This is a genomic window from Sphingomonas sp. (assembly GCF_029239295.1).
Taxonomy (GTDB): Bacteria; Pseudomonadota; Alphaproteobacteria; order Sphingomonadales; family Sphingomonadaceae; genus Sphingomonas.
Genome location: NZ_JAQZBC010000012.1, coordinates 1 through 99,150 on the forward strand (window position 1 = coordinate 1; position 99,150 = coordinate 99,150).

The following is a 99,150-nucleotide window of genomic DNA, read 5'->3' on the forward strand; positions in this document are numbered from 1 at the left end:
TCGATGCTGCCAGGCGGGTTGTGCAACACCGCCCCGAGGGGCACCATACCAACCCCGGACTCCAGTTATGACTGGTAGAGCTTTGGGGAGCACGTCACCAGGCATGGCCTCAATCCCGACGCGGGCGGCTTCCTCCCGCGGGCTGAAGCGGAGCTGGCGGTCGGACTTCGCTGATGTGGACGATACTAGGCCGAAATCTCTTATCGTAAGATATTCTGGACGCGTGAAAAGTGAGCCCGCCGCAGGTGCATCGTGGCTGCGACCTCTAAGACGGTTCGGTAGTAGTGGTCCACAACTTAGCGGAAGTGGCTTCCATGGGACCAGAAGTTAGCGAAAATCGAGAGTTGGACCGAGCGGAAAATCTCATGGATCTCTTAGCAGCGTTGGTCCAGAAGGTAGCGCTCGTTACAGCCGCGCGGTGCGGATCTGCGGGCGACCTCGATCTATCAGGAAACGAGCGGACGCCACCCCTATGCGGCGCCCGCTCGACCGCCAGGTCAGGCCTTTACGTGGGCCGAGATGTACTTGTTCATCTCGAACATCGTGACCTTGTCCTTGCCGAAGACCTTCTGGAGCTTCTCGTCAGCCAGGATCTCGCGCTTGTTCTCGGGATTCTGCAGGTTGTTGGACTTGATGTATTCCCACACCTTGCTGATCACCTCGCTGCGCGGCAGCTTGTCGGTGCCGACGATTGCGCCGAGTTCGGGCGAGGGCTGGACAGGCGCATGAATGCCGCCGGTCTTGGGCTTGCCCTCCTCAGTCTTGGTCTTCGTAGCCATTGAATTCCTTCCTGTTGCGCCGGTCATCCGGCATCTCGCGGAATCACGCCGTTGCGAAGGCGTGACGTCCTTCTTGCGCTGACCGCGAGCGGTTGTCACGCCCTTGTATGAAGGTGGTGTAAACGTGGCGCTACCCTCGGGCGCCGGAAGGCCGGCGAGGAGTGGCCGTGCCGCGGCGAAGCGGCTACTCGGCGGGCAACAAACGACGGGAGCTAACGTGGAAACGATCAGCCAGAACAAGGCCTATGGCGGTGTGCAGGGTGTGTATCGCCATCAGTCCGCGACCACCGGGACGGACATGACCTTCTCGGTCTATGTACCGCCGCACGATGATGGCGCAAAGCTGCCGGTGCTTTGGTACCTCTCGGGTTTGACGTGCACTCACGCAAACGTGACCGACAAGGGCGAGTATCGCCGTTCGTGCGCCGAACGGGGAATCATCTTCGTCGCTCCCGACACCAGCCCCCGGGGAGGGGGCGTGCCCGACGACGAGAGCTGGGACTTTGGCCAGGGCGCGGGTTTCTACGTCGATGCGACGGAGGAGCCCTGGTCGACGAACTTCCGCATGCGGAGCTATATTGAGGATGAGCTGCCGGCGCTGATCGCGCGGGAGTTCCCAGCCGCCGACCTGTCGCGGCAAGGCATCATGGGTCATTCGATGGGCGGGCACGGTGCCTTGACGATCGCCCTGCGCAATCCCGCTCGGTTTCGTAGTGTCTCTGCCTTTGCCCCCATCGCCTCGCCGCTGAACTGCCCTTGGGGCGAAAAGGCACTGGGCGGGTATCTCGGGCCCGATCGCGGCGCATGGATGCCGTATGATGCCTGTGCGTTGATCGCTGGCGGAGCGCGACTGGACGCGCTGCTGATCGATCAAGGGGATGCCGATCCGTTCCTGAAGGAGCAGTTGAAGCCGGAGTTGTTGCAGCAGGCCTGTGACGAGGCGGGTATTCCGCTGACCCTGCGGATGCAGCCAGGCTATGACCACAGCTACTATTTCATCGCCACCTTCATGGACGATCATATTGCCTGGGCGGCCGAGCGGCTGCGCTGAGCTGGCACCGGCGGTAACGAAAACGGCGGGCCGTTGCCGACCCGCCGTTGTCCTTCGGAACATGAGGGGCGGTGTCGAAACCGCCCCCTGTTAGTGTCTTAGAAGCGGAAGCCGGCGCCAATGCCGTAACGGCGCGGTTCCAGCGTGAAGATGTTGGTGAACAGACCCGACGACTGATCGGTCAGGTACAGGCCGGTTGTTGCGTTGTTGTCGAAGATGTTCTGGATGAAGCCACGAACATACCAGCGGTCGTCCATGCCGTTCAGCTGGATCTGGGCATTGGCCTGCTCATAGCCCTGGATCCGGTTAACCCGGCCGTTGAAGATATTGCCGTAGCTCTCCCCGGTGTAGGTCAGGTCGAACCGCGGTACCAGGCTCATCCCGTTCGAGAATTCGAACGTCTTCTGGACGCCGGCCGAGAACTTCGCGATCGGCGCCTGCGGCAGTGAGTTGCCCTTGATGCTGACGCCGATGCCGTCGACCACCTGGATCAGATTGCCCGGGTTGAGCGGGCTGGTCGGGCCGGCCAGCGTCTGCAGGGTATTGCAGAGGCTGAACGCACCGGTGGGGGCACCGACGTTGGCGTCCACCGGATAAGGGGTGGGACCGCGCAGGCCGTTGGCCGCGGTCAGCCCGGCCGTCGTGTTGATCACGTTGTTCGCCGCACTGACAAAGGCTTCCGCCGCTGCCGCTGTGGGGCCACGAACGACGCAGTTGAAGGCGCCGCCAATGTCCTTGATGATCACGGTGTTGCGGTCGCCGCCCGACGGATCGCGCTGGTTGATGAACGGGCCATCCTCGCGGACACTTGTCTTCAGGTAGCTTGCGCCAAGGTTGATCGCCCAGTCACGCGCCGGCCGAATGATCGCTTCCGCTTCCACACCCCAGATGTTGGCATCGATGTTGTCGTTGATCGACGAACGGGCAACGATGCGGCTCAGCTGCAGGTTCTTGTACTGATAGTAGAAGCCGGTGACGTTCAGGGTAAGCTGTCCGTTGCCGAAGGTGTTCTTCGACCCGATTTCAAAGGCGTTGACGATTTCCGGCTCGAACGCGTCAGGGATGGTCAGGCCGGGAACCTGGACCGCAGGGTTGAACCCGCCCGACTTGTAGCCGCGCGAATAGGACGCATAGAGCAGGTTATTCGGCGTGAACTGGTAGTCGATGACGGCGCGGCCGGTGAATTCGTCAAAGGTGCGCTCGCGGATCTGGAACGGCTGGATGCCGGGGATCGTCGGATCCGCGTCATAGGTGCCATAGAAGGGCGAGTCGAAGGCGCTGCCAGTCTGCGTGTACGGCGTCAGGAAGCTGGCAAGCGTGCTGCGCGCACGGAGCGACTTGTTGTCGTTGTTGTAGCGCAGGCCCAGCGTCAGCTTCAGCTGGTCGGTGAAGGCGAAATAGGTTTCGCCGAAGATACCGTAAGACTTCAGCTTGAACTCTGGTGTGGCGTTCAGGAAGTAAGGCGTGGCGGAGAAGGATGGCGGTACGCCTGCTCCCGCCTGTGCGAGGCTCTGCAGCGATCCGAGCACGCCCGCGACGTAATCGATCGGGAAGGCGTTGACGTAATAGTCGCCGTTGGTGAGCTTGTTCTGGACGTAGATGCCGCCGAGCAGGAAGTTGAACATCCCGTCGAAGTCGCTCGAGATGATCGCTTCTGCTGACCATGCCTTCGTCTTCTGCGTCGAGCGGTCGAACGCCAGCGGCACGTTGTCGCAGCGCTTAAACCCACCATAGGCCCCAAGACCGTTGGGTACCGCATCCGATGTGCAAAGCGTTGAGCCGACACCATCCGGGATCAACGCATTGGCGATCGGTCGGAAATAGGGCGCGAGTGTCGGGCTGGCGGCAAAGGCAGAGAGGGCGGTCAGGCCAGGGATGATCCCCTGGGAGTTGCCGACGCCGAGCGAATAGTCCTGGCTCGAGTCGACGCTGGTCTCATGGTAGAAACCAGTCAACTGTGCGCGGACCGGCCCAAAATTGTGCTCTAGGCGGCCCTGCACCTGGAGTTCGTCGGTGAAGTAGGTGGGATTCACCGCCGAGGCGATCTTCCGGACGTCCGGCGAGTCAAGGTAGCCGGCGTAGGCGTCAGGACCGTAGAGGCTGTTGAGGCCCAGGAGCGAGGCATCGATGCCCGCCGCACGGAAGGCGCCAAAGGTAATGCCCAGGAACTCACGCGAGCCGAGCGTGCCGGTGAAGCTGGCGTTGGTGTTGCTGCGCTGGAAGTCGAGGCGTCCGTTCAGGCAGCCCAGCGTGCCGGTGGGATCGCGCTGACACTGCTGCTTCTGAATACGGAGACGGTCGTCCTTCTCGCGGAAGTAATAGCCCATGAGGTCAAGGGTCGTATCGACCGAGGGCTCCCAGCGGAACGAACCGCGGATCGCGTACATGTCGCGGCCATCGATCCGCGTGTCGTTGTAGATGTTCTCGGTATAGCCGTCGCGCTTCAGGTAGAAGCCGGCCAGGCGGACGGCCATCGTATCGCCCAGCGGGACGTTGATCATCCCCTTCAGCCGGATCGAATCGTAGTTGCCATATTCGGCGTCTCCGCTCGCGGAGAATTTGTCGGTGCGCGGCTTGGCAGTGATGAAGTTGATCACGCCCGAGGTCGCGCTGCGACCGAACAGCGTGCCCTGCGGACCGCGAAGCACCTCGACCCGCTCAAGATCGAAATATTCCGTTTCGAAGATGCGCGTGGCGAACAGCGGCGTGCCGTTGATATGGACGGCCGTGGCCGCATCGCACGAAATACCGACGCACAAATCGCCGATGCCACGGATCGTGAAGCTGGAACCCGTGAAGTTGCCCTTCGAGAAGGTGACGTTGGGCAATGACAGCTGGAGATCGGATGCGTTGTCGATCTGCTGCGCCTGCAATGTCTCGGCCGAGAAGGCGGAGACGGCGATCGGCACGTCCTGCAAGGTCTGCGCTTGGCGTTGTGCGGTGACCACGATATCCGACCCCCAGCCGGCTTCCTGGGCCGCTGGTGAGATACCCGGCGATCCGGGTGCCGGCTGGGCAGGTGCCGGCTGCGCATCAGACTGGGCAGGTGTCGTCTGGCCGAACGCGGTAGAAGGAAGCATCGCAAGCAACGCGACGGCGGAAGCAGAAAGCAGATCGATCTTGCGCATTGACATCCTCTCCTGGATCCGCGCCGGCTTTTTTCGCCGATCTGCGGTGTGCAATTTGCAGATAGGAAGGTAGCGCCATAACAATTCTTACGTCAAACAGATTTGCAGGCTTCACTTGCTTGTCTGATGATGTTTGTGACCGAAATGAAACAGTAGCCAATGTAAACCTTTGCTTCGGTGCAGCATTGGTCACATTGCATTGCACAAGGGTTTATCTTTGATGAGCGTTAAAGGGTCACCCGAAGATGGTGATATCGTTGGGGAAGACGGCAAGATTGCCGTCCCCGATCATGTTGCAAGTGCAATACGGACGCTCATCGAATGGGCGGGTGATGATCCGACGCGCGAAGGGCTGATCGATACGCCCAGGCGCGTTGCCCGCGCCTGGCGGGAATATTGCGCCGGTTATGCTGAGGATCCCGCGCATCACCTGGCGCGCATTTTCGAAGAGGTTGGGGGGTACGACGAGATCGTCCTGCTGAAGGACATCCCGTTCCAGTCGCATTGCGAGCACCATATGGCGCCGATCATCGGCCGTGCGCACATCGCGTACCTTCCCAGGAACCATGTCGTTGGCATCTCGAAGCTCGCACGCGTGCTGCATGCGTTTGCACGCCGTTTGCAGGTTCAGGAGCGACTGACCGCCGAGGTCGCCGACTGTATCTGGAACAGCCTGAAGCCGCAGGGCGTCGCGGTCGTGATCGAGGCCAGTCACGCCTGCATGACGGCGCGCGGCGTTCGGACGCCGGGTGTGTCGATGGTGACCAGCCGCATGATGGGCGTGTTCCGCGATGATGAGCGCAGCCGCAAGGAAGTGCTGGCGCTGATGGGTATGCAGGGGCGCGCGTGACGCGAACCGTTCTGGTGACTGGCGGCGGCCGGCGGCTGGGTGCGGCGATGTGTCGCGCCTGCGCTGCTTCTGGATGGCGCGTTGTCGTCCATCATGGCGCCTCGGGAGAGGATGCCGCAGCGCTGGCGGCGGAAATCGGCGGTATGACGGTGTCGGGCGATCTGTCGGACACCGCGCAGCTTGGCGAACTGTTCGACCGCGCCGTTACGGCTGCGGGTGGGCCAATCGCGGCGCTGGTAAACAGCGCCTCGCGCTTCGAGGAGGATCGCCCTGAAGCGATCGACCCCCGGCTTGCTGCGGAGCTCTACGCGGTGAACTGCACCGCGCCGACGCTGCTGGCAGCGGCGCTGGCGGCGCAGCCCGGCCTAGCCGATGGCGCGGTGGTCAACCTGCTCGACCAGAAGCTCGCCAACCCCAATCCCGACTTCTTCTCCTATTCCCTCACCAAATACGCTCTTGCTGGCGCGACGGAGATGATGGCGATGGCGTTCGCGCCGCGCATTCGGGTCAATGCCGTGGCGCCGGGTCTGACCCTGCCGAGCGGGGATCAGACGCCGGAGGAATTCGATCAGGTCGCACGCGAAAATCTGCTGCAGCGCCCGGTCGGTGCAGGGCAAGTGGCGGCCGCCGTTGCGTGGCTGCTGGATGCGCCAAGCATCACCGGACAGACAGTGTACGTGGACAGCGGGCAGCGTTTCGTGAAGCGCGACGGTGACGTCATGTTCGCTACCCGACGGGGAGCGGATCGTGGCTGAGTATTCGATCATTCTCGACCAGCTGGACGTCGCGATGCGGCTTGGCATTCATCCGCACGAGATGGTGCCGCAGCGGGTTCGCCTGTCGGTGGAAATGACCGTCCGCTATCCCCGGCCGTTGTCTGCGGACACAATCGACGAAGTCATGGATTACGACTTTGTTCGGGCGGGAATACAAGGACTTGCCGGCGGTCCGGGCTTCGCCTTGCAGGAAACGCTGGTGGAGGCGATCGCCGCGATGTGCCTGGCGGATCAGCGCGTGCAGCGGGTGAGAGTCCGCTCCATGAAGTTGGACGTCTACCCGGACGCGCGGGTGGGGTGCGAAGTGGTGCGGGAGCGTTCCGTTACGCCGTAGCGACGGGGCCGGTCAGCTGACCGGCCTAGGCTTTGCATCGGGATTGGTGAGGTCGACGATCTCAAACCCATCCATCGTCTGCCGACGCCGGGCGAGGCTGCCGATCGGGACTGTGTAGTTCGTGCGGCGCGTGAACCGTTCAACGCGATAGGTGCCCTCGTCACCAGCGTTTGCGACCGGAACGGGCGAGTAACGGCGGCCTTCCACCTGGGGAAGAATGGCCTGCGCCCATCGGTTGCCGGGTGACGCCTGGAGAACTTCGGCCTCGGCCGTGCGCCCGTCGGCTTTCACCCAAAAACCAATGTCGGCCCATTGCAGGCCGTCTTGTTCGCTGGAGGCGCGCGGGAGCGGGTCCGTGAAACCTTGCGAGCGCGACAGGAAGTTCGCGTCCGTATCGGCGACAAAATCATATGGGGGTTCCCAGACCAGGATCTGACGATCGCCCGCCGCACCGCCGACCTGATCCGCCAAATCGCCCGATTTGGCATTGTCGTCGAAGCGCGATTCGGCGCGAACTCGCATCACGCGGACCAGCTTTTTCAGCGACGGATCATTGGCGGCAGGCATTGCCTCGAGATCGTTGATCCGCTGCAAGGCGAGCGCCTTCTTACCCACGCCGATGTCGAGTCCCGCCAGCCGCATCCCGGTAAGGAAAGCAGCGCGGTCCTGGCCGTTCTGAAGTGCCGTCGCCTCGGCGGATCGATAGGCGTTCTGCGCGCGGCGATAGTCGCGCAGCTTCATCCACATATCGCCGAGCGCCACCGAGGAAGAGATAACCGCGTCGTCATCGGCGGGGAGGTTGTCGCGCAGCACCTGAACCTGATTGGCGACCGCTTCGCGGTAAGTAGTCCGATCGCCCTCGTGGATCGCCACGGTCGCATAGGCCTCATACAAAGCGGCGAGGGGGCGGGGATCAGTTGTTGCCTTCCCCTTGTTGCGCGAAACGGCAGCGGCGAGCAGCTTCTTCGCCTTCAAATAGTCGCCCTCGCGAAACTGCGATTCGGCCAGTGCGATCGTCGCCGTAGCGTCGCGCAGCGGCGTACAATTGCCTTTGGCACATTCCGCCTGAGCCTCGACCAATCGTTTACCAGTGATGACGATGTCGCCAGCCGCAGCCTGAACCATCAGCAACAGGGTCAAAATGGCGACTCTCCTCTAACCTGCATCATGTCCCGCTGGCGAATACTGTCAAGTCCAGCCGAGACTGTCGCAGATCGAGGAGAGTATCGCGTTCAGGCCCGATTGGCGGCGCTCAGCACCGCACGAACACTGGCGGTCGCGACATCGGTATCTATGCCGACGCCCCAGACGATCCGGCCGTCTGCGGTGCGACATTCAAGGTAGGCCGCGGCCTGCGCGCCCGCACCATGGCCGATCGCATGTTCGGCATAGTCTACCACGTCGAGCGTCGGCCCGGTCGTGTCCGCGAGCGCAGCGATGACGCCCGAGATCAGGCCATTGCCGCGGCCGGAGAGCGAGCGTTCCTCTCCGTCGATCGCGACGCGGCCGACGAAGCGGCGATCGCCGACGCTGCCGGTCTCGTCGTAATCGCGCAGAACGAAGCGATCCTTGTCGCCGGGCAGATAGATCCGCTCGAACGCGCCCCAGATGTCGCCGGCATTGAGCTCGCGGCTCGTCTCGTCGGCCAGCGCCTGGACGTGACGGCTGAAATCGGCCTGGAGGCGCTTCGGCAGCTTCAGCCCCTTGTCCTGCTCGATCACCCAGGCGACGCCGCCCTTGCCGGACTGCGAATTGACGCGGATCACCGCTTCATAGCTGCGGCCAAGATCCGCCGGGTCGATCGGCAGATAGGGGACTTCCCAGAAATCGTCGTTGCGTTCGGCCTGGGCGGTGAAGCCCTTCTTGATCGCGTCCTGGTGGCTACCGGAGAAGGCGGTGAACACCAGATCGCCGGCATAAGGCGTGCGCGGATGGACAGGAATGTTGGTGGCATATTCCACCGTCTTCACGATCCCGTCGATATCGCTGAGATCCAGCTTCGGATCGACGCCCTGCGTGTACATGTTGAGCGCGACGGTCACGAGGTCGCAATTGCCGGTACGCTCGCCATTGCCGAGCAGGCAGCCCTCGACGCGGTCGGCGCCCGCCATCAGCCCCAGTTCGGCCGCGGCGACGCCGGTGCCGCGATCGTTGTGGGTATGAAGGCTGATCACCACCGCCTCGCGGTTCGGGATGTGGCGACCGAAATATTCGATCTGGTCGGCATAGACATTGGGCGTCGCGCATTCGACCGTGGCGGGCAGGTTGAGGATGATCGGGCGCTCGGCCGTTGGCTGAAGCACGTCCATCACCGCGGCGCAGACCTCGATGCTGAAATCCACCTCCGCGGTGGAGAACGTCTCCGGACTGTATTCGAAGTGCCAGTCTACATTGGGCTGCTTGGCCGCTTCGTCGCACAGCACCTTTGCGCCCTCGATCGCGATGGCCTTCACTTCCTCGCGGCTCATGCCGAACACGATGCGGCGCCACGCGGGGCTGACCGCATTGTAGAGGTGGACAATCGCCGAATGCGCGCCGTGCAGGCTCTGGAAGCTGGTCTCGATCAGGTCGCGGCGCGACTGGGTCAGCACCTGGATCTTCACATCCTCGGGGACGCGATCCTGCTTGATCAGGCCGGAAATGAAATCGAACTCGGTAGCGCCGGCCGAGGGGAAGCCGACCTCGATCTCCTTCAGGCCCACTTTCACGAGCAGGTCGAAGAAGCGGGTCTTCTTCTCCGCATCCATCGGATCGATCAGCGCTTGGTTGCCGTCGCGAAGGTCAGTCGAGAGCCAGCGCGGCGCACGGGTGATCACCTGCGAAGGCCAGGTGCGGTCGGGGATGTTGATGGTCGGGAAGGGGCGGTATTTGGTCGACGGATCGCGCTGCATGGGTCGGCTCACTTCGCTTGAAGGGGCAGTTTCGGCTCTTCAGGTGCCCTTAGGCGCTTCGCGTGCCGCCCGCAGGGCGCACCGCGTTGGTCGCGCCTAAGGGCGCGTAAGTCGCAGAAGGAGGCCAAGTCCACGGATCATCGACATCAGGGGTGCCGCATTATAACCGGCTTGTCCACCCGCGGGCGCGACGATGTGCCGATCCGCCCCGGCAAAGTTGCGCCAGATTGGTAGCAAGACGCTGAATTTTGACGATTTCGTAAGGCATCGCTGACTAGCAAGGATGCGTCGGGAAAACGCAGAAGGACAACAGTGAGACAGCTTCTTTATATCAGTTCGGCCACTCCCGACGGGGCCGTTGATGTCGGAATCATCCTGTCAGTATCGATGCGCAACAATCGCCGTGACGGGGTGACGGGCCTGCTTTGGACCGACGAGCGCCGCTTCCTCCAGGTACTGGAGGGGGAGAGTGACGCCGTGCAGACGGTGTTCGATCGGATCAGCAGCGACCCACGCCATCGTGGCATCGTGGTGCTGCATGACCGCGCGATCGCGGTACGCGAATTCGGTACATGGGACATGGCGCGGCGCGGGCGCGCCGATACCGCCGATGCCTTCGATACCCGGATGCGGCATCACCTGGCCGCGGCGTCGCCGACCGTTCGGGGTACGTTCGAAGGATTGATCTCAGCGCGGCGCGCCGCCTGAGCCTGGAGATCGGGCGGCGCTGCGCGGGGCGATCCCGCCTCAGCGCCGCCAGTTCAGGTTTACTTCTGGAACGCGGCGGTGATCTTTAGCTTCACGTCGTCGCCGACCATCGGAATGCCGTAGCCGATGTTGAATTCGCTGCGGCGCAGCGACCCGGTAGCAGTGAAGCCGACATTCTCCTTGCCGCCCATCTGCGCGGGCGCCTTGCCGGCACCGTAGAAGCTGGCGTCCAGCACCACCGGGCGGGTGACGCCGTTGAGCGTCAGATTGCCCTCGATCCGTGCATTCTCGCCATTAGGCGTCACGCGCGTCGAGACGAAGCGGGCTGGCGCCGGCGCCGCGCCGAAGAAGTCGGCTGACTTGCCCGCCTCGGCCGGCTTCAGCATGTGCTTCGTCAGGCCGGCGCTTGCGGTCGTCACTTCGGCGACCGGAATGGACACGTCCACCTTCGATGCCGCCGGGTTCTTCGGATCAAGCGTCAGCGTGCCGGTGATGTTGCCGAACAGGCCGAAATACGGCGAGAAGCCGAGGTGATCGACGGTCCATTCGACCAGCGTGTGGCCGGCGTCGGCGGTGTAGGTGCCGCCACTGACGGCGGAAATGTTCTTCTGGCCGGGAATGGTGGGCGCGGGCGCCTGCTGCTGAGCGGCGAACACCGTGCCTGTAAGAAGAGCAGAGAAAATGAATGCATGTGCGATGCGCATGTGAATAGCCTCCCGGAAACGACCCAACCCTGGAGACCAGAACGCGCGGGCGCGGAAAAGGTCCGCGTGCGAAACGACCGGTTTCACTTATTTTCGATGCCGACCACGATATCGAACTTTATCCGCACCCACGCGCCGATCAGTGGCTTCCCGTTAACGCGCGGCGGGCGCACCAAGAACTGCCATGACGCGCGCCGCAGCCCACGGGCAATGCCCGATCCCGGCGTCTCGCCCATCTCGCGGCAATCCTCCACGCGATTACGCCCTACGGTGCGGCAGGCGATGATGCCCCAGCCGCTTTCCTGGCGTGCCGGCATGAAAGGGGAAAGCTCCGCCTTGGTCGGCTCGCGCACCCACTCGGCGGCATACAGCGTCTCGCCGTTCGGCCCGCCGCCGGCAACGCCCTCCGAGCCGCCACCCGACGCCGCAGCCTGGCCGGTGCCGCCGCTTTCGGCAGGCGCGCTGGGAATGCGGCCGATATCGGCGGAGGCATAATCGGATCGCGACAGCTTGATCACGCCGGGCAGCTCGATCGGTGGGTCGGGGATCGGCGGTGCGGGCGGGGTGACGGGGGGTGTTGGCGCGCGCTGTGGCGACGCCTTCGCCTTCTGCTGCGCGCGCGGTTGCGCCGCCTGCGGGGCGGGGCCGGGCGAGCTTACGTCAAAGGTCGACAGGATGCTGCCGTCGCCAGGCGGGCGACCCGGCCACGCACCCATCCGGATCAGCACCAGCACCAGCAGCGCGACCAGCAGCAGCGCGAGGCCCGACGATATCAGCCGCGCGCGCCAGGTCGGCCGGGCGCGGTACGTCGCATGAGTGGTGGACGCTCCCCGCATCGCCCGCCGCCTAATCGGTTGCGGCGGCGGGAACAATGCAGATGTGGCGGCCGATCAGTGTCGGCCGCCGGGGACGATCAGTTCTTTTCCTTGTCGACCAGTTTGTTCGCGCCGATCCACGGCATCATCGCGCGCAGTTCGGCGCCGGTCTTCTCGATCGGATGCGCTTCCGCGGCCTTGCGCGCGGCCTTCAGCTCGGGCTGGCCGGCGCGGTTGTCGAGCACGAAGTTCTTCACGAAGCGGCCCGACTGAATGTCAGCCAGGACGCGCTTCATTTCCTTCTTCGTCTCGTCGGTGATGATCCGCGGGCCGGTGGTGATGTCACCATATTCGGCGGTGTTGCTGATCGAATAGCGCATGTTGGCGATGCCGCCCTCATACAGCAGGTCGACGATCAGCTTGGTTTCGTGGAGGCATTCGAAATACGCCATCTCGGGGGCGTAGCCCGCCTCGACCAGCGTCTCGAATCCGGCCTGGATCAGGTGGGTGATGCCGCCGCACAGCACCGCCTGCTCGCCGAAGAGATCAGTCTCGCACTCTTCCTTGAAGTTCGTCTCGATGATGCCGGAACGGCCGCCGCCGACGCCGCTGGCATATGCGAGCGCGATGTCATGCGCATTGCCGCTCGCGTCCTGGTGGACGGCGATGAGGCACGGCACGCCGCCGCCCTTGACGTATTCGCTGCGCACGGTGTGGCCCGGGCCCTTGGGGGCGATCATGATCACGTCGAGGTCGGCCGGCGCCTCGATCAGGCCGAAGTGGATGTTGAGGCCGTGCGCGAAGGCGATCGCGGCGCCGGGCTTCATATTGCCCTTCAGGTCGTTCTCCCAGATCGCGGCCTGATGTTCGTCGGGCGCGAGGATCATGAGGATGTCGGCCCAGCCGGCGGCTTCCTTGTTGCTCATCACCTTGAAGCCGGCGTCCTCAGCCTTCTTCGCGGTGGCCGAGCCTTCACGAAGCGCGATCGCCACGTCCTTGACGCCGCTGTCGCGCAGGTTCTGGGCATGGGCATGGCCCTGCGAACCGTAGCCGACGATGGCGATCTTCTTGGCGGTGAGCAGGTTCAGATCGGCGTCACGATCGTAATAGACACGCATTGGTAGGTACTCCCTTGCTCGTCTCCCCGGATCCGATCCGGGGGCCCGGCGCACGGCCGGGCTGATGGGTTGGTTGATAGGTGGTGGTGAAACTCAGGCTGCCTCGTGGCCGCGGCCGATCGCGACGACGCCGGTGCGGGCGACTTCGATCAGGCCGACTTCGCCCATCAGCTCGACGAACTTGTCGATCTTCTCGATGCCCCCGGTCACTTCGAACACGAAGCTGGAGGTCGTCGCATCGACCACGCGGGCACGATAAACGTCCGCCAGGCGAAGCGCCTCAATGCGGTGGTCGCCCACGCCGCGGACCTTCACCAGCGCCAGCTCGCGCTCGACATGCGGCCCCTCGGCGGTGAGATCGCGGACCGTGTGGACGGGGACCAGCCGATCGAGCTGCGCCACGATCTGCTCCAGCATCGGCTTGCTGGCGGAGGTGACGATGGTGATCCGGCTGACCGCCTTGTCGGCGGTGATCTCGCTGACCGTTAGGCTCTCAATGTTATAGCCGCGCGCAGTGAACAGGCCGGCGATGCGGGCGAGGATGCCCGGTTCGTTATCGACGATGACGGCCAGCGTATGCCGTTCCGCGGTTTCCGATTTGATATGCATCGTAGGTCTCACGCCTCTCCCGCGCGCGGGAGAGGTTAGGGGAGGAAAAGTCTCGGGCGCTTCCCACGAAGGGGGAAGGGAGGGGGCGCTCAGACGAGCGCCTTGGCCTCATCGTCCATCGTGCCCGACACTTCGTTCGCCTGAAGGATCATGTCCGTATGGGCAGCACCGCTGGGGATCATCGGGAAGCAGTTGGCGAGCTTCGCCACCATGCAATCCACCATCACAGGCCCGTCATGCGCGAGCATGGCGGCAATGCCGTCCTCGAGCTGATCGGGGTGCTCGATGCGGATACCCTTCCAGCCATAGGCCTCCGCCAGCTTCACGAAATCGGGCAGCGAATCCGAATAGCTTTCGGCATAGCGGCTCTCATAGGTGAGCTCCTGCCACTGGCGGACCATCCCCATATATTCATTGTTGAGGATGAAGACCTTCACCGGCAGGCGATATTGTGTTGCCGTCGCCAGTTCCTGGATGTTCATCTGGATCGATGCTTCGCCGGCGATATCGATCACCAGCGCATTCGGATTCCCGAGCTGCGCCCCGATCGCCGCGGGCAGGCCATAGCCCATCGTGCCAAGGCCGCCGGACGTCAGCCACTTGTTCGGTTTTTCAAACCCGAAATGCTGCGCGGCCCACATCTGGTGCTGGCCGACCTCGGTGGTGATGATCGGCTCGCGCATATGCGTCGCCTCCCACAGCGCACGCACGGCGCGCTGCGGCATGATGACGTCATCGCTCTTTGGGAAGTTCAGGCACTGGACCGCGCGCCATCCCTCGATTCGGCGCCACCACTCGCGCGTGTCGGGTTTGGGATGCTGCCGCGCCTTCCAGATGCGCAGCATGTCTTCCATCGCATGGCCAGCGTCGGCGACAATGCCCAGATCAATGCGCACGGTCTTATTGATGCTCGACCGGTCGATGTCGATGTGCACCTTGCGGCTGTTCGGCGAGAAAGCATCGAGCCGGCCTGTGACGCGATCGTCGAAGCGCGCGCCGATCGCGACGATCAGGTCGGCCTGATTCATCGCCATATTGGCTTCATAGGTGCCGTGCATGCCCAGCATCCCCAGCCATTGCGGCGAGGTGGCGGGCAGGGCGCCCAGGCCCATCAACGTCGAGGTGACCGGAGCACCGGTGACCCGCGCCAGCTCGATCAGCAGCTGCGACGCCGCGGGACCGGCGTTGATCACGCCGCCGCCGGTGTAGAAGATCGGCCGCTCGGCAGCGCCGAGCATGTCCACGACCTGCTCGATCTCGCTTCGGTCAGCCTTCAGCGCGGGACGATACGTCTTGTGCTGGATCGGACCGGGCTTGGTATAGCTGGCGGTCGCGACCTGCACGTCCTTGGGAATATCGACCACCACCGGGCCCGGGCGGCCGGAGGTCGCGATGTGGAACGCCTCATGAATCACGCCGCCCAGCAGCGAGGGGTCCTTCACCAGGTAATTATGCTTTGTGCAGTGGCGCGTGATGCCGACGGTATCGGCCTCCTGAAAGGCGTCCGATCCGATCAATGCGGTAGGCACCTGGCCGGTGATCACGACCATCGGGATCGAATCCAGCAGCGCATCGGTGATGCCGGTAACGGCATTGGTCGCGCCCGGCCCGGAGGTGACCAGCACCACACCCGGCTTTCCGGTGGAGCGGGCATAGCCCTCCGCCGCGTGCGTTGCCGCCTGCTCGTGACGTACAAGAATGTGACGAATTCGCTTGGACCGGAAAAGAGCGTCGTAAATCGGTAGTACCGCGCCGCCAGGATAGCCGAAGATGACGTCCACGCCGAGATCGCACAGCGCCTCGACCAGGATGTCTGCTCCGCTTTTCTCAGTCACGTTCAAATTCCTTTCTCTACGTACACGCCCGGAGGAGCGGGCGAACGGGGGCGCTACGATCGCAAAAGTTGCGCGTCAAGGCAGAGTATTGAAATAATATTCCAGATCGATCGGCAAGGCTTTGGAGGTTCGCGGCCATTCCGACGGCGGTTGATGCCGAAACCACGTGTATTGGCGCTTGGCGTAACGCCGCGTGGAAAGGGCCACCCGCTCCTTTGCTTCGTCGCGCGACAGGGTGCCGGCGAGCATGGCGGCAACGTCTTCGACGCCGATCGCTCGGCGAACCGGCGCGGCAGGATCAACATCGTCGCGGGCGAGCAGCGCTGCGACTTCTTCCACCGCGCCATCCCCGAACATCGTCTCGACCCGCGCATCAATGCGGTGGTTCAGCAGATCGCGGTCAGGCAGCACGATCAAGGGGGCCAGCGTCACAGCGCCGCCGATCCCGCCGGCGCGCCTCGCCTGCCATTGCGCAAGCGTCCGACCGGTCGAGCGGACCACCTCCAGCGCGCGCGCGATCCGCGCCGTATCGCCGGGCGCCAGCCGCTGCGCCGCGGCAGGGTCCAGCACGGCCAGCTCCGCCTGTGCCTTAGTCACGGGGAGCGCGCGAACCGCCTCGCGAATGGCCGGGTCGATTTCCGGCACCGGGGCAATGCCGTCGAGCAGTGTGCGGATATACAGCCCTGTCCCCCCGGTCAGGATCGGCAGGCGGCCGGCGGCATGCGCCCGACCCACCGCCGCGCGTGCGTCCTCGGCCCAGCGAACCGCCGACCATGCCTCTGCCCCGTCGACATAGCCGTAGAGCTGATGCTCGGCGCGCGCCTCATCGCTCGCAGGGGGACGCGCCGTGATGACCGATAGGTCGCGATAGACCTGGCTGGCGTCCGCATTGATGATGACGCCGCCGGTTCGTTCGGCGAGCGCGAGCGCCAGCGACGACTTGCCGCTGGCCGTCGGCCCTGCAATGAGCGCCAGCGTCGGAAGGGAGTGCCGTTTGTTCACCGCAACGCTGATAGCAGCAGGGCGCCTGTCGCCCCAGACCCTGGCGGATGCCGTCGCCCGGCTGACGGACGCCGGCTGCATGCCGGGGGTAGTCGAATGGCTTGATGAGGGTGATGCCGCGGACATTCAGTTCGCCGGACAGCCGTCGGCCGCACGCGCGGCGCTGGAAGGCGGCGGGGACGGGGTGGATGTCGTCGTTCAGCCCATCGAAGGACGCGAAAAGCGCCTGCTGGTCGCCGACATGGATTCGACCATGATCACCGTCGAATGCATCGACGAGCTGGCCGACTACGCCGGGCTGAAGCCACAGATCGCCGAGATCACCGAGGCCGCAATGCGCGGCGAGCTGGATTTTGCCGCCGCGCTCGATGCGCGCGTCGCGCTGTTACGCGGGCTGGACGCCGGCGCGATTGACCGGTGCCGCGATGAGCGGGTCCGGTTGATGCCGGGCGCGGTCACGCTGGTTCGCACGATGCGCGCACGGGGCGCGACCACGGTCCTGGTATCTGGCGGCTTCACCGCCTTTGCCGATCCGGTCGGCGCACAGATCGGTTTCGATCGGGTGATCGCCAACCAGCTGATCGTCGCTGACGGCGCGTTGACCGGCACGGTTGCCAAGCCGATCGTCGATTCCGCCACCAAGGAGCGGACACTGCGTGACGCGCGCGCCGCGCTCGCCCTCGCCGATGCGGCGACGCTCGCGGTCGGTGATGGCGCGAACGATCTGGCGATGATCAACATCGCTGGGCTGGGCGTTGCGTATCATGCCAAGCCGATCGTCGCGGCGGCGGCAGGGGCCCGGATCGATCATAATGATCTGACGGCACTGTTGTGGGCGCAGGGGATCCGCCGGCGCGACTGGGCGTCAGGGTAACCGGCTGCGCCGACGTGCAGGACAGCGCCATCGTCCGCCTCGATCGGGAGAGCGCTCGCCCGTTCGGTCGTTGTGGATTGGCGTTGACGCGGTTGTAACCGGTTACGTAGACGGTCGCTCGATCAAGTTGCAAGTTTGGGGGGACGAGCGATGGCCGGAGCTACGATCCGCGATGTGGCGCGGTTGGCCGAAGTGTCGGTGGCATCGGTATCGCGTGCGCTGAACGGGCTGGCGAATGTCCACCCCGACACGCGCGCGCGTGTCCTCGCTGCGGCGAAGGAGCTGGGCTATGTTCCGCATGCGGGCGCGCGCAGCCTCAGCCTCGCGCGGACCAACGCGATCGGCGTCGTTCTACCCGATCTGCATGGCGAATTCTTTTCGGAACTGGTGCGCGGGCTCGACCGGGAGGCGAGCGCGCGCGGCTACCACTTGCTGCTCTCCAACATCCATGCCGATCGCGACCATGCGGCCAAGGCGCTGCGCACCATGCGCGGGCGGGTCGACGGGCTGGTGGTGTTGGCGCCCTATGCCGATCCGGTCGCTACCGCGGACCTGCTGCCGGCCAGTTTGCCCACGGTGATGATCAACACACCCTCGGCGCACGGCGGCGTCAGCCTCCGCATCGACAATCGCGCCGGGGCGGAGGCGATGGCGCATCATCTGGTCGCGATCGGGCGCCAGCGGATCGTTCATGTCACCGGCCCTGTCGGGAACACCGACGCGCAGGAACGGTTGGACGGTTTCCGAGCCGCTTTGCCAGAGGATATCGAGCTGATTGTCGTTCCGGGCGACTTTACCGAACCATCGGGGGAAGCGGCGGTCGCTCGACTGCAGGACGACGGCGTTGCCTATGATGCGATCTTTGCCGGCAACGATCTGATGGCAGTCGGGGCGCTTCGCGCCTTGCGGCAGGCGGGCCGCGCCGTGCCACAGGACGTGGCCGTCTGCGGCTTCGACGACGTGCCGCTCGCCGGTTATCTGTCGCTGACGACCATCCGGGTACACATGACGGCGGTGGGTGCGCGTGCGGCGGCGCGGCTGATCGATGCGTTGGAGGGTTGCGACGCGGGCGCGGCCGATGAATGGATCACCCCTGAACTGGTCGTGCGCGGCACCACCGTAACGGAGTCATGAATGCTTGATCGTCGCCTGTTTCTCGCGAACGCGTCGCTCGGGCTCGCGGGGGTGGTGGCGGGATGCAAGGATCCGGCGGTGCCGCTGGCGATCGGGGCAAAGGCACCCTCGTTGCCACTGCCGGATTTCTACGCCGAGATCGAGTATCGTACCTTCCGCTATTTCCGGGACACGGTGAACCCGCGCAACGGGCTGGTTCCTGAGCGCTGGCCGTCGCCCAGCGGCGCCAGCGTCGCGGCGGTCGGATGTGCGCTGACGATCTGGCCGATTGCCGTCGCGCGGGGATGGATCAAGCGCGAGCTGGCGCGGGACCTGACGCTGGCCACGCTGCGGTTCTTCGACACCGCGCCGCAAGGCGATGCTGCGACCGACGTCAGCGGCAATCGCGGCTTCTTCTATCGCTCGCTCGACATGAAGACGGGGCTGCGGCGCGGCAAGGCGGAGCTTTCCAGCATCGACACCGCCTTGCTCAACATGGGCATGTTGTTCGCCGCGGCATGGTGGACCGGGGACACGCCCGAGGAGCAGGAGATCCGGCGGCTGGGCGTCGACATCGCGGATCGCGCCGAATGGCTGTGGATGCAGAACGGCGGGTCCACCATCGCGCGCAGCTGGCGCCCGGAGGGTGGGTTCAGCAAGGAAGGCGTCGAGGGCTATGGCAACGGCATGGCGGCGGTCCTCCTGGCGCTCGGCTCCGGCCGGCATCCGGCGGAGGACGGTGCGTGGGAGGCGTGGTGCGCGCCCTATGTGCGGTTCTGGCGGGGCGAGGGCGAAACACGCCACCTCGCCTATGGCCCGCTGTCGGGGCATCAGCACAGCCACATGTGGATCGACTTTCGCGGCATCCGCGACACGGTGATGCGCGGCGCCGGGTTCGACTATCACGAGAACAGCCGCCGGGCGACCTATGCCAACCGTGCCTATTGCATCAGCAACCCGATGAAGTGGGACGGCTATTCCGGCGACCTGTGGGGCATCGCCGAATGCGAGGGGCCTGGCGCGTTCGCCCTGCCGTTCAAGGGCGAGAAGCGGACGTTCTTCGGCTATGGCCCGCGCGGGCCGCTTGATCAGCCTGGTGAACGCGACGATGGCACGATCGCCGCAACGGCGGCGCTGGGCAGCCTGCCGTTCGCGTCGGAGATCGTGATCCCTGCCGCGCGCGCGCTGGCATCGGTGCCGGGATTGTACCGCGAATACGGGCTGCTCGGCGCGTTCAACCGCAGCTTCCGCTACACCGATGAAAAGGTGTCGTCGGGTACGGTCAGTGCGGAAAACGGCTGGGTCGCACGGGATTACCTGGCGATGGGGCAGGCACCGGTCATCATCCAGGCGGGCAATTATCGTGACGAGTTCGTGTGGAAGGTGATGCGCCAGTCGCCGGTGCTCCGCCGCGGCCTCCAGCGCGCCTCCTTCACCAACGGCTGGCTGAAGTAGCCAAGGGGCCCCCAGAGGCTGCGCTGAACGCCCGCGTGGTCGCGCCGGGCGTTCAAGCCGCCCGACATTTCCCGTAACGCTGTCTCCAAGCCGATTCGATAGCGGCAAGGGAGAGAGATGATGCGACCTATTCCAGCGGTAACTTCGCGGCTCGACGGGGCGGGGGCAATCGTGACCGGCGCCGGCAGCGGCATGGGACGGGCTACCGCCATCCTGCTCGCGCGCGCCGGGGCGAAGGTCGCTGTGACGGACGTGACCCTCGCGAGCGCCCAGGCGGTGGCGGACGAAATCCTGGCCGAGGGCCTGTCAGCCCAGGCGTGGTCGTGCGACGTCTCCGATCCCGCAGCGATCCAGCGCGTGGTGGAGGAAAGCGCGGCGGCGTTCGGTGACCTGTCCATCATCGTCAACAACGCCGGCATTTCCGCCAATCTGCCGATCGACGATGATGGCTATGAGGCGCAATGGGACCGGCATCTGTCAATACTGCTCACCGCGCAGCAGCGGATGATCCGCGCTGCCCTGCCTTATCTGCGCAAGGCCGCAAACCCGCGGATCGTCAACATCGCGTCGACCGAGGGATTGGGTGCGACAGCCGGTTTCAGTGCCTATTCCGCGGCAAAGGCGGGGGTCATTGGCCTAACCCGGAGCCTGGCGGTCGAGCTTGGCAAGTCCGGTATCACGGTCAACTGCATCTGCCCGGGACCGGTCGAAACCGGCATGACCCAGGGCATTCCGGATGAAGCGAAGCAGGTTTACGCGGCGCGACGAACGGCGCTGCGGCGCTATGGCTTGCCGGAGGAAGTGGCCTTCATGACCGCCAGCCTGTGCGCGCCCGCCGCCGGGTTTGTCACCGGTGCGATCATTCCGGTCGACGGCGGGCTGATGGCGCGAAACGCTTAACGCTTCCCGGTCGGGGGGCTGGCGCTCGGGTCAGCCCACCGCCTTTTTCGCCGCCTGCTCCACCCGCTCGCGCGATGCCAGCATCAGCGTCGAGCTGGCCTTCGCCAGCACCTTGCCGTTGCTGTCGGTCAGGCGCCCTTCGAAGAAACAGGTGCTCCGCCCGCGACGCTCGACCCACCCCTCGGCAATCACTAGCCCGGGACGGGCAGGGGCGAAGAAGCTGACCTTCAGTTCCAGCGTCATGGGCGACACGTCCGGTCCGCCCATCGCGATGGCGGCATGCGCCATGGCTGCGTCGATCCAGCCGGTGACGAACCCGCCCTGCACGACGCCGCCCGAATGGCACATGTGGTTGCCCGCCTGATATTCCAGCGTCGCGCGCCCTTCGGGGTTCATCTCGACGATCCTGACCAGCCCCAGCGTGCGGCTCAGTTCATGCACCGATGGATCCTGATCAGCCATGCGCACCGCTCTCCCGTTTGTCTGTTGGTATGGATCTACAGTGTCGGGGGACGCGCGATCAGGCAAGCGGGACAATCAGGCCGCGAGGGCAAGCTGGTCCCGGCCACCGTTCTTCGCGCGGTACAGCGCCCGATCGGCGGCACGCAGCACCTCTTCGGCAGGCTGATCATCGCGATACGTCGCAACGCCCCCGCTGACGGTGACCGAGATGATGTTCTCATCCACCCGCATCCGCGCGTCGCCAATTGCCCGGCGCACACGGTCACACACCAGATGCGCCTGATCGATCGTGGCGTTGGGCAGGATAATGGCGAACTCCTCGCCGCCGAGCCGACCGATGATGTCCTGATCGCGGATGCTGGAGCGGGCGAGCGTCGCAAAACGGCGCAGCACCTCGTCGCCCGCCGCATGGCCATAGGTGTCGTTGACCTGCTTGAAATAGTCGAGATCGAGCAAGGCGACACAGCCGCCGCCGCCGGCCGTCAGCCGCTTGGCCAGTTCCTCGTCCAGCCCGCGGCGGTTGATCAGGCCGGTCAGGGGATCGGTCAACGCCGCGCGGGAGAGACGTTCCTCGGCGGCCTTGCGGTGAGTCACGTCGCGCACCGAACAGACGACACCGGTGACGTTCTTGTTGTCGTCCACCACCGCGCGGCTGTGGGTTTCGTACCAGCGAACCTCGCCCTCGCGGGTGCTTCCGCGAAATTCCTGGACGGCGATCATCTCCGGATCGTTCAGAATCTGGAGGAACAGCGTCTGCGACCTCACCAGATCCTCGCCCTTCAGCAGCGCGCTGAGCGGCTTGCCGATAAGGGCGTCGGGATCGAGCCCGTTGAGCTGGCGGATGGAGGCGGAAACGAATTGAAGCCGCCCATGCCGATCGATGTTGACGACGATGTCGGTCGAATTTTCGGTCAGGATGCGATAGCGCGCCTCGCTTTCACTCAACCGGCGGAACAGGCGCGCCCGCTGCTGAAGCTCCGCCGTCGCAGGCAGGATCGTCAGCATGGTGCAGGCGATATAGAGCTGGAGGAACTGCATCTGCGCGCCGATCGGCGCGTCGCTGAGCGTGACGGGGCCATAGCCGTTCAGCGTCGCGACACCGCCGATCACCGTCAGGATAACGATCGACGCGGCCGACGACAGCGCGCCGCCGCGAAACGTCGCCAGGACGATCGGCAGCATCGGCAGGAACAGCAGCGGCACCGTGGTCTGTGCAAAGGTGATCGCGCTGACCACGGCGACCAGCACGAGGAGCGCCGCCAGCTCCAGCAGCTTGCGCCCCTTCATCCGCTGGATCATTCGCGCCGCTTCGCCGTCCATCGCCATCATGAAGATCGGCATGAAGGCCAGGGTGCCGAGGGCATGGCCACTGTACCAGTGCAGCGCGTTCGCGAGGAAGGGTGCACCCAGAAGCGTCCACACCGCGGCCCCGGCCATCAGCGCGGAGAGCAGCGGCGCCGCGATCCCGTTCGCCGAAACGAAGACGATCAGCCAACGATGTGAATTGAGCACCTCCTGCTGGCGCACCAACCGGCGAAGGAATGCGGCGCCAATCGCGCTTTCCGTCATGTTCACCGCCGCCAGCGGCAGTGCAGTCACCCCGCCGAAGCCCCAGATCGATGACGCAATGACGCAGGCGGTGAAGCACGCGGCGATCGGCGCGGCCCATTCCCGCTCGGGAAGCGCCGTGAGCCGTGCCGTCAGCAGCGCGGTCGCGACCCACAGGAACGCCACCCCGCCATCGAATCGGGTAAGGCTGAGGGTGCCGGCCGCCAGAATGAAGTAGGCGCAGCCCAGGCATAACGCCTGCACCCAACCCAACGTTCGCTTCTCCATCAGCCGCGCGTACCAGCTCCGGGTAAACGCGGCGTTGCCGTCGCGCGGCGGTCAGGGGCCATTGGCGGCGAGCTCGGCAAGCCATGCGGTCGCCGTTCCGTCGGACGGCGCGCGCCAGTCGCCACGCGGCGAAACAGCGCCGCCCGCGGAAACCTTGGGCGAATTGGGCAGCGCCGACCGCTTGAACTGGCTGGTGCGGAAGAAGCGCACCAGAAAACGTTCGAGCCACAGCTTGATCGTGTCGAGATCGTAGCTGGTGCGCGCTTCCTCGGGATAGCCGATCGGCCAGCGGCCCGCCTCCATGTCGCGCCAGGCGTGCCACGCGAGGAAGGCGATCTTCGATGGCGCCAGCCCGTGACGCAGCACGTAATGCGCGAAGAAGTCGTTCAGCGCATAAGGGCCGATCTTGTCCTCCGTGCTCTGCATCGCGCCGCTTTCGTCGGCGGGGACGAGCTCGGGCGAAATCTCCTGCGCCAGGATCGCCTCCAGCACCGCGTCGGTCTCGGCATCATATTGATCGGTCGCGATGCACCAGCGGATCAGGAACTGGATCAGCGTCTTGGGCACGCCGGCGTTGACGCCATAATGGCTCATATGGTCGCCGACGCCATAGGTGCACCAGCCGAGCGCCAGCTCGCTGAGGTCGCCTGTGCCGACCACCAGGCCGTTGCGCTGATTGGCCAGGCGGAACAGATAATCGGTACGAAGTCCGGCCTGCACATTTTCGAACGCGATGTCATAGACCGGCTCGCCGCGTCCGAACGGATGCCCCATGCCTTCCAGCATGGTGCGCGCGGCGGGGCGGATATCGATCTCCTCCGCGCTGATCCCCAATGCGCGCATCAGCCGCCAGGCGTTGCCCTTCGTTCCCTCGCTGGTGGCGAAGCCGGGCATGGTAAAGCCCAGAATGTCGGTGCGTGGCCGACCGAGCCGATCGAGCGCCTTGGCCGCGACGATCAGCGCATGGGTCGAATCGAGCCCGCCGGACACGCCGATAACGAGCTTGTCGACCCCAGTCGCGGCAACGCGCTTCAGCAGACCCTCGACCTGAATGTTGAAGGCTTCGTAGCAGTCCTCGTCCAGCCGGGCCGGGGTGTCGGGAACGAACGGGAAGCGGCGGATCGCCCGCTTCAGGCCGACGTCGGCATAATCCGGCTGGCGATCGAAGAGGATTCGGCGAAAGCGGGTTTCCGGATGGCCGGAGAAGGTCGCGGCATCGCCGAAGGTGCCGTTGCGCAGCCGCTCCTGGATCAAGCGCTCGCAATCGACGTCAGCGATCAGCAGTTCGGGCTCCAGCGCGAAGCGAGTCGATTCGCCCAGTAGCTCGCCCAGTTCGTGGATCGTGCCTTGCCCGTCCCATGCGAGGTCGGTCGTGCTCTCGCCTGGACCGGCCGCCGAATAAACATAGGCGCAGATCGCCCGTGCCGATTGCGACGCGGACAACATCGCCCGCTCACGCGACTTGCCGATCACGACGTTGGACGCCGACAGGTTGCAGCACACCAAAGCCCCGGCCAGCGCGCCGGCGGTGGAGGGCGGCGTCGGCGACCAATAATCCTCGCAGATTTCCGCGTGGAAGATGAAGTGCGGCAGATCGGCAGCGGCAAAGATCAGGTCAGTGCCAAACGGCACCTCCTCCGCGCCGATCGTCATGGTCTGACCGGTGATCCCGGCACCGCTCGCGAACCAACGTTTCTCGTAATATTCGCGATAGTTGGGCAGGAATGTCTTGGGCACTACGCCCAGGATCCGGCCGCGGCCGATCGCCACGGCGCAATTGTACAGCCGCCCGTTGCGAACCAGCGCCGCGCCGACCAGCAGGACCGGCGCCAGCCCCTCGGTCGCTGTCGCTACCGTCTGCAACGCCTCCAGCGTCGACAGCTGCTGCGCCGTTTGCAGGTGAAGATCGTCGATCGCATAGGAAGTGATGCTGAGCTCGGGAAAGACGACCAGATCGACCGCCTCGTCATGCGCGCGCTGGGCGAGCGCAATCGCGGCCGCGGCATTGGCCGCGGCATCACCGACGCTCGCGATCGGCGTCGCGGCCGCCACACGCAGCATTCGATGGTGGTGGAGGGAGGTGAATCGTGCCTGCATCTGGTAAGCCGTATCTTTCCTAGCGCTATCCGCGATTGATCTACTTTGCCCCGGCGCCCGGCTGGGTTACGCAGCTATCATGGTTGATCCACCGTCCCACAACGGTCGTCTCGCCGCTTTGTTCGCAGCTGGCGGACAGATGGGCCAGCTTGTCAACGCCCACGACTGGTCGCAGTCTCCGCTCGGGCCGCCCGAGCACTGGCCTGAAACGCTGGTTGCCGTGACCAGCACGATCCTGGCGGCGGGCGCGGAGATCGTGCTGTTCTGGGGTCCGGAATATTGCGCGATCTACAACGATGCCTACGCCGCGACGGTCGGCGACAAGCATCCCCGCTCGCTCGGCCGGCCGGCGCGGGAGGCATGGTCGGAGCTATGGGACGATCTGGAGCCGCTGCTGCGCCACGTCCGCGAAACCGGCGAAACCTACAGCGCGCGCGATCGGCCCTTTTATATCGAGCGGGCGGGATACGGCGAGGAGGTGTTCTTCGACGTCTCCTATTCCGCTGTCCGCCTGCCTGACGGCAGCACCGGCGGCGTCCTGTGCATCGTGTCCGAAACGACCCAGCGGGTCCGCGCCGCGCGCGCCCTGATGGCGGATCGCGAGCGATTGTCGCAGATGTTCGATCAGGCGCCCAGCTTCATGTCTGTGCTGCGCGAGCCCGGGCACATCATCGAACTCGCCAACTCCTCCTACTTGCAACTGGTCGGCGATCGCGAGTTGATCGGTCGTCCGCTGGAGGAGGCGCTGCCCGAAGTGGCGCAGCAAGGGTTCGTCGACATCCTCGACAATGTGGTCGCCACAGGCTCGCCATTCCGCGGCGAAAATCTCAAGGTGCGGCTGCAACGATCGGCGGATGGTCCGTCGGAAAACCGCATCCTCGATTTCGTGTTTCAGCCGATCGCCGATGCCGAAGGGCGCGTTGCCGCGGTGTTCGTGGAAGGGATCGACGTCACCGAGCGCGAGCGGCGTGCCGACGCGCTGCGTGAAAGCGAAGTACGGTTCCGGATGCTCGCGAACAGCCTGCCGGCGCTGGTCTGGATCAATGATGCCGACGGGCAGGTCATCTTTGCCAGCCAGGCGTTCGGCACCATGCTGGGCGTCAACGCGGCCGATCTGCAGGAGAAGGGCTGGGGCTGTATCGTCCACCCGGACGACATGGCCGCTTTCGTCAAGACCGGGCGTCGCCACCTGCTGCAGCCGGCACGTTTCTCCCGCGATGTCCGGCTGCGCACCGCCGACGGCACCGATCGCTGGTTCCATATCGAAGCGCGTCCCCGCAAGCTGGGCGACACGTTCGAGGGGTATGTCGGCTGCGGTATCGACGTCACGGAAGCGCACCTGGTTGGCGAGGCGCTCGAGAAAAGGGTGGAGGAACGCACCGCTGCGCTCACCGAACAGATCGCGGAGCGCGAACAGGTCGAAGCGCGGCTGGCGCAGATGCAGCGGCTGGAGGCGATCGGCCAGCTGACCTCCGGCATCGCGCATGATTTCAACAACCTGCTGACGATTGTTCTGGGCAATGTCGCGATTATCGAGCGTACGTTCGACAAGATCGGTGTGGATGAAAAGACGCGGCAGCGGATCGCGCACGTTCGCGCTGCCTCCGAACGGGGCGCCAAGCTGACCGGCCAGCTGCTCGCCTTCTCCCGCCGCCAGCGGCTGGAATCGCGCGTCGTCTCGTTGAACGAAGTGGTCAGCGGGATGCAGGGGCTTCTGGAAAGCACGCTCGGCGGCGGCGTCGCGATCGAAACCGACCGGATGCCTGGCCTGTGGCCGGCGCTAGTCGATCCGACGCAGATCGAACTCATCATCCTCAATCTGGCGATCAACGCGCGCGACGCGATGGCGGTAGGCGGCACGTTGACCGTCACCACGCGCAACGTCGAACTGGGCCAGCCCACCCGCAGCGAGGAACCGGCGGCAGGGGATTATGTCGCCGTATCCGTATCCGATACCGGCAGCGGCATGACGCCCGAGGTGCTGGCCAAGGTGTTCGAACCTTTCTTCACCACCAAGGAGGTCGGCAAGGGATCGGGGCTCGGGCTGCCGCAGGTCTTCGGCTTTGCCAAGCAATCGGGCGGCGGGGTCAGGATCGACAGCACGCCAGGTGTGGGCACAACGGTCAGCGTCTTCCTGCCTCGCGCCGCGACGCTTGCGGAGCCAGTGGTGGTGGCGGCTGAGAAGGTGGAGGCCGCGGTAGATGTCGTGGGCCGAACAGTGCTGGTGCTCGACGACGATGACGCGGTGCGCGGCGTGACTGCGGAGGAACTGCGCGAGGCGGGGTGCCATGTGGTGGAGGCCGCATCGGGGCAGGCCGCGCTCAGCATGATCGGCGATGCCGCCGGCATCGACGCTGCGGTCGTTGATTTCGCCATGCCGGGGATGAACGGCGCGGATTTCGCCGCTCGCGTGCTGGAACGGCGCGCCGATCTGCCGATCGTGTTCGTAACCGGCTATGCCGATCTGGCGGCGCTGGCGCATGTCCCGGAAGAGAACATCGTGCAAAAACCGTTCAGTGCCGGGACGATCGCCGATCGCCTGCGCGCGCTGCTCGCCGCCGAGCCAGGATCACGACTGGCCAAAACGGCTGATCGTCCATTATGAGGCGCTGCAACGAAAACCTGTGAGGGGACTGTGCATGACGCCTGCCGAGATGACCGCCAAGATCGCTGACGGGGAGGGCTTCATTGCCGCTCTCGACCAGTCGGGCGGCTCCACGCCAAAGGCGCTGAAGGGCTATGGCATCGAAGAGGGCGCCTGGTCGACTGACGAAGAGATGTTCGGGCTCATCCACCAGATGCGCACCCGCATCATCACCTCGCCCGCCTTCACCGGCGACAAGGTGATCGGCGCGATCCTGTTCGAACGCACGATGGATGGTGAAGCCAGTGGAAAGCCGGTGCCGCAGGCGCTGCAGGACCGCGGCGTGGTGCCGTTCCTGAAGATCGACAAGGGTCTGGAGGAAGAGGCGAACGGCGTTCAGCTGATGAAGCCGATGCCCGATCTCGACGCGCTGCTCGATCGTGCGGCGAAGCTCGGCATCTTCGGTACCAAGGAGCGGTCGGTCATCAATCTCGCCAATCGCGAGGGGATTGCCGCCGTCGTCGCCCAGCAGTTCGAGGTGGCGCAGCAAGTGCTCAGCCACGGCCTGATGCCGATCATCGAGCCGGAAGTGAACATCAAGAGCCCGGAGCGCGCCGAGGCGGACGCGATCCTGCTCGACGAACTCACCAAGGCGCTCGACGCGATGCCGGGCGACGCCAAGGTCATGCTGAAGCTGTCGCTGCCGACCAAGCCCAACCTGTTCCTGCCGCTGGTGAAGCATCCCCGCGTCCTGCGCGTCGTTGCCCTGTCGGGCGGCTTCGCACGGCCCGAGGCATGCGTCGAACTCGCCAAGAACGAGGGCATCATCGCCAGCTTCAGCCGCGCGCTGCTCGAAGATCTGCGCCACGGCATGACCGACGCCGAATTCGACAAGGCGCTGGGTGACGCGATCGACCAGATCTGGACTGCCTCTGCGCGAAAGACGCCGCAAGCGGCCTGAGCCGCGAGAAGCGGGATGAAAAGGGCGGTTGGCGATCATCGATCGTCGACCGCCTGATCCCGAACGATCCAACACCGCGCCCCGCACAGCCAAGCCAAGCTGCCCAGCGACATAGACGTGAATGCGCCGCCTTGCGCGCAGCAACGCCCTGCTCGCGTTCGTGGTCAGCGATGGAAAGGGTGGAGCGGGTAACGGGAATCGAACCCGTGTATTCAGCTTGGAAGGCTGCTGCACTACCATTGTGCTATACCCGCCCGGTCGGGATGATCCGCTGGACCGCCCGACAAAGCCGCCGCCCGTTCGGTGAACAGGCGTCGTGCCGCTCCGTTACCGCGCACCTTTGAACCGGTCAACCGATGCAACGGTGCCGCGGTGCCTGGCCCACTTATCCGTTGCGTGTCGCCGGCGGCAGCATGTCAGGCGTGCGGTCATTGGTCTTCTTGCTGCTGAGGTTCATGCCGAAGAAGATCACGATCCAGATCGCCACCATCAGCCCGACGACGATGGCCGCCAGGCGCGCGCGCCGAGAGGGGGAAGGTTTCGTCATTCACTGCCAACGCAGCGACGGCGAAAGCGAGCCCCGCTTTGTGATTCACTCATGTTAGCTGCCGCGCCGATCGGCAGCGTGAACCGGAATCAATCCTCGAGCGAGGCGAACTGCAGCATCAGGGCGATCAGGTCCGCCGGCGCAAAGGGCGATCCATTGCCTTCGGCGAGCGCCAGCACCGGCGCGACCTGCGCCTCCACCAACGTGCGCGGCCCCGCATAAGCCATCGTCCAGCGCGCGAAGCGACGGCGCACCAGCCATTCCGTGTCGACCAGCGTGACCCTCGTGTGACGGGGATCGGCCCTGATGCTGTCCATCAGCGTCGCCACCGCGTCCGCCGAACCTTCCAGTACCTGCGCGAAATGGGTCTCCACGAACATCAGCGCGCCGGTCACCTCCAGCGCCGCATTACGTGCGCGCGCCACCGCGACGATGTCGTTCACCCGGTCTTCCTCTGCGGGCAGCCGGAGGCAGCTTGTGCTTACATAAAGAAGGGAAAGTAGCGACATCGTGGCGGTTTATAACCTGTGTTGGTGCGTGCGGGTGGGGTGATTAAATATTGCCGGATCCGTGACGGCGCTTATCGCATGATGCTATCCGCGCCGGATTGCGCCTTGAGGAGGGTTTCCATGGGTCAAGATCACCCATCATCGCCGCTGACCCTTTTCATCGAAAAGCTACAGCGACGTTGCACGCTGAGCGATGACGATTGCGAGGCGTTGAGGAGCCTGCCGTTCACGGTGCAGCGCCACGACGCAGCGCGCTATCTTGCGCGCGCCGGTGATCAGAACCTGTCGGTGATGGTCCTGGTGTCGGGCTATGTTCATCGCCATCGCGTGCTGTCGAACGGGTCGCGGCAGATCGTCGCGGTTCACCTCGCCGGCGATTTGCTCACGCTGCCGCACGCGGCGTCGCGCCGCGCGACCGAAAGCCTCCAGGCGCTGACCCCGATCAAGGTGGTCGAGATCGCCCCGGCGCCGATGATCGCGCTTTCCCGGGAACGCCCCGCCATCGCCGAGGCGCTGCTGCTGGAAAGCATCGCCGACGCCTCGATCTTCCGCGAATGGGTGATCAACCTTGGCCGGCGTGACGCGCGAACCCGTACCGCGCATCTGCTGTGCGAACTGGGCACGCGCAGCGCGGAGAACGATCTGGGCGACCGGACGACCTTCCGCCTGCCACTGACGCAGGAACAGCTTGCCGATATCCTCGGGCTCACCTCGGTCCATGTGAACCGCACGCTGCGCGGCATGAAGAGCAGCGGGCTGATCGACTATGGCAATGGCTGGGTGTCGGTGCCGGATTGGACGAAGCTGAGCAAGGAGGCGGATTTCGACGCCAGCTACCTCAGCATGGATCCCGTCTGATTGCAGCGGGCTGGGTAGGGTAGCGGGCGGGCAACCACCCGGCAGGTCGCGCTGAGTCCGCCCGGGTCCAAGCGTACGTCGCAATGGTCGCCTATTGTTTGCGCGGTTCGCGCGGTGGGCGTGACCCCGGTGTTGCCTCAATATGGTCGAGCCGCGCGAGCAGGTGATCGAAGTCCTGTACGTCCTCGACCGCGAAGACACGATTGAAACCCTCGCCTAGCACGCGCAGGTCGCGTTCGGTCAGCAGGCCGACGGCAATGATGCGTTCATGAGGCATGGTGACACAACGCGTGGGCCAACAATCGTTCCGTCGCGCCGCCAATCCGGCCCGGAAAAGCTGTAAAACAATTGAACAGGTGCGCTGGCGTCGGGTGTTCAGATGGGCGCGTTGCTGCGTCGTGCGCGGCCAGGTCTTGTGACGCGTCGGGCGATTTCTGACGCGGTCGGTTATCCTCGCGGGCGAGCACTTCACCGGAGGAGGAAATGGCGTTTGCCGTGAGTTCCCGCCGGGCGCCAGAGGCGCTCATCCGGCATGCGGGAAATGGTGGAAGGGACTGGATTCGAACCAGTGTACACTTGCGTGGGCAGATTTACAGTCTGCTGCCTTTAACCACTCGGCCACCCTTCCACAGGGCCGCTTCGTCAAAGCGAGGGCGCCCAATGCCGAAGCGAGACGGTCCTGTCAACGCACTGTCATCATGGTTGCGCGCATTCTTTTGGGCGAATAGCTACGGCACGCCATCCGGGCAGGAGATTTACCACCAATGCGTCATCTGCTTCTGGCCGCGATCGCGGTTTCAGCACCCGTCCACGCGCAGGACCGCAACGATACAGCGCGAATCATGGACGAGGGGTTGGCCCATTCGCAGGTGATGACGACGGCGCAGCACCTGACCGACGTGATTGGTCCGCGGCTGACCAATTCGCCGCAGATGCGTGCGGCGGAGGCATGGACCCAGGCCAAGTTCGCCGAATGGGGTCTGAAGAACGTCCGCAAGGAAGGGTTCGATTTCGGCCGGGGCTGGTCAATCGCCCGCTCCAGCGTCCGCATGGTCACGCCGCGCCCGATCCAGCTCACCGCGATCCCGATCGCTTGGACGCCGCCGACGCAGGGGACGCTCAGCGCGCCGATCATTGTGGCGCCGATGAAGAGCGCGCGTGATTTCGCCCGCTATCGGGGCCAGCTCGCCGGCAAGATCGTGCTCGTGTCGCCACCCGGGACGCCGTCGGAAAGCACGCGCGCGCCGTTCCGCCGCTACACCGACGAGGAGCTGGGGAAGCTCGGCGAATACAGGTTCCCGCGCCATGATCCCGCTGCCGATGCGAAGGAACTGCGTGAGGCCGATTTCGAGAAGCAGCGCGACGCCTTCCTGAAGGCGGAGGGCGCGCTCGCCTATGCCACCATCTCGTATCGCGACGGGAAGCTCGTCCACGGTGAAGGCTATATGTTCGAAGCCGGCAAGTCGCCGTCGCTGCCCGGCGTCGAGATCGCGGCGGAGGATTACCGTCGCCTCGCACGCCTCGCCAAGACCGGCCCGGCACCGACGCTCGAGATCATCAGCGACGTGCGCTACGACGACAGCGACCCGCAGGCATACAATATCTTCGCCGAAATCCCCGGCACTGATCCGAAGGCCGGCTATGTGATGGCTGGCGCGCATTTCGACAGCTGGGTCGCTGGCGATGGCGCCAGCGACAATGCGGCCGGCACAGCCGTCATCATGGAGGCGGCACGCATCCTCTCGAAGCTTGGCGTGCGCCCGAAGCGAACCATTCGCTTCGCGCTGTGGAACGGTGAGGAGCAGGCACTGCTCGGCAGCCTCGCCTGGGTGGAGAAGAACCTCGCGACGCGCGGCAGCCCCAACGATCCGCCGCTGGTCGGCGAGCGCCGCTATTATGAATGGGGCAAGCGCTGGCCGATCAACCCGCGCCCCGGGTTCAACGACCTCGCGGCCTATTTCAACGTCGACAATGGCTCGGGCCGGTTCCGCGGCATCTATGCCGAGAACAATCCCGCCGCGGCGGAGATCTTCCGCAGCTGGATGGCGCCGTTCAGCGGCCTTGGCATGTCCACCGTCGCCATCGGCCGCACGGCCGGCACCGACCATGTCTTCATGCAGTCGGTGGGGGCGCCAGGCTTCCAGTTCATCCAGGATCCGCTCGACTATAACAGCCGTGCGCACCATTCCTCGGCCGACACCTTCGATCATCTGAAGGAAGAGGATCTTCGCCAGGGCTCGACGATCCTCGCCACTTTCCTGTTGAACGCCGCCAATGCCGAAAAGGCGTTGCCGCGGCCGCCAATGCCGACGAAGCCGTCGGTTACCGATCCCTTTGCCTATCCCGATCCCGAGGAGCATAATTGATGGCACGCCGCGGACATCGTCCCAGCCAGGCACCGGCTGGCCGGCCCCGTTTCTGGGGGCGCCACGCCGTGTCGGCTGCGCTCGCCAACCCCAATCGCACGGTGCGCAAGCTGTGGGGCACGCGTGAGGCGCTTGCTCCGTTCGATCTGCCATCCGACCTGCCGGTCGTTTATGCCGATGTCGCCGATCTTGGCCGAATGGTGCCGGCCGATGCGCCGCACCAGGGGCTGGTGGCGGAGGTCGATCCACTGGATGAGATCTGGCTGGGCGACCTGTTGATGGAGGGGCGCGACGATCGCCGCCCGCTCGTCGTGCTGGATCAGGTCACTGATCCGCATAATGTCGGCGCGGTGCTCCGCTCCGCCGCGGCGTTCGACGCGCTGGGCATCGTCACGCAGGATCGCCACGCGCCGCCCGAATCAGGCGCGCTGGCGCGTGCCGCCTCGGGCGCGCTGGAAACCGTGCCCTGGGTGCGCGTCGTCAATCTGGCGCGCGCGCTGGACGAGATTGCGGAGGCTGGTTTCTGGCGGATCGGCCTGACCGGCCATGCCGATCAGACGCTGGGGCAGGTGATGGGCGAGGCGAAGGTTGCCATCGTGCTCGGCGCCGAAGGTGAGGGGATGCGCCAGAATACGGAGGCGCATTGCGACCAGTTGGCGAAGCTGCCGATCAGCTCGAAGGTGGAAAGCCTCAACGTGTCGAACGCCGCGGCGATCGCGCTGTACGCCGCCGCCGCTCGCTGAGCCGCGCTCACGCTGGCCGACAAGGAAAAGGGGCGGGTGCCACTGGCGCCCGCCCCTTTTGTCACTCGATGATCCGCTACTGGAAGGCGTGCGGGATCAATCCTCTTCGGCGATGCGCACCTTCAGCCCGTCCAGCTCGGGGCCGAACGGCAGCTGGCACGACAGCCGCGAATATTCGTCGCGCGTCGCGGAGGAATCGAGCAGGTCGTTCTCGTCCTCGCTGATCGGCGGCAATTTGGTGGCAAATTCCGGGTCGACATGGATGTGGCAGGTCGCACAGCTGCAGCATCCGCCGCACAGCGCCAGGATCTCATCAATGCCGCCGTCCCGAATGACTTCCATTACCGACAGGCCGGCGGTGCCGTCGATTTCACGTTCTTCCCCGTCACGCAGAGTGACGATAAGCTTGGGCATGCTGCTCTCCCCGAAAGTTGCCCGTTCCCTTGCCGATCTTGCGGGCCGCCCGCAATGGGGCTGAGCGACACGGCGCTGCGGGAGGGCGTCGATGCGCTCGCCGCGATCGAGCCGCGCTTCGGAGAGGCGCTGGCCCGCGTCGGCTATCCCCCGACCAGGATTCGCGAGCGCGGCTATGCCACGCTGATGCGCACCATCGTGGGACAGCAGGTCAGCGTGAAGGCGGCGGACGCAATATGGCGCAAGCTGACTGGCGTCATCGGCGATCCGGTCGATCTTCCGCGGCTGGCGGCGGCAAGCGACGAGGAATTGCGCGCCGCCGGCATGTCGCGGCAGAAATCGGGCTATCTGCGCAGCCTTGCCGAGGAAGTGACCAGCGGCCGGCTCGATTTCGATCACCTGCCGCTCGACGATGAGGAAGCCATCGCGCATCTCACCCGGGTGAAGGGGATCGGGCGCTGGTCGGCCGAAATCTACCTGCTATTCGCGGAGGGGCGGCCGGACATCTGGCCGGCAGGTGATCTGGCGGTCCAGATCGGGGTCGGCCGCATCCTGGGCCACGAAACCCGGCCGAGCGAGAAGCTGACCCGCACGCTGGCCGAACCGTGGCGTCCACATCGCGGCGCGGCGGCGATCTTCGCCTGGCATCATTATGGCGCCGGCGCGGACGCTGCACCGGTCTGAGGGCAGCGGCGGCCGAAACGCCGCACTCAGCGGTGGATCAGGACGCCGGCTTCCACGTCTGCGTCTGGCAGATGAACGAAATGCAGCCCTTCACCTTCAGCGACCCGTCCGCGGCGCGCGACACGATCGACTTGTAGCTCTTGCCGTTGCGCGGGTCGTAGATCCGGCCGCGCCAATCGTCGCCCGCATCGCTGAACCCGGTCAGGATCGGCATCCCGACGATCGGTCGGGTACGCAGCGCGGCGTCGGGATTGTTGACGTCGGTCGTCGGTGCGCCCGCCTTCGCCTTGATCACCTTGGCGATTCGCCCGCATGTTGATCCGCCGCACTGGCCAATCTGCACGATCGCGCTGCCATCCTGGGTCAGCCATTTACCGGCAATCGGTTGTGCAGCCTGCGCCGGCCCGGCAAGGGTAAGCGTAGCAAGCGAAAGCGCGACAGGCGCGGCGAGACGGGCGATCCTCATGATCGTCTTATCAGGGGACGGCGATGAACACGCAATGGACGATCGGGATCATCGGCGGCTCCGGCCTGTACGCGATCGAGGGGCTGGAGGACGCCGAATGGCGCACCGTCTCCTCCCCTTGGGGCGCGACCTCCGATGACATTCTGTTCGGCCGCATCGGCTCGGTAGGCTTGCGGTTCATGCCGCGTCACGGCCGTGGCCATCGCATCGCGCCCGGCGACATTCCCGTGCGCGCCAACATCGATGCGCTGAAGCGGGCCGGCTGCACCGACCTCATCGGCGTGTCGTCGGTCGGCTCACTGCGCGAGGAACTTGCCCCCGGCCGTTTCGTGATCGTCGACCAGTTCGTCGATCGCACCGTGGCGCGCCCGGCCAGCTTCTTCGGCACCGGGATGGTCACGCATGTCTCGCTCGCCGATCCGGTGTGCCAGCGCATGTCCGCCTTTGCCGCCGCCGCGGTCCAGGCGGCCGGCGGCCAGGTGACCGAAGGCTCGACCTATCTCGCGATGGAGGGCCCGCAATTCTCCACCCGCGCCGAAAGCGAGATCTTCCGCCAATGGGGCTGCGACGTCATCGGCATGACCGCCATGCCCGAGGCACGCCTCGCGCGTGAGGCGGAGCTGCCCTATGCTCTCGTCGGCATGGTCACCGATTACGATTGCTGGCGCGAGAATGAGCAGCCTGTGGAGGTGAGCGAGATCGTCGCTCAGATGGCCGCCAACGGCGTCATCGCCCGATCGATGATCCGCGCGCTGATCGCCGCCTTGCCGCCCGAACGCACCCCATCGCCGATCGATACGGCGCTGAACGGCGCGATCCTGACCGCCCCCGACCGCTGCGATCCCGCGCTCGCCGCGCGCAATTCCGCCATCCTGGCCCGACTAAACGGTTGAAACGCCATTCGGCGTCCCGCATGGCGAACGCGATGAAGCCTGACGCTGCTGAACCGTTGCGATCGCTTCCGGAGGTCTATGCCTCCATCCGCGTTCCCGAGGGCGCGGGATTCTGGCGGCGGCTGTTCGCCTTCGTCGGCCCCGGCTGGCTGGTCGCCGTCGGCTATATGGATCCGGGCAATTGGGCGACCGACATCGCCGGCGGCTCGGCCTTTGGCTATACGCTGCTCAGCGTCATCCTGCTGTCGAACCTCATGGCGATCGTGCTTCAGGCACTGTCCGCCCGGCTCGGTATCGGCGCTGGGCTGGATCTGGCGCAGGCGTGCCGGCGGCAATATTCGCGTCCGGTTTCGCTGGTCCTGTGGGTGCTGTGCGAGATCGCGATCATCGCCTGCGATCTGGCCGAGGTGCTGGGCACCGCGATCGCGCTGAAGCTGTTGTTCGGCCTGCCGCTGGTCGCCGGCGTCTGTGTCACGGCGGTCGACGTGTTCCTGATCCTCGCGCTGCAACGCTACGGCTTCCGCCGGCTGGAGGCGTTCGTCGCGGCGCTGCTGATCGTCATCGCCGGCTGTTTCGCCTTTGAGCTTGCCTGGGCCGGGCCGGATTGGGCTGCCGCCGCCGCCGGGCTGATCCCGTCGACCGAAATCGTCAGCAACCCGCTGATGCTGTACATCGCGATCGGCATCCTCGGCGCAACCGTGATGCCGCACAATCTCTATCTCCATTCCGCGATCGTGCAGACCCGCGCGGTGGGGAAGGGACTCGCGGAGAAGCGTGACGCGCTGAAGATGGCAACGATCGATTCGACCGTCAGCCTAGGCCTGGCCTTCTTCATCAATGCCGCGATCCTCGTCCTCGCCGCCGCGACCTTCCACGTCGCCGGCCGCACCGAGGTGGCTGAGATCGAGGAAGCGCATCAACTGCTCGCCCCCATGCTGGGCGTCGGCGCGGCCAGCGCGGTCTTCGCCATTGCGCTGCTCGCCAGCGGTCAGAATTCCACCGTCACCGGCACGCTCGCCGGTCAGATCGTGATGGAGGGGTTCCTCGAACTCCGCCTGCCGATGTGGCTGCGGCGGATGATCACCCGCGGCCTTGCCATCATCCCGGCCGTGGCCGGTGTGCTGATCGCAGGCGATTCGGGCGCAACGCAGCTGCTGGTGCTCAGCCAGGTGGTGTTGAGCCTGCAATTGCCCTTCGCGGTCCTGCCGCTCGTTGCCTTCACCGGCAGTCGCCGCCTGATGGGATCGATGGCCGCCCCGCGCTGGCTGATCGCGCTCGCCTGGGGGATCGCCGCAGTGATCGTCCTGCTGAACGGCTGGATGCTGTGGGGCCTGATGACAGGCGTGGGGGCTTGATGCCCGTACTGGGCTAAAGCGGCCGCCGGGCGCCAGCGCGGTAGCGAGGCACCCGGCCGGCCGAAGACGTCAGGCGAACACCGCCACCGACTGCATCTGTTCGGCGACCATTTCGCCCTTGCTGTTCCAGATCCCCATCTGCTGCGAGGAGCTTCCGGCCCGCGCATAATCGGCATTGGAGCGCAGCAGCCACCAGCCGTCCTCCGTCGATGGCGTCGGCCCCAGCACGTTCAGGATCCACGTCAGCGAGCTCATCGGCACGTTGCGCCCGATCAGGCGCAGCGCCGCGGGCGGCAGGCAATCGCCGACCGCGAGCAGCTCGACCATCGGGTCCAACCCCTCGCGCTCATTCAGCCGCGTCCAGCGCAGCCATTCGGCGGGCAACAGGTTCGGCCCTTCGCGCCGGTCGAGGAACTCGAAATTCTGCGTGAAGGCGACCGCCGGATGCCCCTTGAACGTCGTTTCCTCGGGGCCCGGTTTTGCGAAATCGGGCACCGTCGTCACGGCGTAATCAAGCTCGCTTTCGATCGCGCGCATGAACACAAAGGTGCAGCGCAGTCCCAGGCCCGCCTCGCTCTCGATATCAGCCTGGATGAACGCCGCGTTCTTGCCGCGCCGCAGCCGATGCGCGGTGACGAGGACCGGGCCGGCGAGCGGCCCGATGAAGCTCACCTGCGCGGACCGAAGCGGGGGCAGGTCGGTATCCGATTGCATCGCGCAGTGAAGCGCCATCGCGGCCGACAGCCCACCATAGCCGGTCCGCCCCTGCAGCCAGCCGTCGGGGATTTCCCCGCGCCAGCCGGGTCCGTCGCCCAGCGGCGTCAACCCGTCCAGGATTTGCTTCAGGCTCGTCATGCATTTTCCCCCTGGAATTCACCTTGGGCGAGCCGATCGCGCAGCTCGCGCTTCAATACCTTGCCGATCGCGCTGCGCGGCAGCTCGTCGGTGACATACAGCTTCGACAGTCGCTGGGTCTTGCCCAGCTTCTCGTTGGTCGCGGCGCGAACCTCCTCCGCGCTCGCATCCGCGCCGGGGCGGGGGACGTAGAAGCCGACCGGCGTCTCGCCCCATTCCTCGCTCGGCACGCCCACGACGGTGCAATCTGCCACCGCCGGATGCTGCGCCAGCACCGCTTCCAGGTCGGACGGATAGATGTTGAACCCGCCCGAAATGATCATGTCCTTCTTGCGGTCCATCAGGATCAGGAATCCGTCCTCGTCGATCCGCCCGACATCGCCGTGGCGGATCCAGCGCTTGCCCTCGGCATCGTAATACTCGGCCTCGCGCGTCGCGCCTTCACGCTTGTGATATCCGTTCATCATCGCCGGGGACCGGCCGACGATCTCGCCCATCTCGCCGGGCGCGACTTCATTGCCGTCCTCGTCGAGCAGCAACGCCTCATGCCCGGGCGACAGCTTGCCGACGGTATGCAGCTTGTCGGGGTTTTCGTCGGCGACCAGGATGAACGACGCGCCGCCCTCGGTCATGCCGTAATATTCCACCAGCTTGCCCGGCCAGCGGTTCAGGATGTCGCGCTTCAGCTCGGCCTTGAACGGCGCGGAGGTGCACGTCTTGAAGCGGAAGGCGCTGAGGTCGAAACTGTCGAAATCGGGCAGCGCCATGATGCGCTGATATTGCACCGGCACCAGCATCGTGTGCGTGGCACGATACTGCTGCGCCAGCTCCAGATAGCGGCGAGCATCGAACTTCTTCATCAGCACCACCGTGCCGCCCCAGGCGAGCGTCGGCAGGAAACTGACCAGCGTGGTGTTGGAATATAGCGGCGTCGCCAGCAGCGTGACGGCGGTGTCGAACCCGGCGGTGCTGTTGCGCGACAGATGCTGCCAGCGCATCGTATGGCTCTGCACGATCCCCTTGGGGATGCCGGTCGTGCCTGACGAATAGATGATGTTGAACCCGTCGAGCGGCGCGATCTCCACCGGCGCTGGCGTGCTGCCTTCCGGCGCCAGCCACGCGTCCAGTTCCTCCAGCATGACGATGGTCGCGGACAGCTTCTGGCCCGCCAGCGCATCGGCGTTGGCACGGTCGAGGAACACCAGGTTGGCGCCGCTGTCGCTCACCATGCCGGCGATCTGCTCCGGCGTCGCCGAAGGCTGGATCGGTGCGGCTACCGAACCCGCGCGCACTGCGGCCAGAAAGACGATCGACTGGGCAACGCTGGGATAGCTCACCATCGCCACCGCCTGTCCCTGTGCTGTGCCGTCGCGCTGAAGCGCGGCGGCCGCCCGGTCCATCGCCCGGTCGAGTTCGGCATAGGTGATTTGCGCATCGCCATCAGCGATCGCCAGCTTCTCGGGCTGGTTGACGGCGTGGCGGCGGATCAGGTCCGGCAGCGTGCCGAAATCCTGTGCGAGCAGGTCTGCGATACTCTCCATGAATCCCGCGCTAGCGGCGCTCGCTTCCGAATGCCATACGCGACATTCGAATTTTAAGGAGCGTCAAATGGATCAGGGAGTGGCAATCGTCACCGGCGGGGGTACCGGTATCGGGGCAGCGGTGGTTCGCCGGCTCGCCGCACGCGGCGTCCGTTGCGTGATCAACTATGCCCACAGTCGCGCTGAGGCGGAGGCGCTGGCCGCAGAGGTCGCCAACGGCTCGATCGCCGTGCAGGCCGACATCGCCGACGACGCCGAATGTCGGAAGCTCGTCGCCGCCGCCACCGACACCTTTGGTCGGCTCGATTTCCTCGTCAACAATGCCGGACGTACGAAACACGTCATGCATGAGGATCTCGACGGCCTCGATGCGGAGGATTTCATCGACATCTACCGGCTGAACACGATCGCCGCCTTTCAGATGGTCCGTGCCTGCGCGCCAGCCATGCGGGAGGGGCCGATGAGTGCGGTGGTGAACGTCGCGTCGATCGCCGGCATTCACGGCGTCGGCTCCTCGATCGCTTATGCCGCCTCGAAGGGCGCACTGATCACCATGACGCAAAGCCTCGCCCGCGTCCTCGCCCCGGCGATCCGCGTCAACGCGGTCGCGCCCGGCTATGTCGGCACCGGCTGGTTCGAAAAGTCGCTGGGCGTCGAAGGCAAGGCGAAGCTCGACGCCAATGTCGCGCGCCGCACGCCGATGGCGATGGCACCGCAGGCGGAGGATATCGCCGGCCCGATCGAGATGCTGCTCGACCCCGCCGGCCGCGCGATCACCGGCGAAACCTGGCGCGTCGATGCCGGCTTCCATCTCGACACCGGCGGCAGCCGCCGACCCGGTCGGGAGAATTGAGGCTTGCTGGCCGCGCGCCTTCGCGACGCGGCCAATAATCTCCGGTGACAGGCCGTCATACCCCGCCAGCAGGCCGGCGGGGTGTGACGGCAGGCCGCCTCAGCGGCCGGCGTTCGCGGTCTGCCCGAACAGCACCTTCTTCGCCTCGTCCGACATTGGCGCCGCCTTGGGCTGGATTTCCTTGCCCTTGGCGTACGCCCGCTCTGTCGCCGGTCGCGCCTTGATCGCCGCATGCCAGCGCGCGATGTTGGGGAAATCAGCCAGATCCTGTCCCTGCGCTTCGGGCAGGATCCAGGGGTAGCTCGCCATGTCCGCGATCGTGTAATCGTCCCCGGCAACGAACGGCCGATCTGCAAGACGGCGATCAAGTACGCCGTATAAGCGATTGGTTTCCTTCAGATAACGATCAATGGCATAGGGCACCTTCTCCGGCGCATAGTTGCGGAAATGGTGATTCTGCCCCAGCATCGGCCCCAGGCCGCCCATCTGCCACATCAGCCACTGGTTCACCTCGGCCCGCGCACGCATCGTGTCGCCGCCGAACTTACCGGTCTTTTCCGCCAAATACAGTAGGATAGCGCCGGATTCGAAGACGGATAATGGCCCGCCGCCGTCGGTCGGATCATGATCGACGATGGCCGGCATCCGGTTGTTCGGCGCGATCTGCAGAAAGTCCGGCTTGAACTGCTCGCCGGTCCCGATGTTGACTGGGATGATCTGGTAAGAAAGGCCTGCTTCCTCCAGAAATAGCGTGATCTTGTGCCCATTTGGGGTCGGCCAATAATGAAGGTCGATCATGCAAGTCTCCCGTGTGTCTGATGGGCGAGATGGGGGCGCTGCGACGTCAGGCAAGCTTCCCCCGCCGCAGTACGACGCCGGACAGGAACACCACGAACGTCGCTGCGCACAGCATCGAGGCCAGGAGGAAGGCGCCCCCCGGATGACCACGCTCAGCGCCGAATGCCAGCGCCTGCGTCATCACCAGCGGTCCGACGATCGCCGCCAGGCTGGCCAGGCTGGCGAGACCACCCTGCAACGCCCCTTGATTGGCCGCATCGACTCGCGATGACAGGATCGCGTTGATCGACGGCGCCACCAGTCCGGTGAGCGATCCAGCCGCGATCAGCGCGTAGATCTGCCACCCCTCGCCGGCGGAGGCGTATAGGCCAAAAACGATCACCCCGGCGGTGAGGCCGATCAGCACCGTTCGATCCTCGCCGAACCGCTTGATGGTGGGGCCGATCAGAAAAACCTGCGCCAGCATCATGGACACGCCGGAGGCGGCGAGCGACCAGCCGATCGCCTTGCTGTCCCAGCCGAGCGCGATGCTGACGTAGAACGACCAGGTCGACGGATAGACCATGTGAGCGATCTGCCACATCAACGATCCGATCAGCAGCGCCGCGGCGCCTCCTGCCGCGAACAAAGGCGCGAACGCGCCGACGGGATTGGCACGCCGCCAGTTGAAAGCCCGTCGATTTTCCGGCGGGAGCGTTTCCGGCATCAGGGTCAGGATCAGGCCAGCGTTGACGAACGCGAGCACCGCAGCAGCCACGAAGGGCGCACGCGGGCCGAGATCGCCCAATATCCCGCCGATCGCAGGACCCAGGATGAAACCGCCTCCAAATGCGGCGCCCAGCAGGCCGAACATCCTCCCGCGGCGCTCAGGGGGGGTGACATCCGCGATCACCGCATTTGCCGGTCCATAAGTGGCCCCGGCGATCCCGGCGATCGCCCGTCCGGCGAACAGCCAGGCGAGCGTCGGTGCAAAAGCCATGAAGGCGTAATCAATGCCGAAGCAGATCAGGCTGATCAGCAGCACGCGCCGCCGCCCGTAGCGATCTGAGAGGCTGCCGATCACCGGCCCGGCGAAGAAATGCGTCACGGCATAGATCGCCAGCAGATAGCCGCCAATCCTGCTCGCCTGCGCCAGGTCGACTTGGCCAAGATCCACGATCAACGACGGCAGGACGGGCAGCACGATCCCGAACCCGATCGAATCGATCAATATGGCAATCAACGCGATCGGGACTGCGGGATGATCGAATCGCATCATTCTACCTCTTGGCAAAACCGGATAGACGAACAGGCATCAGTTGTCGCTTTGCTTGCCACTGGAAACATGGCATGACGCCGCCATACCCGATCTTCAGAATCGGCTTCGGAGAAATGATTGATGGCAAGCGCCGCCGAACTGGACCGTTCCGCAGACACGATTGATGCTTTCCGCGCCGAGGCGCGCGCCTGGCTGGAGGAGAATTTTCCTGTCAGCCTGCGCGGCAAGGACAACGCCATGTCGGCCGTTGACGGCCCGACGGACGAAACCGCCGAGCAGAAGGCTTGGCGCGAAGCGATGGGCGCCAAGGGTTGGGGCGTACCCACCTGGCCTGCGCAATATGGCGGCGGTGGCCTGACGCGCGAGCAAGCCCGCGTGCTCGGTGAGGAAATGGCGCGCATCGGCGCGTACAACCCGATCGGCGGCATGGGCGTGATGATGTTCGGACCGACGCTGCTGGAATATGGCAGCGAAGAGCAGAAGCAGAAGCACATCCCGGGCATCGTTCGCGGTGAAGTGCGCTGGTGTCAGGGCTATTCGGAGCCGGGCGCCGGTTCGGATCTCGCCAGTCTGCAGACCTTCGCCGAGGACAAGGGCGATCATTACATCGTCAACGGGCAGAAGACCTGGACGAGCGGCGGGCAGTGGGCCGACAAGTGCTTTGCGCTGGTTCGTACCGACAAGACCCAGAAGCACGCCGGCATCAGCTTCCTGCTCATCGACATGGATGCAGAGGGTGTCGAGACACGCCCGATCAAGCTGATCTCGGGCGCATCACCCTTCTGCGAAACTTTCTTCACCAATGTGAAGGTGCCCAAGGAAAATCTGGTCGGCCAGGAAGGGCAGGGCTGGACGATCGGCACCCGCCTGCTGCAGCATGAGCGCAATTCGCTCTCGGGCGGGGGCGGCTCGCAGGGCCGGATGAACCAGGGTGAGCAGATCCCGGCGATCGCCAAGAAGTATCGCGGCGTCGATGGCGAGGGCAAGCTGGCGGACAGCGACCTGCGCACCCGGATCATCAAGCATGAAATGGATCAGCGCGCCTTCGCCCTGACTCTGCGTCGCGCGGCGCTGGAGTCAAAGGGCAACGCCGGGCCTTCTGCGGCGACCAGCGTAATGAAGAACGTCGGCGCCCGCATCACCCAGGATCGCGCGGAACTCGCGATCGAGATCATGGGCATGCAGGGGCTTGGCTGGGAAGGCGAGGGCTTCAACAACGAGGAACTGGCGGCCACCCGCACCTGGCTGTGGGGCAAGGCGGTGTCGATCTACGGTGGTTCCACCGAGATCCAGAACAACGTCATCGCCAAGCGCATTCTTGGGATGCTCGACCACCAGTAATCGCTGGATTTGGTTTCGGTTAGGCGCGGGCGAACGCGTCGGAGAGGGCCGGGTCGAGGAGCGGGCGCGAAGACGCCCGCCCTCCCCGGCAGGTCCTTCGAAAAAAGGTTTTACAAATGGCGTTGCTGAACGACGAACAGGTGATGTTGCGCGACATGGCGCGCGAATGGGCCGACAATGAATCGCCCACCACCGCATTCCGCAAGCTGCGCGATGCAGCACCGGCGCAGGGCTTCGATCCCGAGGCCTGGACCACGATCGGCCAGATGGGCTGGGCGGGGATCCTGATCCCCGAAGAGTTTGGCGGCTCCGCATTCGGGTATCTGTCCCTCGGCCTCGTGGTCGAGCAACTTGGCCGCAACTTGGCGGTAAGCCCATTGTCGTCAACGGCGGTGGCTGCCAGCGCGATCGCGATGGGATCATCGGACGCAGCGAAATCGTCCTGGCTGGGCAAGCTTGCCAGCGGCGAGGCGGTGGCGACGCTCGCGATCGACGAGGGGCCGCTGCACACTGGCGTCGAAGTGCTGGCAACGGCTGTCGCCGGTGGCAAATTGAGCGGCACCAAGAAGTTCGTGGCCGAGGGTGATGGGGCCGACGTGTTCGTCGTAGCCGCGGCCGACGGCCTGTATGCAGTGGCGAAGGGGGGGGGTGTCACCGTCCATTCGCGCCGCATGGCAGACAGCCGCAGCCATGCGGACGTCACCTTCGACAACGCGCCGGCGGAAAAGCTGGGTGGAGCGGATCTGACCCAGGCGATTGTTGATCGCGCGACGGCAGTCACCGCGGCGGAGATGCTGGGCATGGCGGACAGCGCCTTCAACCAGACGCTGGATTACCTGAAGCAGCGTGTTCAGTTCGGTCAGGTTCTGTCGACCTTCCAGGCGCTTCAGCACCGCATGGCCAAGATGAAGACCGAGGTCGAGCTGATGCGCTCCGCGGTCGAGGGGGCGCTGGAAGCGATCGATGCCGATCGTTCGGACGTGAACCAGTCCGTCAGCCTCGCCAAGGCCGTCGCGAACGACACGCTTCGTCTGGTCAGCCGCGAGATGGTGCAGCTGCACGGCGGCGTAGGCATGACCGACGAATATGATGCCGGCCTGTACCTGAAGCGTTCGGCCGTGCTGGAGACGATGTGGGGCAATGCCAGCTATCATCGCGACCGCTTTGCCCGGCTCAACGGATATTAAAACGCGTTCCAGTATTGCTGGTATGGAAGCGGGTGTTCTTTGCAACACCCGCTTTTTTTATGGGGAAGGGGCGCAACGGCTAACCTTTGTCGCTTGACGTAACGGAACGCCCATCGTCTATTCGATGATACGGTACGGCCCGAATAGAGGCCGACCGCATCAGGGAGAGAGATGATGGCGAAGGCGCTTTTCGTCCGTGGCACCGCATGTTCGGCGCTCGCGTGGGCTCTTTTATCCGCCGGTACGGCGCACGCTCAGATCGGCGGCGATCCTACCGCGATCCAGTCCGCCCCGTCGGCTGACGATAGTTCATCGGCTCCCGATATCGTGGTCACCGGTACGCTGATCCGCGGCACGCCTGAGAATTTGGCCGTGCCGGTCGATGTCATCTCGGGCGAGGAGCTTGCCCGTCAGGGTGCACCGACCGCCGTCGATCTTCTGAAGAATCTGACCGTTGCGAACGGCACCGTGGGTGACGCAAACCAGTTCGATACCCGCGCGCAAGGGTCGGAAGGCGTGGCATCCGTGAACCTGCGCGGCCTGGGGCCGCAGCGCACGCTCGTGCTGCTCAACGGCAAGCGGATGGTACCCTCGGGTCTTGGCATCCCGATCGTCGACGTGAACATGTTCCCCAGCGCCGCGATCGGGCGGGTCGAGATCCTGAAGGACGGCGCGGCAGCCACCTATGGCTCGGACGCGATCGCCGGCGTCGTCAATTTCATCACCCGCACCGATCAGGAGGGCTTCTTGGTGTCCGGTGATTATCGCTGGATCGATGGATCGAAGGGCGACTACGGCGGCGCCGTATCTTTCGGGCATAAGCAGGACAACTTCCGAGTCTTCGCTTCTGTCGGGTACCAACGCCGCTCGGAGCTTCGCTTCACCGATCGCGATTTCGCCGTTCAGCCTTACCCGACGAACCCGCAGGGCGCCTGGACCGGCGGCGGCAGCCCAGGAAACTTCGACTTCAACGGAACTGTCGGTGGGATCAACCTGACGACGGACCTTGGATGCGTGGGCCTCGGCGGTTTCCGCAGCGCGCCTGGATCGAACACCGACCGTTGCTTCACGCAATTTGGGCAGTTCGATAATTTGGTCGAGCCTGAAGAACGCTTCCAGGCCTTCCTCGACACCGAATTCGATGTCGCGCACAACGCCACATTGCGGCTCACCGGATTGTATTCGTTCACCAACACGCGCGTGACGAGTTCGCCCAGCTATCTTCCCACGCTGCCGCCCTCCACCAACGCGGCGTTCGGCAATGGTTCGCTCTTCGTCATCCCCGGTTACGCTCCGGCACTGCGCGACTATTGCGCGCTATATGGGGCGCAGGCAGGCTGCTCCCGGTCGGCGTCGGGTGCGCTCGACAGCGCGGTTGCATTGCCGGTGCTGTTCCGCCCGTTCCTGCTCGGTGGCAATCCCTTGTTTGAAAACCGGACCAACGATCGCGGGTCTGCCATCTCGAAGCGCGATACCGACGCGATGCGCTTTACCGCCGACCTTCATATCGAACTCAGCAGCAATCTCGATTTCACGACGGGCTTCACCTTCAGCGAATATCATCGTGACTATGACGGCACCGACTCCTTTGGCGATCTGCTGCAGAATGCGATGGCTGGCTTCGGCGGTCCCAATTGCGCCTATGCGTCCACGGCGTCGCGCGCGGGATTGACCCCGGCACAGCTCGCCGGCCTCGCCGGCACCAACGGCTGTACGTTCTTCAACCCATTCTCGACCGCGATCCCCGCCAACGCAGTCACCGGTATCGTCAATCCAAACTATGCGGGGACGCGCAATCCCGCCGGGTTCAATCTGGCGCCCGGCGGCGGCCTGATCAACGATCTGGCGACAATCGATCTGTTCTTCCGCACGCCCAACACTCAGGTACGCACTCAGCAATATGTCGGCGACGCCGCGCTGTCGGGACGGACTGGTATCCGGCTGTGGGCTGACCGGGACATCGGCTTCGCCGTGGGTGGTCAGTACCGCAAGAACACGTTCCAGACCCTTCTGAACAATGATGCGAACATCGCCGTAAACCCGTGCCCGGGCACGCCGCTGAATCCCAACGCCACCTGCAACCCGCAGACCGGCGCGCTCGGCTTCCTCGGCACCAATCCTCAGCGCACGGCTTCAGCCGACGTCTATGCGCTGTTCGCCGAATTGCAGATCCCGATCATCAACGCGATCAACCTGCAATTGTCCGCTCGTTATGAGGATTACCGCGGCAACGTTGGCTCGACCTTTGACCCGCAGGCGCGCTTGAAGATCGAACTCACCGATTGGCTCGGCTTGCGCGGCGGCATCGGTACCAGTTTCCGCGGTCCGCCGCCGCAGAACCTGTCCGGTTCGGGCGTGTCGCTGCAGGTTATCGGTACCGGCTTCCGCGCCGTCGAGGTGTTCGGCAATCCCAATCTTCGTCCGGAAAGCGCCACCACCTACAATGGTGGCATCCTCATCGATCGTGGACCGTTCAATGCCAGCCTCGATTACTGGCGCTACGACCTGAAGGGACCGATCGAGGCGGAACCGGTATCGGGCCTTTCGAACGCCTTGTTCGGCACCAGCGGGACCGCCAATTGCGGCAACCCGGCCTATGCGGCGCTTCAATCGCGCTTCACCTTCAATGCTGCGGGCTGCGGCATCAACAACGTCAGCCGCCTGCGCACCCAGGTGTTCAACAGCGCCGACGTGAAGACCTCCGGCCTTGATCTGAACGCGACCTACCGCGATGAACTCGGGCCGGTCGAACTGACCGTTGGCGGCGCCGCCACTTATGTCATCGACTACAATATCAAGGATTTGCTGGTCGAAGGCATCCTGGTCCAGCCGGCGTTCGACGCCGTCGGCAAACTCAATTTCCAGACCACGGCCTATCCCATCCCGCAGTGGCGCGGAAACTGGTACGTCCAGGGCGACAGCGGGCCGCACTCGCTGCGCCTGCAGTTCAACTATGTGGACGGCTACACCGATCAGCGCGGGCCGGCAATTTTCGGTCCGAACCTCGGCGCTCTGGCCGGGGCCTCGGTTACGCGGGGTAAGGAAATCGGGTCGTGGCGCACGTTTGACGCGACCTACCGTCTCGCCCTCGATACCGGGACGACGTTCACGCTGGCAGCGGTGAACATCTTCGATCGCGACCCGCCGTTCGCCCGGCTTGACCCCAACTACGATGGTTTCACCGCGTCGCCCTTGGGCTTCACCTTGAAGGCAGCGGTATCCCAGGCATTTTGACCTATGCGCCGGCGGCTTTGTTGCGAAACATTGCCGTCGGCTGCAAGGCCACTGGTGTATTCCTTTCGGCGCGTTAAAGGTCGAAGGGCGAAATAAGCTTTAGGAGAGCGATATGGATGCCAGCACCACATGGGTGCATGATGACCGTGACAAGAAGGCGCTCGGCCGTCGCGGATGGACGCTGGCACTGCTGACCACGGCCTATTTCTTCAGCTTCATGGACCGGCAGATCCTCGCGATCCTGCTGGAGGCGATCAAGGCGGATCTCCACCTTTCGGATACTCAGCTCGGGCTTCTCTCCGGCCTCGTATTTGCGATCTTCTATGCAACGCTCGGACTGCCCATTGCGCGGCTTGCCGACCGATCCAGCCGAAGCAACATCATCGCCATCAGCATTGCCTTCTGGAGCGCGATGACCGCGCTATGCGGCTTCGCCCAGAATTTCCTTCATCTCATGTTTGCCCGCATCGGCGTCGGCATCGGGGAGGCCGGCTTCGGACCGCCCAGCCAGTCGATCATCGCTGATCTTTATCCGCCGGAGAAGCGCGCGAGCGCGATGGCGATCTACTCGCTGGGCGTTCTGCTCGGCGGTGGCCTTGGCATGGTGATCGGCGGGTTCGTCGCTCACTCTTATGGATGGCGCGTCGCGATGATGGTCGTCGGCCTGCCGGGTATCGTCCTTGCCGTGATCATGAAGCTGTTCGTCGTCGAGCCACGCCGCGGCCTTGCCGATGGAAAGGTGCCAGCCGCCCCGGCGGACGCGCCGGTCATCGGCATGTGGCAGGGCATTGCCTCGCTGTGGCACAACCGTGCTGCTTTCCACCTCGTCGCCGCCATCACCATCACCTCGCTCGTCGGCTACGCGGTGACGGGCTGGGGGCCCAGCTACATGCAGCGGTCGCTGGGAATGACGATCCTCGACGTGTCGAAGTACGTTGCGCTTCCGGCCGCGCTGATTGCTGGTTTCTCGGCGCTTCTGGGAGGCTGGCTTTGTGACCGCGTCGCAAAGACCAAGGGCATTTATGCTCAAAGCTACGTTGTCGTGGTCCTGAAGCTCGTAGCCTTCCCGTTCGCGTTGGCCTTCTACTTTGTCGATCACCTCTGGCTGGCGCTGGCCTCGTACTTTGTCGCGGCCATTTTCGCGGGCGCTTACATCGGGCCGACGTACGCGATGATCCAGCATCTCGCGCCGCTGCGACTTCGCGCGACCTGGGCGGCACTGACGCTGCTCGCGACGAGCCTACTGGGGCTTGGCATCGGGCCATTCGCGGTGGGCCAGATCAGCGATCTTCTGCGCCCGACCTATGGTGCCGAGTCGCTCCGCTGGGCCATGTTCTCGGTGGCGATGCTCACGCCTTGGGGCATTTTCCACTATTGGCGCGCCGGAGTTCTGATGAAGCGTCAGGAAGCAGCCGCCCGGGATGCCTGATCGGTCATTCTGGCGCCGTTCTGCGGCGCCAGAATGCTGCCAAGACAGTCGACCCCTCAGGGACATCGCCACCCATGATAATCAGGGGTGGCAGTTCAGCGTCGCGCAACCTACTTGAGCCTGCGGCATTCTATCTGAAACGTTGCTCAAGGTTGCCGACATGAGACAGATTGTTCCGCTCGTTCTCGCCCTGATTCCGCTCGCTGCGGTGGTTGGAGCCTACGTCGCGGTTCCCTGACCACGTCCACCAGATGTGACCACGATGCCCGCTTTCCTTGTGAAAGCGGGCGTCGTCGCGTTGGCACGCTTTCCTTGTGAAAGCGGGCGTCGTCGCGTTGGCACGATGTTTTACTTGCAATCCGGTTGTGCACAACCAAATGTGTTCGTGATTGAACGGAGGTTGGTATGAGCACGTTGTACACGACGAAGGTGACGGCCGTTGGCGGGCGGAACGGCACTGTCCGCAGTGAGGACGGTGTTCTGGATCTGGTGCTTGCCATGCCCAAGGAACTCGGCGGCAAGGGGGGCGCTACCAATCCCGAGCAGCTGTTCGCGGCCGGCTATGCAGCCTGCTTCGAAAACGCCGTTATTCACGTCACGCGCGGCAAGGAAGCGAGTGTCCGCGACAGTGACATCGAAGTGGTCGGAGACGTCGGCCTTCAGCCCGGCGCTGGCGGTGGATTTGCACTGTCCGTCGCACTTGACGTGACGATCGCGGGCGTCGATCAGGCACAGGCAGAAGAGATCGTTCAGGCGGCTCACGCTGTATGTCCCTATTCGAACGCGGTGCGCGGCAATGTCGACGTAAAGATCAACGTCTCGACACGATAGAACGGACGGCGCCGCTCGCAGGCGGCGCCCACCCCGATGGCGCGCACGGGCTCCGGGCCATGTCGGCGGCTCGCTAATGGCCATCGCGTAAGGCGCATCGCTCCCGGCGGTTATCGAGTGCCGCTCGGGCTCGTCGCAACCGGCGCACGTTACGGCTGCCAGCTGAAACAAATCATTGGCATTTGCGTGAGCGTTGGGGCAGCGGACCCCGCGATGTTGCCCCGCCTGTGCGAAACCAATGAAGTAAAGCGAAGTTGTGCCGCCTTGATGCCCAAGGTCGCCCATCGTTGCGCGTCTACTCATCGGTGCGTTCACGCGGGGCTTTACCGTTGATGAACAGTGCCGATCCACCGATGCCTTTTCTGATTAGTCCGCCGCGCTTTCTGTTACACTATGTTGCCGCCCGGCCGTGGATTTTCCTGCTGTTGGGGCTTCTGGTCGCGGGTGCGTCGGTCAGCTCGATCGGCGTGCAATATGCGATGAAGGTGTTGATCGACACCATGACCGGCGAGGAACGGATCCGAGCCGCGGTCTATACCGCACTGGCCTCGTTCCTCGGGCTCGTCATTCTCGAAAGCCTGTTGCAGCGGCTTGCCGCGCTGACGCTCGGCCAGGCGACGGTGGTCTCGGGGGTCGCGATCCGGCTCGATATGGTAAACTACCTTACCGGTCACCAGATGCCCTTCTTCCAGAACCAGCGCGCTGGTTCGCTTGGGCACCGAATCTCAGGGCTGGCCGGGATATTCGGGGCGATCATCCATCGATTGCTGCAGGAGGTGACGCCGCCACTGATCGTGTTCGTCGGCGCGATCTTGATCTTCGTCACAATCGACGTCCGCATGGCGATCGTCCTCGGCGGCATCTTTGTCATCGTGACGCTCGGCCTGGTCCTGCTCGGGCTTCGCGGGCATGTTCATCACAAGGCCTTTGCGGAACATGCCGGGACGGTCGGCGGAGAGCTGGTCGATTTCATCGGCAATATCTGGGTGGTGAAGGCATTTGCCGCGGGTGAGCGTGAACTCTCACGACTTCGCGGGTTCCTGGATGACGAGGCGATTGCCCAGCGACGTGGGTGGTTTTTCGTCGAGCGGATGCGCGGGTTGCACGATCTGTCGCTGGCGATCTTTGTCGGCGGTACGCTGATCTGGGCGATCGGCCGCTGGTCCAGCGGCGCCATCACCACCGGCGACGTTGTCGTCATCAGCACACTGACGTTCCGCATCCTCCATGGCTCTCGCGATCTTGCCATGGCGCTGATCGATGTCAGTCAGCAGTTCAGTTACTTGCGAGAGACGCTGGACATCATCGGCGTGCCGCAGACCCTCAGCGACGCCCCCGGCGCCACCCGCCTGCGCGTGGGTGAGGGGAGGGTCGAGTTCAACCACGTCACGTTCGGTTACGATCCGCGCCATCCGATCCTGCACGATCTCTCGCTGGCGATACCGGCAGGGCAGAAGGTCGGGATTGTTGGCCCTTCAGGTGCGGGCAAATCATCGATGCTTCAGCTGGTTCAGCGATTTCACGATCCGCAGGCCGGTCACGTCATGATCGACGGTCAGCGTGTGGACAGCGTGACGCAGGAAAGCCTTCGCGATGCGGTCGCGGTCGTGCCGCAGGAGGTGCTGCTCTTTCACCGGACGGTGATGGAGAACATCCGCTTTGCTCGGTCCGACGCCGACGATGACGAGGTGTACCGTGCGGCCGAAGCCGCGGGCTGTGACGAATTCATCCGGCGCCTCCCGCATGGCTATGACAGCATCGTGGGTGAGCGGGGGACCAATCTGTCCGGCGGGCAGCGGCAGCGGATCGGTATCGCACGGGCTTTCCTGAAGAACGCCCGCATCGTCCTGCTCGATGAAGCGACATCCGCGCTCGACTCGGAGTCGGAACTGGAGGTTCAGAACGGGCTGGAGGCACTGATCCAGAACCGCACCGTCATTGCGGTTGCGCACCGCCTGTCCACGATCGTCAACTTCGATCGCGTGGTGGTCGTCTCGGCGGGTCGGGTGATCGAGGACGGTCCGCCGCAGCAACTCCTCCGGCGGCCAGACGGTGCGTTCCGCGCCTTGTGGGTCATGCAGGTCGAGGGGCTGGATCGTTCGTCCGGCATTTCGGCCGCTGGTGAGCGGCTCCGTGCGCTATCGGAACGCAGCCGCGCCCGGGTGCAGCGCATGATGCGCAGCGCGTGGCAGGGCGTCAGCGAGCGGAACTGAGTGGCGCCTGGCGCTAGTCGGCGTTGAGGGCGTTGGCCTGAGGTGTTCAGCCTTCGCGGCTCGTCTCCCTCCGACCGGCCTCGGATCGCGAGGTCGGGTCATTCAGCACCAGCCTCTGATCATGGGGAATGTCGGCGCACCAAGTCTGTAGCGCGTATGCCCCGGAAGGTGAGCACATCGCGCACCGCCGGCCCGACAATGCCGAAAGAAAAGGCCCGCCCGACAAAGCTGTCGGGCGGGCCATTCCTGATCGATTCAGATCCGTGGGATCAGGCCTCAGCCTGCTCCTCGCGAACTTCCGCGGTCGAGCCAGGCTCGGCGTGCGCGTCATAGTCCTCGGTGAAGCCGCCCTGGTCCCGGCCTTCTTCGAAGACCTGCGCCATGACGTCAACGCCAGCCGCCTGCATCTCGGCCTCTTCAGGCGAGCGTGCGACGTTGACCTTGACCGGCACCGACACTTCCGGGTGAAGAGCGACCTTTACCTCGTAAACGCCGATCGCCTTGATCGGACGATCCAGAACAACCGCTGCCTTGGACACCTTGTGGCCGGCGTCGTTCAGTGCGTCGACCAGATCGCGAACCGCGACCGAGCCGTACAGCTGGCCAACGTTCGAAGCCTGACGGATGATGGTGACCGATGCGTCCTTGAAGCTCTTCGCTTCCTTCTCGGCTTCGCCGCGACGGTTGGCGTTTTCCGCCTCGATCCGCGCACGGTTAGCTTCGAAGACCTTGCGGTTCGCTTCGTTGGCGCGCAGCGCCTTCTTGTTCGGCAGGAGGTAGTTGCGGGCGAAGCCGTCCTTCACCTTCACTACGTCGCCGATGGCGCCGAGCTTTTCGACGCGCTCAAGCAGAATGACGTCCATCTGCTCTTCTCCTTACTTAACGACGTAGGGCAGCAGGCCCAGGTGCCGGGCGCGCTTGATCGCCTGGGCGAGCTCACGCTGCTTCTTCGCGCTCACCGAGGTGATGCGCGACGGGACGATCTTGCCACGCTCGGACACGAAGCCCTGCAGCAGACGTACGTCCTTATAGTCGATCCGGGGAGCGTCCTTCGCCGAGAAGGGGCAGCTCTTACGACGACGGAAGAAGGGGCGTGCCATTATGCGTTCTCCTCTTCACGACGACGGCCGCGCTCGCGGTCGCGTTCCTGCTTGCGCATCATCACCGACGGGCCCTGCTCATGCGCGTCAACCTTGACGGTCATGTAGCGGATCACGTCTTCGCTGATGGAGTGCTGACGCTCGATTTCGGCGACGGTGTCACCGGGCGCGTCGATCTCGAGCATGACGTAGTGAGCCTTGCGGTTCTTGGCCATGCGATAGGCCATGGAGCGCAAGCCCCAGGTCTCGGTCTTGATGACCTTGCCCTGATGATCTTCGACAATCTTGGTGACGGCTTCTGCCATCGCGTCCACCTGCGCCTGTGCCAAATCTTGGCGCGCAAGGAACACGTGCTCGTATAGAGCCATGTGCTTTCCTTCGTTGGCCGATCGCTGACATGGCCCCGTGCCATGCCCCTCCGGCTGTCGTCCACAACAGCAAAAGGCGAGGAGTCGACGCTCCCCGCCCATGCTCTGTGCTCCTCTACCGGGAGCGGCTCGAATTGCAAGCCTTAGCGGAAGGCCCCGCGGATCACGTTGATGATCTGGCCGTTGCGACCGATCAGCAGTGCGTCTCCGCCCGATCGCACCCACTGCTGGCCACGCTGCGGCGCGTAGAGGCGCTTGCCGCGGAACTGGCGATGGTCGACGACGCGATAGTTGCGAGCATAGCGTCGATCGAAGCGTTCACCCTTGCGCCAGTCGCGATAGGTCGGTTGACGCGTAACGGTGGTATGCTTCATGACCGTCCCGTTGCCGCGATGCTGAACCGTGCGAGTAACCTCGCGGTGCTGCGCCTGCGCGGCGCTGGCGATCACCGGGGTGGCGACCAGCGAGGCGGCGACAGTCGCCTTGATCAGATTCTTGAACATCTCACTGCTCCTCTTTCACTTTGTACCGGCGCCGGCGTCTCGGCGTCGGATATCTATCTGGGGCAGGGATGTATCGCAGCTGTCACAGCGCGCGCACTAAATGGTCGCGATTTGTCGCAGATCGCGATCCAGCCTGAACCGTGGTTCAGAAATGCAATCATTTCTACACGTGGTGGGCGTACAATGGGCGTGATGGCGACACTCTTTACGCGCGGATCGTGGAACGGCAGCTCGCCTCTGTCTGCGTCCGACGGCTCTATTCTCGACGCGAAAACCCGACGCCTCTGGGCCATGTTCCTGTTCCTTGCGATCGGGGCAGCCCTGTTCATAGGCTGGGTTGGCTTCATGGCCTCCGACGACTCGCTTTATTATGCAGGCGCGCTGCGGTGGCTGACCGATCCGCCCTTTGCTGGCAGCGATCACTGGTCGACCCGCTTTCCCCTGACGCTCACCTTTGCCGCGATGCTGGCGGCGTTCGGGCGCAATTACGTAGCGTTGGGCATGACGGCGGTCCTGTTCTACGTCGTGCTGGTGGCGCTCGTTGGCCGCTTCACCGCTGGTCTGACAGGGGAGCGAAGCGGGTGGATCGCCGCACTGCTGACCGCGACGCTGCCGGTGGTGGTCAGCCATGCAACCACAGTCAGCGTGGATCTGATCGAAGTTGCGGCGCTGGTCGGCGGTGCCTGGCTGGTCGGCCGTGCCAGCGATGATCGCGTCGGCCTTGTCCGCGCTGCCGCTGGTGGGGCGCTGTTCGGCATCGCCGTACTGTGCCGCGAGACAAGCGTTCTAGCGCTGGCGGCGCTTGGCCCACTGTTGCTGATCGGCCGGCCGATATCGCGCCGCGTGTTGATCGCCTGCGCCGTTGGTGCCGCAGCCATTCTGGCGGGAGAGGCCTTGTTCCAATGGGCGATGACGGGTGAACCGCTGCGCCGCTACACGATCGCCTTCCATCACGACGAACACATCGACCGGGCCGCGAACAGAGAGGGTAATTTCCTTCTCTGGCCGCCGATCGATCCCTTGCTCGTCCTCCTCATCAATGATGATTTCGGCCTGTTGTTCTGGCTGTTGCCGGTAGCATTCGCCCGCGGCGCGTGGGCGCTGATCCCCCGCGCGCGCCGCGTACCGCTGACCCTGCTGTCGATCATGGCGGGCGTCAGCTTTTTGCTCGTCGCTGCACTTTATACGAAGCTGGTCTTGAACCCCCGCTACTTCATGCTGGCCGCTATCGTCGGGTTGATCGTGCTCGCCATCTGGATCAATCGGCTTCCTGCGCGCGTGGCGGCGTTGATCCTGACCATCCTTGTATCGACCAACCTATTGTTGATGAGCGTCGGCAACGCGCATCCACGCTGGCCGATGGAAGCTCTGGTCCTGGCGGCGCAGGCTAACCCCGGAGAGGTCGTCGCGGCGGACGAGGGCATCGTGCATCGCGCGGCCATATCGATGGCCTTCATCGGTCAGGACAACATCCGCCCCTTGCCGACAGATCCTGCCGATCAGGCAGTGCCTCATCTCGTCGTGACGAAAGCGGGCGAGGCGCCGGCCGGGCGGATCGTGGCCAGGTATCCGTCACCGCCGACGCGGCTCGGTTCTTTGCTGCGTACGCTGGGGCTCGCACCGTTGGTGCCCTCCGCCATCGCCCACAGAATGTTTTCGCCCAGCCCCGAAATGGTCCTCGTCCGAACCTCTGGCGGTTGACCGTAGCGCCTCGCCCCGCCTACCGCGCGCCTCTTCCAATTCAGGAGAGACCGATGCGAGCGTTCATCTTTCCGGGTCAGGGCAGCCAGGCTGTCGGCATGGGCCAGGCACTGTCAGCTGCCAGCCCCGCCGCGCGTGAGGTTTTCGGCGAGGTTGACGAGGCACTTGGCCAGAACCTCTTCCGGCTCATGGCCGAGGGGCCGGCTGACGAGTTGACGCTGACCGAGAATGCGCAGCCGGCGATCATGGCCAACGCCATCGCTACCTTGCGCGTGCTCGAAAAGGAGGGTGGTATTCGCCTCGCGGACAAGGCGGACTTTGTAGCCGGTCACAGCCTGGGCGAATATACCGCGCTGTGCGCTGCCGGCGCGTTCGACGTCGCAACGACGGCTCGCCTGCTGAAGCTGCGCGGTCAGGCGATGCAGGCTGCCGTCCCGGTGGGCGAGGGTGGCATGGCCGCCTTGCTGGGCGCCGACCTGATGAAGGCGCAGGCGATTGCATCCGCCGCTGCTGAGGGCGAGGTGTGCACCGTCGCGAATGACAATGATCCATCGCAGGTCGTCATTTCCGGCGCGAAGGCCGCGATTGATCGGGCGATTGCCATTGCCAAGGATCATGGTGCGAAGCGCGGGATCGCGTTGCCGGTGTCGGCACCTTTCCACTGCTCGCTGATGCAGCCCGCGGCCGATGCCATGGCCACGGCGCTGGCAGACGCGCGCATCGCCGCGCCGCTCGTGCCGGTCTATGCCAATGTTCTCGCCGCCCCGGTCAGCGATCCCGATACGATCCGCCGCCTGCTGGTGGAGCAGGTCACCGGCATGGTCCGCTGGCGCGAATCGGTGCTGGCGATGGTCGAGGCGGACGTGACCGATTTCGTCGAATTCGGCGGTAAGGTTCTAGGACCGATGGTCAAGCGGACCGCACCGGATGCGAACGCGATCAGCGTCGTGTCCATGGATGATATCGAGGCGCTGCTGAAGGCGCTGTGAAGGAGGAAGTTTGATGTTCGACCTCACGGGCATGACGGCGCTGGTAACCGGCGCATCGGGCGGGATCGGTTCCGCCGTTGCGCAAGCGCTGGCGGCGCAGGGCGCTCGGATCGCGGTATCCGGTTCCAACCTCGACAAGCTGGAGGCATTTCGCGCCAGCCTGGCGGGTGATCACGTCGCGATCCCGGCGAACCTTTCGGATTCGGCGGCCGTCGATGCACTTGTGCCCGCCGCGGTAGAGGCGCTGGGTGGCCGTCTCGACATCCTGGTCAACAATGCCGGCGTTACCCGTGACAACCTCACGATGCGCATGAAGGATGACGAATGGGATCAGGTGATCCGCGTCAACCTGGAAGCCGCTTTCCGCCTGATCCGCGCCGCGGCGAAGCCGATGATGAAGCAGCGTTTCGGTCGCATCGTGTCGATCACGTCGGTGGTCGGGCAGACCGGCAATCCGGGTCAGGCGAATTATGCCGCGTCCAAGGCCGGTCTGGTCGGCATGTCGAAGGCAGTTGCACAGGAACTGGCGAGCCGGGGCGTGACCGTGAATTGCGTCGCCCCGGGCTTCATCCGGTCGGCGATGACCGACGTCTTGCCGGATGCGCAAAAGTCGGCACTGCTTACCAAGATTCCGGCTGGTGATCTTGGCCGCGGAGAGGATATCGGGGCAGCCGTCGTTTACCTTGCATCGCGCGAGGCGGGCTATGTCACGGGCCAGACATTGCACGTCAATGGCGGCATGGCGATGATTTAAAGCAGACTTGTATCGCAGCGAGGCCCGTTCTACCTGCGTTCAGGATTCAACAACCCCCCGACGAAACAAAGGGAATTATTATGAGCGAGACCGCCGACCGCGTGAAGAAGATCGTCGTCGAGCATCTCGGCGTCGAGGCCGACAAGGTGACCGAGGATGCGAGCTTCATCGACGATCTCGGCGCGGACAGCCTCGACATTGTCGAGCTGGTGATGGCGTTCGAAGAAGAGTTCGGGGTAGAAATTCCCGATGACGCCGCCGAGAAGATCACCACCGTGCGCGATGCGATCACCTACATCGACGAGCACAAGGGCTGATCGCCCGCGGGGCGGGGCGGCATGACGTTCGCTCCTGCTTCGCACTGGATTTGAGCGGCTCCCCGTCCCCGTCTAGAGGGCGGGGGGCCGTTTCGTTGTAATGTTCATGGAGTTGCGCAATGCGCCGCGTCGTTGTCACAGGTCTTGGTCTCGTCACCCCGTTGGGGGCAGACGTGGAAACAGCATGGGCCAATATCATCGCTGGCAAGTCGGGCGCAGGCCCGATCACGCGATTTGATGCATCGGACCAGAAATGCCGCATCGCCTGCGAGGTGAAGCCGGCGGATCATCCGTACGGCTTTGATGCCAGCAAGCGGGTCGATCACAAGATCCAGCGCCAGGTCGATCCATTCATCGTGTTCGGCATCGATGCGGCCGGGCAGGCACTCGAGGACGCGGGCCTGACGGAGATGTCGGAACAGGAGCGTTTTCGGGCAGGTTGTTCGATCGGCGCTGGCATCGGCGGATTGCCAGGTATCGCCAGCGAATCGATCGTGCTCCATGAAAAGGGTCCCAGCCGCGTCAGCCCGCACTTCGTGCACGGGCGCCTGATCAATCTGATCTCGGGTCAGGTCAGCATCAAATATGGCTTGATGGGGCCGAACCATGCGGTCGTGACCGCCTGCTCGACCGGGGCGCATTCAATCGGCGATGCCGCTCGGATGATCGCCATGGACGATGCGGACGTCATGCTGGCCGGTGGCTCGGAAGGCGCGATCTGCCCGCTTGGCATTGCCGGCTTCGCCCAGGCGCGCGCACTCAGCACGAACTACAACGATACCCCTGAGAAGGCCAGTCGCCCGTACGACAAGGACCGCGACGGCTTTGTGATGGGCGAGGGCGCTGGCGTGGTCGTGCTCGAAGAATATGAGCGCGCCAAGGCTCGCGGTGCGAAGATCTATGCCGAAGTGATCGGCTATGGTCTTTCCGGCGACGCCTATCACGTCACCGCGCCCCATCCCGAAGGTTCGGGTGCGTTCCGCTCGATGGAGATGGCGATGCGCAAGTCGGGACTCCGGCTTGAGGATATCGACTACATCAACGCGCACGGCACCTCGACGCCGCTGGGTGATGAACTGGAGCTTGGCGCGGTCCGTCGCCTGTTCGGCGATCATATCGGCTCGCTTTCCATGTCCTCGACGAAGTCGGCGATCGGTCACTTGCTCGGCGGCGCGGGCGCGGTCGAAAGCATCTTCTGCATCCTGGCGATGCGCGACCAGATCGTGCCCCCGACGCTCAACCTCGACAATCCAAGCGACAATTGCGCGGGCGTCGATCTGGTGCCGCACACCGCCAAAAAGCGTCAGGTGCGCGCCGTGCTCAACAACAGCTTCGGCTTTGGCGGCACGAACGCATCGCTGGTGATGAAGGCGATCTGACGGTCGGCGCGGGCCGCGTGAGGCTGGCCGGCTGAGCGCCGGCCGCCCGCGGCACGTGCCATCACCAGGGTAAATGCATGCGCAAGACTGGGTGTTTCGGACTGCTGATCGGGCTGGTGTTGATCGCCGGCCTGTTCTGGATCGCGCGTGACTGGTCGGGTCCGGGTCCGTCCCCGAAACCCTTGTCCGTCGTGGTACCCGCCGGGGCCAGCCTCGCGCGGGCGGCGATCGAGCTGGAGAAGCAGGGCGCGATCCGCTCTGCCCAGCGCTTCCGCGGCTATGCTCGTGTGTTCGGCAGCGGAACCCCGATCAAGGCCGGCGAATATGCAATCCCGAAAGGCGCCAGCGCCGCCGACATCCTGACGCTGCTCGAAGACGGCAAGGTCCGCCAGCGCCTGGTGCCTGTGCCCGAGGGCTATCCCTCGATCATGGTGCATGAGGCGCTGATGCGTGCCGAGGGCCTCCGCGGCGACGTGGCGGTGCCGGGCGAAGGGTCGATCCTGCCCGATAGTTACGCCTATCAGCTCAACGATACCCGAGCGGCTGTCGTCGCGCGGATGCAGAGGGCGATGAGCGATTATCTCGCCGCTGCCTGGAAGAAGCGCGAGCCGGGCATCGCGGTCTCTACCCCGCAGGAAGCCGTCATTCTCGCGTCGATCGTCGAGAAGGAGACCAGCAAGCCGTCGGAACGGCGGATGGTCGCGGCGGTTTACACCAATCGATTAAAGCGTGGCATGCCGCTTCAGGCGGATCCGACGGTCATATACCCGATCACCAAGGGCAAGCCGCTCGGCCGCCGCATCCTTCGCTCGGAGCTTCAGGCGAAGAACGGCTACAATACCTATGCCAGCGCCGGCTTGCCGGTCGGGCCGATCGCCAATCCAGGCCGCGAATCGATCGACGCCGTCCTCGATCCTGAGACCAGCTCCGCGCTTTACTTCGTCGCGGACGGCACTGGTGGCCATGTCTTTGCGGACACGTTGCAGCAGCACAACGCCAACGTCGCTAAATGGTATGCCATTCGCCGGGCGCGCGGCGAGATGTAAGCTGTTCACATCGGTCGATCCGCGCGTAGAAAGGGGAACGACCTAACGGACACGCCGATTTCCTTTGACCACTCCCATGTTGATCGTTGCGGGCTTGATCCTGCTGCTGCTGGTGGCGGGAGCCTCGGCGGCACTGTATCACGGCCTGAGGCTCAGCGGCGCGGCGACTCGTGAGCGGGAGCGGTGGCAAGCCACCCAAGCGCTGCTTGCCCATGCGCCGATGCAGCCGGTCCTGGTCCGCCCCGACCTGCGGCTCGACATGCCGCCCCGCGTGGCGGATCTCTTCGGCCTCGTTCAGCCGGCGACCGATCTCGATGGCCTGAGCTCGGCCGGCGGCGGTCTCGACCCGCTCGATGTGGAGCGGATCATGGCCGATCTTCTGGCCATGCAGCGGTCCGGCCGCCCGTTTGTTCGGCAAGTGCGCCCCCGCGGCGCTGCCCGGACACTGACCCTTCGGGGCGAACGTACACCGACCGGGCGGCAAGGGACCGATCTCGTTTTGTGGGTGCATGACGCCAGCGAGGAGCAGGCAGAGGTCGAACGCCTCGCTAACGAACAGTCGCAGGTGCGCGAGGCGTTCGAGGCGCTGACCGGTCTGATAGAGGCCGCTCCCATGCCCATGTGGTACCGTGGACCCGACCTTCGCTTGTCGATGGTCAACACGGCCTATGTGCAGGGGGTGGAGGGCAGCGATGCGGCCGATGTCGTCGGCCGCGGGGTGGAATTGATCGAGGGATCGGGGCACGGTGGCCCGCTGGCCGGCGCCATCGCCGCCCGTGAGACCGGCCGGCCTGAGGTGCGGGTCCTCCCGGCTACCATCGGCGGCGCGCGACGCTCCATGTTGCTCCATGATGTGCCGCTGCCCAACGGCGGCGTTGCCGGCTTCGCAATTGACATCGAGGAGCTGGAGCAGGCGAGGGCGCGCGAGCGGCGGTTTGCCGACGCGCAGCGGGCGATGCTGGATCGATTGTCCGCCGGCGTCGCCCAGTTCGGCCGTGATCGCTCCTTGGTATTCTGCAACCAGCCATTCCGCCGCATGTTCGCGATGCGCAGCGAATGGCTCTCCGATCGTCCGGAATTCGACCGCGTGATTGAGCGGATGCGGGAGGCGAATCGGCTGCCCGAGGTGCGCGACTTCCCGGGATGGAAGGCGGAGCGCCGCGAATGGTTCACGCGCACCGATGCAGCCGTCGAGGAAACGTGGCACCTCCCCAACGGCGTCTATATCCGTGTGGTCGCGCAGCTGCTCCCCGATGGCGGGCTCCTGTTGATCTTCGAGGATCGTACCGAGGAGGTGCAACTGGCATCGGCGCGCGACACGCTGTTGCGCGTCCGGACCGCTACCTTCGACAATCTCTTTGAGGCGCTGGGTGTCTTTGCCGCCGATGGTCGCCTCCAACTCTGGAACAACCGCTTCCGTGCCCTGTGGGAGCTGGAAGAGGAGTTTCTCAACGGCCATCCCCGCGTCGATGCGGTCGCGGAAAAGATCGCACCCAAATTGCGCACCCCCAACCGGGCAAAGCTCGTGACCGACCTGGTCCGTTCAGCGACCAGCGACCGGCAGCAGCGCGGTGGCCGTGTGGCGCTGGCAGATGGACGACATTACGAATTCGCTGCGGTTCCACTGCCGGATGGCAATGCCCTCTTTACCATGCTGGACATCACCGACAGCCGGCGTGCGGAGCAGGCGCTGCGCGATCGCGCCGCCGCGCTCGAGGCGGCCGACAAGGTGAAGACCGCCTTTGTCGCGAACATGAGCTACGAACTGCGCACCCCGCTTACGTCGATCAGCGGCTTCGCGGAAATGCTCCACGCTGGCTACGCCGGCACCCTGTCCGATCAGGGCACGCAATATGTCGGCGCGATCCTCGATTCGGTCGAGCGGCTCGGCTTGTTGATCGATGACGTGCTGAACCTGACCCAGGCGGAGGGGGAACCGGCGCTGACCCGTGAGGAGGTTGTGCTCGCCGACCTGCTCGCCGCCGCCGCCGAGGCCCGGCGAAGCGATGCCGATCTGCGCGCGATCGATCTGGTCACGGCCATCGATCCGGGTGTCGGCAAGGTGGTGGGTGATCCGCAGCGGCTGCGCGAGGCGGTGGATCATCTGCTGCGCAACGCCCTGAACGCGACGGGCGGCGGAGGCCGGGTGCTCTTGCACGCGGATGGCGACGGGCGCGCGGCGCGGATCATCGTCTCGGACGACGGTGCCGGCCTCGATGCCGACGCCGTCAGCCGCGTCTTTGACCGGTTCGCCCAGGCAGCCAGCGCCGACACCGGTCGAACGCTCGACCTTGGTCTCCCGCTGGCCAAGCAATTTGTCGAGGCGCATGGCGGCTCGATCACGATGGTCAGCGAACCGGGCGTCGGATCGCTCGTAACGGTGGAGCTTCCGCGATGAACCGCGGCGAGCGCATGCTGTCCGATCCGGCCGCTAGCGAAGCTGTCGGGGCGGAGGTCGCCAGCGTTCTACGCGTCGGTGATGTGGTTCTGCTCGAGGGGCAGCTCGGCGCGGGAAAGACCAGCATCGCGCGCGGGCTGCTGGCCGCCCTCGGCTTGCAGGGCGAGGCACCCAGCCCCAGCTTCGCGATCGTCCAGCCCTATGACGTGCCCGAGGTTCGCCTGCCGGTGCTTCACGTCGATCTCTACCGGCTGGACGATCCTTCCGAAATGCCCGAACTGGGGCTGGACGATGCGCTTTATGACAGCGCACTTGTGGTCGAATGGCCGGATCGCGCAGGGCCCGGCGCATGGCCGGATGCGCTCCGTCTGGCGCTTTCCATCGAACCGGATGGCGCGCGGCGCTTGACTTGGGAAGCGCCGGCGGCATGGGAGCGGCGATGGCCCTCGATATGACTCCGCCCCCGCACGCGCGCCCGTTTCTGGCCGCCCATGGATGGGGACAGGCGGAAATTCTGCCGCTTGCTGGCGATGCTTCCTTTCGCCGGTATTTCCGTGTCGTAGATGGCCATCGTCGGGCTGTGTTGATGGATGCGCCGCCGCCGCAAGAGGACCCACGTCCCTTTCTGGCGGTAGCCAAATGGCTTTCCGGACACGGCTTTGGTGCGCCGACCATCTATGCGGCCGACGATGATCGCGGGCTCGTGTTGCTCGAGGATTTCGGCGACAACCGCATGCGTGAGGCAATCGATCGCGATCCCGCCGCGGCTGAGGGCTTGTACCAGAATGCCGTCGACATCCTGATCGCGCTTCGCGGCCACGCGGCGGGCGACTGGCGGCCCTATGATCGTGCGGAACTGCACCGCGAGGCTGCGCTGCTGGTTGAATGGTATTGCCCTGCGCTGTCGTTGGAGGTCGATCTTCCCGGCTATACCGCCGCATGGGACGCGGTGTTCGATCATGCGATTTTCGACCGCCCCGTTACGGTGCTGCGCGACTATCACGTCGAAAACCTGATGCTCGTCGGCGATCCGCATCGCCTTGGGCTCCTCGACTTCCAGGACGCGCTCGCCGGTCACCCGGCCTATGATCTGGTTTCGCTGCTTCAGGACGCCCGCCGCGACGTGGCGCCCGAACTCGAAGGCGCGATGATCGCGCGCTACTGCAATGCGACGGGGGAGGGGGAGGCGTTCATGCGCGCCTATCACGTGCTTGGCGCACAACGTAACGCGAAGATCATCGGGATCTTCACGCGCTTGTGGCAGCGCGATGGCAAGCCGCGCTATCCCAGCCTTTGCCCGCGCGTCTGGACCTATCTCGAACGCGATCTGGCTCAGCCCGCACTGGCGCCGGTTGCCGCCTGGTTTGATGCCAATGTTCCCGCGGCGCTTCGCGGCGATCCGCTTCAACTGAGCGCGCGATGACCAAACCCCGCGCGATCCGGCCGAAGCTGCCGGTGGTGGTGCCGAGCACTGCGATGGTCATGGCGGCCGGGTTGGGCAAGAGGATGCGGCCGTTGACGGCCACCCGTCCCAAGCCGCTGATCCCGGTGGCGGGCAAGCCGCTGCTTGATCACGCGCTGGACCATCTTCGCGCCGCCGGCGTCAAGCGCGCCGTGGTCAATGTTCATTACCTCGCCGACACGTTGGAGGCGCATCTCTCGACAATCGACGGGCTCGACATCGTGGTGTCGGATGAGCGCGGCCAACTGCTGGAAACCGGCGGCGGCCTGATCAAGGCGCGTCCGTTGCTCGGCGATGATCCGATCTTCGTCGTGAACAGCGACAATTTCTGGCTGGATGGGCCGGTTGATGCACTGTCGCTGCTGGCTGACCGTTGGGACCCCAAGATCATGGATGTCCTGTTGTTGCTGGTGCCGCTGGCCCGCGCGCACTGCCATGGCGGTCAGGGCGATTTCTACCTCGACGCCACGGGGCGGATCACCTCTCGCCGCAAACCAGGTCGGGTGGCGCCCTACGTCTTCATCGGCGTGCAAATTCTGAATCCGGCCATTCTCGTCGATGCACCGGAACCGCCATTTTCGACCATGATTTTCTGGGAACGCGCGATCGCCGAAGGTCGCGCTTACGGCGTGGTCCATCAGGGGCTCTGGGTTGATGTCGGCACGCCCGCGGCGGTCGCGCGGGCGGAGGAATTGCTCGGGAATGGCTGATCGGCACCGGCCGCGGATCTATACGATCCCGGCGCACCGTGCCTTCGCCGACGCGCTCGTCGCAGGGCTGATCCGCCGGTTCGGCGATGATCAGCTGGGCCTTGCCCGTGGGCTAATCCTTTTGCCCAACAACCGCGCGAAGCTTGCGGTGAACAACGCCTTTGTCCGGGCTCGCGGCGGCGCGCTGATCCTGCCGCGGCTCGTCGCGATCGGTGCCGAAGATATCGGCGAGGCGATTGGCGCAGCGCTCGATCCCGCGGACACTGATCCGCCGCCGCCCGCGATCGCGCCGCTCGCGCGTCAAATGATCCTCGCGCGACTGGTTCAGGACGAGCGCCCGTCGCTCGACGCGCCCGAAGCGGTGCGGCTCGCCGGTGAGCTTGCCCGAACGCTCGACCAATTGACTGTCGAAGAGGTGGATCCAGCACGCCTCGCCACGCTCGATCTGGGCGACCTGACCGCTCATTGGCGAACCGCGCTGGATCTGTTCCGGATCGTGATCGATCAATGGCCGGAAGAACTGAAGCGCTTGGGACGCATCGATGCCAGCACGCGACGCGTGCTGCTGCTCCGCCGCTTGGCTGAGCGGTGGCGTACGGCGCCGCCCGACGGATTTGTCTGCGCCGCCGGTATTACCGATGCGGCACCCTCGGTCGCGACGATGATGGGATGCGTCGCGACGATGGATCGCGGGCTGGTGGTGCTGGCCGGATTGGATCGGGCCATGGCCGATGATGAATGGGCCGCGTTAGGCCCGCATCAGGCCGATCCTGTCACAGGAAAGGCCGAACGCGCCATTGAAGTGCACCCCCAATTCCATCTGAAGCAGCTGCTTGCGCGAATGGGAATGGCGCGCGAGGACGTGGCGCTGTGGCCCGACGGCAGCGATCACGACGCCTCCGCCGCCCGGGGCCGGACGATCGCAACCGCTCTCGCACCGGCCGAATACACTGCGCGTTGGACCGAATTGCCGCCACAGCAACGGCAGTTGGCTGGCGTTCGGGTCGCCGAGCTCGCGACCCCGGCCGACGAGGCGCAGGCAATCGCGCTCGCCTTGCGTGAGGCGCTGGAAGTACCGGAACGCACCGCCGCGCTGGTGACGCCTGATCGTGCTCTGGCACGCCGCGTATCGGCCCATTGTGCGAGGTGGAACATCGCTGTCGACGACAGCGCCGGCCGTCCGCTTTCGATCCTCCCGCCCGGCACGTTGCTGATTGCGATCGTCGAGGCTGCGGCCGAGGGATTTGCGCCGCTCGCGTTGTTGACGCTGCTCAAACACCCGCTGGTTCGCGCTGGGGATCAGCGCGGGCGTTGGCTGGAGGGCGTGCGCCGGCTTGATCGTCGCTTGCGCGGCCCACGTCCTGCAGTCGGACTGGCCGGCATTGAAGCGCATCTCGCTGAAAAGGCAGGGCCCTGGTGGGTGGAGGTACGGACCCTGCTGGATCCGCTCGCCGCGGTCTTCGCTTCCGACGCCCATTCCCTTCGCGACCTGATCGCTGCGGTTCGGGATGCGGCGACTGCCTTGGCAGGCGACGAAGCTTGGCGCGGACCCGCGGGGCGTGCGGCAGCTGATCTCCTGGCCGATCTCGAGTCCGAGGCTGATCGCGGGCCCCGCGGTGTTTCGGCGGTGGGGCTCGCTCCGCTGCTTCGGCTTCTGATGGACCAGGTGGCTGTCCGTCCGCAGGGCGGACATGCGCGTCTCGCCATCTACGGATTGATCGAGGCGCGCCTTCAATCGGCTGACTTTATGATCCTCGGCGGGCTGAACGAGGGCGTATGGCCCGGTGCTGCGGCCCCTGATCCTTGGCTGGCCCCCAGGATCAGGACGATGCTGGGCTTGCCCGGGCTGGAGCGTTCGATCGGCGTGGCCGCGCATGATTTCGGTCAGGCACTGGGCGCACGCGAAGTTCTTATCACCCGCGCGCGGCGGGACGCGCGCTCGCCCGCTATCCCTTCGCGCTTGTGGCTTCGCCTCGCGGCGATGGCGGGCGACGAATTTGATCGTGCGCGTGATGTGGCGCTGGAGCAATGGACGCGGGAGATCGATGACGGCGGCACGCCACATCCGGTAAGCCGTCCTGCGCCTTCTCCACCGCGCCGGCTCAGGCCTACTGCCATGTCAGTCACGCACGTCGACCGGCTAAAGGCCGATCCGTTCGCGTTCTATGCCCAGCGAATTTTGGGCCTGCGACAGCTCGACCCGGTAGATGCCGATCCAAGCGCGGCGTGGCGCGGCACCGCCGTTCACAGCATTTTGGAGGCTTGGGCACGCGATGACGCATGCCGCGTCGACCTGTTGGCCCCGCGTGCACTTCAGATGCTTGGCGAACCAACGACGCACCCGTTGCTCCGGGCGTTGTGGCAGCCGCGCCTGCTTGCTGCCGTCGAGTGGATCGCCACCAGGATGGCCGCAGAGCAGGCGAACGGTCGAACAGTGTTGGCGGCAGAAGGAAAGGGGAGTGTTACGATTGCCGGGATCGAGCTATCGGGACGGTTCGACCGCATCGACCGGATGAGCGACGGCACGCTGGCAATCGTTGACTACAAAACCGGCAAAGCGCCATCCGCTGCGGCAGCCCGGGCAGGTTTCTCGATGCAATTGGGTCTGCTTGGCGCGATTGCCGAGGTCGGCGGGTTTCCAAACATTCGCGGCACGGCCCGAGCCTTTGAATATTGGTCCTTGGCGCGGTACCGTGACACGTTCGGCAGCATAACGACGCCGGTTGATCCCGTTGGGAAGGGCGACCGAATTATCACGTCGGAGTTCGTCGATCGCGCGCGGGCCGTCTTCGTAGAGGCGGCAGAACGCTGGCTGCTGGGCGATGAGCCTTTCACGGCCAAACTACACCCCGAATACGCTCCCTATACCGAGTATGATCAGTTGATGCGGCGACACGAGTGGTACGGTCGTGACCAGTAGTGGCTCGTCTCGCATTCGGCCGCTGCCGCCCCTGCGCGGTGAGCAGCGTCGGGCCAGCGCGCCCGACGCACATGTGTGGCTTTCAGCGTCCGCGGGCACGGGGAAGACCCAGGTTCTGTCGGCGCGCGTTTTCCGTTTGCTGCTGCGCGGCGTTGATCCGGCCGCCATTCTCTGCCTGACCTTCACCAAGGCAGGAGCCGCCGAAATGGCGGCGCGCGTCAGCCAGCGCCTGGCGGCCTGGGTGCGAATGAAGGATCGCGATCTGTTCGCAGACCTTCAGGCGTTGGGCGAGGCGGCTGACCCGGCGCAACGCGATCGTGCGCGCACCTTGTTCGCCAAGGTGCTCGATGCGCCCGGTGGTGGCCTGCGTATCCAGACGATCCATGGCTTCTGCCAGAGCCTTCTCGCGGCTTTTCCAACCGAGGCTGGGCTCGTCCCTGGCTTCCGACCGATGGAGGCGCGCGAAGAAGGCGTATTGGCGCGCGCCACCCTAGCAGACCTGCTCGTCACCGCAGAACGGGAGGGGCGAGCAGGGCCGGTGGAGGCGATCGGTAAACTTAGCCTGCGGCTCGGTGAGATGGGCGCAGACCGGTTCCTCAACGATTGTGCGCGCGCAGGGCCGGCCTTGGAGCAGCTGCCAAGCGGCATTCAGCCATGGCTCCGTCATGCTCTCGATCTTCCCTCCGGGGACGTCGAGGAACATATCAGAACGGCTTGCGACGATGACCTGATAGACCGAACGGCCCTGGAAGCTATCAGCCAGCTGAACGCCTCTTGGGCAACGAAGAACGGGTTGGCGCGCGCCGAAACGATATCGCTATGGCTCGCCGCCGGCGCGGAAGAGCGTGCCGAAACGCTCGAGAAGCTACATCACGTCTGGGCCAAGGCCGACGGCGATCTGCGCTCCTTTGGCAAGGGGCAAGCGCCCGTAGACCCCGCCTACGCGGATCTGGCCACAAGGTTGCACGGTCGTTGCGCCGAGCTGCTTAGCCTCAGGGTGCGTGCCGCCTATGCTGATCTTCTGGCGGAGGCACTTACCGTCGGGCGCGAATATGCGCGGGCCTATACGGCCACCAAGCGCCGGGGGGGGCTCGTCGACTTTGACGATCTGATCGCCGCGACGATTGGACTGCTTGATCAGCCCGGCATTGGCGAATGGGTACGATTCAAACTGGATCAAACGACCGAGCATGTCTTGATCGACGAGGCGCAGGACACAAACGTTGCACAATGGCGGATCGTCCGCGCGCTGGTCGACGAATACTTCGTCGGACGTGGGGTGTATGCTCCATCAGTCCGTACCCTCTTCACCGTAGGCGACCACAAGCAGGCGATCTTCGGATTTCAGGGCACTGACCCGATCAATTTTCGTGCGGCAGAATTGCACTTCGCGCGAAAGGCAGCAGACGTCCGCGGTCACGACCGGATGCCGGATGACGAACGGGGGCTTCCTTTCGAGCGCCTGTCGTTGGTGTCCTCCTTCCGTTCCACCCGGCCGATCTTGCAGTTTGTCGATGCCGCAATCGAAACCTTAGAGCAGGACGCTCTTGGCCCTGGCGTGGAGTTGCGAGAGCACGCCAGCGAGGTTCGGGGGCCGGGAATAGTCGAGCTATGGCCGCCGATCGTTTCCGGCGAGGTCGAAGAGGAGGGGCCGGAAGACTGGATCGATGATGCCGTCCGCCGGAACGCGACTCGGATTGCGCGGCAGATACGCGGCTGGCTCGATCAGGGCGTCATGCTGGAGAGCAAGGGTCGTCCGATCCGTCCTGAAGACATCATGATCCTGGTGAAGCGCCGCGGAGAGATCGCGCAGCTGATCGTCGCCCGCCTGTATGCAGAAGGCGTCCCTGTGGCGGGTGTTGACCGGCTGCGGCTGAATGCGCCGCTGGCGGTGCAAGATCTGCTGGCTGCGATCCGCTTCGTCCTGCAGCCAGACGATGACCTTAGCCTGGCAAGTCTGCTGGTATCGCCACTGATCGGCTGGACTCAGGAAGAGCTGCTCGATCGTGCGATCCCGCGAGCCGGCAGCCTGTGGCGCCATCTATCGGATCATCATCGCGACTTGCTGGCCCCACTCGATGCCATGCTGGCGCGCGCGGACTTTTCGACGCCATATCGCTTCCTTGAAGAATTGCTGTCGGGCCCGCTCGGTGGCCGCAAGAGGCTACTTGCCCGACTTGGCGAAGAGGCGCGGGACCCGATCGAGGAACTGTTGAGCGCAGCGCTGGAGTTCGAAACAAGCTCTACGCCTTCGCTACAACGCTTCCTGGACTGGTTCGACCGTGGGGAAGTTGAGGTAAAGCGAGAGGCGGAGGGGGTCTTGAACGCCGTCCGCGTCATGACAGCTCACGGGGCAAAGGGCCTGCAGGCGCCGGTGGTCATTCTGGCCGACGCGACAGCGGACCCTGATGGAACGCGCGGCGGCAACTTGATGTGGGCGCCGGAAGGGGCGTCAGCGCCTATCCCGGTGTTCCCGCCTCGCGCCAGCGAACGGGCAGGCCCGATCGCTGACACCGTCGCCGCGACGGCAGCGCGGGAGCGGCAGGAGCATTGGCGACTGTTCTATGTCGCCGCTACGCGCGCTGAAGAGCGCTTGGTGATTGCCGGCTCTCTGGGCCCGAAGTACCGCAACAGCGGTCCGCCGGCGCAAAGCTGGCATGTCGCCGCAAGCCAGGCATTCGATGCGCTCGGCGTAGGGGCACCTGATGACAAGGGTGTACGCACCTTTCACGGCGATCCTCCGGCGGCTGCCGTCGCGCCTCAACAGCCCGGCACAACGGAGGCGGCGGTGCCGGCAGCGCTACCCGATTGGGCCCGAGAAGTCGCACCACCAGAGGCGAGGCCTCCACGACCGCTTGCCCCGTCCTCGATGGGCGAAGACGAAGTTGCTGATCCGCCTCCCACGCCAGCGATGCGCGCAGCCGCTGAGCGGGGACGGTTGATCCACGGCTTGTTCGAACGTCTACCCTCGGTCGACAAAGACGTTCGTCGCAACGTAGCAGATCGCTGGCTCTCGCAGGTGGGAGGTGTCGCAGACCTTACAGAGCGCGCGCGCCTCACCGACGTGGTCTGCGGGATTCTCTCGGATGATCGCTTTGCCGCACTCTTCGGTCCCGGGTCGTTGGGAGAAGCGCCAATCAGCGCGATCGTTGATGGCGGATTGGTGATCGCCGGAACCGTTGATCGCTTGCTGGTCACGGCGGACCGTGTGCAGGTTGTCGACTTCAAAACCGGGCGCGTCGCCCCAGATCGGCTGGAGGATGTGCCGAGCTATCACGTTCGGCAAATGGCCGCCTATGTCGCCGTTCTCGCCGTCATCTTTCCTGACCGCGTGATCGAAGCCGCACTGCTTTACACGGCCGGGCCGAGGATGATCGCACTGCCGCCCGAGCTCCTGTCGCGGCACAAGCCGGGCTTTTCAGGAGCGGAGCAAAGCTTGATCACTGATCGTTGAGTGTAGCGCATTGCGAACCTAAATGGGGCGCAAAGGAGATTTGTAGCATGGCCACTAAGAAGATCACGGACGAGAGCTTCCACGCTGATGTCCTCCAGTCTGACAAGCCGGTGCTGGTCGACTTCTGGGCGGAATGGTGCGGGCCGTGCAAAATGATCGGGCCGAGCCTGGAGGAGATTTCCGACGAGCTCGGCGAGCAGGTTACGATCGCGAAGATCAACATCGATGAAAATCCCGATGCACCGGGACGCTATGGCGTGCGCGGCATCCCGACCATGATCCTGTTCAAGGGCGGGAATCCGGCAGCGACCAAGGTTGGCGCCGAGCCGAAGGGCCGCATCAAGGCCTGGCTAGAAGGCGAACTGGCCTGAAGATCTTAGCGGCGATGGTCGTGCCTTGGCATGGACCGTCGCCGCTTAAGTCCATCAGCTGCGGTAGTCGGCGTTGATGGAAATATATCCATGTGTCAGGTCGCACGTCCAAACGGTTGCTCGTCCTTCGCCGAGCCCCAAGTCGACGCCGATCGTGACCTCGTTCCCCTTTAGATGAGCGGCGACCGGCGCCTCGTCATAGCCTTCAACGGCTAATCCGTTGCTGGCGACCTGCGTATTCCCGAAGCGGATCGACAGCCGATCACGTTCCGCCATTTCTCCCGCTTTCCCTACCGCCATGACCACGCGGCCCCAATTGGCGTCCTCTCCGGCAACGGCCGTTTTCACCAAAGGCGAATTGGCGATGGACATTGCGATGCGATGTGCTGAACGATCGCTCTCCGCGCCCTCTACCGATATCTCGATCAGTTTGGATGCGCCCTCTCCATCGCGGACAACCAGTTGGGCTAGCTGGTGGCAGAGATCAGACAACGCCGCACGGAAGGCGTCCCCACCGGGGCTATCTTCGTTCGTCAGCGGCGAATTGCCGGCTTGGCCGGTGGCAAAGGCAAGTACCGTATCACTGGTCGAAGTATCCCCATCGACCGTGATGCAGGAAAACGTCCGAGCGTTTGCGCCCGAGAGCGCGGCCTGAAGAAATGCGGCATCCACCGCCGCGTCGGTGAAGATGAAGCCGAGCATGGTCGCCATGTCAGGCGCGATCATGCCTGACCCCTTGATCACGCCGACGAGGGTGACAGTCTTGCCGTCGACGATGGCCGTGGTGGCCGCTCCCTTCGGGTAAGTGTCCGTCGTTCCGATCGCTTCAGCAACCTGGCGCCAATCGCAGGGCTGTGCGCTGAAGGCTGCGTCCAGTCCGGCTTCAGCCTTATCGATCGGCAGTGGAACGCCGATTACGCCTGTGGATGCGACAAAGACATCAGACGGCTTGCAGTCGAGATGTGCCGCCGCCCTGGCCGCAATCGCCTCAACCGCCGCACGGCCGCGGTTTCCGGTGAACGCGTTCGAATTTCCGGCATTCACCACCAGCGCACGTGCTTCGCCGAGCACCAGCGCCTTACGGCACCATTCCACCTCCGGTGACGGGCATTTTGACTGGGTCAGCACGCCTGCGACAGTCGTGCCGGGATCAAGGGCAACAAAGGTCAGATCACAGCGGTCCCACGCCTTGTAGCGCGCACGAGCAACATGTGGCGTCGCGCCCGCAATCGGCGCGAGTTCGGGGAAGGGCAGGGCGAGCGGAGACATGACGTGGGACATGCGGACGCCATGCCGCGAACCGCGAAGAGAGTCATCACGCTTGTACAAGCAGTGCAGGTCGGGCGGCGATGACGAAGCAGGCTGGACCATTGTACAAGCGGCGCATTGCGCATCTTGCACCGCTCGGTGACGCTTTTGGGTTGGCCGAGCCGCCTCGCCATCCTATGTCCGGCCGCGTGAACATCCTGCTGCTTCTCTCTGCACTGCTATCGGCGCTGACCGGGATCAGCGGCAGTGCGCGCGCTCAGGATCAGGCACGCGCAGTTGCAGAGGGGGCGGTTACCGCCGCCAGCGTGGCGACGGCGCCCCGGGCGGCTACATGGCATCCGACTTCCGTTCTCGTCTCGCTTGCCGAGGCATCGCGCGCATTCTCCGGCAAGCCATTCATGCTCGAGGCGATTGAGCCCGCATTCGCTAGCCGTCGGCGCGAATAGGCAGCGATCCGCCCACCACCGGGGCCAATACCGCTCTTCCTTTGCGCGCGCCTAGATGGCTGCCGCGCCGCTATGATATCAGGAACAGATCCATGTTCGGCAACATCGCCAAGTCGCTTTTCGGCTCGTCCAACGACCGCTACGTCCGCTCGCTCAATCCCATCGTGGCCAAGATCGCGTCTTTCGAGCCCACGCTCCAAGCTATGGACGACGCGACACTCGCGCAGCAGACGACGCTGTTTCGTGAGCGGCTCGCTCGCGGCGAGAAGCTCGACAGCCTCCTGCCAGAAGCGTTCGCTACGGTTCGAGAAGCCGCACGGCGCGTGCTCGGGCAGCGGCACTATGATGTCCAGATGATCGGCGGCATCGTACTTCACCGTGGCGAGATCGCGGAGATGCGGACCGGTGAAGGCAAGACGCTTGTCGCCACGCTTGCGACCTATCTCAATGCGCTGCCCGGAAACGGCGTCCACGTCATCACGGTCAACGACTATCTTGCTGCCCGCGATGCTGACTGGATGGGTCGCGTTTATCGCTTCCTAGGACTGACCGTGGGCGTGATTGTCCCCAACCTGTCGGATGATGAGCGTCGCGACGCCTATGCCGCGGACATTACCTACGGAACGAACAACGAGTTCGGCTTCGACTATCTGCGCGACAACATGAAGTATGACCGCGCCTCGATGGTGCAGCGGCCGTTCGCCATGGCGATCGTCGACGAGGTCGATTCGGTGCTGATCGACGAGGCGCGTACGCCGCTGATCATTTCCGGTCCGACGGACGACAAGAGCGAGCTTTACATATCCGTCGATGCCGTCGTGAAGCAGATTACGCCCGACGACTACGAGAAGGACGAGAAGCAGAAAACGATCGTCCTGACGGAGGACGGCACGGAGCGTGTGGAGCGGCTCTTGGAGGCGGCGGGCCTGCTGGAAGGCGCAAACCTCTACGATTTCGAGAATACCCAGGTGGTTCACCACTTGAACCAGTCGCTGCGCGCGAACGTGATGTTCAAGCGCGACATCGATTACATCGTGAAGGACGGGAAGGTAATCATCATCGATGAGTTCACCGGCCGAATGATGGATGGTCGGCGTTGGTCTGACGGTCTTCACCAGGCCGTGGAGGCGAAGGAGGGTGTCCAGATCGAGCCCGAGAACCAGACCATGGCCTCGATCACCTTCCAGAACTACTTCCGCATGTATCCGAAGCTCGCCGGCATGACCGGCACGGCAGCGACTGAAGCGGCCGAGTTCTTCGACATCTACAAGATGAACGTCGTCACGATTCCGACGAACAATCCGATCCGGCGTGTCGACGAAGAGGACGAGTTCTACAAGGATACGCACGACAAGTTCCGCGCGATTGCAAAGCGCATTCGCCAGCACGCTGAAAAGGGTCAGCCGGTCCTCGTCGGCACCGTCTCGATCGAAAAGTCAGAAATGTTGAGCGACTTTTTGAAGCAGGAAGGCGTCGACCATTCGGTGCTGAACGCGCGCTACCATGAGCAGGAAGCGCATATCGTGGCGCAGGCTGGCCGATTGGGCGCTGTGACGATCGCGACGAACATGGCAGGTCGCGGCACCGACATTCAGCTCGGTGGCAATCTTGAATTCCGCGTCGAGGACGAGCTGTCGGGAATGCCGGAAGGGCCGGAGCGCGACGCGGCGATTGAGCAGATCCGCGCAGAGATCGCGGCGGAAAAGGCGAGGGTGCTTGAGGCCGGGGGGCTTTTCGTCCTCGGAACCGAACGACACGAAAGCCGCCGAATCGATAATCAGCTACGGGGCCGGTCGGGCCGCCAAGGTGATCCCGGCCTCAGCCGTTTTTACCTCAGCCTCGACGATGACCTGCTGCGTATCTTCGGCCCGGACACGCTGTTCGCCCGCATGATGCGCAACAACATCGAGGATGGCGAGGCGATCGGCAGCAAGTGGCTGTCGAAGGCGATCGAGACTGCGCAACGTAAGGTCGAAGCACGCAATTACGACATCCGCAAACAGGTCGTCGAATATGACGACGTCATGAATGACCAGCGTAAGGTCATCTACGAGCAGCGCGCGGACATCATGGATGCGGAGACGGTTGGCGATGTCGTAACCGACATGCGCGCCGAGACGGTCAACGCGATCGTGGGCGATGCTTGCCCGGTTGGCTCTTATCCGGAGCAATGGGATGTGGAGGGCATGAAGGACCGGCTTGCCGAGATCCTGAACCTGACGCCGCGTATCGATGATTGGCTGTCCGAGGACGCTGTTGATCCCGAGATGATTACGGAGCGCGTCCAGGCAGAGGCGGATGCGATGGTTGCCTCAAAGGCGGCAGAGCTGGAGCCGGAAACCTGGACGCAGGTCGAGAAGTCGATCCTACTCCAGAACCTAGACCATCACTGGAAGGAGCATCTGGCCACGCTCGACGCGCTTCGCCAGGTTGTGCACCTGCGCGCCTACGCGCAGAAGACTCCGATTAACGAATATAAGCAGGAAGCCTTCGCGCTGTTCCAGCGGATGCTCGATTCGATCCGCGAGGACGTGACCAAGACGATCGCGCATGCTCAGTTCCAGCTGCAGGCCCCGCCGCCGTTGCCTGATCTGCCGGACTTCATCACCACACACTTCGATCCATTCTCGGGCGAAGACAATTCTTCTGACATCGACGCTGGAACGCTGGGCCTAATCCAGACGCAGGTGCCTCCCATGCAAATTCCGCAACCTTCCGGCGTTGAGGTGGGAGAAGACCCGGAAAGCTGGAAGGGTGTGGTAAGCCGCAATTCGCCGTGTCCCTGCGGATCGGGGCGTAAGTACAAGCACTGCCACGGCGCGGTTTGATACGAGCGGGCGGGCCAGTGAGCTCGCCCACCTAAACTCGGGTGCTTGTTCAGGCACAAAAATAGGGCTTCGTCAGGTCAACTGACGAAGCCCTTTTTGGGAGTATGTCCTCGTGATTAGCGCCGGCGCTGTTCCGGCAACCTGATCGTGGGACCTAGCCGCTCGATGACGTCACGCGCGTTGAAAGCGCGTACTTCGCCGCGAGGCGGAGTGCCCTTGCCCATGACGATCTCGGCAGACGCCTCGTAGCGATCAACGGTGCGCACGTCGAAGTCGTTGAAGCCGCCACCCCAAGGACCCCATCCGCCCCAGCCGCCCCACGGGCGACCATAGAAGCGCCACGAAGGGCCCCAGTACCCGCCCAAGCCACCGTAGCCCCAGCCGGGACCAAAGCCTGCACCAGGGGTGGCATAGGTACGTGCCTGCCGGTCCGTTTGCCGGTCGACCGTGATGAAGTAATCGTAGCCGTTCTGCAGCGTCAGTTCGGCAGCGCGATACAGAAGGTACCGCTCGACGGTGTCACGGTCAGTGACCGTATTGCCAGCGAAGTTGACGAGATACCGATTGGCTTCAATCTGCTGATCACTGAAGCCGGTGCGATAGAATCCCTGCCCCGTTGCAGGACGATACGGCGTCTCGGTTGCGCAACCAGCAACCAGTAGCGCGCCGGAAGCGGCCGCCGCCAAAAGCAGCCTACGACCGGTACGGTTCATGCTCATTGTGTCATCTCCGATACCCGCCGGAACGGCGGAAGCTGACTTCAGCTAAATGATAAACTTGGAACGGGCGATGAACGGATTGGCTCCGTTACGTCTCGTTTCGTCGCAGCAGGGTCTGCTTAGCCATCAGCTTTCCGACGCCGTTCTTCCATCAGGTCCAGATAGGTGGAAAGGACCGCCTCATTGATGATGTCCCAGCGATAGCTCGCCGCCTTGTCGCATCCCTTGTGGCCCATGCGCAGTCGTTCATCGGGTGAAGCGATCAATCCCGCGATAGCATCCGCATAGGCAGGGATATCACGTGGTTCTACGAGCCGGCCCGTCTGGCCGTCGTCGATCAATCCCAATGCGCCTGAGGCACGTGCGGCGACAACAGGCACTCCCGAAGCCATGGCCTCAAGGGTGACGTTGCCGAATGTCTCCGTCACACTCGGATTGAAGAAGATATCCATCGACGCAACGGCCCGGCCCAGGTCATCACCTGTCTGGAAGCCGGCAAAGGCGGCATCAGGCACCTGCTCGGCAAACCAATCACGTGCGGGGCCTTCTCCGATCACCAGTACCCGATGGGGCACATCACGTCTGCAAAGCTCGGCAGTCACCTCCGCGAAGATGTCCAGGCCCTTTTCTTTTACCAGCCGCCCAAGAAATCCGACGGCCACTTCGTTGTCCGCAATGCCCAGGCTGCGGCGCCAGTCTAGGTCTCGCCGGCTCGGGGAGAAGCGATCGTGATTGACCCCGCGAGACCAGACGGCGGTCGGCGTGTGGACGCCCCAACTCCGCAGGATCTCAGCCAACAGCGGCCCCGGCACCAGGACCCGTTCGGCACGATTGTAGAAGCGCGTCAGCAAATGCTCGACCATCGGCTCCAGAAAACCCAAGCCGTAATAACGCGGGTACGTTTCAAACCTGGTGTGAAGCGAGGCCACCCGGGCTATGCCGCGGCGCCGCGCGTAGCTGATCGCGCGGTGACCCAGAATGTCCGGTGCAGACACGTGGATCAGATTTGGTGCGAACGCCTTTAGGTCGCGACGGGCTTTCAGCGGCAACCCACGCGCCAACCGGTACTCGCCACGGTCGCCAGGCAGCGGCAATGCCGGCACGTCGACGAGGTCGCCCGTCGGTGCAAAGGCGGGCTCATCCACCGTTGGCGAATAGACACGCACGTGAACGCCACGAGACAGAAGATGCCCGACCAGGAGGTTGAGCGCCTGATTGGCCCCATCACGAGTGTAGTTATAATTGCCGCTGAATAGCGCGACACGAAGGTCCGACGGCTGCATGATGACGCGCCGCTAACCCCTGATTGCGGCGATCACGGGGCAGATCGGATCAGCCGCGGTGCAGACTTCCGAGGTCGGACAGCCGGGGGAGGCGACGAATGCGAGGTTCGCGCTCCAAGTCGGCTTGTTCGCGGATGGTCTGACGCAGCTCATCCCTTTTCTCGTGAATCGACGCGATGACTGGTCCCATCGCAACGCCGAGGTCAACCAGCACCGCTTCGGAAAGCTGAAGCGAACTTTCCAGCGTCTCCGGCACCGCGTCGGTGACGCCGGCGCGGTAGAGTTCGGCGGCGTGCGCTGCGTCGCGGGCACGAGCAATGATGGGCAGATCGGGCGCAAGCGCCCGCACGCGCCGCGCCATTCTTACCGATAGCGGCGGATCATCCATAGTCAGGATGAGCGCGCGCGCATTTGGCAGGTCGAGTCTGTCCACCAACTGTGAACGGACAACGTCGCCGTAGATGATCGCATGTCCAGCGGCACGGCCTGCCTTGACCGCGTCTATGTTGGCCTCAACCGCAATGTAGGGCTGATCGTGGACCGCCAGCAGCTCAGCGACTAGCTGGCCCACCCTCCCGAACCCGATGATCACCGCTCGCTTTGTGCCCTCGGGGGGCTCGTCGAGCGGTTCGCTCCGCCCTTCGATGCGGCGGGAGATGGCGCTGCCGGCAAAGGCGAGGAGCGGCGTTATCGTCAGGCCGATCGCCGTGACCGTCTGCCAAAATGCCGCAGTGGACGGCTGGATAAGCTGCGCCTGCGCCGCGGTTGCCAGCACGATTAATGTGGTTTCAGAGGGGCTACCCATCAGTAGCCCCGTCTCAGCGGCTACACCTCGGCGCGCGTTCCCGACCCGAAGAAGGAGATAGGTGACGACCGTCTTGATCGATACCACGGCAGCAACCGCGAGCAGCAGCTCGTGCCAGTTTTGGGCAATCAGCCGAAGGTCGAGGCTCATCCCAACGGTGATTAGGAACACCCCGAGCGCGAGGCCCTTGAACGGCGCGGTGATAACTTCGACTTCAGTATGATATTCGGTTTCGGCGATCAGTAATCCGGCGAGAAGCGCCCCGACGATCGGCGAAAGTCCTGCAGCGGTCGTGGCCACACTTGCGACGATCACGACCAGCAGTGACGCTGCGAGGAAAAGCTCGGGGCTTTTGGTTCGTGCTGCTTGTCCGAACAGGCGGGGCAGGATCAGCCGGCCCGCAACATACATCGCAACTACGGTGAGCCCGCCCCGTAGCGCAACGATGCCGATTTCCGCCAAGCCGCCTTCGCCAGCGGACGGCGCCAGCGCGCCAAGTGCGAAGATGATCGGCACAAGCGCGAGATCTTCGAACAAAAGCATCGCAAACGCGCCGCGCCCTACGGCGCTGGCCGAACCCACGAGTGGTAGGACCAGGGCGGTCGAGGAAAGTGCCAGAGCTAGGCCCAAGCCGATCGCGCCGGACCAGCTTTGCCCAACGTAATGCAACGTGATCCCAATGATGAGCGCGGACCCGAGTAGTTCGGCCGGCCCAATGCCGAAAACCAGGCGGCGCATCGCCCATAACCGCCTGAAGGAAAGTTCCAGCCCGATCGAAAACAGCAACAGGATGATGCCAAATTCGGCGAATGGTCGCACGAACTCAGGATCAGATATTGTTACATAATATAGCCAGGGCGCGCGATCGATCTGACTCCCTAGGCCCGCTGGCCCGACTAGCAGGCCGACTAGGATGAAGCCGATAACCGGGCTAATCCTAAACCGGGCAAACGCGGGGATAACCAACCCCGCTGCTCCCAGAACGACCAGCGCATCTGAAAAGCCGGGGTTGTCGAGACCAATTGCCATAACACATTCATGCAGACTGCGCCGGCGGTTGTCAGCAGCCGTGTTTCGGCCCGTGTCGCGTTCGTTCCCGGAACACAGCCACGGCCAGCGTGACTAAGATCCCCGTCACCACCGCGACGTAATAGAGCGCGCGGCCACCGCCCGCCCGATCCCACAACACACCGAGGGCGTAGGTGGCGAGCAGACCCGCCGCAAAGCAGTCCAGGCTGTGACGGCCGATCAGCGCGGTCCAGCGCAGCGGCGCAGACCGAAGTATCCTGCCTGCCATTGCTAGTAGGCTCGCATATAGCAGTAGCATCAGGATGGCGTGGCCGAGCCGTAGGAGATTGAGCCCATAGCGCCCTGTGAGCCATTCCGGCCGGGCTACGTCTTGCACCTTTGCCAGCGCCCCCGCCGCAAAAATAATGACGAGGAGGACCAGCATCGGCCAATTTTCCTCAAGCCATTTGAAGAGGGTGGTGTGAACACGCCACGCGCCGAGTCCCATTGCCCCGAAAAACAATAGCTGCCAGCTCATCAGCTTTAGAATGCCATCATCGTTGTTCGTTGGATCAGCCGACACGTGCCGGATCGTCAGCAACTGTGCCAGAAGGTACAGCGCGATCGTCGTGGCCATCAGAGCACGCGGCGAACGGTGATGAATCGCAATCGCAGCGGGTGCCAGCAGCATAAGGGTGATGTACAACAGCAGAATGTCGAGGAGCCGCGGCGCTCTCTGCAGGGTCACGAACTGGAAGATCGAACGGGCTGGGTCGTCGAGAAATGAGCCCAGCCGCCAGAAACTCAGCTCAGCCGGCGTCATGATGGTGGCAAGCGGAAGCACGAGCACGAGCAGGGCCAAGTTATAGACCCAAAGAGTTCGAGCGCGACGTAGGACTGCCGTCATCGCGTGTGGGCGAGAGAGATAGACCAGCCCGACCATATAGCCGGACATGACGACGAACAGCTCAGCTGCGGTCGAATAACCGTAGCGGGTCGGAGTTGGCACCAGCCACGTCGAAAGGCCGCCGGCCTCAACAACTTGACTGAGGTGATTGATCAGGATTGTGATGAGCGCCCAGCCGCGCAGGATATCGATCCGAAGTTCGCGCGACGCCGGCTGCAACGACGAAGGCCCCGGTGATCCACCGGGGCCTTGCATCATCATTGGCGTACGCAGGCTTATGCCCAGTTAGCCATCTTGTTCTCGAGGTTGACGCGGACCGCCTCAAAGAACTGCTCGGTCGTCATCCACTTCTGATCGGGTCCGATCAGGATCGCGAGATCCTTCGTCATGTCGCCGTTCTCAACCGTCTCGATGCAGACCTGCTCCAGCGTTTCGGCAAAGCGGGTCACATCAGGGGTGCCGTCGAACTTGCCGCGGAACTTGAGACCGCCGGTCCAGGCGAAGATCGACGCGATCGGATTGGTCGACGTCGCCTTGCCCTGCTGATGCTGGCGATAGTGACGGGTGACGGTGCCGTGCGCGGCTTCCGCCTCGATCGTCTTGCCGTCCGGCGTCATCAGCACCGAGGTCATCAGGCCCAGCGAGCCGAAGCCCTGTGCAACCTGATCGGACTGCACGTCGCCGTCATAGTTCTTGCAAGCCCAAACGAACTCACCGTTCCACTTCAGCGCCGACGCGACCATGTCGTCGATCAGGCGGTGCTCGTAGGTGATGCCCAGTTCCTTGAACTTCTCGGCGAACTCCGCCTCATAGATCTCGGCGAAGATATCCTTGAAGCGGCCGTCGTATGCCTTGAGGATGGTGTTCTTGGTCGACAGGTACACTGGCCAGTGGCGGTTGATGCCGTAGTTCAACGAGGCGCGCGCGAAATCGCGGATCGACTCGTCGAGGTTGTACATGCCCATCGCGACGCCCGCGCCCGGAAAATCGAACACTTCGCGCTCGATCTCCTGACCGTCTTCGCCCGTCCACTTCATCGTGAGCTTGCCTGCCCCCGGGACCTTGAAGTCGGTTGCGCGGTACTGGTCGCCAAACGCGTGGCGGCCAACGACGATCGGGTGGGTCCAGCCCGGGATCAAGCGGGGTACGTTCTTGATGACGATCGGCTCACGGAAAACGACGCCGCCCAGGATGTTGCGGATCGTGCCATTGGGCGACTTCCACATCTGCTTGAGGCCGAATTCCTCGACGCGCGCCTCGTCGGGCGTGATCGTGGCGCACTTCACGCCAACGCCGTACTTCTGGATCGCCTTGGCGCTGTCGACAGTCACCTTGTCGTCGGTGGCGTCGCGGTGCTCCATCCCAAGATCGTAATAGTCGAGATCGATATCGAGGTACGGCTTGATCAGGCGCTCGCGGATCCATTCCCAGATGATCCGGGTCATCTCGTCGCCGTCGATCTCCACGACGGGCGTTTTTACCTTGATCTTCGCCATTGTGCGTATCCTTTGAAGGGGAGTGTTTGGGGCGGTCGATAGGGGGAAGGGGGCGGAGGATCAACCACCGCCGGGGCTGTCGCCAGTGCGCCGCCGCAGATCGCCTGCGTTGTATGACGGCAACACCCTCGCTACACGGATCATATGCCGTCTTTACCGAAGCCCGAGGAACAGGGCCTGCCAGTGACCACCACCGTCAGGTGGCGCTTCCCCGCGATTCATCCGGAGGGGCAAAAGTTCACCGCGATCGCATTTGGCATCACGCTGCTGATGACGATCGTCCACAACATCTTCTTCTGGCCGCTGCTGGGTTTAACGCTCTGGGTGGCAGCGTTCTTCCGGGATCCGATCCGTACCACACCGCGCGGTGAAGACCTGATCGTGTCACCCGCAGACGGCTTGGTCACAATGATCGCCGAAGTACCCGTACCGCGCGAATTGATTGCAGAGTTGGGAGCCGAGCGGATGACACGGGTTTCGGTCTTCATGAGTGTGTTCGACGTTCACATCAATCGTTCCCCGATCGCAGGTACCATCCGCCAAGTGGTTTACATCTCTGGCAGGTTCCTCAACGCGGATCTCGACAAGGCTTCTGAGGACAATGAACGCCAGCACTTTGTGGTTGAGGGACATGATGGACGCAAGGTGGCCTTCACTCAGATTGCCGGGTTAGTGGCCCGCCGCATCATGGGGTTCGTTAAGGCCGGCGACATGGTTGCCGCGGGCCAACGCATCGGCCTGATCCGCTTCGGCAGCCGCGTCGACGTCTACCTACCGGTTGGATACGCGCCGCAGGTTGCGCTCGGTCAGCGGGCCATTGCCGGAGAAACGGTGTTGGCGCGAGCCGGTGCGTTCGCCGTCGCGGGGGTGGCGCAGTGAGGCGTCCGGTTCGTGCCCGACGCGGCATTCCGCTGCGCGCCGTTGCACCCAACGCGATCACCGCGCTTGCCCTTTGCTCAGGATTGAGCGGTGTGCAATTCGCGATCAAGGCGCGGATGATGGAGAATGATCTCCTCCTTCACCAAGGCGCAGCGTTCGCTGCGATGCAGGACCGTATCGGAACTCACTGGCAACTCGCGGTCATGTTCGTGCTTGTAGCCGGCATTCTGGATGGGATCGATGGGCGTATAGCTCGCCTTCTACATGGGGAGAGCCGCTTCGGTGCAGAGCTGGATTCCCTTGCCGATGCGATCTCGTTTGGGGTCTCGCCAGCGCTGATCTTGTATCTCTGGTCGCTGTCATCGTTGCCGAGGTTCGGGTGGATTGCTGCGCTTATGCTGGCCGTTTTTGCGGCGTTACGCTTGGCCCGGTTTAACGCCGCGATCGACTCCGGTGATCAGCCCCATAAATCGGCTGGCTTCCTCACCGGCGTACCTGCCCCAGCAGGCGCTGGCCTGGCGTTGCTGCCGATGTTCCTGTGGTTCTGGACTGATGAGCCTGTGTTGCGCTCATCCTATGTTGTTGCACCTTGGACCGCGCTCGCGGCCATTTTGATGGTATCCAGCATCGCAACATGGTCTTGGACCTCGCTGCGCCTGCGCCGAAACATAAGATTTGAGGCACTTGCGGTCGTAGTGATCGTGGCCGCGGCGGCGGTTACTGCTCCTTGGCATACCACCAGTGCACTCAGTATCGCCTACTTGCTGGCAATACCATTCAGCATGGCCGCTTACGGAAAGGTCAAGCGGCTGCGCGCGAAGTCGATGACACCGAGCGTGCGGGGGTCGCCGCCCACCGCCTGACGGCGATGCGCTGCTCGGCGCGGACCAAAGCGGCAAGCGGCTGATGTTGAGGTAACTCACCGCGGAGCGCAGCCAGAATACGGTCCGCGCGTGGAACGATCGTCGATACAATCGCGTAAATTGATATGCCAAATGTTCCGGCAAACACAGCGAAACTCATCACCGACAGCATTGCTCGCCTCCGACTCAACCTGCGAACCGTGCACTCTAAACCGCTGAAAACATGTCTCGTTCCGGACGTAAGCAACTGATCAGTCACTATTCGACCGGGACTGCAACACGCTTCGTCGCTTTAAGACTGCAAGTTCCCCCTCTGTTCCGATCGATGTTCCACTTGCGTTCGCTTTAGTCAAGCGTGAATATGGCTTGCCTAATTCGGCCAGTTTCGCTAACCGCGCGGCCTCAACCCCGCATGGGAAGCATTAAACCACCGGTGTGCTGGCCTTTGAGGCTCGCACCAGCCGCTTCCCAGAGGCATAACCGGAAGGAAAATTATCATGGCGGCACCTGTCGTCTCGATGCAGCAGCTTATCGAAACCGGCGCTCACTTTGGACACCAGACTCACCGCTGGAACCCGAAGATGAAGCCGTATCTGTTCGGTGATCGCAACGGCGTCCACATCATCGACCTGTCGCAGACCGTTCCGCTCTTTGCGCGCGCGCTTGAGTTCATCAGCTCGACCGTTGCGTCGGGTGGCAAGGTTCTGTTCGTCGGGACGAAGCGTCAGGCGCAGGAGCCGGTAGCAGACGCTGCGCGTCGCTCGGGTCAGCACTTCGTGAACCATCGGTGGCTGGGCGGTATGCTCACCAACTGGAAGACGATCTCGAATTCGATCAAGCGTCTCAAGGCTCTTGAGGAGCAGCTGTCGGGTGACACGCACGGCCTGACCAAGAAGGAAGTGTTGCAGCTCACCCGTGAGCGCGACAAGCTTGAGATGAGCTTGGGTGGCATTCGCGACATGGGCGGCGTTCCCGACATCATGTTCGTGATCGATGCCAACAAGGAAGAGCTCGCGATCAAGGAGGCCAACACGCTCGGTATTCCGGTCGTAGCGATCCTGGACTCGAACGTGTCGCCGGATGGTATCGCGTTCCCGGTCCCCGCTAACGACGACGCCGCTCGCGCGATCCGGCTGTACTGCGAGGCAGTCGCCATCGCAGCGACCCGCGGCAATGCCGAACAGCAGCGCCGCGGCGGTGCTGATCTGGGTGCCATGGCGGAGCCGCCGGTCGAAGAGTCGCTCGGCAGCGACCCGGCAGTCGCTGCTGCTGGCACTGAGGAATCGCGCCAGGTCGACGCGTAAGCGTCAGCTTCGACAAGCTTTTCACCGTTCGTGCCGGGCTTGTCGGGGCGCCGTCTTCTTGCCGCAACCCAGCGGGAAGAAGATGGCACTTGGGCAGCCCGGGCGGACGGGTTTTCATATGAGCTGATCCCTGCCGAGGGGGTCGATAAGAAGGACTAGGACGATGGCCGATATCACGGCAGCAATGGTCAAGGAGCTGCGCGAGAAGAGCGGCGCCGGCATGATGGATTGCAAGAAGGCGCTCAATGAGACCGGCGGCGACATGGATGCGGCGATGGACTGGTTGCGCACCAAGGGTTTGGCTGCTGCGGCGAAGAAGTCCAGCCGGACCGCCGCTGAGGGGTTGGTCGGGATTGCCGTTCGCGGTACCAAGGGTGCTGCGGTTGAGGTGAACTCCGAAACTGACTTCGTCGCCAAGAACGATCAGTTCCAGCAGTTTGTTCGCGAAGTAACCGAGATCGCCCTCACGACCGGTGCTGATGTCGATGCGCTGAAGGGCGAGAAGATGCCCAGCGGCAAGACCGTTGACGAGGTTCTGACGAACAACGTCGCGACGATCGGTGAGAACCAGTCGCTACGCCGTGCAAAGACGCTCGAAGTGTTGAAGGGTGCGGTCGTGGGTTACGTCCACAATCAGCAGGCGCCGGGGCTCGGCAAGATTGGCGTGCTCGTCGCACTGGAGAGCGAGGCGTCGGACGAAGCTCTTCAGGCGCTCGGCAAGCAGTTGGCGATGCACGTCGCAGCGGCTTTCCCGAAGGCGTTGAACGAAGAAGATCTGGACGAAGCCGAGATCGAGCGTGAGCGCGCGATCGCTGCCGAAAAGGCCGGCGAGAGCGGCAAGCCAGCCGACATCATCGCGAAGATGGTTGAGGGTTCGATCGCCAAGTACCGCAAGGAGCATGCGCTGGTCAGCCAGCTGTTCGTAATGGACGGCAAGACCAAGATCAGCGACGTCGTGGCGAAGGCCGGCAAGGATGCTGGCACGCCGATCGTGCTCAAGGACTACGTCCGCTTTCAGCTCGGTGAAGGCATTGAGAAGGAAACGTCTGACTTCGCAGCGGAAGTTGCGGCAGCATCGGGCGTCCCGCAGGGCAAGCAGGCCGAGCCGGCTGCCTGAGTGCGGCGCCAGCGGCTTAGCCCGCCACGTTAAGAAATAATCGTCAGGTTTCGGGCCTGTCTCGGCGTTGGCTTGCTTCCCCTTCCAAGGGAGCATCCCACCGCGGGGCAGGTCCGATCCATGTTAGGCGTTGCGGGCCGTATCAGTGACACAGTGGTTGCGGGCTTTGGCACGCATCCCTAAGGTCCGCTCCGCTCTTCCCAACCCACATCGGAACACATGACCAGCCCCAAGTACAAGCGTATTCTCCTGAAACTCTCGGGCGAGGTGTTGATGGGGCCAGACGGGATCGCCATCGACCCGGCGGTCACCGCGCGCGTTGCGGAAGAGATCGCAGACGTGAAGGCGCAGGGCTATGAGTTGTGCGTCGTCGTGGGGGGCGGGAACATCTTCCGCGGGCTTGCCGCTGCGGCGCAGGGATTTGAGCGCGCGACGGCCGATTACATGGGCATGTTGGCCACCGTGATGAACGCTCTCGCGGTTCAGAACGCGCTGGAGCAGATCGGTGTCGACACGCGCGTGCAATCCGCGATCCCGATGCACTCGGTCTGCGAGCCGTTCATTCGCCGGCGTGCCGTTCGCCACCTTGAGAAAAACCGTGTGGTGATTTTTGCCGCGGGTGTCGGTTCGCCGTTCTTTACCACCGACAGCGGCGCGGCACTGCGCGCCGCGGAGATGAATTGCGACGCTCTCTTCAAGGGGACGAGTGTGGATGGCATCTATGATGCCGACCCCAAGAAGGTGGCCGGTGCATCGCGTTTCGAGACCATCTCGTACAACACCGTTTTGTCCAAGAACCTGAAGGTGATGGACGCCAGCGCGGTCGCCTTGTGCCGAGATTCCAATATTCCGATCGTCGTGTTCAACATCCGGGAGCATGGCAATTTCGCTGCCGTGCTCCGAGGTGAGGGCGTATCGACGATCGTCACCAACGAACAGGAGATGATCGATGCCCGCGTATAATAAGGCGGATCTCGAGCGCCGCATGGCCGGTGCGGTCGACGCACTGAAGAGCGATCTTTCCGGCCTTCGTACCGGTCGTGCGTCGACTGCCTTGCTCGATCCTGTCACGGTCGAGGTGTATGGATCGCACATGCCGCTGAATCAGGTGGCGACTGTTTCCGTGCCCGAACCTCGGATGCTGACGGTGCAGGTTTGGGACAAAAGCAACGTCGGCCCGGTTGAAAAGGCAATTCGATCGGCCGGTCTCGGCCTCAACCCGATCAACGACGGCACCACGCTGCGTCTTCCGATCCCGGACCTCACCGAAGAGCGCCGCAAGGAGCTCGCAAAGCTCGCCGGCTCCTACTCGGAGAAGGCAAAGATTGCGGTACGCAACGTTCGCCGCGACGGCATGGACAATCTGAAGACCGACGAGAAGAAGGGCGTCTTCGGAGAGGACGAGCGCAAGCGGCATGAAACCGAGGTTCAGAAACTGACTGACGCGACCATCGCGGAGATCGACGTCGCTGCTGCCGCGAAGGAAAAGGAAATCCTCGGAAAGTGACCGGGGAACAGCGAATGCTGTTGGAGGGGTCCGGGGGGGACGTCTCCGCCGTCTGCTCGATGAGGGCAGGGCGTTGACCGCTGCGCCTGTTCTGGCGACCGGCGGCGGTCCCGCTTTGCCGCGCCATGTTGCTATCATCATGGATGGTAACGGGCGCTGGGCTAAAAAGCGGCTGCTGCCACGTGCCGCTGGCCACAAGGCCGGCGTTGAAGCGGTGCGCCGCGTCACGCGCCATGCGCGGGCAATTGGTATCGAGGCGCTGACTATCTACGCGTTCTCATCCGAAAACTGGCGCCGACCAGCTGAAGAAGTCGGCGATCTAATGGGATTGCTGCGGCTGTTCATTCGTAGCGATCTTACGGAGCTGATCCGTGAGAACGTGCGGCTGAAGATCCTGGGCGACTATCGGAAATTCCCAAGCGACGTCGTGGCCTTGATCGACGATGCGGTTGTTCGATGCAGAGCGAATACCGGACCCGTGCTGGCAATCGCGCTCAACTATGGCGCGCAGGCTGAGCTGGTGCGCGCAGCCCGTCGCCTGGCCGAGTGCAAGGCGCCCGAGGAAATCGACGCTGCCGCGATCGAGGCGGAGCTTGAAACGCGTGACATGCCGCCGCTTGATCTTCTGATCCGTACGTCGGGCGAACACCGGCTATCGAACTTCCTGCTGTGGCAGGCTGCGTATGCGGAGTTGTTGTTCGTGGACACGCTCTGGCCAGATTTCGGACCTGCGGACCTAGACGCGGCCGTGGTCGCCTTCGGCAACCGGCAGCGGCGGTTCGGAGGCCTGTGACAACACCTGACGCAAAGTTGCGCACGCCATCCAATCTGCGGATGCGCATGATGGCGAGCGTGGTGATGATCGCAGTGGCAAGCGCCGCCCTGTGGTTCGGTGACATTCCCTTCTGGCTACTGGCGGTCGTCATCGCATTGTTCATGATGGCCGAATGGTCGGACTTGCAAAAGGTGACCGCTCGCGAAAAGCGGCTGGCACAATATAGCTTGTCGGTGCCGCTTGCGGTGATGGCACCGGCCAGTCTGGTGCTGGAAGTGCACGATTTTTTCGCCCTGGGGCTGTTGGTCGGCGCGGCGTTCTTCGTCGCCATCGCTACCAAGCGCCCCGCGCTGGGCCAGGGGGTGATCTATTGCGGCTTGCCGGTACTGGCGCTCATCTTCCTGCGACGGCAGGATGAGGGACTGCTGTGGGCGTTCTGGGCGCTGTCGCTGGTTTGGGCGACAGACATCGGCGCGTTCTTCGCCGGCCGCTCGATCGGGGGGGCGAAACTCGCGCCCAAGCTGTCGCCTAACAAGACATGGGCGGGTTTGATAGGCGGCGTTATCGCGGCAACCGTCCTGGCCGTGGCTCTGCACGTCCAATATGGCTTGCCTTGGCGGATGACGCTCGCCACGCCGTTCCTGGCGGTACTGGCGCAGGGAGGCGATCTTTATGAAAGTTGGCTCAAGAGGCGCGCTGGCGTGAAGGACTCGGGCAACATTCTGCCTGGCCATGGCGGCTTGCTAGACCGGCTGGATGGTGTCGTACCGGTTGCCCCGGTCGCCGCGCTCCTCGTTGTGGTGCCGTACCTGTACCGATGAAAACAGTCACGATCCTTGGTGCCACCGGCTCGGTTGGCACGTCCACGCTCGACCTGGTTGAGCGCGCGCCCGGTGCGTTCGAGGTGGTCGCGCTTACTGCCAATTGCGACGTCGAGGGGTTGGCCGCGGCCGCGATCCGCACTCGCGCCAAGCGCGCAGTTGTCGCCGATGTAAGCTGTCTTGAGTCCCTCAAGGAGGCGCTGTCGGGCACCGGTGTGGAAGCGACAGGCGGTGCTGCGGCTGTTGAAGAAGCCGCTGCCATGGGAGCCGACGTCACCGTCGCCGCCATCGTGGGTTGCGCCGGACTAAAGCCGGTTATGGCAGCAGTAGAGCAGGGCGGCACATTGGCACTGGCGAACAAGGAAGCGCTCGTCTCGGCCGGTGAAGTGATGAACCGCGCCGTCCGGCAAAGTGGCGCGACGCTGCTGCCGGTCGACAGCGAACATAGCGCGATCTTCCAGTGCCTTGATGCAAGACTGGCGGAGCGCGTGAGTCGGATCATCCTGACCGCCAGCGGGGGCCCGTTCCGTGACCGCCCGTTGAGTGAAATGCAGGACATCTCGCCCGAGCAGGCGGTCGCGCACCCGAATTGGTCGATGGGCGCCAAAATCTCCGTCGATTCGGCAACCATGATGAACAAGGGCCTCGAGCTTATCGAGGCGTATCATCTCTTCCCGGTTACATCCGACCAGATCGAGATTGTCGTTCATCGGCAGTCGGTGATCCATTCGATGGTCGAATATGTCGACGGATCGGTGCTGGCGCAGCTTGGCACCCCCGACATGCGAACCCCGATTGCGTGCGCGCTGGCGTGGCCGGACCGCATGGCGACACCGGGGGACCGCCTCGATCTGATCAAGGTTGCTCGTCTGGATTTTGAAGCCCCGGACGAGGAGCGTTTCCCAGCGCTGCGGCTGGCCCGCGAGGCCTTGAATGAGGGTGGCGGACGGCCCGCGATCCTTAATGCCGCCAACGAGATCGCCGTGGCGGCGTTTCTCGCAGGCCGAATTGGGTACCTCGAAATTGCCGCAATCGTTGCGGATACACTGGGTCGCTTCGCCCCGACGGCACCCGACACCCTTGATGCGGTCCTGGAAGTCGACCGGGAAGCAAGGGTGATCGCGGAGGAGCGTGTGAAGGAACGCGTCGCTTGATCGAAACTCCCGGCCTGCTGCTTACGCTGCTCGCCTTCGTCCTGGTCATTGGCCCACTGGTCTTCGTGCATGAGCTGGGTCACTACCTTGCTGCGCGATGGTTTGGCGTAAAGTCCGATGCATTCTCGATCGGGTTCGGCCGTGAGATCGCCGGCTGGACTGACCGCCGGGGCACTCGCTGGAAGCTCGGCTGGATGCCGCTGGGCGGCTATGTACGCTTTGCCGGCGACATGAACGCCGTCAGTCAACCTTCGGCCGAGTGGCTCGCCATGCCGGAAGAGGAACGCAACCAGACGTTCCAGGCGAAGCCGGTTTGGCAGCGTGCAATCATTGTGGCTGCTGGCCCCATCGTCAATTTTCTGCTGGCGATGCTGATTCTCGGTGGTTTTGCGATGGCCTATGGCGACACGCGCACACCGCCAGTCGTCGGGACGGTGGTGGAGGGCAGTGCGGCCGCGAGCGCCGGGTTGAAGCCGGGGGACCGGATCGTCCGGTTGGGCGATCGGGACATCGACGTCTTTGAGGACATGCTTGCGTTCACCCGCATCCATCCAGAGGAGAAGACGACGGTCGTCTTCGAGCGGGACGGACAGGTCCAGACGCTGCCGGTCACGATCGGCGTGGACCAGCAAACCGACCGGTTCGGCAATCACTATCGGATTGGCATGCTCGGCATCGCCCGCGGAGAGCGTGCAGCGGTACCAGTCGGATTGCTCGAGGCTCCTATCGTGGCGGTCCGGCGAACCGGTGAAATCGTCTCAATGATGGTGCAGACCATTGGTCAGATCATCACCGGCCGGCGTTCCGTCAAGGAACTCGGCGGGCCGCTGTCGATTGCGAAGGTCTCGGGTGAGCAGATCACGCTGGGCGCCGAAGCGTTCGTCTTCTTGATCGCGCTGGTTTCCATCAACCTTGGGTTCATCAATCTGCTGCCAGTTCCGATGCTCGATGGCGGCCACCTCCTCTTCTATGCGGTCGAGGCGGTGCGTCGTAAGCCGGTGGGCCCTGAAGTTCAGGAGTGGGCATTTCGCGGTGGACTGGCAGCGATCCTGGGTCTCATGTTGCTGGTGACCTTCAACGATCTTGGAAATTTCGGACTGTGGCAAAGCCTCGCAAGCTTGATCGGCTGACGATTCAAGGGCAGGGCGCGTGCAGGGGCTTGTTTGGGCTTACCGGGGTGGAATGGTGACTATTTTGAACACTTCGTTTGCTCGACCGCGCGCTGCGGCCATGTTGCTTGGCTGCACGATGCTGGCTGGTGTCCCGACGATCGCCGCTGCTCAGAGCGTGCCCGCCGGTGCAGCGACTCAGGCGCCGCAGCAGCAGTCTGCTGCTCCGACACCTGTCGCACCGCCAGTCGAACGGACGATCCGTTCGCTTCGGGTTGAGGGCTCGCAGCGAATCGAGCCGGACACCGCGCTTAGCTACACCAAGCTGCGGGTCGGCCAGACGTATACCAACGAGTCGCTGGATCAGGCGATCAAGGATCTCTACGCCAGCGACCTGTTTGCTGACGTGACCGTGGCCGGAGCTGAAACCGGCGACATCATCCTTCGTGTGCGCGAAAATCCGATCATCAACCGGGTGATCCTTGAGGGTAACAAGCGCCTCAAGGACGACAAGATCACGAAGGAAATCAAGCTCAAGCCGCGCCAGGTCTTCACTCGTACCGCTGTTCGTCAGGACGTGGCGCGGATCGTGGAGCTGTATCGCCGTCAGGGCCGGTTTGGCGCGAGCGTCGAGCCGAAAATGGTGTCGCTCGACCAGAACCGTGTCGATGTCGTGTTCGAGATCAGCGAAGGGCCAAAATCCAAGGTCCGTCAGATCAACATCATCGGCAACGAGGTGTTCGACGACGACAAGCTGCGCGAGCAGATGGCGACGAAGCAGGCGCGCATCTTCCGCCTGCTGTCATCCAACACGACCTACGATCAGGATCGTCTGGCCTACGACCAGCAGAAGCTGCGTCAGTTCTATCTGACGCAGGGCTATGCAGATTTCCGCGTGACCAGTGCCGTCGCGGAGCTGACCCCCGATAAGGAAGACTTCATCATCACTTATGTGGTGGAGGAGGGGCCTCGCTATAAGTTCGGCGATATCACCGTTGACAGCGATATCCGCGACTTCGACGACAAGGCGCTGGCGAAGACGCTGCCGCTGAAGAAGGGCGATTGGTACAATGCCAAGCTGGTCGAGGACACGGTCGACAGCTTGAGCCAGACCACCGGTCTGTTTGGCTACGCCTTCACGGAGATCAGTCCGGAGTTCCAGCGCGATCGCGACGCGTTGACCATGTCGATCAACTTCCACATTGGCGAGGCGAAGCGAACCTACGTCGAGCGGATCGAGATCACCGGCAACACGCAGACGCAGGATAAGGTAATCCGCCGCGAAATCCGGCTGGCGGAAGGCGATGCCTTCAACAGCTTCCAGGTGCGCCGTTCGCAGGATCGTATCAACAGCCTTGGCTTCTTCCAGGACAAGTTCGAGATCAAGCAGACGCCGGGCTCGACGCCCGATCGCGTCGTGCTGACCGCCAATGTCGAGGAACGCGCGACCGGCGAATTGCAGCTGTCCGCTGGTTTTTCGAGCCTTGAGCGGTTCATTCTTCAGTTCAACCTCACGCAGCGCAACTTCCGCGGCAAGGGGCAGGAACTTCGCTTTGGCGTGAACTATTCCAGCTACTCGAAGTCGGTCGAGCTGGGGTTCACCGAGCCTTACCTGTTCGACAAGAACATCGCCGTCGGCGTCGATGTGTTCCGTCGTGACTTCAATGCGTTCAACTTCGTCAACAATCGCCGCGAGACGACTTACAGCCAGGTTTCGACTGGGTTCCAGGTTCGCGCCGGCGTTCCGCTGACCGAATATTGGTCGCTGTCGGCTCGCTACGGCCTGTCGTACGACGAAGTGACGCTCGACCGGACGGCATTCTTCCGTGACGGGCAGTGCGATCCGCTGCTGGCGGGTAGGTATCTGTGCGATGCCCTGGGCAATCGCCTGACGTCCTCGGTTGGCTATTCGTTGATCTACGACAGCCTCAACAGCCGCTTGCGGCCTTCTGCTGGCCAGCGGTTCACTTTCAGCCAGGACTTTGCTGGTCTGGGCGGCGACGTGAAGTACCTGCGTACTCGTGCAGATGCCGCCAAATATTGGGGCATCGGTGGCGGCTTCATCCTCTCTGCGCTCGCGGAAGGTGGCTACATCCACCCGCTTGAGGATAGCCCGCGTCCGGGCGTCGACCCGATCCGCATCACTGATCGCTTCTATTTGGGCGAGCCGCAGTTTCGCGGTTTCGACATCCGCGGCGTTGGCCCTCGCGTGCTTCGTCAGTATTTCACGACCGACCCGAATGGCGCGCAGGTACTGATTACGGATCGCGACCAGATCATCGACGACGCGCTGGGTGGCAAGGCTTACTACCTTGGTCGGATCGAGCTGGAGATTCCGCTTGGCTCGGGCGCGCGTGAGCTTGGCTTGCGGCCGTCGGTCTATGTGCAGGCCGGCAGCCTGTTCAATATTACCCGGCCAGAGCCGACGGCGGTATTCCCGACAACGACCGATGCGAACGGCAACACGATCGTGCTGCCGCTCCCTCTCAAGGACGCCGCGGGTAACCCGCTGTACTTCTACTCGACGCCGGCGGGGGCGAATGTATCCACCACGTGCGCGGCAGGTCTACCGGACGGCAGCGGCGGGTGTAACGGCATCATCCCGAACTCGCCGCAGATCGCATCGCAGCCATTTGTCGAAACCTTCCTCGGCAATTCAGCAAAGCCGCGCCTGTCGGTCGGCTTCGGCGTGAACTGGACATCGCCCTTCGGGCCGCTTCGGATCGATGTGGCCAAGGCCCTGATCCAGCAGCGCGGCGACGACGACAAGCTTATCACTTTCAACGTAGGGACTCAGTTCTGATGACCAAGTTCAAGCTCATGCTGATGGCCGCCGCGATCGCGGTCCCCGGTACCATTGCTGCGGGCAGTGCCTCTGCACAGGTTTCCGGCATTGCTGTTGCAAACCCTGAGCAGGCGATCGCCAACTCGAAGGCATGGACTGCTGCCCGCGCACAGATCCAGTCCACCTACAAGACGCAGCTGGATCAGGCGAATGCTCGCCGCAACGCGATCCAGGCTGAGCTTCAGCCGCTCGTGACGGCCTATCAGACCGCAGCACGCGCGCCGGGCGCTTCCGAGGCATCGCTGCGTCCACAGGCGCAGGCTATCCAAACCAAGCAGCAGGCTGCACAGCAGGAACTCACCCGGCTGACCCAGCCGGCGCAGCGCGCCGAAGCCTATGCGATCGAGCAGATCAGCGCGAAGCTGAATGACGCGGTTCAGGCGGCAGTGCGCGCCCGCAACGTCTCGTTGCTGCTGCGCCCGGAGGCCGCCCTGTTCGCCCAGCCGGCAGCTGACATCACGTCGTCGATCACGGCAGAACTCGACAAATCCGTGCCGAGCGTCGGCATCACGCCGCCTGCCAACTGGCAGCCGGGTGGCCAGGGCCAGCAGGGCGCCGCGCCAGCACCGGCCGCACAGCCGCAGGGCCGCTGAGCTAGTCGCAAATGACTGATGTGCAGACAAATGCCGCCATCGGCCCGTTTGATGTAACCCGGGTGATGGCGGCCCTGCCGCATCGCTATCCGATGCTGCTTGTCGACCGAATCGAGACGCTGGTTCCGGACCAATCGATCGTCGCCATCAAGGCAGTGACGATCAATGAGGGCTTCTTCCAGGGACATTTCCCTGGTCGGCCGATCATGCCCGGCGTGTTGATCGTAGAGGCGCTGGCCCAGGCGGCGGGGGTACTCGCCGTCGAGAGCCTTGGCCTCGCGGGCACTGGCAAACTGGTCTACTTCATGTCGATCGATGGCGTGAAGTTCAGGAAGCCAGTCGAGCCGGGGGTGCTGCTTCGTCTTGATGTCAGCTTCGTCCAGAAGCGCGCGCGTGTTTGCAAATTTGCCGGGCGCGCCTTGATCGATGGCGATCTGGCGGCTGAATGCGAATTCACTGCGATGATTGCGGATCCTCCCGCCGCGTGATCCCAATGGCCTATTAGCATCCATTTGCATCGGCCGCGGCCCTCTGTTAGGCGCGCCGCTTCCTTTAGGCTGGTCGGTAACCAGCCACTTCGGAGATTGAAACGTGAAGAAAGATATCCACCCCGATTACCACATGATCAAGGTCCAGATGACCGACGGCACGGTGTACGAGACTCGCTCCACCTGGGGCAAGGAAGGCGACACCATGACGCTCGAGATTGATCCGCTGGCGCACCCGGCTTGGACCGGCGGCAAGGGTCAGATGCTCGATGCTGGGGGCCAGGTGGCCCGCTTCAACAAGCGGTTTGGTGGCGGACTTACGCTTCGCAAGTAATCCTTGCCCGCTAAATAAATGCTGCGCCGTAGCTACGGCTATCGAAAGGCTGGCACCTTTGCAGGTGTCAGCCTTTCTTATTGTCGATACAACTTTAAACAGGAGGGCGGGGGTTGCAGTGACGTTTTAGCGTTGGTCGCGCAGGACCAGGCATCTGCTAACCGCGAAGTTGACATCTGCGCTCGGGCCTGTGGGTTAATGAAGCAGGCGTCACTGCTATCAATGGGGCCTCAATCATCTTTCAGCCAGTTCAAGACTCGTCCGCTGAAATCAGTCAGATGGATCAGGAATAATGAGAACTTGTAGAGGCTTGGGTTAAGCAGATCAGGCAGCGAGGTTCTCAGTTGCTCATTCGAAGCTGCGCATCTCATTGATGCACGTCCTAAATAGAAGGCAGCCGGACGGGGTGGGATTCGAACCCACGGTAGGCGGAACCTACGGCGGTTTTCAAGACCGCTGCCTTAAACCACTCGGCCACCCGTCCAGGCGAGGGCTCCTAACCACCCCAATCTGTTAACGCTAGTGGTTTAGCGAACGTACAAGCCACTTTTGGCCGCTTAAGGGCAGGTTTAAGCCCTGCTTTGAAACTGGCGAGCTCAGTCTGCCTACGCTGGCAGGCTCGAATTCCTGACCTAGAGTCATTTTGCTGGGGATGAGGGCCGCGGCTGCGCAGCTCCTTCTGGTGCCCAGGCTTATCGTCGAACCCATCATGGCCGCTCTCCAGATGTAGGCGCGCACCGTGCAGAGGATCTGACGTCGAGTTCCCCAGGACTTGGGCCCTCATGATGACCTTGCGGCCGGCGCACCCTGGGGAGCGACAACAAAGTCGTATGGCTATAAGCTCCGTACATGAGCCGTGGCTTGCCACCGGTGGCACGCTACCGTGCTTTCACGGCAGCAGGGCGCACGGTAAGCTGGAAGGCGCCGCTTTCCGGTCCTTAGGGCCACCTGTGCCACTTCGTGCGCTCTGTGATGCGCCGGCTAGCGCAACCGGTGCAGCAGACCATCCCGTTGGTTGTGACTGCAGCAACTATACCGCTCACACGAGGATACAGTCGCTTCCGACACCACGAAATTTAGTCGAGGGTAGTGGATCGCCGGCACGGCTTGTCAGGTGTCGCCTAGCGCGGTTTATACTCCTGTAGCGAATATGAGCCGCCTACTTACCGTCAAGTTGGAGGCGCGGGATTCGCGGCGTAGCGCAGTTTGATGGTTGGCATCGTTGAGCGCCTTAGCGTCGCCCGCTCGACCCTTTCTAAGGGCGCCCGCTCGGCGGAGACGAGACACAACAAATTGTAGTTGACAGGAAAAAGCGGTCCACCTAGATGGGTGTCACCGCAGCGGTGGCCCGGACGGGTTGCTGGAGTGGTTAGCGAAAACAAGGCGCCATGGCCGCCCCGGTAAAAGGGGGTTAGCTAAGCCAAGCCTGACCTGTATGTCCTTTGTTACTTATCCACAGTAATAATTTGTGCAGGTTGGGCTCCCTGAGATGCCTGCCTTGATCTGGCTATTCCGCTGGGTTGGGGTGGTGACATGAACTTGAGAGTTTGATCATGGCTCAGAATGAACGCTGGCGGCATGCCTAACACATGCAAGTCGAACGAAGGCTTCGGCCTTAGTGGCGCACGGGTGCGTAACGCGTGGGAATCTGCCCCTTGGTTCGGAATAACAGTTAGAAATGACTGCTAATACCGGATGACGACGTAAGTCCAAAGATTTATCGCCGAGGGATGAGCCCGCGTAGGATTAGCTAGTTGGTGTGGTAAAGGCGCACCAAGGCGACGATCCTTAGCTGGTCTGAGAGGATGATCAGCCACACTGGGACTGAGACACGGCCCAGACTCCTACGGGAGGCAGCAGTGGGGAATATT

The 99,150-nt window shown here is 63.9% G+C and carries 85 protein-coding genes, 3 tRNA genes and 1 rRNA gene; 54 read left to right on the plus strand and 35 right to left on the minus strand.

Going from position 1 to position 99,150, the window contains the following annotated elements:
• Nucleotides 1–497: 497 nt before the first annotated feature.
• Nucleotides 498–779, minus strand: coding sequence for an SWIB/MDM2 domain-containing protein (locus K0S66_RS12140; protein ID WP_046410374.1), 282 nt, complete (start codon nucleotides 777–779; stop codon nucleotides 498–500).
• Between the two features lie 217 nt (nucleotides 780–996).
• Here K0S66_RS12140 and fghA point away from each other — a divergent pair, with 217 nt between their 5' ends.
• Complete coding sequence (gene fghA / locus K0S66_RS12145; RefSeq protein WP_301075685.1) at nucleotides 997–1,830, plus strand: S-formylglutathione hydrolase; 834 nt, start codon at nucleotides 997–999, stop codon at nucleotides 1,828–1,830.
• A 98-nt stretch (nucleotides 1,831–1,928) separates the two neighbouring features.
• Here fghA and K0S66_RS12150 read toward each other — a convergent pair whose 3' ends face one another.
• On the minus strand, nucleotides 1,929–4,958 hold the full coding sequence (locus tag K0S66_RS12150; protein ID WP_301075686.1) for a TonB-dependent receptor: 3,030 nt from the start codon (nucleotides 4,956–4,958) through the stop codon (nucleotides 1,929–1,931).
• Nucleotides 4,959–5,178: 220 nt separating this feature from the next.
• On the opposite strand from K0S66_RS12150, the gene folE reads away from it, so the two are divergent.
• The 3 genes from folE to K0S66_RS12165 are packed head-to-tail and all read left to right on the plus strand — an operon-like array spanning nucleotide 5,179 to nucleotide 6,918.
• Complete coding sequence (gene folE / locus K0S66_RS12155) at nucleotides 5,179–5,808, plus strand: GTP cyclohydrolase I FolE (RefSeq protein WP_301075687.1); 630 nt, start codon at nucleotides 5,179–5,181, stop codon at nucleotides 5,806–5,808.
• Entirely contained in the window at nucleotides 5,805–6,563 is a 759-nt protein-coding gene (locus K0S66_RS12160; RefSeq protein WP_301075688.1) for an SDR family oxidoreductase, read from the plus strand. The genes folE and K0S66_RS12160 overlap by 4 nt, the downstream gene beginning before the upstream one ends.
• The gene (locus K0S66_RS12165; RefSeq protein ID WP_301075689.1) at nucleotides 6,556–6,918 is read left to right on the plus strand and encodes a dihydroneopterin aldolase; all 363 of its coding nucleotides are present in this window, start codon (nucleotides 6,556–6,558) and stop codon (nucleotides 6,916–6,918) included. The genes K0S66_RS12160 and K0S66_RS12165 overlap by 8 nt, the downstream gene beginning before the upstream one ends.
• Nucleotides 6,919–6,930: 12 nt before the next feature.
• Here K0S66_RS12165 and K0S66_RS12170 read toward each other — a convergent pair whose 3' ends face one another.
• Nucleotides 6,931–8,058: a hypothetical protein gene (locus K0S66_RS12170; RefSeq protein ID WP_301075690.1), complete on the minus strand. Its 1,128-nt coding sequence runs from the start codon at nucleotides 8,056–8,058 to the stop codon at nucleotides 6,931–6,933.
• 92 nt (nucleotides 8,059–8,150) lie between these two features.
• Complete coding sequence (gene leuA / locus K0S66_RS12175) at nucleotides 8,151–9,809, minus strand: 2-isopropylmalate synthase (protein ID WP_301075691.1); 1,659 nt, start codon at nucleotides 9,807–9,809, stop codon at nucleotides 8,151–8,153.
• Nucleotides 9,810–10,121: 312 nt separating this feature from the next.
• Between leuA and K0S66_RS12180 the strand changes: the two genes are divergently transcribed.
• Nucleotides 10,122–10,517 (plus strand): BLUF domain-containing protein, encoded by a 396-nt coding sequence (locus K0S66_RS12180; RefSeq protein WP_301075692.1) that lies wholly within the window; start codon nucleotides 10,122–10,124, stop codon nucleotides 10,515–10,517.
• Nucleotides 10,518–10,576: 59 nt separating this feature from the next.
• Here the strand turns inward: K0S66_RS12180 and K0S66_RS12185 are convergent, their stop codons facing one another.
• The 6 genes from K0S66_RS12185 to miaA form a co-directional block, all read right to left on the minus strand.
• A complete protein-coding gene (locus tag K0S66_RS12185; protein WP_301075693.1) occupies nucleotides 10,577–11,221 on the minus strand; it encodes a YceI family protein in 645 nt (214 codons plus the stop codon).
• An 83-nt stretch (nucleotides 11,222–11,304) separates the two neighbouring features.
• Nucleotides 11,305–12,057: a hypothetical protein gene (locus K0S66_RS12190; protein ID WP_301075694.1), complete on the minus strand. Its 753-nt coding sequence runs from the start codon at nucleotides 12,055–12,057 to the stop codon at nucleotides 11,305–11,307.
• Nucleotides 12,058–12,134: 77 nt separating this feature from the next.
• Complete coding sequence (gene ilvC / locus K0S66_RS12195; RefSeq protein WP_301075695.1) at nucleotides 12,135–13,154, minus strand: ketol-acid reductoisomerase; 1,020 nt, start codon at nucleotides 13,152–13,154, stop codon at nucleotides 12,135–12,137.
• 93 nt (nucleotides 13,155–13,247) lie between these two features.
• Entirely contained in the window at nucleotides 13,248–13,763 is a 516-nt protein-coding gene (gene ilvN / locus K0S66_RS12200; protein ID WP_301075697.1) for an acetolactate synthase small subunit, read from the minus strand.
• Nucleotides 13,764–13,852: 89 nt separating this feature from the next.
• The gene (locus K0S66_RS12205) at nucleotides 13,853–15,598 is read right to left on the minus strand and encodes an acetolactate synthase 3 large subunit (protein ID WP_301075699.1); all 1,746 of its coding nucleotides are present in this window, start codon (nucleotides 15,596–15,598) and stop codon (nucleotides 13,853–13,855) included.
• 75 nt (nucleotides 15,599–15,673) lie between these two features.
• A complete protein-coding gene (gene miaA / locus K0S66_RS12210) occupies nucleotides 15,674–16,600 on the minus strand; it encodes a tRNA (adenosine(37)-N6)-dimethylallyltransferase MiaA (RefSeq protein ID WP_301075700.1) in 927 nt (308 codons plus the stop codon).
• Here miaA and serB point away from each other — a divergent pair.
• From serB to K0S66_RS12230, 4 genes are all read left to right on the plus strand, one after another.
• Nucleotides 16,593–17,474, plus strand: a complete 882-nt coding sequence (gene serB, locus K0S66_RS12215) for a phosphoserine phosphatase SerB (protein WP_301075701.1) — start codon at nucleotides 16,593–16,595, stop codon at nucleotides 17,472–17,474. The two genes, miaA and serB, sit on opposite strands and share 8 nt — an antisense overlap.
• 150 nt (nucleotides 17,475–17,624) lie before the next feature.
• On the plus strand, nucleotides 17,625–18,608 hold the full coding sequence (locus K0S66_RS12220) for a LacI family DNA-binding transcriptional regulator (RefSeq protein ID WP_301075703.1): 984 nt from the start codon (nucleotides 17,625–17,627) through the stop codon (nucleotides 18,606–18,608).
• Nucleotides 18,609–20,042 carry a glucoamylase family protein gene (locus tag K0S66_RS12225; protein WP_301075704.1) on the plus strand — a complete coding sequence of 478 codons (1,434 nt, stop codon included), beginning with the start codon at nucleotides 18,609–18,611 and terminating at the stop codon, nucleotides 20,040–20,042. It abuts the gene before it with no gap.
• A 120-nt stretch (nucleotides 20,043–20,162) separates the two neighbouring features.
• Nucleotides 20,163–20,942 carry an SDR family NAD(P)-dependent oxidoreductase gene (locus K0S66_RS12230; RefSeq protein WP_301075705.1) on the plus strand — a complete coding sequence of 260 codons (780 nt, stop codon included), beginning with the start codon at nucleotides 20,163–20,165 and terminating at the stop codon, nucleotides 20,940–20,942.
• 30 nt (nucleotides 20,943–20,972) lie between these two features.
• On the opposite strand, the gene K0S66_RS12235 is transcribed toward K0S66_RS12230, so the two are convergent.
• The 3 genes from K0S66_RS12235 to K0S66_RS12245 form a co-directional block, all read right to left on the minus strand.
• On the minus strand, nucleotides 20,973–21,404 hold the full coding sequence (locus K0S66_RS12235) for a PaaI family thioesterase (RefSeq protein ID WP_301075706.1): 432 nt from the start codon (nucleotides 21,402–21,404) through the stop codon (nucleotides 20,973–20,975).
• A 75-nt stretch (nucleotides 21,405–21,479) separates the two neighbouring features.
• Nucleotides 21,480–23,240, minus strand: a complete 1,761-nt coding sequence (locus K0S66_RS12240; protein ID WP_301075707.1) for a sensor domain-containing diguanylate cyclase — start codon at nucleotides 23,238–23,240, stop codon at nucleotides 21,480–21,482.
• Nucleotides 23,241–23,291: 51 nt separating this feature from the next.
• Nucleotides 23,292–25,337: an NAD(+) synthase gene (locus tag K0S66_RS12245; RefSeq protein ID WP_301075709.1), complete on the minus strand. Its 2,046-nt coding sequence runs from the start codon at nucleotides 25,335–25,337 to the stop codon at nucleotides 23,292–23,294.
• Nucleotides 25,338–25,476: 139 nt separating this feature from the next.
• On the opposite strand from K0S66_RS12245, the gene K0S66_RS12250 reads away from it, so the two are divergent.
• Both K0S66_RS12250 and K0S66_RS12255 read left to right on the plus strand, forming a co-directional pair.
• Entirely contained in the window at nucleotides 25,477–27,942 is a 2,466-nt protein-coding gene (locus K0S66_RS12250; protein ID WP_301075710.1) for a PAS domain-containing protein, read from the plus strand.
• A gap of 34 nt (nucleotides 27,943–27,976) precedes the next feature.
• Entirely contained in the window at nucleotides 27,977–28,882 is a 906-nt protein-coding gene (locus K0S66_RS12255) for a fructose bisphosphate aldolase (RefSeq protein WP_301075711.1), read from the plus strand.
• A 180-nt stretch (nucleotides 28,883–29,062) separates the two neighbouring features.
• Here K0S66_RS12255 and K0S66_RS12260 read toward each other — a convergent pair.
• From K0S66_RS12260 to K0S66_RS12270, 3 genes are all read right to left on the minus strand, one after another.
• A tRNA-Gly gene (locus K0S66_RS12260) sits at nucleotides 29,063–29,136 on the minus strand.
• A 131-nt stretch (nucleotides 29,137–29,267) separates the two neighbouring features.
• Entirely contained in the window at nucleotides 29,268–29,429 is a 162-nt protein-coding gene (locus tag K0S66_RS12265) for a hypothetical protein (RefSeq protein WP_301075713.1), read from the minus strand.
• 89 nt (nucleotides 29,430–29,518) lie between these two features.
• Entirely contained in the window at nucleotides 29,519–29,938 is a 420-nt protein-coding gene (locus K0S66_RS12270) for a BLUF domain-containing protein (protein ID WP_301075715.1), read from the minus strand.
• Nucleotides 29,939–30,058: 120 nt separating this feature from the next.
• Between K0S66_RS12270 and K0S66_RS12275 the strand changes: the two genes are divergently transcribed.
• Nucleotides 30,059–30,796 carry a Crp/Fnr family transcriptional regulator gene (locus tag K0S66_RS12275; RefSeq protein WP_301075717.1) on the plus strand — a complete coding sequence of 246 codons (738 nt, stop codon included), beginning with the start codon at nucleotides 30,059–30,061 and terminating at the stop codon, nucleotides 30,794–30,796.
• 91 nt (nucleotides 30,797–30,887) lie between these two features.
• Here the strand turns inward: K0S66_RS12275 and K0S66_RS12280 are convergent, their stop codons facing one another.
• Nucleotides 30,888–31,073 carry a hypothetical protein gene (locus K0S66_RS12280; protein ID WP_301075718.1) on the minus strand — a complete coding sequence of 62 codons (186 nt, stop codon included), beginning with the start codon at nucleotides 31,071–31,073 and terminating at the stop codon, nucleotides 30,888–30,890.
• 265 nt (nucleotides 31,074–31,338) lie between these two features.
• Nucleotides 31,339–31,424, minus strand: a tRNA-Tyr gene (locus K0S66_RS12285).
• A gap of 136 nt (nucleotides 31,425–31,560) precedes the next feature.
• Here K0S66_RS12285 and K0S66_RS12290 point away from each other — a divergent pair.
• The gene (locus tag K0S66_RS12290; RefSeq protein WP_301075720.1) at nucleotides 31,561–33,162 is read left to right on the plus strand and encodes a M20/M25/M40 family metallo-hydrolase; all 1,602 of its coding nucleotides are present in this window, start codon (nucleotides 31,561–31,563) and stop codon (nucleotides 33,160–33,162) included.
• Nucleotides 33,162–33,905 (plus strand): 23S rRNA (guanosine(2251)-2'-O)-methyltransferase RlmB, encoded by a 744-nt coding sequence (gene rlmB, locus K0S66_RS12295; protein ID WP_301075722.1) that lies wholly within the window; start codon nucleotides 33,162–33,164, stop codon nucleotides 33,903–33,905. Before K0S66_RS12290 ends, rlmB begins: the two co-directional genes overlap by 1 nt.
• A gap of 96 nt (nucleotides 33,906–34,001) precedes the next feature.
• Here rlmB and K0S66_RS12300 read toward each other — a convergent pair whose 3' ends face one another.
• Nucleotides 34,002–34,319 (minus strand): 2Fe-2S iron-sulfur cluster-binding protein, encoded by a 318-nt coding sequence (locus tag K0S66_RS12300; RefSeq protein WP_301075723.1) that lies wholly within the window; start codon nucleotides 34,317–34,319, stop codon nucleotides 34,002–34,004.
• 54 nt (nucleotides 34,320–34,373) lie between these two features.
• Between K0S66_RS12300 and K0S66_RS12305 the strand changes: the two genes are divergently transcribed.
• Nucleotides 34,374–35,003: a DNA-3-methyladenine glycosylase gene (locus tag K0S66_RS12305; protein WP_301075724.1), complete on the plus strand. Its 630-nt coding sequence runs from the start codon at nucleotides 34,374–34,376 to the stop codon at nucleotides 35,001–35,003.
• Nucleotides 35,004–35,040: 37 nt separating this feature from the next.
• On the opposite strand, the gene K0S66_RS12310 is transcribed toward K0S66_RS12305, so the two are convergent.
• Nucleotides 35,041–35,469 (minus strand): DUF2147 domain-containing protein, encoded by a 429-nt coding sequence (locus tag K0S66_RS12310; RefSeq protein ID WP_301075726.1) that lies wholly within the window; start codon nucleotides 35,467–35,469, stop codon nucleotides 35,041–35,043.
• A gap of 23 nt (nucleotides 35,470–35,492) precedes the next feature.
• On the opposite strand from K0S66_RS12310, the gene mtnP reads away from it, so the two are divergent.
• Together mtnP and K0S66_RS12320 are read left to right on the plus strand one after the other, a co-directional pair.
• On the plus strand, nucleotides 35,493–36,362 hold the full coding sequence (gene mtnP / locus K0S66_RS12315) for an S-methyl-5'-thioadenosine phosphorylase (RefSeq protein ID WP_301075727.1): 870 nt from the start codon (nucleotides 35,493–35,495) through the stop codon (nucleotides 36,360–36,362).
• A gap of 20 nt (nucleotides 36,363–36,382) precedes the next feature.
• Entirely contained in the window at nucleotides 36,383–37,717 is a 1,335-nt protein-coding gene (locus K0S66_RS12320) for an Nramp family divalent metal transporter (RefSeq protein WP_301075728.1), read from the plus strand.
• Between the two features lie 69 nt (nucleotides 37,718–37,786).
• Here the strand turns inward: K0S66_RS12320 and K0S66_RS12325 are convergent, their stop codons facing one another.
• Nucleotides 37,787–38,572: a thioesterase family protein gene (locus K0S66_RS12325; RefSeq protein WP_301075729.1), complete on the minus strand. Its 786-nt coding sequence runs from the start codon at nucleotides 38,570–38,572 to the stop codon at nucleotides 37,787–37,789.
• A complete protein-coding gene (locus K0S66_RS12330) occupies nucleotides 38,569–40,113 on the minus strand; it encodes a class I adenylate-forming enzyme family protein (protein ID WP_301075731.1) in 1,545 nt (514 codons plus the stop codon). The genes K0S66_RS12325 and K0S66_RS12330 overlap by 4 nt, the downstream gene beginning before the upstream one ends.
• 67 nt (nucleotides 40,114–40,180) lie before the next feature.
• Here K0S66_RS12330 and K0S66_RS12335 point away from each other — a divergent pair, with 67 nt between their 5' ends.
• Nucleotides 40,181–40,966, plus strand: a complete 786-nt coding sequence (locus K0S66_RS12335; RefSeq protein ID WP_301075732.1) for an SDR family oxidoreductase — start codon at nucleotides 40,181–40,183, stop codon at nucleotides 40,964–40,966.
• 99 nt (nucleotides 40,967–41,065) lie between these two features.
• Here K0S66_RS12335 and K0S66_RS12340 read toward each other — a convergent pair whose 3' ends face one another.
• Nucleotides 41,066–41,764, minus strand: coding sequence for a glutathione binding-like protein (locus K0S66_RS12340; RefSeq protein WP_301075733.1), 699 nt, complete (start codon nucleotides 41,762–41,764; stop codon nucleotides 41,066–41,068).
• A 46-nt stretch (nucleotides 41,765–41,810) separates the two neighbouring features.
• The gene (locus K0S66_RS12345; protein ID WP_301075734.1) at nucleotides 41,811–43,022 is read right to left on the minus strand and encodes an MFS transporter; all 1,212 of its coding nucleotides are present in this window, start codon (nucleotides 43,020–43,022) and stop codon (nucleotides 41,811–41,813) included.
• Between the two features lie 120 nt (nucleotides 43,023–43,142).
• Here K0S66_RS12345 and K0S66_RS12350 point away from each other — a divergent pair, with 120 nt between their 5' ends.
• The 6 genes from K0S66_RS12350 to K0S66_RS12375 all read left to right on the plus strand — a co-directional run bounded on the left by K0S66_RS12350 (nucleotide 43,143) and on the right by K0S66_RS12375 (nucleotide 53,257).
• The gene (locus K0S66_RS12350; RefSeq protein WP_301075735.1) at nucleotides 43,143–44,363 is read left to right on the plus strand and encodes an acyl-CoA dehydrogenase family protein; all 1,221 of its coding nucleotides are present in this window, start codon (nucleotides 43,143–43,145) and stop codon (nucleotides 44,361–44,363) included.
• Nucleotides 44,364–44,479: 116 nt separating this feature from the next.
• Entirely contained in the window at nucleotides 44,480–45,550 is a 1,071-nt protein-coding gene (locus tag K0S66_RS12355; protein WP_301075736.1) for an acyl-CoA dehydrogenase family protein, read from the plus strand.
• A 174-nt stretch (nucleotides 45,551–45,724) separates the two neighbouring features.
• Nucleotides 45,725–48,784, plus strand: coding sequence for a TonB-dependent receptor (locus tag K0S66_RS12360; protein ID WP_301075738.1), 3,060 nt, complete (start codon nucleotides 45,725–45,727; stop codon nucleotides 48,782–48,784).
• Nucleotides 48,785–48,896: 112 nt separating this feature from the next.
• Nucleotides 48,897–50,213, plus strand: coding sequence for an MFS transporter (locus K0S66_RS12365; RefSeq protein ID WP_301075739.1), 1,317 nt, complete (start codon nucleotides 48,897–48,899; stop codon nucleotides 50,211–50,213).
• Nucleotides 50,214–50,618: 405 nt separating this feature from the next.
• The gene (locus K0S66_RS12370) at nucleotides 50,619–51,044 is read left to right on the plus strand and encodes an organic hydroperoxide resistance protein (protein WP_301075740.1); all 426 of its coding nucleotides are present in this window, start codon (nucleotides 50,619–50,621) and stop codon (nucleotides 51,042–51,044) included.
• A gap of 353 nt (nucleotides 51,045–51,397) precedes the next feature.
• On the plus strand, nucleotides 51,398–53,257 hold the full coding sequence (locus K0S66_RS12375) for an ABC transporter ATP-binding protein (RefSeq protein WP_301075742.1): 1,860 nt from the start codon (nucleotides 51,398–51,400) through the stop codon (nucleotides 53,255–53,257).
• A 269-nt stretch (nucleotides 53,258–53,526) separates the two neighbouring features.
• Here K0S66_RS12375 and rplI read toward each other — a convergent pair whose 3' ends face one another.
• The 4 genes from rplI to K0S66_RS16835 all read right to left on the minus strand — a co-directional run bounded on the left by rplI (nucleotide 53,527) and on the right by K0S66_RS16835 (nucleotide 55,099).
• Nucleotides 53,527–54,120: a 50S ribosomal protein L9 gene (gene rplI, locus K0S66_RS12380; protein ID WP_301075744.1), complete on the minus strand. Its 594-nt coding sequence runs from the start codon at nucleotides 54,118–54,120 to the stop codon at nucleotides 53,527–53,529.
• 12 nt (nucleotides 54,121–54,132) lie between these two features.
• Nucleotides 54,133–54,357 (minus strand): 30S ribosomal protein S18, encoded by a 225-nt coding sequence (gene rpsR, locus K0S66_RS12385; RefSeq protein ID WP_007403456.1) that lies wholly within the window; start codon nucleotides 54,355–54,357, stop codon nucleotides 54,133–54,135.
• A complete protein-coding gene (gene rpsF, locus K0S66_RS12390; protein ID WP_301075745.1) occupies nucleotides 54,357–54,725 on the minus strand; it encodes a 30S ribosomal protein S6 in 369 nt (122 codons plus the stop codon). Before rpsF ends, rpsR begins: the two co-directional genes overlap by 1 nt.
• Nucleotides 54,726–54,868: 143 nt before the next feature.
• Complete coding sequence (locus K0S66_RS16835; RefSeq protein WP_366520830.1) at nucleotides 54,869–55,099, minus strand: RcnB family protein; 231 nt, start codon at nucleotides 55,097–55,099, stop codon at nucleotides 54,869–54,871.
• On the opposite strand from K0S66_RS16835, the gene K0S66_RS16840 reads away from it, so the two are divergent.
• The 13 genes from K0S66_RS16840 (at nucleotide 54,998) to trxA (ending at nucleotide 72,729) form a co-directional block, all read left to right on the plus strand.
• Nucleotides 54,998–56,929: a glycosyltransferase family 39 protein gene (locus K0S66_RS16840; RefSeq protein ID WP_366520831.1), complete on the plus strand. Its 1,932-nt coding sequence runs from the start codon at nucleotides 54,998–55,000 to the stop codon at nucleotides 56,927–56,929. The two genes, K0S66_RS16835 and K0S66_RS16840, sit on opposite strands and share 102 nt — an antisense overlap.
• A gap of 53 nt (nucleotides 56,930–56,982) precedes the next feature.
• Nucleotides 56,983–57,918, plus strand: a complete 936-nt coding sequence (gene fabD / locus K0S66_RS12405; RefSeq protein WP_301075747.1) for an ACP S-malonyltransferase — start codon at nucleotides 56,983–56,985, stop codon at nucleotides 57,916–57,918.
• Between the two features lie 13 nt (nucleotides 57,919–57,931).
• Nucleotides 57,932–58,672, plus strand: a complete 741-nt coding sequence (gene fabG, locus K0S66_RS12410) for a 3-oxoacyl-[acyl-carrier-protein] reductase (protein ID WP_301075748.1) — start codon at nucleotides 57,932–57,934, stop codon at nucleotides 58,670–58,672.
• Nucleotides 58,673–58,752: 80 nt separating this feature from the next.
• Nucleotides 58,753–58,989: an acyl carrier protein gene (locus K0S66_RS12415; RefSeq protein WP_046410516.1), complete on the plus strand. Its 237-nt coding sequence runs from the start codon at nucleotides 58,753–58,755 to the stop codon at nucleotides 58,987–58,989.
• 119 nt (nucleotides 58,990–59,108) lie between these two features.
• Nucleotides 59,109–60,368, plus strand: coding sequence for a beta-ketoacyl-ACP synthase II (gene fabF, locus K0S66_RS12420; protein WP_301075750.1), 1,260 nt, complete (start codon nucleotides 59,109–59,111; stop codon nucleotides 60,366–60,368).
• A 77-nt stretch (nucleotides 60,369–60,445) separates the two neighbouring features.
• The gene (mltG, locus tag K0S66_RS12425) at nucleotides 60,446–61,414 is read left to right on the plus strand and encodes an endolytic transglycosylase MltG (protein WP_301075751.1); all 969 of its coding nucleotides are present in this window, start codon (nucleotides 60,446–60,448) and stop codon (nucleotides 61,412–61,414) included.
• A gap of 76 nt (nucleotides 61,415–61,490) precedes the next feature.
• Nucleotides 61,491–63,812, plus strand: a complete 2,322-nt coding sequence (locus K0S66_RS12430; RefSeq protein WP_301075752.1) for a PAS domain-containing sensor histidine kinase — start codon at nucleotides 61,491–61,493, stop codon at nucleotides 63,810–63,812.
• Entirely contained in the window at nucleotides 63,809–64,267 is a 459-nt protein-coding gene (gene tsaE, locus K0S66_RS12435) for a tRNA (adenosine(37)-N6)-threonylcarbamoyltransferase complex ATPase subunit type 1 TsaE (RefSeq protein WP_301075753.1), read from the plus strand. The genes K0S66_RS12430 and tsaE overlap by 4 nt, the downstream gene beginning before the upstream one ends.
• On the plus strand, nucleotides 64,264–65,235 hold the full coding sequence (locus tag K0S66_RS12440) for a phosphotransferase (protein ID WP_301075786.1): 972 nt from the start codon (nucleotides 64,264–64,266) through the stop codon (nucleotides 65,233–65,235). Before tsaE ends, K0S66_RS12440 begins: the two co-directional genes overlap by 4 nt.
• Entirely contained in the window at nucleotides 65,232–65,984 is a 753-nt protein-coding gene (locus K0S66_RS12445) for a nucleotidyltransferase family protein (protein ID WP_301075755.1), read from the plus strand. The genes K0S66_RS12440 and K0S66_RS12445 overlap by 4 nt, the downstream gene beginning before the upstream one ends.
• Nucleotides 65,977–68,904, plus strand: coding sequence for a double-strand break repair protein AddB (addB, locus tag K0S66_RS12450; RefSeq protein ID WP_301075756.1), 2,928 nt, complete (start codon nucleotides 65,977–65,979; stop codon nucleotides 68,902–68,904). Before K0S66_RS12445 ends, addB begins: the two co-directional genes overlap by 8 nt.
• Nucleotides 68,894–72,358, plus strand: coding sequence for a double-strand break repair helicase AddA (gene addA / locus K0S66_RS12455; protein WP_301075757.1), 3,465 nt, complete (start codon nucleotides 68,894–68,896; stop codon nucleotides 72,356–72,358). The genes addB and addA overlap by 11 nt, the downstream gene beginning before the upstream one ends.
• A 47-nt stretch (nucleotides 72,359–72,405) precedes the next feature.
• The gene (gene trxA, locus K0S66_RS12460) at nucleotides 72,406–72,729 is read left to right on the plus strand and encodes a thioredoxin TrxA (RefSeq protein ID WP_301075759.1); all 324 of its coding nucleotides are present in this window, start codon (nucleotides 72,406–72,408) and stop codon (nucleotides 72,727–72,729) included.
• A 54-nt stretch (nucleotides 72,730–72,783) separates the two neighbouring features.
• Here trxA and argJ read toward each other — a convergent pair whose 3' ends face one another.
• A complete protein-coding gene (argJ, locus tag K0S66_RS12465; RefSeq protein WP_301075787.1) occupies nucleotides 72,784–74,010 on the minus strand; it encodes a bifunctional glutamate N-acetyltransferase/amino-acid acetyltransferase ArgJ in 1,227 nt (408 codons plus the stop codon).
• Nucleotides 74,011–74,186: 176 nt separating this feature from the next.
• On the opposite strand from argJ, the gene K0S66_RS12470 reads away from it, so the two are divergent.
• Together K0S66_RS12470 and secA are read left to right on the plus strand one after the other, a co-directional pair.
• On the plus strand, nucleotides 74,187–74,444 hold the full coding sequence (locus K0S66_RS12470; RefSeq protein WP_301075760.1) for a hypothetical protein: 258 nt from the start codon (nucleotides 74,187–74,189) through the stop codon (nucleotides 74,442–74,444).
• A gap of 92 nt (nucleotides 74,445–74,536) precedes the next feature.
• A complete protein-coding gene (gene secA / locus K0S66_RS12475) occupies nucleotides 74,537–77,272 on the plus strand; it encodes a preprotein translocase subunit SecA (protein ID WP_301075762.1) in 2,736 nt (911 codons plus the stop codon).
• Nucleotides 77,273–77,388: 116 nt separating this feature from the next.
• Here secA and K0S66_RS12480 read toward each other — a convergent pair whose 3' ends face one another.
• The 5 genes from K0S66_RS12480 to K0S66_RS12500 all read right to left on the minus strand — a co-directional run bounded on the left by K0S66_RS12480 (nucleotide 77,389) and on the right by K0S66_RS12500 (nucleotide 83,490).
• Nucleotides 77,389–77,991, minus strand: a complete 603-nt coding sequence (locus K0S66_RS12480) for a hypothetical protein (RefSeq protein ID WP_366520832.1) — start codon at nucleotides 77,989–77,991, stop codon at nucleotides 77,389–77,391.
• A gap of 119 nt (nucleotides 77,992–78,110) precedes the next feature.
• Complete coding sequence (locus K0S66_RS12485) at nucleotides 78,111–79,274, minus strand: glycosyltransferase family 1 protein (protein ID WP_301075763.1); 1,164 nt, start codon at nucleotides 79,272–79,274, stop codon at nucleotides 78,111–78,113.
• A gap of 49 nt (nucleotides 79,275–79,323) precedes the next feature.
• Nucleotides 79,324–81,108, minus strand: a complete 1,785-nt coding sequence (locus K0S66_RS12490) for a cation:proton antiporter (protein WP_301075764.1) — start codon at nucleotides 81,106–81,108, stop codon at nucleotides 79,324–79,326.
• Nucleotides 81,109–81,139: 31 nt separating this feature from the next.
• Nucleotides 81,140–82,255 (minus strand): OpgC domain-containing protein, encoded by a 1,116-nt coding sequence (gene opgC, locus K0S66_RS12495; RefSeq protein WP_301075765.1) that lies wholly within the window; start codon nucleotides 82,253–82,255, stop codon nucleotides 81,140–81,142.
• Between the two features lie 14 nt (nucleotides 82,256–82,269).
• Complete coding sequence (locus K0S66_RS12500) at nucleotides 82,270–83,490, minus strand: NADP-dependent isocitrate dehydrogenase (protein WP_301075766.1); 1,221 nt, start codon at nucleotides 83,488–83,490, stop codon at nucleotides 82,270–82,272.
• 144 nt (nucleotides 83,491–83,634) lie between these two features.
• Between K0S66_RS12500 and K0S66_RS12505 the strand changes: the two genes are divergently transcribed.
• The 14 genes from K0S66_RS12505 to rpmE all read left to right on the plus strand — a co-directional run bounded on the left by K0S66_RS12505 (nucleotide 83,635) and on the right by rpmE (nucleotide 97,279).
• On the plus strand, nucleotides 83,635–84,369 hold the full coding sequence (locus tag K0S66_RS12505) for a phosphatidylserine decarboxylase (RefSeq protein WP_301075768.1): 735 nt from the start codon (nucleotides 83,635–83,637) through the stop codon (nucleotides 84,367–84,369).
• On the plus strand, nucleotides 84,366–85,232 hold the full coding sequence (locus K0S66_RS12510; protein ID WP_301075769.1) for a phosphatidylcholine/phosphatidylserine synthase: 867 nt from the start codon (nucleotides 84,366–84,368) through the stop codon (nucleotides 85,230–85,232). The genes K0S66_RS12505 and K0S66_RS12510 overlap by 4 nt, the downstream gene beginning before the upstream one ends.
• Before the next feature lie 497 nt (nucleotides 85,233–85,729).
• Nucleotides 85,730–86,536, plus strand: coding sequence for a 30S ribosomal protein S2 (gene rpsB, locus K0S66_RS12515; protein WP_301075771.1), 807 nt, complete (start codon nucleotides 85,730–85,732; stop codon nucleotides 86,534–86,536).
• A gap of 163 nt (nucleotides 86,537–86,699) precedes the next feature.
• The gene (gene tsf / locus K0S66_RS12520) at nucleotides 86,700–87,653 is read left to right on the plus strand and encodes a translation elongation factor Ts (protein WP_301075772.1); all 954 of its coding nucleotides are present in this window, start codon (nucleotides 86,700–86,702) and stop codon (nucleotides 87,651–87,653) included.
• A 219-nt stretch (nucleotides 87,654–87,872) separates the two neighbouring features.
• Complete coding sequence (pyrH, locus tag K0S66_RS12525) at nucleotides 87,873–88,616, plus strand: UMP kinase (protein WP_301075773.1); 744 nt, start codon at nucleotides 87,873–87,875, stop codon at nucleotides 88,614–88,616.
• Nucleotides 88,603–89,160 carry a ribosome recycling factor gene (gene frr / locus K0S66_RS12530; RefSeq protein WP_301075774.1) on the plus strand — a complete coding sequence of 186 codons (558 nt, stop codon included), beginning with the start codon at nucleotides 88,603–88,605 and terminating at the stop codon, nucleotides 89,158–89,160. The genes pyrH and frr overlap by 14 nt, the downstream gene beginning before the upstream one ends.
• Before the next feature lie 73 nt (nucleotides 89,161–89,233).
• The gene (gene uppS / locus K0S66_RS12535) at nucleotides 89,234–89,953 is read left to right on the plus strand and encodes a polyprenyl diphosphate synthase (RefSeq protein WP_301075775.1); all 720 of its coding nucleotides are present in this window, start codon (nucleotides 89,234–89,236) and stop codon (nucleotides 89,951–89,953) included.
• Between the two features lie 41 nt (nucleotides 89,954–89,994).
• Nucleotides 89,995–90,756 (plus strand): phosphatidate cytidylyltransferase, encoded by a 762-nt coding sequence (locus tag K0S66_RS12540; protein ID WP_301075790.1) that lies wholly within the window; start codon nucleotides 89,995–89,997, stop codon nucleotides 90,754–90,756.
• Nucleotides 90,753–91,910, plus strand: coding sequence for a 1-deoxy-D-xylulose-5-phosphate reductoisomerase (locus K0S66_RS12545; protein ID WP_301075777.1), 1,158 nt, complete (start codon nucleotides 90,753–90,755; stop codon nucleotides 91,908–91,910). The genes K0S66_RS12540 and K0S66_RS12545 overlap by 4 nt, the downstream gene beginning before the upstream one ends.
• Nucleotides 91,907–93,040 carry an RIP metalloprotease RseP gene (gene rseP / locus K0S66_RS12550; RefSeq protein WP_301075778.1) on the plus strand — a complete coding sequence of 378 codons (1,134 nt, stop codon included), beginning with the start codon at nucleotides 91,907–91,909 and terminating at the stop codon, nucleotides 93,038–93,040. The genes K0S66_RS12545 and rseP overlap by 4 nt, the downstream gene beginning before the upstream one ends.
• A gap of 52 nt (nucleotides 93,041–93,092) precedes the next feature.
• Nucleotides 93,093–95,822 (plus strand): outer membrane protein assembly factor BamA, encoded by a 2,730-nt coding sequence (bamA, locus tag K0S66_RS12555; protein WP_301075779.1) that lies wholly within the window; start codon nucleotides 93,093–93,095, stop codon nucleotides 95,820–95,822.
• Nucleotides 95,822–96,457, plus strand: a complete 636-nt coding sequence (locus K0S66_RS12560; RefSeq protein WP_301075780.1) for an OmpH family outer membrane protein — start codon at nucleotides 95,822–95,824, stop codon at nucleotides 96,455–96,457. The genes bamA and K0S66_RS12560 overlap by 1 nt, the downstream gene beginning before the upstream one ends.
• Nucleotides 96,458–96,468: 11 nt before the next feature.
• A complete protein-coding gene (gene fabZ, locus K0S66_RS12565) occupies nucleotides 96,469–96,945 on the plus strand; it encodes a 3-hydroxyacyl-ACP dehydratase FabZ (RefSeq protein ID WP_301075781.1) in 477 nt (158 codons plus the stop codon).
• A 103-nt stretch (nucleotides 96,946–97,048) separates the two neighbouring features.
• Nucleotides 97,049–97,279 (plus strand): 50S ribosomal protein L31, encoded by a 231-nt coding sequence (gene rpmE / locus K0S66_RS12570; RefSeq protein WP_301075782.1) that lies wholly within the window; start codon nucleotides 97,049–97,051, stop codon nucleotides 97,277–97,279.
• 398 nt (nucleotides 97,280–97,677) lie between these two features.
• On the opposite strand, the gene K0S66_RS12575 is transcribed toward rpmE, so the two are convergent.
• Nucleotides 97,678–97,763, minus strand: a tRNA-Ser gene (locus K0S66_RS12575).
• Nucleotides 97,764–98,814: 1,051 nt separating this feature from the next.
• Here K0S66_RS12575 and K0S66_RS12580 point away from each other — a divergent pair.
• Nucleotides 98,815–99,150 (plus strand): 16S ribosomal RNA (locus K0S66_RS12580); the annotation flags it as partial.

Coding starts and splice junctions, on each gene's coding strand:
- K0S66_RS12190 (WP_301075694.1), bottom strand. CDS start 12,057: ATGCGGGGAGCGTCCACCACTCATGCGACGTACCGCGCCCGGCCGACC.
- K0S66_RS12330 (WP_301075731.1), bottom strand. CDS start 40,113: ATGGAGAGTATCGCAGACCTGCTCGCACAGGATTTCGGCACGCTGCCG.
- rpsB (WP_301075771.1), top strand. CDS start 85,730: ATGGCGGCACCTGTCGTCTCGATGCAGCAGCTTATCGAAACCGGCGCT.
- bamA (WP_301075779.1), top strand. CDS start 93,093: ATGGTGACTATTTTGAACACTTCGTTTGCTCGACCGCGCGCTGCGGCC.
- K0S66_RS12360 (WP_301075738.1), top strand. CDS start 45,725: ATGGCGAAGGCGCTTTTCGTCCGTGGCACCGCATGTTCGGCGCTCGCG.
- K0S66_RS12185 (WP_301075693.1), bottom strand. CDS start 11,221: ATGCGCATCGCACATGCATTCATTTTCTCTGCTCTTCTTACAGGCACG.
- K0S66_RS12505 (WP_301075768.1), top strand. CDS start 83,635: ATGCCGTCTTTACCGAAGCCCGAGGAACAGGGCCTGCCAGTGACCACC.
- K0S66_RS12235 (WP_301075706.1), bottom strand. CDS start 21,404: ATGGCTGATCAGGATCCATCGGTGCATGAACTGAGCCGCACGCTGGGG.
- K0S66_RS12305 (WP_301075724.1), top strand. CDS start 34,374: ATGGGGCTGAGCGACACGGCGCTGCGGGAGGGCGTCGATGCGCTCGCC.
- K0S66_RS12540 (WP_301075790.1), top strand. CDS start 89,995: ATGCGCATGATGGCGAGCGTGGTGATGATCGCAGTGGCAAGCGCCGCC.
- K0S66_RS12325 (WP_301075729.1), bottom strand. CDS start 38,572: ATGACGAGCCTGAAGCAAATCCTGGACGGGTTGACGCCGCTGGGCGAC.
- K0S66_RS16835 (WP_366520830.1), bottom strand. CDS start 55,099: ATGAAGCATACCACCGTTACGCGTCAACCGACCTATCGCGACTGGCGC.
- K0S66_RS12280 (WP_301075718.1), bottom strand. CDS start 31,073: ATGCCTCATGAACGCATCATTGCCGTCGGCCTGCTGACCGAACGCGAC.
- K0S66_RS12500 (WP_301075766.1), bottom strand. CDS start 83,490: ATGGCGAAGATCAAGGTAAAAACGCCCGTCGTGGAGATCGACGGCGAC.
- K0S66_RS12370 (WP_301075740.1), top strand. CDS start 50,619: ATGAGCACGTTGTACACGACGAAGGTGACGGCCGTTGGCGGGCGGAAC.
- ilvN (WP_301075697.1), bottom strand. CDS start 13,763: ATGCATATCAAATCGGAAACCGCGGAACGGCATACGCTGGCCGTCATC.
- K0S66_RS12490 (WP_301075764.1), bottom strand. CDS start 81,108: ATGGCAATTGGTCTCGACAACCCCGGCTTTTCAGATGCGCTGGTCGTT.
- K0S66_RS12560 (WP_301075780.1), top strand. CDS start 95,822: ATGACCAAGTTCAAGCTCATGCTGATGGCCGCCGCGATCGCGGTCCCC.
- K0S66_RS12275 (WP_301075717.1), top strand. CDS start 30,059: ATGGGTCAAGATCACCCATCATCGCCGCTGACCCTTTTCATCGAAAAG.
- K0S66_RS12300 (WP_301075723.1), bottom strand. CDS start 34,319: ATGCCCAAGCTTATCGTCACTCTGCGTGACGGGGAAGAACGTGAAATC.
- K0S66_RS12150 (WP_301075686.1), bottom strand. CDS start 4,958: ATGCGCAAGATCGATCTGCTTTCTGCTTCCGCCGTCGCGTTGCTTGCG.
- mtnP (WP_301075727.1), top strand. CDS start 35,493: ATGAACACGCAATGGACGATCGGGATCATCGGCGGCTCCGGCCTGTAC.
- frr (WP_301075774.1), top strand. CDS start 88,603: ATGCCCGCGTATAATAAGGCGGATCTCGAGCGCCGCATGGCCGGTGCG.
- fabG (WP_301075748.1), top strand. CDS start 57,932: ATGTTCGACCTCACGGGCATGACGGCGCTGGTAACCGGCGCATCGGGC.
- K0S66_RS12480 (WP_366520832.1), bottom strand. CDS start 77,991: ATGAGCATGAACCGTACCGGTCGTAGGCTGCTTTTGGCGGCGGCCGCT.
- K0S66_RS12220 (WP_301075703.1), top strand. CDS start 17,625: ATGGCCGGAGCTACGATCCGCGATGTGGCGCGGTTGGCCGAAGTGTCG.
- K0S66_RS12345 (WP_301075734.1), bottom strand. CDS start 43,022: ATGATGCGATTCGATCATCCCGCAGTCCCGATCGCGTTGATTGCCATA.
- addB (WP_301075756.1), top strand. CDS start 65,977: ATGGCTGATCGGCACCGGCCGCGGATCTATACGATCCCGGCGCACCGT.
- K0S66_RS12440 (WP_301075786.1), top strand. CDS start 64,264: ATGACTCCGCCCCCGCACGCGCGCCCGTTTCTGGCCGCCCATGGATGG.
- K0S66_RS12240 (WP_301075707.1), bottom strand. CDS start 23,240: ATGGAGAAGCGAACGTTGGGTTGGGTGCAGGCGTTATGCCTGGGCTGC.
- K0S66_RS12245 (WP_301075709.1), bottom strand. CDS start 25,337: ATGCAGGCACGATTCACCTCCCTCCACCACCATCGAATGCTGCGTGTG.
- ilvC (WP_301075695.1), bottom strand. CDS start 13,154: ATGCGTGTCTATTACGATCGTGACGCCGATCTGAACCTGCTCACCGCC.
- K0S66_RS12545 (WP_301075777.1), top strand. CDS start 90,753: ATGAAAACAGTCACGATCCTTGGTGCCACCGGCTCGGTTGGCACGTCC.
- K0S66_RS12340 (WP_301075733.1), bottom strand. CDS start 41,764: ATGATCGACCTTCATTATTGGCCGACCCCAAATGGGCACAAGATCACG.
- K0S66_RS12310 (WP_301075726.1), bottom strand. CDS start 35,469: ATGAGGATCGCCCGTCTCGCCGCGCCTGTCGCGCTTTCGCTTGCTACG.
- fabZ (WP_301075781.1), top strand. CDS start 96,469: ATGACTGATGTGCAGACAAATGCCGCCATCGGCCCGTTTGATGTAACC.
- opgC (WP_301075765.1), bottom strand. CDS start 82,255: ATGATGATGCAAGGCCCCGGTGGATCACCGGGGCCTTCGTCGTTGCAG.
- K0S66_RS12250 (WP_301075710.1), top strand. CDS start 25,477: ATGGGCCAGCTTGTCAACGCCCACGACTGGTCGCAGTCTCCGCTCGGG.
- K0S66_RS12255 (WP_301075711.1), top strand. CDS start 27,977: ATGACGCCTGCCGAGATGACCGCCAAGATCGCTGACGGGGAGGGCTTC.
- fabD (WP_301075747.1), top strand. CDS start 56,983: ATGCGAGCGTTCATCTTTCCGGGTCAGGGCAGCCAGGCTGTCGGCATG.
- folE (WP_301075687.1), top strand. CDS start 5,179: ATGAGCGTTAAAGGGTCACCCGAAGATGGTGATATCGTTGGGGAAGAC.
- K0S66_RS12140 (WP_046410374.1), bottom strand. CDS start 779: ATGGCTACGAAGACCAAGACTGAGGAGGGCAAGCCCAAGACCGGCGGC.
- pyrH (WP_301075773.1), top strand. CDS start 87,873: ATGACCAGCCCCAAGTACAAGCGTATTCTCCTGAAACTCTCGGGCGAG.
- K0S66_RS12445 (WP_301075755.1), top strand. CDS start 65,232: ATGACCAAACCCCGCGCGATCCGGCCGAAGCTGCCGGTGGTGGTGCCG.
- secA (WP_301075762.1), top strand. CDS start 74,537: ATGTTCGGCAACATCGCCAAGTCGCTTTTCGGCTCGTCCAACGACCGC.
- tsaE (WP_301075753.1), top strand. CDS start 63,809: ATGAACCGCGGCGAGCGCATGCTGTCCGATCCGGCCGCTAGCGAAGCT.
- K0S66_RS12430 (WP_301075752.1), top strand. CDS start 61,491: ATGTTGATCGTTGCGGGCTTGATCCTGCTGCTGCTGGTGGCGGGAGCC.
- K0S66_RS12350 (WP_301075735.1), top strand. CDS start 43,143: ATGGCAAGCGCCGCCGAACTGGACCGTTCCGCAGACACGATTGATGCT.
- leuA (WP_301075691.1), bottom strand. CDS start 9,809: ATGCAGCGCGATCCGTCGACCAAATACCGCCCCTTCCCGACCATCAAC.
- K0S66_RS12290 (WP_301075720.1), top strand. CDS start 31,561: ATGCGTCATCTGCTTCTGGCCGCGATCGCGGTTTCAGCACCCGTCCAC.
- K0S66_RS12485 (WP_301075763.1), bottom strand. CDS start 79,274: ATGCAGCCGTCGGACCTTCGTGTCGCGCTATTCAGCGGCAATTATAAC.
- argJ (WP_301075787.1), bottom strand. CDS start 74,010: ATGTCCCACGTCATGTCTCCGCTCGCCCTGCCCTTCCCCGAACTCGCG.
- K0S66_RS12335 (WP_301075732.1), top strand. CDS start 40,181: ATGGATCAGGGAGTGGCAATCGTCACCGGCGGGGGTACCGGTATCGGG.
- rpsR (WP_007403456.1), bottom strand. CDS start 54,357: ATGGCACGCCCCTTCTTCCGTCGTCGTAAGAGCTGCCCCTTCTCGGCG.
- mltG (WP_301075751.1), top strand. CDS start 60,446: ATGCGCAAGACTGGGTGTTTCGGACTGCTGATCGGGCTGGTGTTGATC.
- rlmB (WP_301075722.1), top strand. CDS start 33,162: ATGGCACGCCGCGGACATCGTCCCAGCCAGGCACCGGCTGGCCGGCCC.
- K0S66_RS12375 (WP_301075742.1), top strand. CDS start 51,398: ATGCCTTTTCTGATTAGTCCGCCGCGCTTTCTGTTACACTATGTTGCC.
- K0S66_RS12355 (WP_301075736.1), top strand. CDS start 44,480: ATGGCGTTGCTGAACGACGAACAGGTGATGTTGCGCGACATGGCGCGC.
- K0S66_RS12415 (WP_046410516.1), top strand. CDS start 58,753: ATGAGCGAGACCGCCGACCGCGTGAAGAAGATCGTCGTCGAGCATCTC.
- K0S66_RS12365 (WP_301075739.1), top strand. CDS start 48,897: ATGGATGCCAGCACCACATGGGTGCATGATGACCGTGACAAGAAGGCG.
- K0S66_RS12265 (WP_301075713.1), bottom strand. CDS start 29,429: ATGACGAAACCTTCCCCCTCTCGGCGCGCGCGCCTGGCGGCCATCGTC.
- K0S66_RS16840 (WP_366520831.1), top strand. CDS start 54,998: ATGGTCGACGACGCGATAGTTGCGAGCATAGCGTCGATCGAAGCGTTC.
- K0S66_RS12230 (WP_301075705.1), top strand. CDS start 20,163: ATGCGACCTATTCCAGCGGTAACTTCGCGGCTCGACGGGGCGGGGGCA.
- tsf (WP_301075772.1), top strand. CDS start 86,700: ATGGCCGATATCACGGCAGCAATGGTCAAGGAGCTGCGCGAGAAGAGC.
- rpsF (WP_301075745.1), bottom strand. CDS start 54,725: ATGGCTCTATACGAGCACGTGTTCCTTGCGCGCCAAGATTTGGCACAG.
- K0S66_RS12225 (WP_301075704.1), top strand. CDS start 18,609: ATGCTTGATCGTCGCCTGTTTCTCGCGAACGCGTCGCTCGGGCTCGCG.
- K0S66_RS12270 (WP_301075715.1), bottom strand. CDS start 29,938: ATGTCGCTACTTTCCCTTCTTTATGTAAGCACAAGCTGCCTCCGGCTG.
- rplI (WP_301075744.1), bottom strand. CDS start 54,120: ATGGACGTCATTCTGCTTGAGCGCGTCGAAAAGCTCGGCGCCATCGGC.
- K0S66_RS12320 (WP_301075728.1), top strand. CDS start 36,383: ATGGCGAACGCGATGAAGCCTGACGCTGCTGAACCGTTGCGATCGCTT.
- trxA (WP_301075759.1), top strand. CDS start 72,406: ATGGCCACTAAGAAGATCACGGACGAGAGCTTCCACGCTGATGTCCTC.
- fabF (WP_301075750.1), top strand. CDS start 59,109: ATGCGCCGCGTCGTTGTCACAGGTCTTGGTCTCGTCACCCCGTTGGGG.